At 69.2% G+C, this 115,343-nt stretch carries 103 protein-coding genes, 6 tRNA genes, 1 rRNA gene, 1 riboswitch and 3 other annotated features (1 of these 114 running past the window's edge); of the genes, 86 read left to right on the forward strand and 24 right to left on the reverse strand.

Annotation, left to right across the window (positions count from 1 at the left end):
* Window positions 1-60: 60 nt before the first annotated feature.
* The 4 genes from L8M95_RS00005 to L8M95_RS00020 are packed head-to-tail and all read right to left on the reverse strand — an operon-like array spanning window position 61 to window position 4,854.
* Window positions 61-792, reverse strand: a complete 732-nt coding sequence (locus L8M95_RS00005) for a hemolysin III family protein (protein WP_260487317.1) — start codon at window positions 790-792, stop codon at window positions 61-63.
* A gap of 21 nt (window positions 793-813) precedes the next feature.
* Window positions 814-2,490: an AMP-binding protein gene (locus L8M95_RS00010; protein ID WP_260487318.1), complete on the reverse strand. Its 1,677-nt coding sequence runs from the start codon at window positions 2,488-2,490 to the stop codon at window positions 814-816.
* Complete coding sequence (locus L8M95_RS00015; protein ID WP_260487319.1) at window positions 2,487-3,587, reverse strand: acyl-CoA dehydrogenase family protein; 1,101 nt, start codon at window positions 3,585-3,587, stop codon at window positions 2,487-2,489. The genes L8M95_RS00010 and L8M95_RS00015 overlap by 4 nt, the downstream gene beginning before the upstream one ends.
* A 1-nt stretch (window position 3,588) precedes the next feature.
* Window positions 3,589-4,854 carry an acyl-CoA dehydrogenase family protein gene (locus L8M95_RS00020; protein WP_260487320.1) on the reverse strand — a complete coding sequence of 422 codons (1,266 nt, stop codon included), beginning with the start codon at window positions 4,852-4,854 and terminating at the stop codon, window positions 3,589-3,591.
* A gap of 105 nt (window positions 4,855-4,959) precedes the next feature.
* On the opposite strand from L8M95_RS00020, the gene L8M95_RS00025 reads away from it, so the two are divergent.
* The 12 genes from L8M95_RS00025 to L8M95_RS17480 all read left to right on the forward strand — a co-directional run bounded on the left by L8M95_RS00025 (window position 4,960) and on the right by L8M95_RS17480 (window position 16,655).
* A complete protein-coding gene (locus L8M95_RS00025; RefSeq protein ID WP_260487321.1) occupies window positions 4,960-5,154 on the forward strand; it encodes a ferredoxin in 195 nt (64 codons plus the stop codon).
* A gap of 8 nt (window positions 5,155-5,162) precedes the next feature.
* Entirely contained in the window at window positions 5,163-6,080 is a 918-nt protein-coding gene (locus L8M95_RS00030) for a 3-oxoacyl-ACP reductase (protein WP_260489305.1), read from the forward strand.
* A gap of 259 nt (window positions 6,081-6,339) precedes the next feature.
* Window positions 6,340-7,104 carry an ABC transporter permease gene (locus L8M95_RS00035; RefSeq protein ID WP_260487322.1) on the forward strand — a complete coding sequence of 255 codons (765 nt, stop codon included), beginning with the start codon at window positions 6,340-6,342 and terminating at the stop codon, window positions 7,102-7,104.
* Between the two features lie 10 nt (window positions 7,105-7,114).
* Window positions 7,115-7,957: an MlaE family ABC transporter permease gene (locus tag L8M95_RS00040; protein WP_371607075.1), complete on the forward strand. Its 843-nt coding sequence runs from the start codon at window positions 7,115-7,117 to the stop codon at window positions 7,955-7,957.
* A gap of 9 nt (window positions 7,958-7,966) precedes the next feature.
* The gene (locus L8M95_RS00045; RefSeq protein WP_260487323.1) at window positions 7,967-9,205 is read left to right on the forward strand and encodes an MCE family protein; all 1,239 of its coding nucleotides are present in this window, start codon (window positions 7,967-7,969) and stop codon (window positions 9,203-9,205) included.
* Window positions 9,202-10,257 carry an MCE family protein gene (locus L8M95_RS00050; RefSeq protein WP_260487324.1) on the forward strand — a complete coding sequence of 352 codons (1,056 nt, stop codon included), beginning with the start codon at window positions 9,202-9,204 and terminating at the stop codon, window positions 10,255-10,257. The genes L8M95_RS00045 and L8M95_RS00050 overlap by 4 nt, the downstream gene beginning before the upstream one ends.
* Window positions 10,250-11,398, forward strand: coding sequence for an MCE family protein (locus L8M95_RS00055; protein WP_120284516.1), 1,149 nt, complete (start codon window positions 10,250-10,252; stop codon window positions 11,396-11,398). Before L8M95_RS00050 ends, L8M95_RS00055 begins: the two co-directional genes overlap by 8 nt.
* On the forward strand, window positions 11,395-12,660 hold the full coding sequence (locus L8M95_RS00060; RefSeq protein WP_260487325.1) for an MCE family protein: 1,266 nt from the start codon (window positions 11,395-11,397) through the stop codon (window positions 12,658-12,660). Before L8M95_RS00055 ends, L8M95_RS00060 begins: the two co-directional genes overlap by 4 nt.
* On the forward strand, window positions 12,660-13,928 hold the full coding sequence (locus L8M95_RS00065; protein WP_096906010.1) for an MCE family protein: 1,269 nt from the start codon (window positions 12,660-12,662) through the stop codon (window positions 13,926-13,928). Before L8M95_RS00060 ends, L8M95_RS00065 begins: the two co-directional genes overlap by 1 nt.
* Window positions 13,925-15,343 (forward strand): MCE family protein, encoded by a 1,419-nt coding sequence (locus L8M95_RS00070; RefSeq protein WP_260487326.1) that lies wholly within the window; start codon window positions 13,925-13,927, stop codon window positions 15,341-15,343. The genes L8M95_RS00065 and L8M95_RS00070 overlap by 4 nt, the downstream gene beginning before the upstream one ends.
* Window positions 15,343-15,885: a hypothetical protein gene (locus L8M95_RS00075; protein ID WP_119191918.1), complete on the forward strand. Its 543-nt coding sequence runs from the start codon at window positions 15,343-15,345 to the stop codon at window positions 15,883-15,885. Before L8M95_RS00070 ends, L8M95_RS00075 begins: the two co-directional genes overlap by 1 nt.
* Entirely contained in the window at window positions 15,882-16,655 is a 774-nt protein-coding gene (locus L8M95_RS17480) for a hypothetical protein (RefSeq protein WP_312027430.1), read from the forward strand. Before L8M95_RS00075 ends, L8M95_RS17480 begins: the two co-directional genes overlap by 4 nt.
* Before the next feature lie 65 nt (window positions 16,656-16,720).
* Here L8M95_RS17480 and L8M95_RS00085 read toward each other — a convergent pair whose 3' ends face one another.
* The 3 genes from L8M95_RS00085 to L8M95_RS00095 form a co-directional block, all read right to left on the reverse strand.
* On the reverse strand, window positions 16,721-18,169 hold the full coding sequence (locus tag L8M95_RS00085; protein ID WP_260487327.1) for a trehalose-6-phosphate synthase: 1,449 nt from the start codon (window positions 18,167-18,169) through the stop codon (window positions 16,721-16,723).
* Between the two features lie 34 nt (window positions 18,170-18,203).
* Window positions 18,204-18,389 (reverse strand): hypothetical protein, encoded by a 186-nt coding sequence (locus tag L8M95_RS00090; RefSeq protein WP_069390239.1) that lies wholly within the window; start codon window positions 18,387-18,389, stop codon window positions 18,204-18,206.
* 72 nt (window positions 18,390-18,461) lie between these two features.
* Entirely contained in the window at window positions 18,462-19,844 is a 1,383-nt protein-coding gene (locus tag L8M95_RS00095) for a threonine/serine exporter ThrE family protein (protein ID WP_260487328.1), read from the reverse strand.
* A 78-nt stretch (window positions 19,845-19,922) separates the two neighbouring features.
* Between L8M95_RS00095 and L8M95_RS00100 the strand changes: the two genes are divergently transcribed.
* The 3 genes from L8M95_RS00100 (at window position 19,923) to L8M95_RS00110 (ending at window position 20,942) form a co-directional block, all read left to right on the forward strand.
* Window positions 19,923-19,995: transfer RNA gene (locus tag L8M95_RS00100), tRNA-Thr, on the forward strand.
* Window positions 19,996-20,158: 163 nt separating this feature from the next.
* Complete coding sequence (locus L8M95_RS00105) at window positions 20,159-20,533, forward strand: nuclear transport factor 2 family protein (protein ID WP_260487329.1); 375 nt, start codon at window positions 20,159-20,161, stop codon at window positions 20,531-20,533.
* Entirely contained in the window at window positions 20,517-20,942 is a 426-nt protein-coding gene (locus L8M95_RS00110) for a nuclear transport factor 2 family protein (RefSeq protein WP_260487330.1), read from the forward strand. Before L8M95_RS00105 ends, L8M95_RS00110 begins: the two co-directional genes overlap by 17 nt.
* Window positions 20,943-20,975: 33 nt before the next feature.
* Here L8M95_RS00110 and L8M95_RS00115 read toward each other — a convergent pair whose 3' ends face one another.
* On the reverse strand, window positions 20,976-21,404 hold the full coding sequence (locus L8M95_RS00115; RefSeq protein WP_260487331.1) for an HIT family protein: 429 nt from the start codon (window positions 21,402-21,404) through the stop codon (window positions 20,976-20,978).
* A 124-nt stretch (window positions 21,405-21,528) separates the two neighbouring features.
* On the opposite strand from L8M95_RS00115, the gene L8M95_RS00120 reads away from it, so the two are divergent.
* Both L8M95_RS00120 and purD read left to right on the forward strand, forming a co-directional pair.
* Window positions 21,529-22,233 carry a TetR/AcrR family transcriptional regulator gene (locus tag L8M95_RS00120; RefSeq protein ID WP_260487332.1) on the forward strand — a complete coding sequence of 235 codons (705 nt, stop codon included), beginning with the start codon at window positions 21,529-21,531 and terminating at the stop codon, window positions 22,231-22,233.
* Window positions 22,234-22,291: 58 nt separating this feature from the next.
* On the forward strand, window positions 22,292-23,548 hold the full coding sequence (purD, locus tag L8M95_RS00125) for a phosphoribosylamine--glycine ligase (RefSeq protein ID WP_260487333.1): 1,257 nt from the start codon (window positions 22,292-22,294) through the stop codon (window positions 23,546-23,548).
* Window positions 23,549-23,820: 272 nt separating this feature from the next.
* On the opposite strand, the gene idi is transcribed toward purD, so the two are convergent.
* Together idi and L8M95_RS00135 are read right to left on the reverse strand one after the other, a co-directional pair.
* Window positions 23,821-24,420 carry an isopentenyl-diphosphate Delta-isomerase gene (gene idi / locus L8M95_RS00130; RefSeq protein ID WP_260487334.1) on the reverse strand — a complete coding sequence of 200 codons (600 nt, stop codon included), beginning with the start codon at window positions 24,418-24,420 and terminating at the stop codon, window positions 23,821-23,823.
* Between the two features lie 61 nt (window positions 24,421-24,481).
* A complete protein-coding gene (locus L8M95_RS00135) occupies window positions 24,482-25,621 on the reverse strand; it encodes an acyl-CoA dehydrogenase family protein (protein ID WP_260487335.1) in 1,140 nt (379 codons plus the stop codon).
* Window positions 25,622-25,785: 164 nt separating this feature from the next.
* Between L8M95_RS00135 and L8M95_RS00140 the strand changes: the two genes are divergently transcribed.
* The 10 genes from L8M95_RS00140 to L8M95_RS00185 all read left to right on the forward strand — a co-directional run bounded on the left by L8M95_RS00140 (window position 25,786) and on the right by L8M95_RS00185 (window position 38,058).
* A complete protein-coding gene (locus tag L8M95_RS00140; RefSeq protein WP_260487336.1) occupies window positions 25,786-27,417 on the forward strand; it encodes an AMP-binding protein in 1,632 nt (543 codons plus the stop codon).
* A 95-nt stretch (window positions 27,418-27,512) separates the two neighbouring features.
* On the forward strand, window positions 27,513-28,967 hold the full coding sequence (locus L8M95_RS00145; protein ID WP_260487337.1) for a family 43 glycosylhydrolase: 1,455 nt from the start codon (window positions 27,513-27,515) through the stop codon (window positions 28,965-28,967).
* Between the two features lie 89 nt (window positions 28,968-29,056).
* Window positions 29,057-30,724 carry an SLC13 family permease gene (locus L8M95_RS00150; protein ID WP_260487338.1) on the forward strand — a complete coding sequence of 556 codons (1,668 nt, stop codon included), beginning with the start codon at window positions 29,057-29,059 and terminating at the stop codon, window positions 30,722-30,724.
* A gap of 53 nt (window positions 30,725-30,777) precedes the next feature.
* On the forward strand, window positions 30,778-31,953 hold the full coding sequence (locus L8M95_RS00155) for an aminotransferase class I/II-fold pyridoxal phosphate-dependent enzyme (protein WP_260487339.1): 1,176 nt from the start codon (window positions 30,778-30,780) through the stop codon (window positions 31,951-31,953).
* A 63-nt stretch (window positions 31,954-32,016) separates the two neighbouring features.
* On the forward strand, window positions 32,017-32,160 hold the full coding sequence (locus L8M95_RS00160) for a hypothetical protein (RefSeq protein WP_181694274.1): 144 nt from the start codon (window positions 32,017-32,019) through the stop codon (window positions 32,158-32,160).
* A 22-nt stretch (window positions 32,161-32,182) separates the two neighbouring features.
* Complete coding sequence (purB, locus tag L8M95_RS00165; RefSeq protein ID WP_260487340.1) at window positions 32,183-33,622, forward strand: adenylosuccinate lyase; 1,440 nt, start codon at window positions 32,183-32,185, stop codon at window positions 33,620-33,622.
* A 100-nt stretch (window positions 33,623-33,722) separates the two neighbouring features.
* On the forward strand, window positions 33,723-33,920 hold the full coding sequence (locus L8M95_RS00170; RefSeq protein WP_069389286.1) for a hypothetical protein: 198 nt from the start codon (window positions 33,723-33,725) through the stop codon (window positions 33,918-33,920).
* A gap of 54 nt (window positions 33,921-33,974) precedes the next feature.
* Window positions 33,975-34,838: an alpha/beta hydrolase gene (locus L8M95_RS00175; protein WP_260487341.1), complete on the forward strand. Its 864-nt coding sequence runs from the start codon at window positions 33,975-33,977 to the stop codon at window positions 34,836-34,838.
* 71 nt (window positions 34,839-34,909) lie between these two features.
* Entirely contained in the window at window positions 34,910-35,803 is an 894-nt protein-coding gene (locus tag L8M95_RS00180) for a phosphoribosylaminoimidazolesuccinocarboxamide synthase (RefSeq protein ID WP_260487342.1), read from the forward strand.
* On the forward strand, window positions 35,800-38,058 hold the full coding sequence (locus L8M95_RS00185; RefSeq protein ID WP_260487343.1) for a S9 family peptidase: 2,259 nt from the start codon (window positions 35,800-35,802) through the stop codon (window positions 38,056-38,058). Before L8M95_RS00180 ends, L8M95_RS00185 begins: the two co-directional genes overlap by 4 nt.
* A 122-nt stretch (window positions 38,059-38,180) precedes the next feature.
* Here L8M95_RS00185 and L8M95_RS00190 read toward each other — a convergent pair whose 3' ends face one another.
* Both L8M95_RS00190 and L8M95_RS00195 read right to left on the reverse strand, forming a co-directional pair.
* Window positions 38,181-38,732, reverse strand: coding sequence for a hypothetical protein (locus L8M95_RS00190; protein WP_260487344.1), 552 nt, complete (start codon window positions 38,730-38,732; stop codon window positions 38,181-38,183).
* Window positions 38,729-39,007 (reverse strand): helix-turn-helix transcriptional regulator, encoded by a 279-nt coding sequence (locus L8M95_RS00195; RefSeq protein ID WP_260487345.1) that lies wholly within the window; start codon window positions 39,005-39,007, stop codon window positions 38,729-38,731. Before L8M95_RS00195 ends, L8M95_RS00190 begins: the two co-directional genes overlap by 4 nt.
* 63 nt (window positions 39,008-39,070) lie before the next feature.
* On the opposite strand from L8M95_RS00195, the gene L8M95_RS00200 reads away from it, so the two are divergent.
* The 4 genes from L8M95_RS00200 (at window position 39,071) to purQ (ending at window position 41,386) form a co-directional block, all read left to right on the forward strand.
* Window positions 39,071-39,568, forward strand: a complete 498-nt coding sequence (locus L8M95_RS00200) for a glutathione peroxidase (protein WP_260487346.1) — start codon at window positions 39,071-39,073, stop codon at window positions 39,566-39,568.
* A gap of 86 nt (window positions 39,569-39,654) precedes the next feature.
* Window positions 39,655-40,359: a DUF2334 domain-containing protein gene (locus L8M95_RS00205; protein ID WP_260487347.1), complete on the forward strand. Its 705-nt coding sequence runs from the start codon at window positions 39,655-39,657 to the stop codon at window positions 40,357-40,359.
* A 98-nt stretch (window positions 40,360-40,457) separates the two neighbouring features.
* The gene (gene purS / locus L8M95_RS00210) at window positions 40,458-40,712 is read left to right on the forward strand and encodes a phosphoribosylformylglycinamidine synthase subunit PurS (protein ID WP_260487348.1); all 255 of its coding nucleotides are present in this window, start codon (window positions 40,458-40,460) and stop codon (window positions 40,710-40,712) included.
* Window positions 40,709-41,386 carry a phosphoribosylformylglycinamidine synthase subunit PurQ gene (gene purQ / locus L8M95_RS00215; RefSeq protein WP_260487349.1) on the forward strand — a complete coding sequence of 226 codons (678 nt, stop codon included), beginning with the start codon at window positions 40,709-40,711 and terminating at the stop codon, window positions 41,384-41,386. The genes purS and purQ overlap by 4 nt, the downstream gene beginning before the upstream one ends.
* An 88-nt stretch (window positions 41,387-41,474) precedes the next feature.
* On the opposite strand, the gene L8M95_RS00220 is transcribed toward purQ, so the two are convergent.
* Complete coding sequence (locus L8M95_RS00220; RefSeq protein ID WP_260487350.1) at window positions 41,475-41,663, reverse strand: hypothetical protein; 189 nt, start codon at window positions 41,661-41,663, stop codon at window positions 41,475-41,477.
* Between the two features lie 208 nt (window positions 41,664-41,871).
* Between L8M95_RS00220 and L8M95_RS00225 the strand changes: the two genes are divergently transcribed.
* The 3 genes from L8M95_RS00225 (at window position 41,872) to L8M95_RS00235 (ending at window position 46,210) form a co-directional block, all read left to right on the forward strand.
* Window positions 41,872-43,083 carry a trans-acting enoyl reductase family protein gene (locus L8M95_RS00225; RefSeq protein ID WP_260487351.1) on the forward strand — a complete coding sequence of 404 codons (1,212 nt, stop codon included), beginning with the start codon at window positions 41,872-41,874 and terminating at the stop codon, window positions 43,081-43,083.
* Between the two features lie 117 nt (window positions 43,084-43,200).
* Complete coding sequence (purL, locus tag L8M95_RS00230; RefSeq protein WP_260487352.1) at window positions 43,201-45,501, forward strand: phosphoribosylformylglycinamidine synthase subunit PurL; 2,301 nt, start codon at window positions 43,201-43,203, stop codon at window positions 45,499-45,501.
* A gap of 40 nt (window positions 45,502-45,541) precedes the next feature.
* Window positions 45,542-46,210 (forward strand): YoaK family protein, encoded by a 669-nt coding sequence (locus L8M95_RS00235; RefSeq protein ID WP_260487353.1) that lies wholly within the window; start codon window positions 45,542-45,544, stop codon window positions 46,208-46,210.
* A gap of 22 nt (window positions 46,211-46,232) precedes the next feature.
* On the opposite strand, the gene L8M95_RS00240 is transcribed toward L8M95_RS00235, so the two are convergent.
* Window positions 46,233-47,372, reverse strand: coding sequence for a hypothetical protein (locus L8M95_RS00240; RefSeq protein WP_260487354.1), 1,140 nt, complete (start codon window positions 47,370-47,372; stop codon window positions 46,233-46,235).
* A 60-nt stretch (window positions 47,373-47,432) separates the two neighbouring features.
* Between L8M95_RS00240 and L8M95_RS00245 the strand changes: the two genes are divergently transcribed.
* The 4 genes from L8M95_RS00245 to purM all read left to right on the forward strand — a co-directional run bounded on the left by L8M95_RS00245 (window position 47,433) and on the right by purM (window position 52,296).
* On the forward strand, window positions 47,433-48,989 hold the full coding sequence (locus tag L8M95_RS00245) for an LssY C-terminal domain-containing protein (protein ID WP_260487355.1): 1,557 nt from the start codon (window positions 47,433-47,435) through the stop codon (window positions 48,987-48,989).
* Window positions 48,986-49,372 carry a sterol carrier family protein gene (locus L8M95_RS00250; RefSeq protein ID WP_260487356.1) on the forward strand — a complete coding sequence of 129 codons (387 nt, stop codon included), beginning with the start codon at window positions 48,986-48,988 and terminating at the stop codon, window positions 49,370-49,372. The genes L8M95_RS00245 and L8M95_RS00250 overlap by 4 nt, the downstream gene beginning before the upstream one ends.
* Window positions 49,373-49,542: 170 nt before the next feature.
* Window positions 49,543-51,174 (forward strand): amidophosphoribosyltransferase, encoded by a 1,632-nt coding sequence (gene purF, locus L8M95_RS00255; protein WP_260487357.1) that lies wholly within the window; start codon window positions 49,543-49,545, stop codon window positions 51,172-51,174.
* Window positions 51,175-51,213: 39 nt separating this feature from the next.
* Window positions 51,214-52,296 carry a phosphoribosylformylglycinamidine cyclo-ligase gene (purM, locus tag L8M95_RS00260; protein WP_260487358.1) on the forward strand — a complete coding sequence of 361 codons (1,083 nt, stop codon included), beginning with the start codon at window positions 51,214-51,216 and terminating at the stop codon, window positions 52,294-52,296.
* Window positions 52,297-52,450: 154 nt separating this feature from the next.
* Here purM and L8M95_RS00265 read toward each other — a convergent pair whose 3' ends face one another.
* Complete coding sequence (locus L8M95_RS00265) at window positions 52,451-52,636, reverse strand: DUF3073 domain-containing protein (protein WP_067712007.1); 186 nt, start codon at window positions 52,634-52,636, stop codon at window positions 52,451-52,453.
* A gap of 171 nt (window positions 52,637-52,807) precedes the next feature.
* Window positions 52,808-53,971, reverse strand: a complete 1,164-nt coding sequence (locus tag L8M95_RS00270; protein WP_260487359.1) for a folate-binding protein YgfZ — start codon at window positions 53,969-53,971, stop codon at window positions 52,808-52,810.
* A 39-nt stretch (window positions 53,972-54,010) separates the two neighbouring features.
* Between L8M95_RS00270 and L8M95_RS00275 the strand changes: the two genes are divergently transcribed.
* Complete coding sequence (locus L8M95_RS00275) at window positions 54,011-54,919, forward strand: aminodeoxychorismate lyase (RefSeq protein ID WP_260487360.1); 909 nt, start codon at window positions 54,011-54,013, stop codon at window positions 54,917-54,919.
* Window positions 54,920-55,050: 131 nt separating this feature from the next.
* On the opposite strand, the gene L8M95_RS00280 is transcribed toward L8M95_RS00275, so the two are convergent.
* The 4 genes from L8M95_RS00280 to L8M95_RS00295 form a co-directional block, all read right to left on the reverse strand.
* Window positions 55,051-55,740, reverse strand: coding sequence for an FABP family protein (locus L8M95_RS00280; RefSeq protein WP_260487361.1), 690 nt, complete (start codon window positions 55,738-55,740; stop codon window positions 55,051-55,053).
* A 119-nt stretch (window positions 55,741-55,859) separates the two neighbouring features.
* On the reverse strand, window positions 55,860-56,360 hold the full coding sequence (locus tag L8M95_RS00285) for a hypothetical protein (RefSeq protein ID WP_260487362.1): 501 nt from the start codon (window positions 56,358-56,360) through the stop codon (window positions 55,860-55,862).
* Between the two features lie 48 nt (window positions 56,361-56,408).
* The gene (locus L8M95_RS00290; protein ID WP_260487364.1) at window positions 56,409-57,239 is read right to left on the reverse strand and encodes a sulfurtransferase; all 831 of its coding nucleotides are present in this window, start codon (window positions 57,237-57,239) and stop codon (window positions 56,409-56,411) included.
* A 10-nt stretch (window positions 57,240-57,249) separates the two neighbouring features.
* Entirely contained in the window at window positions 57,250-57,990 is a 741-nt protein-coding gene (locus L8M95_RS00295) for a DUF2993 domain-containing protein (RefSeq protein ID WP_260487365.1), read from the reverse strand.
* 82 nt (window positions 57,991-58,072) lie between these two features.
* On the opposite strand from L8M95_RS00295, the gene L8M95_RS00300 reads away from it, so the two are divergent.
* From L8M95_RS00300 to pstB, 6 genes are all read left to right on the forward strand, one after another.
* Window positions 58,073-58,762 (forward strand): response regulator transcription factor, encoded by a 690-nt coding sequence (locus tag L8M95_RS00300; RefSeq protein WP_260487366.1) that lies wholly within the window; start codon window positions 58,073-58,075, stop codon window positions 58,760-58,762.
* On the forward strand, window positions 58,759-59,730 hold the full coding sequence (gene mshD / locus L8M95_RS00305; protein ID WP_260487367.1) for a mycothiol synthase: 972 nt from the start codon (window positions 58,759-58,761) through the stop codon (window positions 59,728-59,730). The genes L8M95_RS00300 and mshD overlap by 4 nt, the downstream gene beginning before the upstream one ends.
* Window positions 59,731-59,980: 250 nt before the next feature.
* A complete protein-coding gene (gene pstS / locus L8M95_RS00310) occupies window positions 59,981-61,090 on the forward strand; it encodes a phosphate ABC transporter substrate-binding protein PstS (protein ID WP_260487369.1) in 1,110 nt (369 codons plus the stop codon).
* A gap of 79 nt (window positions 61,091-61,169) precedes the next feature.
* Complete coding sequence (gene pstC / locus L8M95_RS00315) at window positions 61,170-62,216, forward strand: phosphate ABC transporter permease subunit PstC (protein WP_260487371.1); 1,047 nt, start codon at window positions 61,170-61,172, stop codon at window positions 62,214-62,216.
* Window positions 62,216-63,130 (forward strand): phosphate ABC transporter permease PstA, encoded by a 915-nt coding sequence (gene pstA, locus L8M95_RS00320; RefSeq protein WP_260487374.1) that lies wholly within the window; start codon window positions 62,216-62,218, stop codon window positions 63,128-63,130. The genes pstC and pstA overlap by 1 nt, the downstream gene beginning before the upstream one ends.
* A gap of 9 nt (window positions 63,131-63,139) precedes the next feature.
* On the forward strand, window positions 63,140-63,916 hold the full coding sequence (gene pstB, locus L8M95_RS00325; protein WP_260487376.1) for a phosphate ABC transporter ATP-binding protein PstB: 777 nt from the start codon (window positions 63,140-63,142) through the stop codon (window positions 63,914-63,916).
* 87 nt (window positions 63,917-64,003) lie between these two features.
* On the opposite strand, the gene phoU is transcribed toward pstB, so the two are convergent.
* From phoU to L8M95_RS00340, 3 genes are all read right to left on the reverse strand, one after another.
* Window positions 64,004-64,786 carry a phosphate signaling complex protein PhoU gene (gene phoU, locus L8M95_RS00330; protein WP_260487378.1) on the reverse strand — a complete coding sequence of 261 codons (783 nt, stop codon included), beginning with the start codon at window positions 64,784-64,786 and terminating at the stop codon, window positions 64,004-64,006.
* 95 nt (window positions 64,787-64,881) lie between these two features.
* Window positions 64,882-66,060, reverse strand: a complete 1,179-nt coding sequence (gene dusB / locus L8M95_RS00335) for a tRNA dihydrouridine synthase DusB (protein WP_260487380.1) — start codon at window positions 66,058-66,060, stop codon at window positions 64,882-64,884.
* Window positions 66,061-66,140: 80 nt separating this feature from the next.
* Window positions 66,141-66,213: transfer RNA gene (locus L8M95_RS00340), tRNA-Lys, on the reverse strand.
* 103 nt (window positions 66,214-66,316) lie between these two features.
* On the opposite strand from L8M95_RS00340, the gene L8M95_RS00345 reads away from it, so the two are divergent.
* From L8M95_RS00345 to L8M95_RS00375, 7 genes are all read left to right on the forward strand, one after another.
* Window positions 66,317-66,389: transfer RNA gene (locus tag L8M95_RS00345), tRNA-Glu, on the forward strand.
* 274 nt (window positions 66,390-66,663) lie between these two features.
* Window positions 66,664-66,737, forward strand: a tRNA-Asp gene (locus tag L8M95_RS00350).
* A gap of 51 nt (window positions 66,738-66,788) precedes the next feature.
* Window positions 66,789-66,862 (forward strand) — tRNA-Phe (locus L8M95_RS00355).
* Between the two features lie 86 nt (window positions 66,863-66,948).
* Window positions 66,949-70,188, forward strand: coding sequence for an arabinosyltransferase domain-containing protein (locus tag L8M95_RS00360; RefSeq protein ID WP_260487382.1), 3,240 nt, complete (start codon window positions 66,949-66,951; stop codon window positions 70,186-70,188).
* An 80-nt stretch (window positions 70,189-70,268) separates the two neighbouring features.
* Window positions 70,269-71,054, forward strand: coding sequence for an enoyl-CoA hydratase (locus L8M95_RS00365; protein WP_260487384.1), 786 nt, complete (start codon window positions 70,269-70,271; stop codon window positions 71,052-71,054).
* Window positions 71,042-72,241 carry a GTP-binding protein gene (locus tag L8M95_RS00370; protein ID WP_260487386.1) on the forward strand — a complete coding sequence of 400 codons (1,200 nt, stop codon included), beginning with the start codon at window positions 71,042-71,044 and terminating at the stop codon, window positions 72,239-72,241. Before L8M95_RS00365 ends, L8M95_RS00370 begins: the two co-directional genes overlap by 13 nt.
* Window positions 72,242-72,423: 182 nt before the next feature.
* The gene (locus L8M95_RS00375; RefSeq protein WP_256820132.1) at window positions 72,424-73,308 is read left to right on the forward strand and encodes a LuxR C-terminal-related transcriptional regulator; all 885 of its coding nucleotides are present in this window, start codon (window positions 72,424-72,426) and stop codon (window positions 73,306-73,308) included.
* A 34-nt stretch (window positions 73,309-73,342) separates the two neighbouring features.
* Here the strand turns inward: L8M95_RS00375 and L8M95_RS00380 are convergent, their stop codons facing one another.
* On the reverse strand, window positions 73,343-73,918 hold the full coding sequence (locus L8M95_RS00380) for a cob(I)yrinic acid a,c-diamide adenosyltransferase (RefSeq protein ID WP_260487390.1): 576 nt from the start codon (window positions 73,916-73,918) through the stop codon (window positions 73,343-73,345).
* Between the two features lie 72 nt (window positions 73,919-73,990).
* Between L8M95_RS00380 and murA the strand changes: the two genes are divergently transcribed.
* The 34 genes from murA to gcvP all read left to right on the forward strand — a co-directional run.
* Window positions 73,991-75,274 (forward strand): UDP-N-acetylglucosamine 1-carboxyvinyltransferase, encoded by a 1,284-nt coding sequence (gene murA, locus L8M95_RS00385; protein WP_260487391.1) that lies wholly within the window; start codon window positions 73,991-73,993, stop codon window positions 75,272-75,274.
* 455 nt (window positions 75,275-75,729) lie between these two features.
* Window positions 75,730-77,361, forward strand: a sequence feature (most likely nonfunctional fraction of RNA operon).
* Window positions 77,362-77,702: 341 nt separating this feature from the next.
* Window positions 77,703-80,799 (forward strand): 23S ribosomal RNA (locus tag L8M95_RS00390).
* A 90-nt stretch (window positions 80,800-80,889) separates the two neighbouring features.
* Window positions 80,890-82,518: a sequence feature (most likely nonfunctional fraction of RNA operon), on the forward strand.
* A gap of 341 nt (window positions 82,519-82,859) precedes the next feature.
* Window positions 82,860-85,955: a sequence feature (most likely nonfunctional fraction of RNA operon), on the forward strand.
* A 634-nt stretch (window positions 85,956-86,589) separates the two neighbouring features.
* The gene (locus L8M95_RS17485; RefSeq protein ID WP_312027431.1) at window positions 86,590-87,132 is read left to right on the forward strand and encodes a hypothetical protein; all 543 of its coding nucleotides are present in this window, start codon (window positions 86,590-86,592) and stop codon (window positions 87,130-87,132) included.
* A gap of 5 nt (window positions 87,133-87,137) precedes the next feature.
* Window positions 87,138-88,136, forward strand: coding sequence for an HAD-IIA family hydrolase (locus tag L8M95_RS00400; protein WP_260487392.1), 999 nt, complete (start codon window positions 87,138-87,140; stop codon window positions 88,134-88,136).
* Window positions 88,137-88,146: 10 nt separating this feature from the next.
* Entirely contained in the window at window positions 88,147-88,359 is a 213-nt protein-coding gene (locus tag L8M95_RS00405; protein WP_260487393.1) for a hypothetical protein, read from the forward strand.
* A complete protein-coding gene (locus L8M95_RS00410) occupies window positions 88,359-89,180 on the forward strand; it encodes a TlyA family RNA methyltransferase (RefSeq protein ID WP_260487394.1) in 822 nt (273 codons plus the stop codon). Before L8M95_RS00405 ends, L8M95_RS00410 begins: the two co-directional genes overlap by 1 nt.
* A complete protein-coding gene (locus L8M95_RS00415; RefSeq protein ID WP_260487395.1) occupies window positions 89,177-90,106 on the forward strand; it encodes an NAD kinase in 930 nt (309 codons plus the stop codon). The genes L8M95_RS00410 and L8M95_RS00415 overlap by 4 nt, the downstream gene beginning before the upstream one ends.
* 9 nt (window positions 90,107-90,115) lie before the next feature.
* Complete coding sequence (gene recN, locus L8M95_RS00420) at window positions 90,116-91,873, forward strand: DNA repair protein RecN (protein WP_260487396.1); 1,758 nt, start codon at window positions 90,116-90,118, stop codon at window positions 91,871-91,873.
* 58 nt (window positions 91,874-91,931) lie between these two features.
* On the forward strand, window positions 91,932-93,104 hold the full coding sequence (gene steA / locus L8M95_RS00425; protein WP_260487397.1) for a putative cytokinetic ring protein SteA: 1,173 nt from the start codon (window positions 91,932-91,934) through the stop codon (window positions 93,102-93,104).
* On the forward strand, window positions 93,101-94,033 hold the full coding sequence (locus L8M95_RS00430) for a copper transporter (RefSeq protein ID WP_260487398.1): 933 nt from the start codon (window positions 93,101-93,103) through the stop codon (window positions 94,031-94,033). Before steA ends, L8M95_RS00430 begins: the two co-directional genes overlap by 4 nt.
* A gap of 58 nt (window positions 94,034-94,091) precedes the next feature.
* Complete coding sequence (locus tag L8M95_RS00435) at window positions 94,092-95,921, forward strand: CTP synthase (RefSeq protein ID WP_260487399.1); 1,830 nt, start codon at window positions 94,092-94,094, stop codon at window positions 95,919-95,921.
* A 6-nt stretch (window positions 95,922-95,927) separates the two neighbouring features.
* Window positions 95,928-96,497, forward strand: a complete 570-nt coding sequence (locus tag L8M95_RS00440; RefSeq protein ID WP_260487400.1) for an NUDIX hydrolase — start codon at window positions 95,928-95,930, stop codon at window positions 96,495-96,497.
* A 16-nt stretch (window positions 96,498-96,513) separates the two neighbouring features.
* Window positions 96,514-97,464 carry a tyrosine recombinase gene (locus L8M95_RS00445; RefSeq protein ID WP_260487401.1) on the forward strand — a complete coding sequence of 317 codons (951 nt, stop codon included), beginning with the start codon at window positions 96,514-96,516 and terminating at the stop codon, window positions 97,462-97,464.
* Between the two features lie 103 nt (window positions 97,465-97,567).
* Window positions 97,568-98,443, forward strand: coding sequence for a ParA family protein (locus L8M95_RS00450; RefSeq protein ID WP_260489108.1), 876 nt, complete (start codon window positions 97,568-97,570; stop codon window positions 98,441-98,443).
* Window positions 98,444-98,450: 7 nt separating this feature from the next.
* Complete coding sequence (locus tag L8M95_RS00455) at window positions 98,451-99,296, forward strand: ScpA family protein (RefSeq protein ID WP_260487402.1); 846 nt, start codon at window positions 98,451-98,453, stop codon at window positions 99,294-99,296.
* Window positions 99,287-100,000 carry an SMC-Scp complex subunit ScpB gene (scpB, locus tag L8M95_RS00460; protein WP_396119180.1) on the forward strand — a complete coding sequence of 238 codons (714 nt, stop codon included), beginning with the start codon at window positions 99,287-99,289 and terminating at the stop codon, window positions 99,998-100,000. The genes L8M95_RS00455 and scpB overlap by 10 nt, the downstream gene beginning before the upstream one ends.
* A gap of 7 nt (window positions 100,001-100,007) precedes the next feature.
* Window positions 100,008-100,766, forward strand: coding sequence for a pseudouridine synthase (locus L8M95_RS00465; protein WP_260487403.1), 759 nt, complete (start codon window positions 100,008-100,010; stop codon window positions 100,764-100,766).
* Window positions 100,763-101,482 (forward strand): (d)CMP kinase, encoded by a 720-nt coding sequence (gene cmk / locus L8M95_RS00470; RefSeq protein WP_260487404.1) that lies wholly within the window; start codon window positions 100,763-100,765, stop codon window positions 101,480-101,482. Before L8M95_RS00465 ends, cmk begins: the two co-directional genes overlap by 4 nt.
* The gene (gene der / locus L8M95_RS00475; protein WP_260487405.1) at window positions 101,479-102,945 is read left to right on the forward strand and encodes a ribosome biogenesis GTPase Der; all 1,467 of its coding nucleotides are present in this window, start codon (window positions 101,479-101,481) and stop codon (window positions 102,943-102,945) included. The genes cmk and der overlap by 4 nt, the downstream gene beginning before the upstream one ends.
* A 71-nt stretch (window positions 102,946-103,016) precedes the next feature.
* A tRNA-Pro gene (locus tag L8M95_RS00480) sits at window positions 103,017-103,090 on the forward strand.
* A 174-nt stretch (window positions 103,091-103,264) separates the two neighbouring features.
* Window positions 103,265-103,891, forward strand: a complete 627-nt coding sequence (locus L8M95_RS00485; protein WP_260487406.1) for a DUF4178 domain-containing protein — start codon at window positions 103,265-103,267, stop codon at window positions 103,889-103,891.
* The gene (locus L8M95_RS00490; RefSeq protein ID WP_260487407.1) at window positions 103,888-104,493 is read left to right on the forward strand and encodes a DUF2617 family protein; all 606 of its coding nucleotides are present in this window, start codon (window positions 103,888-103,890) and stop codon (window positions 104,491-104,493) included. Before L8M95_RS00485 ends, L8M95_RS00490 begins: the two co-directional genes overlap by 4 nt.
* On the forward strand, window positions 104,490-104,909 hold the full coding sequence (locus L8M95_RS00495; RefSeq protein ID WP_260487408.1) for a DUF4247 domain-containing protein: 420 nt from the start codon (window positions 104,490-104,492) through the stop codon (window positions 104,907-104,909). The genes L8M95_RS00490 and L8M95_RS00495 overlap by 4 nt, the downstream gene beginning before the upstream one ends.
* Before the next feature lie 43 nt (window positions 104,910-104,952).
* On the forward strand, window positions 104,953-105,405 hold the full coding sequence (locus L8M95_RS00500; RefSeq protein WP_067715773.1) for a DUF350 domain-containing protein: 453 nt from the start codon (window positions 104,953-104,955) through the stop codon (window positions 105,403-105,405).
* Between the two features lie 22 nt (window positions 105,406-105,427).
* On the forward strand, window positions 105,428-107,029 hold the full coding sequence (locus tag L8M95_RS00505) for a polyamine aminopropyltransferase (protein ID WP_396119184.1): 1,602 nt from the start codon (window positions 105,428-105,430) through the stop codon (window positions 107,027-107,029).
* Window positions 107,030-107,144: 115 nt separating this feature from the next.
* Window positions 107,145-108,284, forward strand: a complete 1,140-nt coding sequence (locus L8M95_RS00510) for a hypothetical protein (protein ID WP_260487409.1) — start codon at window positions 107,145-107,147, stop codon at window positions 108,282-108,284.
* An 87-nt stretch (window positions 108,285-108,371) separates the two neighbouring features.
* Window positions 108,372-110,669 (forward strand): accessory Sec system translocase SecA2, encoded by a 2,298-nt coding sequence (gene secA2 / locus L8M95_RS00515; RefSeq protein ID WP_312027432.1) that lies wholly within the window; start codon window positions 108,372-108,374, stop codon window positions 110,667-110,669.
* Window positions 110,666-111,430, forward strand: a complete 765-nt coding sequence (locus tag L8M95_RS00520; RefSeq protein WP_260487410.1) for a CDP-alcohol phosphatidyltransferase family protein — start codon at window positions 110,666-110,668, stop codon at window positions 111,428-111,430. The genes secA2 and L8M95_RS00520 overlap by 4 nt, the downstream gene beginning before the upstream one ends.
* 48 nt (window positions 111,431-111,478) lie before the next feature.
* Entirely contained in the window at window positions 111,479-111,883 is a 405-nt protein-coding gene (gene gcvH / locus L8M95_RS00525) for a glycine cleavage system protein GcvH (protein WP_260487411.1), read from the forward strand.
* Window positions 111,884-112,005: 122 nt separating this feature from the next.
* Window positions 112,006-112,425 carry an FHA domain-containing protein gene (locus L8M95_RS00530; protein WP_259820362.1) on the forward strand — a complete coding sequence of 140 codons (420 nt, stop codon included), beginning with the start codon at window positions 112,006-112,008 and terminating at the stop codon, window positions 112,423-112,425.
* The gene (locus tag L8M95_RS00535; RefSeq protein WP_260487412.1) at window positions 112,422-113,156 is read left to right on the forward strand and encodes a MerR family transcriptional regulator; all 735 of its coding nucleotides are present in this window, start codon (window positions 112,422-112,424) and stop codon (window positions 113,154-113,156) included. Before L8M95_RS00530 ends, L8M95_RS00535 begins: the two co-directional genes overlap by 4 nt.
* Window positions 113,157-113,238: 82 nt before the next feature.
* Complete coding sequence (locus L8M95_RS00540) at window positions 113,239-113,739, forward strand: bifunctional nuclease family protein (RefSeq protein ID WP_259820363.1); 501 nt, start codon at window positions 113,239-113,241, stop codon at window positions 113,737-113,739.
* Window positions 113,740-114,089: 350 nt separating this feature from the next.
* Complete coding sequence (locus tag L8M95_RS00545; RefSeq protein ID WP_235027748.1) at window positions 114,090-114,629, forward strand: MerR family transcriptional regulator; 540 nt, start codon at window positions 114,090-114,092, stop codon at window positions 114,627-114,629.
* A gap of 34 nt (window positions 114,630-114,663) precedes the next feature.
* A riboswitch (glycine riboswitch) is annotated at window positions 114,664-114,762 on the forward strand.
* A 177-nt stretch (window positions 114,763-114,939) separates the two neighbouring features.
* A protein-coding gene (gene gcvP / locus L8M95_RS00550; RefSeq protein ID WP_260487414.1) for an aminomethyl-transferring glycine dehydrogenase crosses the window boundary here: on the forward strand, window positions 114,940-115,343 show its 5' end (the start). 2,470 nt of this gene lie beyond the right edge of the window; only the first 404 of its 2,874 coding nucleotides appear in the window; the start codon lies at window positions 114,940-114,942; its stop codon lies beyond the right edge, outside the window.

The following is a 115,343-nucleotide window of genomic DNA, read 5'->3' on the forward strand; positions in this document are numbered from 1 at the left end:
GCTAGCCCAATTCGGGTAGCCGATCCGGGATCGGAGTAGCGGATTTTCTCGGCTGCGCCGTCAGCTGGTCAGGACGAACAGCAGCATCGCGGCCCAGTGACACGCGAACGCGATCACGGTGCACGTGTGGAACACCTCGTGGAAGCCGAAGACGCCGGGGGCCGGATCGGGCCGCTTGAGGCCGTAGACCACCGCGCCGCCCGTGTAGGCGATACCGCCGACCAGGACGAGGATGACGGCGGCGAGGTTGGCGTTGATGAGGTCTCCGGCGAACCACACCGCGGTCCACCCCAGCCCGATGTACAACACCACGTACAACCAGCGCGGCGCGGACAGCCAGAACAGGCGGAACAGGATCCCCAGCAGGGCTCCCGACCACACGAGCGTCAACAGGATCCGGGTGGTCGGGGGTTCCATCGCCGCCACCGTCATGGGGGTATATGTCCCGGCGATGAGCAGGAAGATGTTGGAGTGGTCCAGCCGGCGCATCAGGGCGGCGGCGCGTGGCCCCCAGTTCACCCGGTGATACAGGGCCGAGATCCCGAACAGCAGTGACGAGGTCGCCAGGAACACCGCGCAGGCCCAGGTCAGGGCGGTCCCGTCGGCGAGCACCGTGAGCACCACGCCGAGCGCGATGGCCACGGGGAGGGTGCCGGCGTGGATCCAGCCCCGCAACAACGGCTTGGGCGGGACGGGGGCGGAGATACCGAAGTCGTCATCGGCGGCGACGGCGTCGTCGTTGATGCCGTCGCCGGCGGAATGCTGCAGGTCGGGGTTCACGGCGTGGTCCACACGCCAAACCTACCGACGACCTCACCCGGGGGTGAAGGCCCCTGCACCGTCGGCGCGGACCCAGACCCTGTCCCCGGCCGACTCGGCGCCCAGCGAGCTGAGGTCGCGGGCCCGGAACTTGAAGCTGGCCGTCCGTGGCAGCGCGGCGGTCATCCGGAGCAGCGACGGCCACTGTTTGGGCCCGAGGTCGGGTTGGGCGGCGAGGAAGTCGCCGAACCCGTCGGCCAGGGTCGAGGCGTCTGCTCCCTCGCGTGCCACCACCGCCGCGGCGACGGCGTCGCCGATGACGGCCGGACCGCGCACCGTCGCCGCCGGCACGGCGTACACGCCGACCTCGGCCACATCGGGGTGTCGCCGCAGTACGCGTTCGATCGGGGCCGCCGCCAGATTCTCCCCGTCCACGCGCATCCAGCCACCGGACCGGCCCGCGAAGTAGACCCACCCGTCGTCGTCGACGTACGCGAGGTCGCCGGAGTGGAACCGGCCGCCGCGCATCCTCTCGGCGTCGGCGGCGGGGTCGCCGTAGTACCCGGAGAACAGGCCCGGCCCGTCGGCGACCATCTCACCCACGGACTCGTCGGCGTTGAGCAGGACGCCGGCGTCGTCGAAGCGGGCGCGGGGGCACTCGTCCCCGGACTCCGGGTCGACGATCCGCACCCCGTCCGGCAGCGGGCCGAGCGCGGCGTCGGGGGTCCCGGGCGTGCGGGTGACGGAGATGCCGCCCTCGCTGGAACCGAACCCGTCCACCACGGTGACGCCGAAGCGCCGGGCGAACTCGCGGCGCACGTCGGCCGGGGCCTCGTTGCCGTAGACCACGCGCATCGGGTTGTCGGCGTCATCGGGGCGCTCGGGGGTGGCCAGGATGTAGGACAGTGGTGCGCCGACGTAGTTGGCGAAGGTGCACCCGTGTCGCCGGACGTCGTCGAGCCAGTTGGAGGCGGAGAAGCGACGCCGCAGGGCGATCGAGCATCCGGAGTACAGGGCGATCGGCCACGCCACCATCACGGCGTTGGAGTGGAACAGCGGCATCGCGCTGTACACGCAGTCGTCCGCGCCGATCCCGAACCTCTCGGCGAGCATGCGGCCGGGCACGGAGATCTTGCTCTGCGTGATCCGGACGGCCTTGGGGTCGCCGCTCGTGCCCGAGGTGAACACCAGCGCGACCAGGTCGTCGGGGCCGGCTGGCACGTCCGCCACCTCGGGGAGCGCCGCGCCGGCATGCCGGTCCAGCAGCGCGGTCCACTCGGGGGAGTCGACGGAGACCACGGGCACGCCGGGGTCGAGCCCGTCGAGCAGTGCGGCGTTGTCGGTGTCCGTGAGGATGAGCGCGCAGTCGGCGAGCGCGGCGTCCCGGATCAGGGCCTCGCCGCGCCGCGTGGGGTTGAGCCCGGCCACGACGAGCTCCGAGCATGCCGCCGCGCCGAGCAGGTGGAGGTACTCGGGCGTGCCGGCCAGGAGGAGGCCGACGTGGGGACGTGCCGGTGGTGACGACGACGACGATGACGACGACGAGGTCATCAGTTCCCGTAGCGCCGCGATCCGCACGGCCACCGCACCGACGGCCTCCGACCAGGGCGTGAGCCGGCCGTCGGACCAGATTCCGCGGTCGCCGACGGCGGACAGGGCGTGCACCGCGTCGGCGACGGAGGTGAACGGCTGGGCGGCGACGTCCGCGATCGTCTTCACCGCGCCGCTCACGCCGAGTACTCCCAGGGGTCGCCCGCGGTGGCCAGCACGTCGCCCAGGTCGAGCAGTTGCCGGGTGGCGCCGCCGAGGCGGAACTCGTCGGCCTTCGCGGCGAGGAAGTAGCGGTGGGCGGGCTCGGAGCGGTCCAGCCCGACGCCGCCGTGGACGTGCACGGCGGTGTGGGCGAGGCGGTGGCCGGCCTCGCAGGCCCAGAAGTGGGCGGAGGCGACGGCCGACCGCGCAGTGGCGGTGATCTCGAGGGCGACGGTCTCGCGGGCGGCGGCGTCCGCGCGGCAGGCATCGAGCTCGTAGGCGGCGCGCAGGGTGGACAGGCGTACGGCGTCGACGTCGATCGAACCGTCGGCCAGCCGTGCGGCGACGGCCTGGAACGTGCCGATCGGGCGACCGAACTGGTGGCGGGTGCTCGCGTAGGCGGCGGTGCGCTCGAGCGCGGCTTCGACCACGCCCCACTGGTAGGCGGCCAGGTGGACGCGGCGACGCAGGGCGTCGAGTTCGAGCGCCCCCGCGGTAAGCGCTGTGGCGTCACCGGGGTCGCCGGTGACGAGCCCGCTGCACGAGTAGTCGACGGGCACCGTGCGTTCCACGGTGACCGCCGCGCCGTCCGCCACGTGTACGCCGTCGGCCGAAGGCCGGACGATCACATCGGCGATCGGCGCCCAGTCCACCTCCGGCGCGGGGCCGGACCACCCGTCGCCGACGGCGGCGATCTCGCGCCCCTCCGCCACGGCGGTGGCGCGGTCGGTCTGTCCGGCCGCCTCGAGCAGGTGCGCCGCCCGGATCGCGGGGGAGAGCGGCACGGGAGCGAGCACGCGGCCCAGTTCTCGCAGCACCAGGGCCTCGCCCACCACGCCGAGGCCCGCGCCACCGAGGAGCTCGGGAGCCAGGGCGGCGGGCACTCCGGCCCGGACGAGCTCCTCCCAGAACCGGGCGTGGAACCGGGCGGTGTCGCGGTCGGTCCCGCCGGACTCGGTGCCGGGACCGAACCGGGCGTCGAGTTCGCGCAAGGAGTCGTCGGTGACCAGTTGCGCACCCATGTCCCGGACGAGGGCGGTCAGCTCCGCGGTGGTGTCGTCGACGGAGAAATCCATGTCAGCGCTCCTTCCGGGGCTGTGTACTCGGGGAGGCGGCCGGGGCGACCCGGGGCGCCGGAGGCAACCCGAGGCCGGCGGTGGCGATGATGTCGCGCTGCACCTCGTTGGTGCCGCCGCCGAAGGTGAGGATGAGGGCCGAGCGGTGGAGGCGCTCGATGCGCCCGTGCAGGGCGGCCGTCGGGGAGTGGGCGCGTTGGTACCCGCTCGAGCCGAGGACCTCCATCAGGAGGCGGTAGGCCTCGCAGGCGGTCTCGGTGCCGTACACCTTGGTCGCCGACGCCGCGATGCGGGTGGGCGCGGCGGTGTCGGCGGAGACGATCTCCCAGTTGCGCAGTGCCAGGTACTCGGCCATCGCGTGCACGCGTGCCAGGTGGGTGCGGACCCACTCGTTCTCCATGACGACCCCGTCGCCGGGCAGCCCGACGTCGGCCGAGCGGGTGGTACGCGCCCACTGCACGACCTGCCGCAGCGAGGCCTGCAGTGGTCCCGCCGAGGTCAGGGCGACGCGTTCGTGGTTGAGCTGGTTGGTCATCAGCGGCCAGCCGCCGTGCTCCGGGCCGACGAGGTTGCTCGCCGGCACCACCACGTCCTGGTAGTAGGTCGCGCTGGTGTCGGGGCCGGCCATGGTGTGCACGGGCGTCCAGGAGAAGCCCTCCGCGTCGGTGGGGACGACGATCATCGAGATGCCCTTGTGGCGCTTGGCGTCCGGATCGGTGCGGGCGGCCAGCCAGATCCAGTCGGCGTACGCCACCAGGGAGGTCCACATCTTCTGGCCGTTGATGCGGTACACCTCCTGCCCCTCGAACTCCCCGCTCCCGGGCTCGCGGACGGCCCGGGTGCGCAATGAGGCCAGGTCGGTGCCGGAGTCCGGCTCGGAGTACCCGATGCCGAAGTGCAGCTCGCCGCGACTGATCCGGGGCAGGAAGTAGTTCTTCTGCTCGTCCGATCCGAACGCCATGATGGTGGGTGCCACGGAGTTGATGGTGAGGAACGGGACCGGCACGCCGGCGATCGCGGCTTCATCAGTGAAGATGAGCTGGTCGATCATCGGCCGGTTCTTCCCGCCGAACTCCTCCGGCCAGCCCAGGGTGAGCCAGCCGTCGCGACCCATCTCGGCGACGATCTCGCGGTACGCGTCGCCGTGTCCGTACTCGCCGGTGGTGGAGGTGAACGCCTCCCGTCGTTCGGGGGTCATCAAGGCCGCGAAGTACTCGCGCAACTCCCCGCGCAGACGTTCCTGGTCGGTGGTGTAGGTGATGTCCATATGCCCTAAGCTCATCGTGAGTGGAACACGTTCTAGTGTCGTGTCTCACATAGTATCCAACCATCTCGCGGCCATGGTGGCCGTGGTGCGACCGAGGAGGACGGCATGAGGATTGAAGTCGATCCCGACCGCTGCGAGGGGCAGGCCGTGTGCGTCGGCCTGGCGCCGAAGGTCTTCGAACTCAACGACGACGACGAGGTGGTGCGCGTGATCGTCGACGAGGTCCCCGAGGACCTGCAGAAGCGCGCACTCAAGGCTGTGGAGAAGTGCCCGATGGCCGCTCTGAAGGTCGCGGGGTGAGCGGGGGAATGGTGCGGAACGATCTCGACGCGGACCTCTCGCTCGACGGCCGGGTCGCCGTGGTCACCGGCTCCGGCTCGGGGCTCGGCGCGGCCGAGGCGGTCGAGCTTGCACGCTCGGGCGCGGCCGCGGTGGTCATCAACGACATCCGACCCGGCGAGGCCGCGGACGCGGTGATCGCGGACATCGAGGCGGCCGGCGCCAAGGCCGCGCTCGTCGTGGGCGATGTCTCCGAGCGGGCGACCGCCGACGCGATGGTCGCCGAGGCACTCAAGCTCGGTGGTCTGCACGTGGTGGTCAACAATGCCGGTATCACCCGCGACAAGATGCTGTTCAACATGTCCGACGAGGACTTCGACGCGGTCGTCAAGGTGCACCTGCGGGGCCACTTCCTGCTCACGCGTAATGCGGCCGCCCACTGGCGTTCGGAGAGCAAGACGTCCGGGGGGCCTGTCTACGGTCGCCTCATCAACACCTCGTCCGAGGCGGGGTTGTTCGGCCCTCCCGGTCAGGCCAACTACGGGGCGGCCAAGGCTGCGATCACGGCCCTGACGCTGTCCGCGTCGCGGGTCCTCGAGCGCATCGGCTGCACGGCCAACGCCATCGCCCCGCGCGGGCGCACCGGCATGACCGAGGCCGTGTTCGAGCCGTGGGACGAGTCGAAGGGTCCCGACCCGCTGTCGCCGGACCGGGTCGCCGACCTCGTGTCCTACCTGGCCTCGCCCGCTGCCGCGGACGTCACCGGGCAGCTGTTTGTGGTATACGGCGGGATGGTCGCGCTCGTGGAGGCGCCTGTCGTGGAACAGCGGTTCGACGCCGCGGGCGGCGTGTGGGATCGTCGCGAGTTCGCGGACGCGATCTCGGCGCACTGGTCAGGCCGCCCGGAGGGCAAGTCCTTCTCGGCCGCGGAGATCATGGCGCTCTGAACTGCGAGTGGTCCCCGGCGCGATCATCGATCGATCGCGTCGGGGACCGCCTCGCGACCTCGGGGTCGTGTTAGATTCCCCCGACACGTGCAGACAGGGCCTCCGGATGGGGGCGAGGGAAGCCCTTGTCAGATAGAACGCGTTCTAGATACTGTGTAATCGGGATCACACGAAACGGTCACTTGTTCAGGCCGACCCAGTTCTGGCCACGGTGGCCGACCGCGTGAGACCCGGGGGATGAAAGACAGGAGGGGGCGCCATGGCGAGGGTTCTCGACGCGCCGCTCAAAGGGGTGGGCGACTTCGTCGCGATGACGCTCGACACGTTCGTGTCCTTCCCGTCGATCGTGCGGCAGGGCCGGGAGTTCGTCGAACAGTCCTGGTTCATCGCGCGCGTATCCATGCTGGCCACCGTCCTGGTGGCCATCCCCTTCACCGTCCTGGTGAGCTTCACGCTGAACATCCTGCTCCGCGAGATCGGAGCGGCCGATCTCTCGGGAGCGGGGGCGGCACTCGGGGCGGTGACCCAGGTGGGGCCCATGGTCACCGTTCTCATCGTCGCCGGCGCCGGCGCCACGGCCATCTGCGCAGACCTGGGCGCGCGGACCATCCGCGAGGAGATCGACGCGATGGAGGTGCTGGGGATCGACCCGGTCAAGCGACTGGTCGTGCCCCGGGTCGCCGCGTCGACCTTCGTCGCCCTCCTGCTCAACGGGCTGGTGTGCACCATCGGCATCCTCGGCGGGTTCCTCTTCTCAGTGTTGCTCCAGGGAGTCAACCCGGGGGCCTTCGTCAACGGCATCACGCTGCTCACCGGTCTCGGCGAGTTGATACTCGCGCAGGTCAAGGCCGGGTTGTTCGGGATGCTCGCCGGGCTGGTCGCCTGCTACAAGGGGCTCTATGTCCGCGGTGGTCCGAAGGAGGTCGGCAACGCGGTCAACGAGACCGTCGTCTTCGCGTTCATGGCGCTGTTCGTCGTCAACACCGTGGTGACCGCCGTGGGTGTCAAGGTCCTGGGGGCGTGAGGTGACCGTCATCGAGACCACCCGGTTCCCGCGCCTCGCGCGGGCCCGGCACCACACCGTCGGCAGGATCGACGATTTCGGCGGCATCGCCCTGTTCTTCTGGCGAGCGCTTCTGGCCACGCCGCGGGCGCTCACGCATTACCGCAAGGAGACGCTGCGGCTCATCGCCGAGATCGCCATGGGTACGGGCGCGCTGGCGATGATCGGCGGCACCGTGGTGATCGTCGGGTTCCTCACCCTGGCCACCGGCGGCGTGATCGCCGTCCAGGGGTTCTCGTCGCTCACGGATGTCGGGGTCGAGGCGCTCACCGGTTTCTTCGCGGCGTTCATCAACGTGCGAATCGCCGCCCCGGTGATCGCCGGCATCGGGTTGGCGGCCACCATCGGGGCCGGTGCGACCGCCCAGTTGGGCGCGATGCGCGTGTCGGAGGAGATCGACGCACTCGAGGTGATGGCGATCGACTCGGTCACCTACCTCGTCTCCACGCGGATCGTCGCCGGGATGATCGCCGTGGTGCCGTTGTACTCCCTCGCCGTCATCGCCTCGTTCCTGGCGAGCCGGTTCGCGACCGTGGAGATCTACGGACAGTCCGGGGGCGTCTACGACCACTACTTCTCGACGTTCCTCATCCCCACGGACATCCTGTGGTCCTTCGTGCAGGCCATCGCGATGGCCATCACGATCATGCTCATCCACACCTACTACGGCTACAACGCCGCCGGCGGTCCCGCCGGAGTCGGCACCGCCGTCGGAAACGCCGTCCGCACCTCGCTCATCGCCGTGGTGACCGTAACCCTTCTCGTCTCCCTCGCGATCTACGGCGGAGACGGCAACTTCAACCTGTCGGGATAGGAGACACAGATGGCGAGGACGGTGAGTCAGAGCGACGCGTTGCCCAAGCGCGTCGCGGCCGCGAGCCTGGCGCTGTTCATCGTCGTCGTGGTGGCGCTGTCGCTCCTGATGTTCGTGCGCGCCTTCGACGACCGGGTGCCGCTGACCGTGCGCAGCGATCGCGCGGGTCTGGTCATGGAGGCCGACGCGAAGGTGCGTTCGCGTGGCGTCGAGATCGGCAATGTCACCGACATCCGCCAGGAGTTCGACGGCGCGACCCTCGACATCGAGGTGGATCCCGCCGCTCTCGAGGCGATCCCGTCCAACTCGGTCGTCACGATCGGGTCCAATACGGTCTTCGGAGCCAAGTCGGTCGACTTCGAACCCCCGGCGCGCCCTGCCCCGACGGCCCTCGAGGCCGGGGCCGTCGTCGAGACGTCCAACGTCACCACCGAGGTGAACACCCTCTTCGAAGACCTCACCGTCCTGCTGGAGGCGATCGAGCCGGAGAAGCTCAACGCCACGCTGGGCGCCATCTCGGGCGCTGTCGACGGCCGGGGCGAGCAGGTGGGGAGCACGATCACCGATCTGAACGACTACCTGCAGGAGATCAACCCGCAGATCGAGACCCTCCAGCGCGACCTGGCCAAGGGGTCCCGCGTGGCCAACCTCTACGCCGACGTCACGCCCGACCTGATGCGGTTGCTCGACTCCGGCACGGACGTCGGCGCCAACGTGGTCAACAACCAGGCCCGGTTCGAGCAGCTGCTGGCCTCCAGCATCGGAACCGGGGAGACCGGCAAGCGGCTGCTGTCGGAGAACGGCAACGAGCTCGTCAAGACACTGTCGGACCTGCGGGCGTCCACCAGCCTGCTCGCCGAGTACTCGCCCATGCTGACCTGTCTGATCGTCGGGCTCAACCAGGGTGTCGAGGGCGCGATGTCCGCCTTCGGTGGCAAGGACCAGCCGGGCCTCGTGTTCAAGGCCGGTTTCCAGCAGGGCGCCCGAGCGTACGAGTACCCCAAGGACCTCCCGAAGGTCAACGCCAGCACCGGGCCCAACTGCTACGGACTGCCGTTCCCCGATCCGGACGTCCACGCCCCGTTCGTCGTCACCGACACCGGCTCCAACCCCGTGGAGGGTATGCCCGACGTGTTCACCTCTCGCCCCGCGCCGCTCTTCGGTCCGCTCCGTCCGACCGCCCCCGGGGTACCCGCCCCGCCGACCCTGTTGCAGGTCATGCTCGGCATGGACGGGGGCACCCCGTGAGCGCGGCCCGCGCGGCGACGCGCGACCTCCGGTCCACCCTGGTGAAGCTGACACTGTTCACCACGGTGATGGCCCTGGTCCTCATCGGTCTGGTCGTGGTCTTCAGCGAGTACCGGTCGGGTGACACCGAGGACTACAACGCCGCCTTCACCGACGTCTCCGGTCTCGAACCGGGGGACAAGGTGCGGATCGCCGGCGTCGAGGTGGGCACGGTCGGCAGCATCGAACTGGCGGAGGGGAACACCGCCGCCGTGGAGTTCTCGGTGGCCGGGGACCAGGTGGTCCACACCAGCACCGAGGCGATGGTGCGCTACGAGAACCTCACCGGGGACCGGTACCTGGAACTCAAACGCGGGGAGGGTGACCAGTCCCCGCTCGAGGTCGGCGGGACGCTACCGCTGTCCCAGACATCGCCGGCCCTGGATCTGGACGCGCTCCTCGGTGGGTTCCGACCGCTGTTCAAGGCGCTCGATCCCGGCCAGGTGAACCAGCTTTCCGAGTCCATCGTCAAGGTGTTCCAGGGGGAGGCGGGGACCGTCCAGGACCTGCTCGCCGCGACGTCATCCCTGACACAGACGCTGGCGGACCGCGATCAGCTCATCGGCGACGTGATCACCAACCTCAACGGAGTGCTCACCACGGTGGCGGACAACCAGGACAATGTGGATTCGATCGTCGACGACCTCCAGCAGCTCGTCTCCGGTCTGTCCGCGAACGCCGGACCGATCGGCGAGTCCGTCGACCGCCTCAACGACGCGAGCGCCAACATGACCACCCTGCTGGCCGACGTCCGCCCCGCCCTGCGTGAGGACGTCGCCCAGATCGACCGGGTGGCGACGCTCATCAACGAGGACGAGCCGTTCGTGGAGAACGTGATGAACCGGCTCCCGTCGGACTTCGAGAAGATGGGACGGCTCGGCGTCTACGGCAGCTTCTTCCAGTTCTACCTGTGCGGCAACATCGTGCAGATCACCGACCCCGCCACCGGGCAGGGGCTCTACATGCCGCAGTACGAGCAGACGACGGGACGGTGTGCCTTCCCCGATGAGTGACGATTCAAGCCAGGCGCCCCCCAAGGCGCCCCGCGGTCAACTCCGGTTCCGAGACCGCGATCCCAAGAAGCTCGGCGTGTGGGGAGCAGTGGGCGCCGTGGCGTTGATGGGGATCTCCCTCAACTACGACCGCATCCCCTACGTCAACGGCATGCGCGACGCGACCGTCTACGTCGCCGACGCCGCGGGTCTCGACACCGGGGACCACGTCCAGGTCGCCGGGATGAATGTCGGGACGGTCCGCAAGATCGAGCTGGACGGTGACCGGGTGAGGGTGCGCTTCGCCATCAACCGGGGTGTCGAACTCGGTGCCGACACCTCCGCGCAGATCAAGACGGACTCGATTCTCGGCCGCCGCGCGCTCGGCGTCTTCTCGGACGGCCGGGGAGATCTCGAGGACAACACGATCCCGATCGAGCGGACCTCCGTCCCGTACTCGCTCACGTCGGCGCTCGGCGACCTCAGCGACACCGTCGAGGCCATGGACACCGACAAGGTGGACGAGGCCCTGACCGTTCTCGCCGAGACCATGGAGGGGTCGTCTCCCGAGGTCCGGGGTGCGATCGACGGGATCACCCGTCTGTCCCGCTCCCTCAACGAACGCGACGAGGGGGTCCGACAACTGCTCGAGAAGGCGGCCGGTACCACCGATGTGCTGGGCAGGCGCAGCGACCAGATCAACCAGCTCATGGTCGACGGCAACACCCTGTTCACACAACTCGACCTGCGGCGTCGTGCTCTCAGCGAGCTCATCATGAACATCGACGAACTCGCGCGTCAGCTGTCGGGGCTGGTCCAGGACAACGAGGCCCAACTCGGGCCCGCCCTGGACAAGCTCGAGCAGGTTTCCGATCTACTGATCCGCAACAAGGACGACATCGACCTGGGCCTGCGTCGGATCGTCCCGTTCTCGACCGCGCTGAGTGAGGCCGTCGCCTCCGGACCGTGGTTCAACGCCTACATATCCAACCTGTCCCTCGGCCACTACCAGCAGACGATCGTGAGGGACCTGTTGCCACTGATCGACGACCGCGTCCAGCCTGAACCAGGTCTGGTCCGTGAACCCACCATGCCGGGTACTCCCGAGCTGACGTTCATGGACGAGCACCCCGGCTGGGGCGAGAAGAGGGTGCCGCGATGAGTCGAATCCTGTCTTCCCCGCTGGCCAAGATCGTGGCGCTGCTCGCCGTGATCGCCCTGGTCGTGGGCGCGGTGTGGTTCTTCACCGCCCGCACCAAGACGATCACCGCCTACTTCCCGTCCACCCGGGGTGTCTACGAGGACGACACCGTGCGGGTCCTGGGTGTGCGAGTCGGCAGCATCTCCGAGATCGCCACCGAGGACGGCAAGTCCAAGGTGACCATGGAGGTCGATCGCGACGTCGCCATCCCGGCGGACGCCAACGCGCTGCTCGTCGCGCAATCCCTGGTCGCCGAGCGCTTCATCCAGCTCACCCCCGCCTTCACCGGTGGGGAGGAGATGCCCGACGGCGGGACGATCCCCGTCGAGCGGACCGCCGTCCCGGTCGAGTGGGACGGGGTCAAGGAGCAGCTCATGAAGCTCTCCTCGGCCCTCGGGCCGACCGGTGGCGAGGAGACCGGTCCGCTCGGGGACTTCGTGGAGTCGGCGGATTCGATGCTCGAGGGCAACGGCGGCGAGATCCGCGATGCTCTCAGCGAGGTGTCGCAGACCATGTCGCTGCTGTCCGACGGCCGGGAGAACCTCTTCACCACCCTCAAGAACCTGCAGCTCTTCGTCACGGCCCTGTCCCAGAGCGAGGAGCAGATCGTCTCCTTCGGCGGCAGGCTCGCCAGCGTCTCCCAGGTGCTGGGCGACCAGACCGCGGACATCGATGCGGCCCTGCGCGATCTCGATCTGGCGGTGATGGACATCAACCGGTTCCTGGAGAACCACGGCGACCGTGTCACCACCGGTGTCGACAAGCTGGGCCGGGCGACCGAGGTCGTCCGCGACCGCCGGGCGGAACTGGAGGGCGTGCTGCACGTGGGGCCGACGGCGATGTCGAACTTCTACAACATCTACCGGCCGTACCAGGGTGTGCTCACCGGTGTCCTGGCCATGAACCAGATGGCAAACCCGACCAACTTCATCTGCGGCGCCATCGCCGGCCTGGCCAACAACACCGCCGAGTCCGATGCGCAATTGTGCGCCGAGTACATGGGTCCGCTGTTCAACTCGTTGACCTCCAACTACCCGTACGGCGCGGTCACCCCGCCGATCACCCCGACCGCCGAGCCCCACCAGATCTGGGACTCCCAGAAGCTCGGGACCCGGACCCCGCCCGGTGTGCAGCCGGTGTCGGACCGCCCGGACCCGCTGGTCAACGTCGTCAACCGTGGGGACAACCTCACCGACACCCTGCTCGTGACGGGAGGTGCCTGATGCTCGGCAACGGATCCGGATCCCGCCTGCGGGCAGTCGGCGCGCTCGGCACGGTGGTCCTGCTCTCGGGGGCCGGGTGTTCGTGGCAGGGTCTCAACTCCCTTCCGCTCCCCGGGGCCCAGGGCAAGGGTGAGGGTGCCTACGAGGTGACGATCGAGATGCCCAACGTCACGACCATCACCCGCAACTCCCCGGTGCGGGTCAACGATGTCAACGTCGGTTCCATCACCGCCATGCGGGTGGAGGACTACACCGCGATCGTCACGATCAGCCTCAACGAGGAGGTCAGGCTCCCGGCCAACGCCCACGCCAAGATCGGGCAGACCAGCCTCCTGGGCTCCCAGCACCTCGAGCTCTTCCCGCCGCCGGAGGGCGACCCGCAGGGCACACTGGCGGACGGTGACGTCATCCCGCTGGCCCGCGCCGGTGTCTACCCGACCACCGAGCAGACCCTGTCGGCGCTGTCGGTCGTCCTCACCGACGGCGGCCTGGCCCAGTTCGAGACCATCGCCACCGAGCTCAACACCGCCCTGGACGGCCGCGAGATCGACGCCAACGAGGTCCTCACGCAGCTGGACACCACCGTCAGCGGACTCGACGACCAGCGTGCGGACATCATCGCCGCGATGGAGGGGCTCGACCGTCTGTCGCGACAGATCAACGAGCAGAACGACACCCTCGCCCGGGCCCTGGCCCAGATGCCGGAGGCGCTGACGTTGATCAATGATCAGAAGCAGCAGCTGACCACGGCCCTGGTCTCGCTCGGCGACTTCGGCAACAAGGCCAACCAGGTCATCGATGCGGGCGGCGGACAGGATCTCGTGGACAACCTCCGCGATCTCACCCCGGTGCTCGAGGGGCTGGCGAACGCCGGGCGTGACATGACCCGGGTGCTCAGTTCGTTGATCACCTTCCCGTTCCCGCAGGCGGGTATCGACAACTTCCTGCGCGGGGACTACGCCAACCTCTACATTCACGCTGACGCGACGATGCCGCGCCTGGCGGAGACCATGCTCCTCGGTACCGAGTTCGGCAACCGGATGGCGGGTGTCGAGGGGTACGTCGGACTCGCCCCGAACCCGTTCGCCGGCGCCGACCCGTACTCCCTCGACGTGCCCCGACCGGAGCCCGCACCCGACGGCACGCCCGCACCCGACGGCGTGCCCGCGGCCGCGGGGGCCGCCACCGCGCCGGCGCAGGAGCAGACCGCCGGGGACCCCGCGCCCGCGGAGCCGTCCGCCACCCCGACCGAGGAGGCACCGCGATGACCCGTCTCGTCAGGATCCAGTTGACGATCTTCGCCGTGGTCACCGTTCTGGCCCTCACGGTCATGTCGGTGTCGTATCTCAAGCTGCCCACGGCCTTCGGATGGCAGCGCACGGACGTCGCCCTGGAGATGCCCGACACCGGCGGCCTCTACCAGAACGCCAACGTCTCGTACCTCGGCAACGTCATCGGTCGTGTCGACTCCGTCACCCTCACACCCGGGCACGTCGTGGCGAACCTGCACTTCGACGCGCGGGCCGATGTCCCGGAGAACGTCCGGGCGCAGATCCGCAGCGTCTCGGCGATCGGTGAGCAGTACGTGGAGTTCGTCCCGGAGGGCGAACCGAGCGGCGAACTGGCGGACGGGTCCGTTCTCGGGCCGGGGCGGGTCGACATGCCCCAGGGGATCGGACCGGTCCTGGACCAGGCCACCGTGCTCATGGCGTCGATCGACGACGCCAAGATGCGACGCGTGATCTCGGAGTCGTTCGACGCGTTCAACGGCTCGGAGCGCGACCTCCAGCGCTTCCTCGACTCCGCCCAACTGTTGCTCGAGGAGGCCCGCTCCAACACGGACGTCACCCGTCGGCTCATCGCCGACGCCGAGCCGGTCCTGGACTCCCAGCTCCGCTCGTCGGACTCGATCCGGGCCTGGACCCGGAACCTGGCGGACCTGACCGATCAGCTCCGGGTCAACGAGCCCCAGCTCACCTCGATCATCCAGCGCGGCCCGGACTCGCTGGCCCGTGCGACCAAAGTCCTCAACGATCTGCAGCCGACCATGCCGGTGCTGGTCGCCAACCTGGTGAGCGTCGGCGAGGTGGGCGTGGTCTACAACCGCTCCATCGAGCAGCTCCTCGTCATCTACCCCGCCCTGGTGTCCTCGCTCATCACCGCGATCAACGGCGCCAAGGACACCGGTGAGATCAAGGTGGACTTCAACCTCCAGATCAACGAGACCCCGCCGTGCACCACCGGCTTCCTCCCGGCCGATCAACGCCGCTCGCCGGCGGATCTCTCGGTGCCGCCGCTGATGAACGGCATCTACTGCAAGGTGCCCCAGGACTCGCAGCAGGTCGTGCGAGGCGCCCGCAACCTGCCGTGCATGGAGTACCCCGGCCGGCGGGCGGCGTCGCCCGCCGAGTGTGCGGCGAACGACTATCAGCCCGAGGGGATCAACCCCCCGGACACGAGCGAGGTCGGTCCGCCCGGGAACAACCCCAACGGGTGGAACGTTGTGCCGTCGTCGGACACCGGTGAACAGGAGATCCGCACGTCGGCCGCGATGTACGACCCGTCGACGGGCGAATACCTGGGCGCCGACGGCAAGACGTATCGTCAGCTCAATCTCGGTGATGCCGGACGACTCCCGGCGGACGCCGACCTGGCCGACATCCTCACGAACGGAGTGACCTAGTGCCACAGCCGGACGACAACCCCGCCGACCGTGGGCGCCCCTGGCTCACCGTGACCGCGGTGGTCGCGGCGGTCTGTCTCGTGGCCGCCGTCGTCGCGACGTCGCTGTGGCTGGGTGAGCGGAACGCGGCGGCCTCCGTGCGCGCCGACCGGGCCTCCGCCGCCGAACTCGACGCCTCGTACCGTGACTTCGCGACGACCGTGATGACCAAGCTCATGACCATCAGGCAGGAGACACTGTCGGAGGACGTCGACGAGATCGTCGGCCTGATCGACGGTGATTTCTCGGAGCAGTTCGCGCCTCGCCGCGATTCGTACGAGGACGTCGTCAAGACCACCAATGTCGTCGCCGACGGTGTGGTGTCCGCCGCCGCCGTCGAACACTCCTACCCCGACCGGGCCGAGGTGATCATGGCGATCGACCAGACCATCGGCAACCCGAAGTCCGATGAGGACCAGGACCGCCAGTACCGTGTGCGCGTGACCGTGAACCGACACGACGACGGCGAGATGAAGGTCACGGGGGTGAACTTCATCCCATGACCACTCCCGACTCCGACATCCGCGCCACCCGTCGCGCCCGGCGCGAGGCCGAACGCGCGGCCCGCGCCCAGCGCAAGGCCGACGCCGCCCGCGAGCGTGCCCTCGAAGCCGCCCGGGCCGGTGGGCTGTTCGAGGGCATGGAGGCCATGCCCCGGACCGAGACCGCCGACGCACGAGCGGACGAGGACACCGCCGGCGGCGCGACCGCCCGGCCGGCCACCTCGACCCCGTCGTCGTCGCCGGCGTCCCGCGAACCGATCGACCCGGCTCGTCGGCGCACCCTGATCACCGCCCTGGCGCTGGTGTCGGCGGTCCTCGTCGTCGTCACCGGCCTGGCCACGTGGCAGTACGTCGAGGCCCGCGAGGCGACGGCGATCGAGGAACAGATCGCGGCCGCGCCCCGGGCGGCCACCGACGCGGCGCGCGAGATCACCACCCAGATGTTCACCTACGACCACCGGACGGTGGACGCGGACCTCGGAGCGGTACGGGAACGGCTCGCCGACCCGGCGCTGTCGGAGTTCGTCGAGCAGTCCATGCCGACCGTCGCCTCCGCAGCCAAGGAGCAGGAGGCCACCGTCTACGCGACCGTCGCCGCCGCCGCGCCGCAGGAGGTGACGGACGCCGAGCACGTCACCGTGCTGGTCATGCTCAACCGGATGGTCTCCACCAAGGACGCGCCCGAGGCGGCCAGTTCGGCCTCACGGCTGAGCGTGGACATGGTCCGCCAGGATGGGACGTGGAAGCTCGCCGAGCTCAACTCCCTCTGACCTGGGAGCGCGCTGACCGCCGGCCGGCGCCCGGGTATGGGGCGCCGCCCGGGGCGGACGGGGTCCTAGTCGCCCGAGGTGGCGTCGAGGGTGTTGAAGAACCGGCGGGCCCACGCGTGGACGTCATTGCTCAACACCTGCCGACGCAGTGACCGCATGCGGCGACGACGGTCGTCGGGGTTGTCGTCGACGGCGGCCATGATGGCGTCCTTGACCCCGTCGAGATCGTGCGGGTTGCACAGGTACGCCTGGCGTAGCTCCGCGGCGGCGCCGGCGAACTCGCTGAGCACCAGGGCGCCCTCGCCGTCGGTGCACGAGGCCACGTACTCCTTGGCCACCAGGTTCATGCCGTCCCGCACGGGCGTCACCAGCATGACGTCGGCGGCCGCGTAGAACGCCGCCAGTTCCGTCTTGGGGACGGGCCGGTGGATGTAGGTCACCACGGGGTGCCCGATCTCGCCGAACGTGCCGTTGATGCGGCCCACCGACTCCTCGATCCGCGACCGCATGATCTGGTACTGCTCGACCCGCTCGCGGCTCGGCGTGGCCAGCTGGAGGAGGGTCACGTCGGCGGGCTCCAGGCGCCCCTCCTCGAACAGCTCCTCGAGCGCGCGCAGGCGGACGTCGATGCCCTTGGTGTAGTCCAGACGGTCCACGCCCAGCATCAGGACCCGCGGCGACCCCAACTCCTCGCGCAGGCGGGCGGCGCGGGCCTGGGTCTCGCGCTTGCGGGCGGTGGCGTCCACGGCCGCGGAGTCGATGGAGATGGGGAACGCGCCGACCCGCACCATGCGGTCGTCCACCCGGATCTCGGAGGCGCGGCCCCGCGTCGACCGCAGTCGGACGGACGGGTAGCCGCGCAGGCGGTTGGCGAGGATCCGGAAGTTGTCCGCTCCGCCGGGCAGGTGGAAACCCACCAGGTCCGCGCCGAGCATGCCCTCGACCAGCTCGGTGCGCCACGGCAGTTGCATGAACAGTTCGACGGGCGGGAACGGGATGTGGAGGAAGAACCCGATGGTCAGGTCGGGGCGCAGCTCGCGCAGCAGACAGGGCACCAGCAACAGCTGGTAGTCCTGCACCCAGACGGTGGCGCCCTCGGCGGCCGCTTCCGCGGTGGCCTCGGCGAAACGGGTGTTGATCTCGCGGTACGCGTTCCACCATTCGCGGTGGTACTCGGCCGGCACCACCACGTCGTGGAACAACGGCCAGAGGGTGGCGTTGGAGAAACCCTCGTAGTAGAGCTCGACGTCCTGGGCGGACAGGGTGACCGAGTGGAGGCGGATGCCGTCCGCGTCGAACGGTTCGGGGGCGGCGTCGGGGACGCCGGGCCACCCCACCCACGCGCCGTCGTTGGCCTTGAGGATGGACTCCAGCGCCGTGACGAGGCCGCCGGGACTGGCCTTCCAGTGCTCGCTGCCGTTCTTGTCGATGACGAGGTCCACGGGGAGACGATTGGCGACGACGACGAAGTCGGCACCTGCTCCGGTGGACGTGTGCCCGGTACCACTCGTCATCGGTTGTCCCCTCGCCTGCGTCGCTGTGGTCTGCCTACTCGGCGTCCGCCGTCACCTGCGGCTCCGGACCGATCCCCAGCATGTCGAGGAGCATCCGGCACTCGTCCGCGTCGGCCGAGTACGAGGCCACGACCTTGCGGGCCATGTCGGCGGTCTCGTCGGCGACCGGCTCGAGATCGTCGAGCTCGGGTTCCTTGCTGGCGGCGGCGGCGGATGCCATCGATGTCCTCCTGTGGTCGGTGAGAGACGTACCTGCCCTGTCCGGGCGATGTCGTCCGCTGCCGATCCTACGTCACCCGTCGGCGGCTGCCGATCGGCGCAGATTGCGGGTGACCCACTCGCCGAACACGATGCCGGCGGCCAGTGCCACCGCGATCGCCAACGCCTGGAACAACAGTCCCAGACCGATGCCCGTCTGGTCGCTCGTCAACGCCGACAGGCCCCGGTACACCGACAGGCCCGGGAGGAACGGCGTGATGCCGGCGATGGTGACCACCAGCGGCGGAACGGTCGCGATACGGGCGAGGATGCCGCCGATCAGGCCCATCGTGCACGCCGCGAGCGCCGAGCCGACGACCACGCCCAGGCCGGTGGCCATGACCGCCTGGAAGATGAACATCCCGATCGCCCCGACGGCTGCGGCGAGCCACGTCGCCCGCACCGTCGCGTAGCTGGCCACGGCGAACCCGGCGGCGCCCACACCGGCGGCCAACACCGCCACGTGGACGGCGGCGTTGCCGGCGATGGCCGGATCGATCGGGGGAGGGGACATGCCCAGGCGTTCGAACGCCGCGAGCGCGATCGTGATCCCGCCGAGGACCCCGCCGGTCATGACCATCGTCTCGACCCCTCGTCCGGCGGAGGTCACGGGGAACCCGGTGATGGCGTCCTCGATGGCGCCGACGAGGGTCAGGCCGGCGAGCAACACGATGATCCCCGCCGCGACCAACTGGGACGGTTGGACCTCGATGAAGTTGTTGCTCACGGCCACGTACGCCGACAGGGCCCAGGCGGCGGCGATGAACCCCCCCACCACCTGCTGGAAGAAGCTGGGCAGGCGGTGTCGATCCAGAGCGCGGTTGGCGTACATCAGGGCGAACGTCGAGACCATGGAGATGAGGCCGGCCAAGGGGCTGCCGCCGAGTTGGATGACGACCGCGCACCCGAGCATCGCCCATCCCAGGACCGCGACCCGGAAGGAATGCGGATGCGGGGAGGCCACGATCTTCTCGACCTCGGCCGTGGCCTGGTCGACGGTGAGCTGACGGCGCACGATGAGGTCGATGAGGCGGGACACGCGGGTCACCCGCGTCATGTCGACCGTGCGGTAGTTGACCACCCGGATGACCGAGATCGGCGGCCGTCCACGACGCCGGTTGACGCCGATGGTCAACGACGTGAAGGTGACCTCGACGGTCGCGCCGGGGAGACCGAACGCCGCCGCCACGGACTCCGCCTGGGCGACGGTGTCCGCGGCACCCTCGCCCGAGGACAGCAGGATCCCGCCGATCTCGAGGGCGAGGTTGAGCACGTCGGTGACGGCGCCGTCGTCGTCGAGGTCGACCGGGGCCATGGGGGACAGAGGTGGTTCGACCGCCAGGTCCATGGCCGACTTGCGCAGTCCCAACCACGCCAGGGGTCGGGTGAGCGGTGCCGGTGCGTCGCGGGTCTCCACGGTGCACACCGTAGTCAAGAGCCCCGACGGTGGCCGGGTTAGGATATGGGCCGGGCCCGCGACGGTGTGGTGACCCGTGCTGGAGTGGCGCAATTGGTAGCGCACCCGACTTGTAATCGGGCGGTTGCGAGTTCAAGTCTCGTCTCCAGCTCTCGAGGCGGCCTCGGCATCCGAGCCGGATACTGAGGACAGGCCAAGAGTGTGGCCGCGGAATGCCGACCCGGGCGAGAATTCGCAGATCAGTGAACGTTGTTAGCTTGTGTCTACCGGTGAGTAGAATATTCTCGACACCCGCCGCCAGGGAGACCGCCGAGATGACACAGTCCGCTACAGATATCGCCACCGCGTGGATGGCCGCCCTCGCCGCCGGTGACGCCGAGGGGGCCATCGCGCTGTCGTCCCCGTCGATCGTCTACACGACGGGCCAGGTCAGGCGCTACGTCGGTCACGACGGGGTCCGCGACATCGTGTCCGATCTCGCCAGACTGGCAGGCTTCCTCACCATCGCGGCGGAGGGGGAGATCCTGGAATCCGAGGGGGTCGTCGCGCTGCGCCGGATCGAGCGGTACACGCTGCCCAGCGGGGGGATCGAGATCCGGGGATGTTCGTTCGTGGAAGTGGAGGACGGGGTGGTCACGCGATGGGCGGATTACAAGAGCATGGAAACGATCGATGACGTCATCGGATGACGGGGCCGGGAGTGGCGCGGGTGGCCGTCGTCCGCGTGACGGGGACCCCGGCCGGGTGGCGAGGGCGTTGGTCGAGGCGGCGTTCTCCGGCGACTTCGAAGCGGCCAGGTCGTACTGCGCTCCGGATGTCACCCTGACGCTGGAGGGCGTCCAGACCGTCAGGGGTCACGAGGGGCTCCGGCAGTTGATGGAGTTCAACGCCGAGGTGGCCGCCGACGTCGTCCTCGAGATCCACCATGTCCTGGGTTCCGGGGACACCGCGGCGATCAACCGCACCACCCACCTCGCCATCGGGGGGACGCGACTACGCGTCGAGGTCGGGTCGTTCTTCACCCTCCGCGACGGGCTCGTCGCGGACTGGACCGACTATCAGGACATGCAGAACGTCTGGAGAGCGCTCGGCCACTGAGTCGAGGGTCAGGGGTGGGGCCGGGATCCCGGGTCAGTCCTCCGGGACGAACTGCCCGTAACCGAGATCCCGCAGTGCCCGCCGGAGGGTCGCGGCCGCCGCATCGGACTCCTCGGCCGGCGCGTCGGGGTTCGCGAGCGACAGGTCGAAGCCGGACATGTCGTCGGCGGGGAAGATGTGGATATGGGTGTGCGGCACCTCGAATCCGGCGATGAGGTAGCCCGCGCGGGCGGCACCGAATCCCTCGACGACGGCCTTGCCGACGGCCTGTGCGACCTCGTTGAGCCGGGTCAACAGCGCGGGTTCGAGATCGGTCCACCGATCGACCTCGGCGCGTGGGACGACCAGGGTGTGGCCGGGCGCGACCGGCGCGATGGTGAGGAACGCGACCACCTCGGGGTCCTCCCACACGAACCGACCCGGCAGTTCACCGGCGATGATCTTGCTGAAAACCGTCGACATGGTCCACAGCTTACGTATGGGGGCGATGGTCTCAGGTGGAAGACTGGCAAGAAGTGGTCTAATGAACGTATCTGTCACCCGGCGGGTGGCCCCGCCCTCTCTACATACGCGAAGGAGCATCGACATGGTCGAAGCAGTTATTGCGACAGCAGAGGGCACGGTGAAGAAGAAGGCTTACCACCACGGCGATCTCCGCAACGCGATCATCCAGGAGGCGACCGCGCGCGCGAGGGTCTCGGGTGAGAAGGCGATCGTCCTCCGTGAGATCGCCCCGCACATCGGCGTCTCCGCGACCGCGGCGTATCGACATTTCGCCAATCGTCAGCAGCTCGTCGAGGAGGTCGCGGCCCGCGGGTTCGTCGAATTGGTCGGTCGAGTGGCGGCCGCGGCAGTCGGCGGTGCGGTGTCCGATCCGGTCCTCGCCGCCTACCGCGAGCTGCGCGAGGCGGCTCTCGCGATCGTGGGTTTCGCCATCGACGAGCCTGCGTGGGCGCGGACGATGATGGAGAACCTGGGCCCGTCAGAGACCGTCGCCGCGCACGCCGATGCCATCAATGTGGAGTTGCAGGCGATCGTGGAGCGCGGGATCGAGGCGGGAGCGTTCCGGCCCGGGACGGTCATGAACGACGAGCTTCCGCTGTGGGCTGCTATCGACGGTCTGAGCGCGCAGGCGATGTTCGGGATCCGCCCGATGCGCACCCCGGAGGCCCTCGACTCGGCCGCCCGGACCATCGATCTGTGTCTGACGGACCTGCTCACGGATTCGGGCCTGCGGGTCCGCGACGCGGCGTTCCCGGCCGTCTCCGTCTCCGCCGACGCAGGGGTCTAGACCCCTTACCCTCCGGGCCAGGTCAACCCGAACCGGCGGCCGGACTACTGTGGTCACCGTGCGCATTCTCGTGATCGGTTCCGGTGCCCGTGAGCACGCCCTCCTCGTCGCCCTCGCCGCGGATCCCGCGGTGACGGAGCTGCACGCAGCGCCGGGAAACCCCGGCATGGTGCAGGCGCAGTGCCACGAGGTCGCGGTCACCGATCCGGCCGACGTGACGGCCCTGGCCCGCAGGGTCGACGCCGGATTGGTCATCATCGGCCCCGAGGTCCCGTTGGTTGCCGGAGTGGCCGACGCCCTGCGCGATGCGGGTATCCCGGTGTTCGGGCCGTCCGCCGAGGCCGCCCGCATCGAAGGGTCCAAGGCGTTCGCCAAGGACGTCATGGCCGCCGCGGGAGTCAGGACGGCGCGAGCCGAGATCGTGGACTCGCCCGCAGACCTCGATGACGCCCTCGACCGGTTCGGTCCGACCTGGGTGGTCAAGGATGACGGACTGGCCGCGGGCAAGGGCGTCGTGGTGACGCCCGATCGCACCGCCGCCCGCGCGCATGCCCTGGCCTGTCTCGACGACGGTCATCCGGTGTTGTTGGAGTCGTTCCTCGACGGCCCGGAGGTCTCCCTGTTCTGCCTCGTCGACGGCGAGACCGTCGTGCCGTTGCTGCCCGCCCAAGACCACAAGCGGGTCGGCGACGGAGATCGCGGCCCCAACACCGGCGGCATGGGTGCCTACACCCCGCTGCCGTGGCTGCCCGAGGGGATGGTCGACAGGATCGTCTCCGAGGTGTGTGAACCGGTGGCCCGCGAGATGGTCGCCCGCGGATGTGGCTTCTCCGGCCTGCTGTACGCCGGGTTGGCGATCACCTCCTCAGGTCCCGAGGTCGTGGAGTTCAACTGCCGCTTCGGTGATCCCGAGACGCAAGCCGTGCTGGCCCTGCTCGAGTCGCCCCTGGGGGAGACCCTGCACGCCGTGGCCACCGGCCGACTCGCCGAACTCCCGCCGCTGGTGTGGCGCGACGGGGCCGCAGTGACCGTGGTCCTCGCTGCCGAGCACTACCCGGCGACGCCGCGGCGAGGAGACCTCATCGAGGGCGCCGAGCAGCCGGGGGTGCTCCACGCAGGCACCGCCCGCGATACCGAGGGGCGGCTCGTCTCCGCCGGCGGCCGCGTCCTGTCGGTCGTCGGCACGGGAGAGGACCTGGCCGCGGCCCGAGCCGAGGCGTACCGGATCCTCGACGGCATCGAACTCGGTGGCGGGCACTTCCGCCGCGACATCGGTCAGGCCGCGGAGGAGGGGCGCATCAGCATCCCCGGCTGACATCCTCGGTCGACGCACCGGGGATCGTGTCGGATGCGCGGACCGGCCGGACCGGTGCCCCTCACGTCCCGCCCACGCGTACACACCCGCAGCGCGACCGGCGCCACCTACGCTGGCCCGTCGGCTTACGCTGCGGAGATGGACCACGCCGCGCGCACAAGTGGGCGGGAAGCGGGCAGAGAGGCAGCGTAGGTCAGCGAGGCAGCGCATCCGGGGCCGGTCAGGCTGCGCAGCTGCCCGCTGCCGCCGGGAGTCCCGGGCGGGCCGCGCGATCAGCGGGAGTAGAGCTCCATCCGGGGCACCTGCGCGACCAGCCACGGGCTGAAGGCGAACGGGGTGGCGTCGACCGAGGTCCGAACATCGGCCGGACGGGCCCAGTGATGGGCGCAGACCTCGTCGGCCCGCGGGTTCACATCCGCGCGGATGCGGGCGGTGAACACCGGGCAGATCTCGTTCTCCACGATCCCGGAGTCGTCGACGGCGCGGTAGCGGAAGTCCGGGACCGCGGGTTCGATCGAATCCACCCGGGTGCCGAGCTCCTGCTCGGCCCGCCTCACGATCGCCTCGATCGGATCCTCACCCGGTCCGGGGTGACCGCAGAAGGAGTTGGTCCAGATCCCGGGCCAGGTCCGCTTGTCCAGAGCCCGCCGGGTGAGGAGCACTCGGCCCTCGTCGTCGACCACATGGCACGAGAACGCCAGATGGAGCGGGGTGTCGGTGGTGTGGACGGTGGCCTTGTCCGCGGTGCCGATGGGGGTGCCGTCGTCGTCGAGGAGGACCACGAGCTCGGCCGACCCGGTGGTGGGTGACCCGGTGGTGGGTGACCCGGTGGTGGGGGACTCGGTGCTGGGGGAGCCGGAAAGGGAGGACATGGCGCCCAGCCTAGGCATTTCCGGCCGGCGGTGGCTGCCGCGCGGAACCCCCGGCGCGGGCTCAGCCGGCGAGGCTCCGAGCGATCACCAGTCGCTGGATCTGGTTGGTGCCCTCGAAGATCTGGGTGATCTTGGCCTCGCGCATGTACCGCTCGACCGGGAACTCGCGCGTGTAGCCCACGCCGCCGAGGACCTGCACCGCGTCGGTCGTCACCTTCATGGCGGCGTCGGTGGCGGTGAGCTTGGCGATCGAGGCCTCGCGCGAATACGGGCGGCCGGCGTCCTTTCGGCGCGCCGCGTCGAGGTAGGAGGCGCGGGCCGAGGCGACCGCGGCGGCCATGTCGGCGAGGAGAAAGCCGAGCCCTTGGTGCCCGATGATCGTCTTGCCGAACGCCTCGCGCTCGTTCGCGTAGGCGACCGCGTCGTCGAGCGCGCGCTGCGCGATGCCGGTGGCGACCGCGGCGATCCCGAGGCGGCCCGAGTCCAGGGCGGAGAACGCGATCCGCAGGCCGTCGCCCTCCGCGCCGAGCAGGCGGCCCGCGTCGACCCGGGCGCCCTCGTACGAGGCGGTGGTGGTGGGGACACCGTTGAGGCCCATCTTGTCCTCGGGCTTCCCGAAGTGCAGGCCCTCGGTCTCGCGCGGGATGAGCAGGCACGAGATCCCGCGGGAGCCCTCTCCGGTGCGGACGAAGGTGTTGTAGACATCGGCGATCCCGCCGTGGGTGATCCACGACTTGGTGCCGTTGACCACGAAAGCGTCGCCCTCTCGTTCCGCCCGGCACCGCAGGGCGGCGGCGTCCGACCCGGCCTGGGGCTCGGACAGCGAGTATGCGCCGATCTGCTCGCCGGCGAGCATCCCCGGCAGCCACTCGGCCTTCTGCTCGTCGGTCCCGGCGGTGGCGAGCGGGAAGCAGGACAGGCCGTGCACGCTGGTCGCCACGGCGACCGCCGCCCAACGGGCCCCGAGCTCCTCCAGGACCTGGAGGTACACCTCGTACGGCTGGTCGCCGCCGCCGAACTCCTCGGGGTAGGGCAGCCCAAGCAGTCCGACCTCGCCGAGCTGGGCGAACAGGCCCTCCGGGTAGGTGTGGTTGCGCTCGTGCTCGGCGGCGATCGGTTCGAGGAGCTTGTCCGCGACGGAGCGCGTCATCTCGAGGAGTTCGTATGCCTCGTCGCTGGGGAGCAGGCGGTCCACGGCCATGGGAATCCTCCGGGTGCGAAGAGGGGACCACGTGGTCCCCGGGTTCGGTCGTCTCCCATTAGAGTGCACCGTCACCACCCGGGCGGCCCAGCCCCGATACCGGGGGTGCCCGTTGGTGGGTGCCGCTGGTGCGACGTGGGTCACCTGCACCACAATCTGGCGGTATGACCGAGAACACCGCGTCCACTCCCCTGTCGCCGGAACAGCTGCTGGCGATCTACGACGTCCCCGGCGCGAGCGCCGCGGAGTTCCTCTGTGACCGTCACGATCCCGACGCGGTGGCGTTCACCGTCATCGACCCGGACCTGTCCGGGCGCGACATCACCTACGGCGAGCTGCGGACCGAGAGCGAGAAGGTCGCCGCGGCGCTGGCCGAGCTCGGCGTGGGCGAGGGGGACCGGGTCGCGACGCTGATGTCCAAGTCCGCCGACCTGGTCTTCACCCTCATGGGCATCTGGCGCCTGGGCGCCGTGCACATGCCGTTGTTCACCGCGTTCGCGTGGCCGGCCATCGAGATGCGCATCACCGGCGGCGACGCCAGGGTGATCGTCTCCGATGCCGATCAGCGCGGCAAGCTCGAGAGCGTGTCCGTACCGGTCGTGGTCGCCGGGTTGTCGGACTGCCCCGAGGCCCGTGACGGTGACCTCGACCTGGCCACGATCACCGCCGCCCAGCAGCCCGGCCTCGCCGCCGCGGTCACCGGCCCGGACGCCGGCCTGGTCATGCTGTTCACCTCCGGCACCACCGGCACCCCGAAGGGCGTCGTCGTGCCGGTGCGCGCCCTGGCCGCGTTCCACCAGTACATCGAGACCGGCCTGGACGTGCGGGCCGACGACGTGTTCTGGAACGGCGCCGACCCGGGCTGGGCCTACGGCCTGTACTACGGGATCCTCGGGCCGCTGGCGGTGGGGCGCCGGAGCCTGCTGCTGCACGCCCGCTACAGCCCGGAACTCGCCTTCGCTGTGCTGCAGTTCTTCCACGTCACCAACTTCGCGGCCGCGCCGACGGTCTACCGCACCATGCGGGCCAAGCGGGACATCGCGCCGGCCGACGTCAAGCTCCGCCGCGCATCGGCCGCCGGTGAGCCGCTCACCCCCGAGGTGATCGAGTGGTCGACCGAGCAGTTCGGCGTCGAGGTGCGCGACCAGTACGGCCAGACCGAGCACGGCATGTTCATCATCAACCCCTGGCACGATTCGCTGCGCGAGGACGTCCGTCCGGGTTCGATGGGCGTGCCGTTGCCGGGCTGGTCCTGCACCGTGCTCGCCGCCGACGCCGACGAGCCCGCCCCCGTGGGCGAGCTGGGCCGCGTGGCGATCGACGTGCCCGCCAGCCCCCTCATGTGGTTCACCGGTTACCACCAGGCCCCGGAGAAGACCGCCGAGCGGTTCAGCCCGGACGGACGCTGGTACTACACCGGCGACGCCGCCAAGCTCGACGCCGACGGCCACTTCTACTTCTCGAGCCGCGACGACGACGTCATCATCATGTCCGGGTACCGCATCGGCCCGTTCGACGTGGAGTCCGTCCTGGCCAAGCACCCCGACGTGCTCGAGTCGGCGGTCATCGGCGTGCCCGACGAGCTGGCCGGCGAGGTGCTGGAGGCGTACGTGGTGCTGCGCGACGGCGTGGAGGGCGGCCCGGAGGCCGAGGCCGGGCTGCAGAAGTGGGTCAAGACGGAGTTCGCGGCCCACGCCTTCCCGCGCCGGATCCACTTCGTCCGCGAGCTGCCCAAGACCCCCTCGGGCAAGATCCAGCGGTTCCTGCTGCGCAAGGAGCGCGCCGGACAGGCCTGAGGCGGCCCGCGCCGCACGCTGCCACCGGCGGCTCCGCCCCGACCGAACGCGGTGAACGCGGTTCACACACCCCGTGACGGGTCTACCCTCAGCACATGAAACCGGCGGCGGCTGCCCGTGCTCTCGTGTCCGCGGCGCTCGTCGTCGTCGTCCCTATCGCCTCGGCGACCCTCGCGGCGACGGCGGCGGCCAACCCGGTGATCTCCTCGGTCGCCCCCGACCCCTCCGTGCAGCGCGGGGCCGACGGGGCTTTCCACGTCCACGCGACCTCCGACGACTGGGGCGACGGTGCCGGGCGCCGGCTCATCCCGCACTTCCGGTCCTTCGACCTGGTGGAGTGGGAGTACGTGGGTGACGCGTTCGCCGCCCCGCCCGCGTGGGCCCCGTCCGGCTCGTTCCTGTGGGCGCCCGACGTGCACCTCACCGCCACGGGCGCCGTCATGTACTACACGACCGGGGGCCCAGCGCCCTGTATCGGCCGGGCCACCGCGCCCGACATCGGGGGCCCGTGGGCGCACGATCCGGCGCCGATTGTCTGCCACGGTGCCCCGGAGCCGTATCAGGACCTGGACCCGATGGACCCCGAGGTCGTGGTCACCGACGCCGGCCCGGTGATGCTCATGGGGAACTTCGAGGGCATCCACGCGGTGCCGATGAACGCCACCGGCACAGCGCTGGACGGCGACCCCGTGCTCGTCGCCGGCACAGGCGTGGAGGCCCCGGCCGTGGTCACCCGTCAGGGGCGCACGCACCTGTTCACCAGTGCCGGGCTGTGTTGCGACGGGGAGGCCTCGCAGTACCGCGTGCTGGGTGGCCGCGCCGACGGACTGTTCGGACCGTACGAGGACAGGGCCGGGCGCCCGTTGGTGCAGGCGCCGGGCGAGCCCCTTCCCGGTGACGTCATCCTGCGCGGTGACGCCGACTGGGTGGGCCCGGGGCACGTGGACGTGGCCACCGACGACGCCGGCCGGGACTGGATGCTCTACCACGCCGCGCCGCGCGGCAGCGCCGTGCTGCCCAGCGGCGTGCAGCGGCGCTACATGATGCTCGACCGGCTGGACTGGGTGGGCGGCTGGCCGGTCGTCGGGGACGGGACCCCGTCGGAGTCGAGGCCCACCGATCCGGTGGTGGCGCTCCCCGTCCGCCTCACCGCGGTGGGGGAGGCGTCGCTGCGACAGGGCGACGACGGCGAGGTGCTCGACCTCTCGGTGCGGGTCGCCTCCACCGGTTCCGCGTACTCCGGCGAGGTCCGTGTCACCATCACCGGTCCGGACAAGCGGCGGCTCGAACTGCCGATCGTCACCGACGCCGGGGACCTGCCGGCCGTCCCGGTGAGCGTGGGCGCCGGGGCGTCGGTGGACCGCCCGCTGACGCTCCGGCCGGCCGCGCCGCTCGCCCCGGGCCGCCACGAACTCGTGGTCTCGATCGGGGCCGTCGGCGGCGCGGCGCAGGAGCTGGCGGTGTTCGGCCTCGAGGTCGCTCCGGACGGCAGCCTGTCGCTCGGGTCCGGCGCACTCGGATCCGTTCCGATCGGATCGTCGGGCTCCTGATCGGATGTGAGGCCGCCTTCCCGGGGTTACCGTGATCGCCAGAGCACCCCGCCGGTGGGCGTCGGGGTGACCGGCGGAGGGAGTGGGCCATGACCGGCGGGGGCACGGACGCGGGCGGCACAGACGACCGCAGGATCGTGATGGCACCGCACCTGAGGGGTCTGGAGCCGGACCCCGACCGCGGGATGGAGATCGACCAGAAGTCACCCGGCGAACTCGACCCCGCGGTGCCGCGGGGCGAGTTCATCCGCAGCGTGATCGGCACCGTCGCCGGGCTGGCGGCGGCCGCGCTCGTGTACCTGGTCATGCCGGGCGATCTCGAACACAACGCGCGCCTCACCGCGGCGGTCGCCGTGCTCCTGGGCATCTGGTGGATGACCGAGTGCATCCCCATCCCCGCCACCGCGTTGGTGCCGCTCATCGTCTTCCCCGTCCTGGGTGAGGACGTCTCGGTCAACGACGTGGGCGCCGAGTACGGCAACAACATCATCTTCCTGTTCATGGGTGGCTTCCTCATCGCGATCGCCATGCAGCGCTGGAACCTGCACCGGCGGATAGCGCTGCTCACGGTGCGCGCGATGGGTACCCGGTCGACGCGCGTGGTGGCCGGGTTCATGATCGCCACCGGGTTCCTGAGCATGTGGGTGTCCAACACGGCCACGGCGGTGATGATGCTCCCGATCGGGGTGTCGGTGCTGATGCTCGCCTCCGAGCTCGGTGGTGGCGGGGGGAGGGGTGACGACGGCGAGGACGCGATGCCCCGGATGGACGCCTCGTCCGATCCGAATTCCGACGAGGTGAAGGAAGCGGTGATCCGGTCGAATTTCGGCACCGCGCTGATGCTGGGCATCGCCTACGCGGCGTCGGTCGGATCCCTGGCCACGATCATCGGCACCCCGCCCAACACCCTGCTCGCCGGGTACCTCGAGCGGGAGCACGACATCCTGCTGGGCTTCGGCCGGTGGATGCTGGTCGGTCTGCCGCTGGCCGTGGTCATGCTCGTGTTCACCTGGTTCCTGCTCACCAAGGTGCTGTTCCGGCCCGAGATGGACGAGATCCCCGGCGGCCGGAAGCTGTTCAACGACGAACTGGGCAAACTCGGCCCGACCTCGTCCGGCGAGCGCCGGGTCCTGGCGGTGTTCGTCGCGGCGGCGGTCGCCTGGGTGGCCGTGCCCCTGGTGTGGGAGGACCCTCCCATCTCGGATGCCGGCATCGCGCTCGCCGCCGGGCTCCTGCTGTTCCTGCTGCCGGCCGGGACGAAGCGTGGGGTGAGGCTGCTCACCTGGGATGCGGCCCTGGAACTGCCGTGGGGAGTGCTGCTGCTCTTCGGCGGTGGCCTGGCGCTGTCCGCGCAGTTCTCCGGCTCCGGGCTCACCGGGTGGATTGGCGAGCAGGCCGGGGCGCTGGGAGGCCTGCCGATCATCCTGCTGGTCATCGTGGCCGCGGGCGGGATCCTGCTCCTCACCGAGCTGACCAGCAACACCGCCACCGCGGCGACGTTCCTGCCCGTGGCCGGCGGCGTCGCCCTGGGTCTCGACCTGGACCCGATGCTGCTCGCCGTGCCGGTCGCGCTCGCCGCCACGTGCGCCTTCATGCTCCCGGTTGCGACGCCGCCCAACGCCATCGCCTACGGCTCGGGTTACGTGACGATCGGGCAGATGATCCGCGGCGGGATCTGGCTCAACCTGTTCGGGCTGATCGCCATCACCGCGGTGACCATGACGCTGCTGGTGTGGGTTTTCGGCTTGACCGTCTGACCGTCTGACGGTCTGACGGTCTGGCGGTCCGACCGGCGCGATAGCGTCGGGGCATGTCCGTCGCACGTGAACCCTCCCGCCGTTCGGCCGTCGAGCCGTTCCACGTCATGAGCGTCCTCGCCGCAGCAGCGCGGCGGCAGGAGACGCACGGGGACGTCATCTCGCTGTGCGCGGGGCAGCCCTCGACCCCGGCCCCCGGCCCCGTGCTGGCGGCCGCGCGCCACGCCCTGGACACCGAGATCCTCGGCTACACCGAGGCGCTGGGCATCCGGCCGCTGCGCGAGGCGATCGCGGGGTACCACCGGCGACGGGACGGGGTGGACGTGACGGCCGACGACGTCGTCGTCACCACCGGCTCCTCGGGCGGCTTCACCGTCCTGTTCCTCGCGGCATTCGACCCCGGCGACACCGTCGTCATGGCGCGCCCCGGGTACCCCGCCTACCGCAACACGCTCCAGGCGCTGGGGTGCCGGGTCCACGAGATCGCCTGCGGCCACGAGACCCGGTACCAACCCACCGTCGCGCAACTCGAGGCGGTGACGGCCGAGCTGGGGCACGCCCCGGCCGGCCTCATCGTGGCCAGCCCCGCCAACCCCACCGGCACCATCATCGACGCGGACGAACTCGAGGCCCTCGCGCGCTGGTGCGAGGCCCACGGCACGCTGCTCATCAGCGACGAGATCTACCACGGCGTCACCTACGGCCGCCGGTGCGCGAGCGCGTGGCAGACCAGCCGCGAGGCCGTGGTGATGGGCTCGGTGTCCAAGTACTTCTCCATGACCGGCTGGCGGATCGGCTGGATGCTGCTGCCGGAGTACCTGCGGGACCCCGTGGACCGGTTGATCGGCAATCTCACCATCTGTCCGCCCGCCGACGCCCAGTTCGCCGCCGTGGCAGCGTTTACCGAGGCCTCCGCCGCGGAGCTGGACGGCCACGTGGAGCGGTACGCCCGCAACCGCGATCTCGTGCTGCGTCGGCTGGGGGAGCTGGGCGTGGGGGAGATCGCCCCGCCCGATGGCGCGTTCTACGCGTACTTCGACGCCTCACGCTGGACCGACGACTCGGTGGCGTGGTGCGCCGAGGTGCTCGAACGGACCGGGGTCGCGTTGACGCCGGGCGTGGACTTCGACACCGTCGACGGCCGCCACACCGTCCGGCTGAGCTTCGCCGGCGGCACCGAGGAGATCGCCGAGGCCTTGGACCGGCTGGAGGCCGTGCTCGCCCCGTAGCCGCGGGTCCGGCCGCCGTGGGAACCTCCCCCGTGGGAGGCCGACGAGCGCTACCGTCGGCGCATGGGTTCCGTCGAGATCATCACCGGCATCGTCTACTTCACCCGGCCGTGGCTGCTGCTGCAGGCCCCGCTCACGGTGGAGCAGGTCTACCTCAACGCCCGTGAGATCCTCGCCGGGTCCACCGGTGGCTCGATGATCTCCTGACCGGGCTGCGATACTGGGGAGCGTGACCGCCCAGAACAGCAAGCCCCGCATTTCCAACGTCCTCGCCTCGCGCTACGCGAGCGCCGACCTGGCCACGCTGTGGTCCGCCGAGCACAAGATCGTGCTCGAGCGGCAGCTGTGGATCGCGGTGATGCGCGCCCAGCGCGACCTGGGGATCGACGTCCCCGACGGCGTGATCGAGGACTACGAGGCGGTGATCGACCGTGTGGACCTCGGCTCGATCGCCGAGCGTGAGCGCGTCACCCGGCACGACGTCAAGGCCCGCATCGAGGAGTTCAACGACCTCGCCGGACACGAGCACATCCACAAGGGCATGACGAGCCGCGACCTCACCGAGAACGTCGAGCAGCTCCAGGTGGTGCGGTCCCTCGAGCTCGTCCGCGACCGGGGCGTCGCCGCGGTCCGGCGTCTGGCCGAGCACGCCGTCGCCCACCGCGACACCGTGATGGCCGGGCGCAGCCACAACGTCGCCGCTCAGGCCACCACTCTGGGCAAGCGCTTCGCCTCCGCGGCGGACGAGCTGCTGGTCGCGCTCGAGCGGGTCGAGTCGCTGCTCGCCCGGTATCCCCTGCGCGGGATCAAGGGGCCCATGGGAACGGCGCAGGACATGCTCGACCTCCTCGGTGGCGACGCCGCCAAGATGTCCGAGCTCGAAGGTCGGATCGCGGAGCACCTCGGGTTCTCCCGCACGTTCGACTCGGTCGGCCAGGTCTACCCGCGGTCGTTGGACCACGAGGTGGTCTCGGCGTTGGTGCAGCTCGGCGCCGGCCCCTCGTCGTTGGCCCAGACCATCCGGCTCATGGCCGGGCACGAGCTGGTCACCGAGGGTTTCCAGCCGGGCCAGGTCGGCTCGTCCGCCATGCCGCACAAGATGAACACCCGCTCCTGCGAGCGCGTCAACGGTCTCCAGGTGGTGCTGCGCGGGTACGGCTCCATGGCGGCCGAGCTCGCGGGCGCGCAGTGGAACGAGGGCGACGTCTTCTGCTCCGTGGTGCGTCGCGTGGCGCTACCGGACGCGTTCTTCGCCCTGGGCGGCATGTTCGAGACGTTCCTGACCGTGCTGGACGAGTTCGGGGCGTACCCCGCGGTGATCGACAAGGAACTCCAGCGGTACCTGCCGTTCCTCGCCACCACCAAGGTCCTCATGGCCGCGGTGCGCGCCGGGGTCGGGCGTGAGGTCGCCCACGAGGCGATCAAGGAGAACGCGGTGGCCGTCGCTCTGGCCATGCGCGAGGAGGGGCGCGAACCCGATCTGCTGGACCGGCTCGCCGCCGACGACCGTCTTCCGCTGGATCGCGCCGCGCTGGAGGAGGCGCTGGCCGACCGGGCCGCGTTCGTCGGTGCCGCCGGTGGCCAGGTGGACGCGGTTGCGGCCCGCGTCGAGGCCCTCGTTGCCCGGCACCCGGAGGCCGCCGGTTACGCCCCGGGCTCGATCCTCTGACACCCTCTCCGTAACCCACCGGGCCTCGCGCCCGATAGGTCCTGTACACCGACTGCAGCGGGGTTCTCCCGCCGCGGAGTGACAGGAAAGGACCACGGATATGGTCACCAGGCCCAGCGGCTCCCTCGGGGGCGCACTGTACGACGTGTTCGGGATGATCCAGGCCGGGCTCGCCACCGCCAGTTCGGCTGTCGGGATCGACCCGGGGGCGTTCATGCAGCAGTTCTACGTTCCGATCGCGTTCTCGCTGATGCCGCTCGGCGCGGGCAGCCTCATCCTGGACCAGCTCGGGATCTGAGGCCCCGGCGCGATCGGCCTCTGCCCGGGGCGGGCCGGCACTAGTGTGGGTGCCATGCGTCAGACCACGATCCCCGTCCCCGGCACCTCCGGTCTGCAGGCGACCGTGCACCATGCCGAGCAGCCCCGGGCGCTGCTGGTGCTCGTGCACGGATTCGGCGAGCACTCCGGCCGCTACGGGCGGACCATCCGTTTCCTCACGGACCGTGGCATCAGCGTGGCCACCTACGATCTGCGCGGACACGGCACGGCGCCCGGGCCGCGCGCCAAGGTGTCCGTCGAGACGCACATCCACGACAATCTGGCGGTCCGCGACGCGGTGGTGGAGTGGAGTCGTTCGGCCGAGGGCGACGGGGCGCAGTCCCTGCCCCGACTGCTGATGGGGCATTCGATGGGCGGTCTGATCGCCGGGGAGTCCGCGCTCCGTCGGCCGTGGGACCTCAAGGGACTCATCCTCTCCTCGCCCGGTCTCGTCGTGGGGGAGGGGACCCCGGCACCGCTGCGCGCGGCGGCGCCCGTGATCGCTCGTCTCCTGCCGTTCCTGCCCGTCGAGAAGCTCGACCCGAACGACATCTCTCGGGTGCCCGAGTACGTGGCGAACTACACCTCCGACCCCCTGGTCCACCACAAGGGCGTGCCGGCACTGTCCGCGGGGACGATGCTCGCCGGCGGGCTCCGGCTCATCGAGCGCTCGAGAACGCTGAGGCTGCCGACGCTCGTCCTCAACGGTTCCGCCGACACCATCACCTATCCGTCCGGCGCACGCCGCTTCGCGCAGATCGCCGGCTCGGACCACGACCCGCGACCGGAGATCACCTACCGGGAGTTCGAGGGCGGCCGCCACGAGTTGTTCAACGACCTGTGCGCCGATGACGCGTACGCGGCGTTGGAGGAGTGGCTCGGGGCCCGCCTGGGCTGAGGTCGACCACGGACGGGTGGGGGTCCGACGGTCTCGACTCGGGACGTGGGCCTCCGGCTACTCTGGCCGTCATGCGACCCGATCTCTCTTCCTACCGCCACCTCGTCTCAGGGAAGGTCCGCGAGCTGTACGAGGTCGACGACGAGACGCTGCTCCTGGTGGCCACCGACCGGATCTCCGCCTACGACCACATCCTCGGCACGCCCATTCCCGACAAGGGTCGCGTGCTCACCGCGATGAGCGCGTATTTCTTCGACGTGCTGGACGTACCCAACCACCTCGCCGGGCCGCTCGACGACGAGCGCATCCCGGCCGAGGTACTGGGGCGTGCGATGGTCGTGCGCCGACTCGACATGGTGCAGGCCGAGTGTGTGGCCCGTGGGTACCTCACCGGGTCGGGCATCGTCGAGTACCGGCAGTCGGGGACGGTCTGTGGCATCGAGCTGCCCGGCGGGCTGGTCGAGGCCAGCCGGCTGCCCGAGCCGATCTTCACCCCGGCCACCAAGGCGGCGGTGGGGGACCACGACGAGAACATCTCGTTCGATCAGCTCACCGGGATCGTCGGGGCCGAGCTCGCCGAGCGTCTGCGGTCGGCCACGCTCGACATCTACTCACGGGCCGCGGAGATCGCCGCCGACCGCGGTGTGCTGCTCGCGGACACCAAGTTCGAGTTCGGGCTCGCGGACGGGGAGCTGATCCTCGCCGACGAGGTGCTCACCCCCGACTCGTCGCGGTACTGGCCCGCTGACGGGTACGCCCCGGGGCGCGTGCAGCCCAGCTTCGACAAGCAGTACGTCAGGGACTGGCTCACCGGCCCCGAGGCGGGGTGGAACAAGGATGCCGACACGCCGCCGCCGGCGCTGCCGCAGGAGGTCGTGGACGCGACCCGGGCCCGCTACATCGAGGCGTACGAGCGCATCTCCGGTCTGTCGTTCTCCGACTGGATCGGCGGTGACGACGCGTGAGCACTCCGGACACGACCGACGTCGTCGCCCCCGCCAGCACCGGCACCGCGGCCACCGCGGCCAACACGGGACAGCCGCCCACGCCGCCGCAGGCCGAGCGTCGACCGCACCGGCGTGAGCACCACGGCCGCGTCTTCGTCGACGACTACGAGTGGCTGCGCGACAAGGACGCCCCCGCGACGCGCGCATACCTCGAGGCGGAGAACGCGTACACCGACGCGATGACCGCCGACCTCAAGCCGTTGGAGGACGAGGTCTACGAGGAGATCCGATCCCGCGTCAAGGAGACCGACATGTCGGTGCCCGTGCGCGCGGGCGGCTGGTGGTACTTCTCGCGCACCGAGGAGGGCCGGTCGTACGCGCGCCACTGCCGGGTCCCGGTCCCGCAGCGGTACATCGACGACCCGTCGGATCCCGAGGGCTGGGCCCCGCCGGAGGTCTCCCCGGGCGTGGAACTCCCGGGAGAGCAGCTGCTCCTCGACGGCAACGCCGAGGCGGAGGGGCACGACTACTTCGCTCTGGGCGCGTTCTCGGTGAGCCATGACGGGCGGGCCCTGGCCTGGGCCACCGACACCGAGGGCGACGAGCGGTACACGCTGCGCTTCCGTTCGCTCGACCCGGACTACACGGCCCCCGACGAGGAGATCTCCGGCATCGCGGCCGGGGTGACGTGGTCCCGCGACGGCCGGTATGTCTTCTACGTGACGGTCGACGACGCCTGGCGGCCGGACACGGTCTGGCGTCACCGGCTGGGCACGACGAGGGACGACGACGACAAGGTGTTCCACGAGCCCGACGAGTCCTACTGGATCGGGGTCGGCGAGACACGCAGCGAGAAGTTCCTGCAGATAGCGGCGGGGTCCAAGATCACCACGGAGGTGTGGTGCCTCGACGCCGACGATCCCGCCGGCGAGTTCTGGTGCGTCCGGCCCCGGCAGGAGGGCGTCGAGTACGACGTCGAGCACGCCGTGGTGGGCGGCGAGGACCGGTTCATCATCACCCACAACGACGGTGCGCCGAACTCCGAGATCGTCGAGGCGCCGGTCGGGCCGGTCGAGGGCGACTTCGGCGACCTGCGCACGCTGGTGGCCCACCGGGACGACGTCCGACTGGAGGGCGTGGACGCCTTCGCGCGGGTCCTGGTGCTGGGCTACCGGGAGGGGGCGCTGCCGCGCTTCGGGCTGATGCCTCTCGACCGGGAGTCCACGGCCGGGGTGGAGGCGTATTCCCGGTTCGAACCAGTCGAGTTCGACGAGGAGCTGTTCACCTCCGGGCCCGGGTCCAACCCGGAGTGGGACGCACCGGTCCTGCGGTTCGGCTTCGGTTCGTTCGTCACTCCGGGTCGCGTCTACTCGCTCGACCTGGCTTCCGGCGAGCGAACGCTGCTGCGCGAGCAGGAGGTGCTCGGCGGGTACGACCCGAGCGGGTTCGTGCAGCGCCGGGACTGGGCCACGGCCATCGACGGCACCCGGGTACCGATCTCGCTGGTGATGTCCACCGACACCGCCGCCCGCGTCGACGCCGGTGAGCAGGTGCCGACTCTGCTGTACGGCTACGGCTCGTATGAGACCAGCATCGACCCCGCGTTCTCGGTGGCCAGGCTCTCGCTGCTCGACCGGGGTATGGCGTACGCCGTCGCCCACGTCCGCGGGGGCGGCGAGATGGGGCGTCTCTGGTACGAGAACGGCAAGACGCTCACCAAGCGCAACACCTTCACCGACTTCGTCGACTGCGCCCGCCACCTGATCGACTCGGGGCTCACCGCGCCGGACCGTCTGGTGGCCGAGGGCGGCAGCGCCGGGGGACTGCTCATGGGCGCAGTGGCCAACCTCGCCCCCGAGCTGTTCGCGGGGATCCAGGCCGTGGTCCCGTTCGTCGACCCGCTCACCTCGATCCTCATGCCGGAGCTGCCGCTGACGGTGATCGAGTGGGACGAGTGGGGCGATCCGCTGCACTCGGAGGAGGTCTACGAATACATGGCCTCCTACGCTCCGTACGAGAACATCGAGGCCAGGGACTACCCGGCGATCCTCGCGGTGACCTCTCTCAACGACACCCGGGTGCTGTACGTGGAGCCCGCCAAGTGGGTGGCCAAGCTGCGCGCCGTGGCCCCGTCGGCGAACTCGACGGACCGGCCGGTGCTTCTGCGCTGCGAGATGAGCGCGGGGCACGGGGGAGTGTCCGGACGCTACGAGCGGTGGCGTCAGACCGCCTTCGAGTACGCGTGGACGGTCCGCACGGCCGGCGCAGGCTAGGCCGGACGCGCCGCCCCACTTATCCCGGCATCCGCGCGCAATCACTGCAGCCGCACACAAGAATTCGTGTGCGGCTGCAGTGATTGCGCGCGGCCGTGCTCGGCGACGCCGGTCAGTGCCCGTCAGTGCCCGTCGGGAGTGGGCTCCGCGACGTCGTCCGGGCTCTCGGGGGCCATGGTGCCCGCCATCGCGGCGGCGGGGATGACGGCACCGGCGAGGAACGTGAGGATGCCCAGACCGCCCATCATGTAGGCGAGCCGGTGCCCGTCTCCGATCTCCAAGCTCGAGCCGAAGATCAGCACCATCGAGATCACGAACAGTCCGCCGGTGACCAGCGAGAGCGCCCGCGAGCGTGCCTCCAGGAGCGTCGCCAGTTCGAACTCGTCCAGGTATCGGGCGGGGGCGGTGTCCTTGGAGTCGATGGTGATGCGCAACATCGTCCAGACGACGCAGATCACCACGGTCATGGGGAGCCAGGCCAGGATGATCGGGAACCAGAAGTAGCCCGCCACCGCGATCGTGGCCATGAACGCAAGGCTCGCCCAGTTCAGGCGGACGAGCAGTCGGCGACGTGCCGGGGTCCTCCACGACGGGAGTCTGCCCTCCGTCCGGGTCTGCATCCTCTCGAAGCGCTGCTCGGATCGGGTGAGGGTGTCGACGCGGTAGCTGGTCATGATCGGTCCTCTCGGGTGCGGCGGTAGATCTCGGCGGACATCGGCTGGAACTCCTCGCGGGAGAAGACGGCTTCGACGGGCAGGTCGAAGACCGCGCAGATCCGGAAGGCCAGATCCAGGCTCGGGTAGTGATCGCCTCTCTCGAGGGCCCCCACGGTCTGGGGGTTGACCTCGATCTGCTCGGCGAGCGCCGCCCGGCTCAGGCGGTGTTCGGCCCGCAGCACGGCGATCCGGTTGTGGATGGGGAGCTTTTCTCCCCTTCGGACTGGGCTCATGTATCTAAGTGTTGGGAAAACCCAACGATTTGTCAATGGCCGGGACCGAGTAGGCTGGGTCACATGAGCAGCGGAAGCGTCCACGACATCTCCTTCACCACCATCGACGGCGAGCAGGCGAGCCTCTCCGACTACGCGGGTCACGCGGTCCTCGTGGTCAACGTCGCCAGCGAGTGCGGCCTCACACCGCAGTACGAGGGCTTGCAGGAGCTGGCGGATGACTACCGCGACCGCGGGCTCTTCGTCCTCGGGTTCCCGTGCAACCAGTTCATGGGCCAGGAGCCCGGGGACGAGGACACCATCAAGGAGTTCACCTCCGGCAAGTACGGGATCACCTTCCCGCTCGCGGCCAAGGTCGACGTGAACGGCCCCGACCGCCACCCGCTCTACGCCGAGCTGACTAAGACCGCCGATTCCGACGGTGAGGCGGGGGACGTTCAGTGGAACTTCGAGAAGTTCCTGCTCTCGCCCGAGGGGGAGGTCGTGGCGCGGTTCCGTCCCAAGGTCGAGCCCGGTGCCCCCGAACTGGTGGAAGCGCTCGAGGAGACACTTCCGATCTGAGGGCGTGTGCAGCGATATCGGGCCCGGCAACGTGGCGTACACCTCGCCGTCGTCGCCTGGTCACCCCTCCCTGACACGATGGCCGCATGACACCGCGCCTCATCGTCTCGGTCTCCGGGCTCCGCGACACCACCCTCGACGACGCCGTCGACCTGGTCGGTGAGCTCGAGCGACGTTCCGTGCCCGTCTCCCTTCTCGTGGCGCCACGGCGAGGGCACGAGTACCGGCTCGCCGAGGACGCGGGCACCCAGGACTGGCTGCGGCACCGCCGCGCGCAGGGCGACGCGATCGTGCTGGGCGGCTACGACGACGCCGCGACCAAGCCGCGCAGGCCCGAGTTCGCCTCCATCGGACCCGCCGAGGCGGCCGTGCGCCTCGCCGCCGCCGACCGGCTCATGGCCGAGATGGGCCTGCGGACCCGGGTGTTCGCGCCGCCCCGCTGGAACGCCTCACCCGGATGCCTCAAGGCCCTGCCCGGGGCTGGCTTCCGGGTGTGCGCCGCACTGGCCGGTGTCCACGACGTGGTCCGCGGCACCACCCAGCGGGGTCGGGCGCTCTCGATCGGGGAGGGCTTCGTCGCCGACGGCTGGTGGTGCCGGGCACTCGTCGCCGCGGCCGGACGCACCGCCGGGGCCGGTGGGCTCGTCCGGCTCAACATCTCGGCCACGCAACTCTCGCGGCGGGCGCCCCGGGCGGCGCTGCTCGACGCGGTCGATCTGGTGGCCGGCGAGCGCGGCGCGCAGGTCGCCCGGTACGAGTGGTCCCCGGTCGCGCTCGTGGGCGCCGCGTGAGCTTTCGGTCCCGCGATCAGCGGCGGGTAGGATCGGGCGGTGAGTCCCGGCCGGTCCGGGACCGTCCCGCGTAGCCGTCCGATCGAGGAGATCCCACCGTGGCCCGAGTCGTCGTCGAAGTCATGCCCAAGGCCGAAATCCTCGATCCGCAGGGTCAGGCCATCCACCGAGCGCTCGGCCGCCTGGGCCACGGCGGCGTCACCGACGTCCGGCAGGGCAAGCGGTTCGAGCTCGAGGTCGCCGACGGTGTGTCGGACGCCGAGCTCGAGGAGATCGCCTCGTCGCTGCTGGCCAACACGGTGATCGAGGACTGGAAGGTCGTCCGCGTGGACACCGCGGAGGCGGCCTCGTGACCGCACGGATCGGCGTCATCACCTTCCCCGGCACTCTCGACGACATCGACGCCTCTCGCGCCATCACCCGGGCCGGCGGCGAGGCCGTCTCGCTGTGGCACGACGACGCGGACCTCAAGGGCGTCGACGCGGTGGTGGTCCCCGGCGGTTTCTCCTACGGCGACTACCTTCGCTGCGGCGCGATCGCCTCGATGGCCCCCGTCATGGGTGAGGTCATCTCGGCAGCCAAGGGTGGCATGCCCGTCCTGGGCATCTGCAACGGCTTCCAGATCCTGTGCGAGGCCGGACTGCTCCCCGGCGCCATGGGACGCAACCGCGACATGCACTTCATCTGCCGTGACGAGTGGCTGCGGGTGGAGAACAACGGCACCGCCTGGACCTCCCGGTTCGAGCAGGGTGCCGAGATCCTCATTCCTCTCAAGTCCGGCGAGGGGCGCTACATGGCCACGCCCGAGACCATCGAGCAGCTCGAGGGCGAGGGGCGCGTGGTCTTCCGCTTCGCGAGCGACGCCCCCAACGGATCCACCAACAACATCGCGGGCATCAGCTCCGCCAACGGGCGCGTGGTGGGCCTCATGCCGCACCCCGAGCATGCGATCGACCCGCTGACCGGCCCCTCCGACGACGGGCTGGGACTGTTCCTGTCCGCGCTGGACACGGTCGTGAAGGTCTAGGTCCGAATTCGGGCGCCGCACGGCGCCGACGCCATAGCGAAGGGCCCGCTGGGATTGCTCCCGGCGGGCCCTTCGGTGTTGCGCCTGATCAGGCGAGGCCGCCCGTGCTGCCCAGGTCGGCGCCGAAGCTGCCGATGAGGCCCAGGAGCAGGTTCGGGAGGAGGAACGCGGCACCGACGAGCGTGTCGATGGCCGACGAGCCGGTCTCCGGCAGGCTGCCGGAGAACTCCGCGCTGAGGGGGGTGGTGAATTCGGCGATCGAACCGGTGAGGTCCATGGGGTCTCCTTTAAGAAATTCGCTCCGACATGATCGGGGCGAGGTGCGGCGACCCGGGTGGTCGCGCGCGCGAGATGATTTTGCACCCCCGTGGTGGTCGTTTGTTCAACTTTCTTCACATCAGTGACAGACGTCACTTCCGACACTCGAATCCTCTCGCGACCCCTGCGTCGCTCGCCGGGCGCCGTCGATGCGGTAGAACCGTGGAATGAGCGAAGCACACAGCCAGCCCGCCTCGGCCTCCGACAAGGCCGACCGTCCGTTCGACATCGTGCTCTACGGTGCGACCGGCTTCACCGGGGGCCTCGTCGCCGAGTACCTCATGCAGAACATGCCGGTGGGCGGCTCCTGGGCGGTCGCCGGCCGTAACCGGACGAAGCTCGACGCGATCGTCGCGCGACTGGCGAGCGAGATGCCCGACGTCCCCGCGCCCGGGGTCGTCGTCGCCGACACCGACGACGCGCGGTCGCTGGACGAGATGGCACGGTCGGCCCGGGTCGTCATCACCACCGTCGGCCCGTATCTCGAATACGGCGAGCCGCTGGTCGCCGCCTGCGCCGACGCCGGCACCGACTACGTGGACCTGACCGGTGAGCCCGAGTTCGTCGACCGCATGTACCTCGAGTACCACGACGCGGCCGTGGCCTCCGGCGCACGGATCGTCCACGCCTGTGGATTCGACTCGATCCCCCACGACCTGGGCGTTTTCTACACCATGAAGCAGGTGCCCGAGGGCGTGCCCGCGGTGGTCTACGGGGCCGTGTACGCGGACGCCCAGTTCTCCGGCGGGACCTTCCACTCGGCCATCGGGCAGTTCGCGCGCCTGCGGGACGCGGCGAAGACCGCCCGGCTCCGGCGGCAGAAGGAGGGCAAGGTCGCCGGCCGTCGGATCAAGTCGGTCCAGGGCAAGCCGCACCGCGACAGCGTGCTGGGTCGGTGGCTCGTGCCGCTGCCGACCATCGACCCCCAGGTCGTCCTGCGCTCCGCCGCAGCCCTCGACAGCTACGGCCCGGACTTCACCTACTCGCACTACGCCTCGGTCGGCTCGCCCGTCACCGCCACGGCCGGGATGGTCGGTGTCGGCGCGGTCGCGCTCGGTTCCCAGATCGGCCCCCTGCGTTCACAGATCCTCAAGCGGATCGACCGGGGTGCGGGGCCGAGCGAGTCCCGGCGGGCCCGGTCCTCGTTCGACGTCACCTTCGTCGCGCTGGCCGGTGGCCGTCGGGTCGTCACGCGTGTCTCGGGAGGCGACCCGGGGTACACGGAGACCTCGATGATGCTCGCCGAGTCCGCGCTGTGCCTGGCGTTCGACGAGCTGCCCGCGCTCTCGGGTCAGCTCACCACGGCACAGGCCATGGGCGACGCCCTCCTCGACCGCGTCCAGCGCGGCGGTCTGACGTTCGAGGTCCTGTCGACCTGACCCGGGAGTGCTCGGGGGACGTCACGGGAGCGCCGGAGGGGCGCCGCACGACCCCGCTCGAGGTGGCGGCGCGGGCGTGGATTCGCCACCGGGTGGGGGCCGACTAGACTCGGCCCCGTGACCTCTCACGTGGACTCCATCTCGCACGCCTCCGACACCCCCGACCTCGCCCAGCCGTGGGCGGAACTCGGACTCAAGGAGGACGAGTACGCCCGCATCCGCGAGATCCTGGGGCGCCGCCCCACGGACGCCGAACTGGCGATGTACTCCGTCATGTGGTCGGAGCACTGCTCCTACAAGTCGTCCAAGGTGCACCTGAAGTACTTCGGGGAGACCACCACCGACGAGATGCGCTCGTCCATGCTCGCCGGCATCGGTGAGAACGCCGGCGTCGTGGACATCGGCGGCGGCTGGGCAGTGACGTTCAAGGTCGAGTCCCACAACCACCCCTCGTACATCGAGCCCTACCAGGGCGCCGCGACCGGTGTCGGCGGGATCATCCGCGACATCATGGCGATGGGTGCGCGGCCGGTGGCCGTGATGGACCAGCTTCGCTTCGGCCCCGCCGACGCCGACGACACGCACCGCGTGCTCCCCGGTGTCGTGGCGGGCGTCGGCGGGTACGGCAACTGCCTGGGCCTGCCCAACATCGGTGGTGAGACGGTGTTCGACGAGTCCTACGCCGCCAACCCGCTGGTCAACGCCCTCGGTGCGGGCGTCATGCGCGTGGAGGACCTGCACCTGGCGTTCGCCTCCGGCACGGGCAACAGGATCATCCTGTTCGGTGCCCGCACCGGCCTCGACGGGATCGGTGGCGTGTCCGTGCTGGCGTCCGAGACCTTCGATGTGGACGAGAACGGCGCGCCGGTCAAGCCGCGCAAGCTCCCCAGCGTCCAGGTGGGCGACCCGTTCATGGAGAAGGTCCTCATCGAGTGCTGCCTCGAGCTGTACCGCGACGAGCTGGTCGTGGGCATCCAGGACCTCGGCGGTGCCGGCCTGGCGTGCGCCACCTCCGAGCTGGCCGCGGCCGGCGACGGCGGCATGCACATCGTGCTCGACAACGTCCCGCTGCGCGCGGAGGGCATGTCCGCCGCCGAGATCCTCTCCAGTGAGTCGCAGGAGCGCATGTGCGCCGTGGTGACGCCGGAGAACGTCGAGGCCTTCATGGAGGTGTGCCGCCGCTGGGACGTGTTGGCCGCCGACATCGGCGAGGTCACCGACGGCGACCGGCTCACCATCGAGTTCCGCGGGGAGACCGTGGTGGACGCCCCGCCGGAGTCGCTGGCCGACGAGGGGCCGGTCTACGAGCGCCCCCTCGAGCGGCCCGCCGACCAGGACGCCCTGCAGGCCGACACCACCGCGGACCTGGCCCGCCCGGCCACCGGCGACGAGTTGCGCCAGACCCTGCTGGACATGATCTCCAGCCCGGCCCTGTGCTCGCGCAAGTTCATCACCGAGCAGTACGACCGGTACGTCCGCGGCAACACGATCCTCGCGGAGAACGCCGACGGCGGAGTCCTGCGCATCGACGAGGAGTCCGGCCGCGGCATCGCGCTGTCGACCGACGCGTCGGGGCGCTACACCAAGCTCGACCCGTACACCGGTGCCCGGCTGGCCCTGGCGGAGGCGTACCGCAATGTCGCCGTCACCGGTGCCACCCCGGTCGCGGTGACCAACTGCCTGAACTTCGGCTCCCCCGAGGACCCGGGCGTGATGTGGCAGTTCCGCGAGGCCGTCCACGGTCTCGCGGACGGCTGTGCCGAGCTCGGTATCCCCGTCACCGGCGGCAACGTCTCGTTCTACAACCAGACCGGTTCCACCCCGATCCTGCCGACGCCCGTCGTGGGCGTGCTGGGCGTGATCGACGACGTGGCCCGCCGCACGCCGACGGCCTTCGGTGACACCCCCGGCGAGAGCATCTACCTGCTCGGCGAGACCCGCGACGAGCTCGACGGTTCCATCTGGGCCCAGGTCGCCCACGACCATCTCGGTGGGCTGCCCCCGACCGTGGACCTGAAGTGGGAGGCCACGCTGGCCCGCATCATGGCGACCAGCTCCAAGGACGGCCTCATCACCGGTGCCCACGACCTGTCCGAGGGCGGGCTCGCCCAGGCGCTCGTCGAGTCGGCGCTGGCGGGGGAGTGCGGCATCCGCGTCGTGCTGCCGTCCGACGCCGACCCGTTCGTCTGGTTGTTCTCCGAGTCCGCCGGGCGCGTGATCGTCTCCGTGCCCCGCGGCGAGGAGATCCGCTTCCAGCAGATGCTCACCGCGCAGAACATCCCGCACACCCGCGTCGGTGTCACCGACCCCGAGTCGGGCACGTTCGAGGTGCAGGGCCAGTTCACCTTGACGATCGACGAACTCCGCGACGCCCACGAGGGGACGCTCCCGGCGCTGTTCGGGGTCGACCCGGTCTGAGTCGGTGCGGTAGGCGGCCGGATCGGGGGTAGGCGGGCGGATGCGCGACCTGCGCAAGCGTGAACGGGTCCTCGCGGTGGTGCTCGCCGCCACCGCCGGGTTCGTCGACGCCGTGGGGTTCCTCGTGGTGGGCGGCTACTTCGTGTCCTTCATGAGCGGGAACTCCACCCGCATGGTCGTCGACCTCTCGGGCGGTGACCTGGGCGGCGCCGGCATCGCCGCGGTCGTGCTGGTCTCCTTCTTCCTCGGTGCGGTCGGCGGAGCCGTGGTCACCCGTCGCCGCAACCTCGACGACCGCCCCGCGGTCCTGTCCCTGGTCGCGGTCCTGCTGCTGGTTTCCCTCGCTCTGCACCGGGTGACCACGGCCGCGGTGCTGGGGGCCCCGGTGTCGGTCGCCGCGGCGGCCGCGTCGATGGGTGCCATGAACTCCGTCTTCCACTCACGCGGCGAGGTCTCGCTCGGCGTGACGTACATGACGGGCGCGGTGGTGAAGTCGGCCCACCGCCTGGTCGATGCGCTGGCCGGGGGGTCCTGGGCCCCGTACCGCCAGCAGGTGGCCCTGTGGTCCGCACTCGTCCTGGGTGGTGTCGCCGGAGCGTCGCTGCACGCCGTCATGGGGGCCGACGCACTGTCGCTGGCCGCTGTGGTCGTGATCGGCGCGGCGGTCGTGACCGTCCTGTTGCGGGCCCGGGACTACCGCACCCCCTGACGGCCCGCCAGGGCCCCGGGCCTCATGGATGTGCTCGTCGTCGTGCCCCCAGATAGGCCTCCCGCGCGGCGAGGCCACGGACCACCTCGTCGAGCATCGGTCGCACGAACCGTTCCTTGTGCGCGGCATCGGACGCCGCCGCGGCGGCCAGGTTGAGCGCGGAGAACGTCGCCAGCATCAACGACACGCGCACGAGGGTGACGCTGACGGGCAACCCGGACAGGAGCCCGCCCGGCTCGTCCGGGGGACGCAGCGTCCACCGCGTCTCGGTGATCTCGGGGATGGCGATCCACCCGAGGGTCACGAAGAACAGGAACACGAGGGAGGCGAAGAGCGCCGCCTGGATGAGGGTGGCCAGCACCGGCACCAGCACGAGGTTGACCCGCTCGGCGCGGCGCAGGAGCTGCTCCGGTTCCCGGCCGCGCAGGTCGTGGAGGATGTCGTCCCGGGTGGAGATGCCCACCAGGAGCACGGTGAGCCCCACCATCACACCGAGCACGGCGAACGTCCGCGGCCAGGACAGCTCCACCATGATCTGCCAGATCTCCACGCTGAAGAACAGGAACAGCACGGCCAACATGAGGATCGGCAGCACCCGCGCCACCATCGGTCCCATGGTGGTCAACTCGCGTCGCACGCGGCGCGCCGACCACCGGACCAACGAGCCGAGCCCCGTGTAGGTCCCCGCCAGGACGCCCGCCGCCAGCAGGGCGGTGGTGCGGTGCGTGGGGCCGTCGTGGGGGTCGAAGGCGAGGTGGGGGACGACGACGAGGGCGGCCAGTGCGACGAGACCGAGCACCGAGCCGACCGCCGGGTGCGCGCGACGGGCGGTCTTCGAGACCAGCCATCCCACGAGCGGGGCGGCGACCCACAGCGCGATCGCGAGCACGAGCAACCCGACGATCGGCGCGGGGACGTCGATCAGCTCGGGGTCCGCGTCCGGGCCGAGCCGCTCGAGCAGGGCGATCATGTGGTCGTTCGAGCGGTCCACGGCCGAGATCCCGGTGCAGGCCACCGCGAGACCGGCGCTGACGCCGGCGGACCGGGCGAGCAGTTCCCGCCGCCGCGTGGCGGGGGCGATCATGAGCGGCAGGCCCAGGGCGCGCAGGTGGTCCTCGTGGGCGGGCAGGCTGCTCGCGGGGGTGGGATCGGGCGTGGGCACGCGCACATTCTCGCAGTGATCGCGGTCCGCGAGGGTCGGACCGGAGGCTATCGTCGAACCATGTCCACCAGCGAGCGCGCGGCGCCCGTCTACGTCAGCCCGCCGTCCAAGGTCCGCGACGACACGGTGCGCCCCGTCCTGCCCGGCCTCGCGGTGGACACCGTGTTCTTCGCGCTCGCGACACTGTCGGCGTGCTGGCTGGGGTGGCGACTGCTGGCCGACGTCTGGCACCACACCTGGTGGCACCTGCTCCTGCTCATCCCGTTCTGGGCGCTGGTCGCCTACCTGGTCCTGCCGCGCCTGCAGACGCTCATCACGGCGGTGTACGTCCCCGGGTACTTCATCGCGCGCACCCGCACCTCCGACGGGCTGTTGGGGGACCCGGTCAACCTGGCCGTCGACGGCACCGCCCGTCAGATCCACGAGGCCATGACCGCCTGCGGCTGGGTGCTGGCCGACGACATCACGGTGCGCTCATCCTGGGGCATCATCGTCTCCTCGGTGCTGCGCCGGTCCTACCCGTCGGCCCCGGTCAGCCCGCTGAAGCTCTTCGGTCGGCGGCAGTGCCTCGCCTACCAGCAGGAGGTGGAGGGCAACGCGGCCCAGCGCCACCACGTGCGCTTCTGGCGCTGTCCGGACGGCTGGCTCCTGCCCGGCGGGCACCGTGTCCAGTGGCTCGGCGCCGGCACCTACGACCGCGCGGTGGGCCTGTCGCTGTTCACCCTCCAGGTGACCCACAAGATCGACGCGGACATCGACGTCGAGCGCGACTACATCGTGGACTCCATCCAGTACCACATGCCGGCTGTGGGGGTCCGGGTGCTGGAGAACTTCTCGACCGGTTACCACTCCCGCAACGGCGGCGGCGACGCGATCCGTACCGATGGAGACCTGCCCGTGGTGGACCTGCGGTGCGTGCCGGTCCCCGAGGCGTCGGCGGCCGACCTACCGCCCGGCGTGGTGCGCGCGGCTCGCGGCTTCGACGACCCGGACGCCGAGGGGGGCGTGGCCTCGGGGGATCCGGACCGGCCGGCCGACGACGTCGCACCCGACCCCGGGCACCTGCCGCGACCGGCGGCGCTCACCGCGGGGTGCGCCCTCGTCGGGCTCAGCGTCCTCGTTCTGACCGTGCTGGCACTGCGCGATCTGGTGGGCGGGGCGGACCTGGAGGAGTTCGCCGGGCTGCAGCAGTCCGAGCTGGTGCCCGCCATCATCGCCCTCGCGCTGTTCATCGGCGCGACCTACGGCGCGATGGGCGTGCTGGCACTGCTCACCTACCGCGGATACGCCAGACCGCGCGTGTGGCTCCTGGCGCTGACGTGGGTGAGCACGCTCTCCACCGAGTACGGGCGGTTGACCACCGATGCCGAGCAGGACACGTTCCTCGGCGGGTATCCCGTCCTGGCCGTCAACGTCCTCATCATGCTGCTGCTCACGAGCATGGCCTCGCGGACGTGGAGTCGGCGCACCGCCCAGGACCGGCGTGACCGTCGGCGTGGTGCGCGCACCGGGGTGCGGGAACTGCCGGCCGGCGGGGCCCCGGACGCCGTGGCGCCGGCGCGTGCGGCCACACACGCTGCGGCGTCGATCCCCGCCGGCTCGGGGGACCCGACGTGAGCCGCGTCCCCGACGCCGCGGCGGTGCGCGCGGCCGTCGAGGCGGTGACGCCGTGGCTCGACGACGACGAGACGGCTGCCGAACCCGGTCGGTCGGCGCTGGCGGCGGCGGTCCGCGGCACCGTGGAGGTCCTCGCGGCCGAGCTGCCGGGGCGTTCCGTCGAGGTCCGTGTTCCGCCGTTCGCCGCGGCGCAGTGTGTGGAGGGGCCGCGGCACACCCGGGGCAGCCCACCCAACGTCGTCGAGACGGACCCCCGCACCTGGCTGGAGCTGGCGACGGGCCGGATCGGCTGGGACGCCGCGGTGAGAGAGGGCCGGGTGCGGGCCTCGGGCACCCGCGCGGCGGCGGTCGCCGCAGGGTTGCCGGTCATCCGACCCGCGTGAACGGCGCGGGGGTGTCTCCCGGCGGGAGGAACGGTGTGGGGTCCCGCCCGATGGAGGGGTCCGCGCACCGGCCTTTGGGGTCACGGGGGTCGGTGACCGTAGACTTGCAGGCGCACCGCCGGGGTCCGTCCGGGCGGACCGCCCCGAAAGCCGCGAGGGAGCACCAGCAGGTGGAGAGCACGTCGTCACGACCGGCACCGTCCGGATCACTCCGCCGTACCGGTGGCGGGTCCGCCGTGGGGCTGGGGCTGCCGGACCCGTCCGTTCCCGGGCCCGCGGGCCTGCCCGTCGACGCCGAGCGCATCGGCCCGGTCGAGGAGTGCGGAGTCTTCGGCGTGTGGGCCCCCGGCGAGGACGTCGCCAAGCTCACCTACTACGGCCTGTACGCGCTGCAGCACCGCGGTCAGGAGGCCGCCGGTATCGCCGTCGCGGACGGCGAGCAGGTCCTGGTCTACAAGGACCTCGGCCTGGTCAGCCAGGTCTTCGACGAGCAGACGCTCGAATCGATGCACGGTCACGTGGCGATCGGGCACTGCCGCTACTCGACCACGGGCGCGGCGAGCTGGGACAACGCCCAGCCGATGTTCAGGCCCACGACCGACGGCGGTTCCCTGGTGCTCGGGCACAACGGCAACCTGGTCAACACGCAGGAGCTCAAGCGGCACGCGACGGACCTGGGGATCGGTGGGTATTCGGAGGAGAGCACCCACTCGGACTCCGACATCGTCTCGACCCTCCTCGCCCACGAGGCGCGTGACGGGGGACTGGAGGAGGCCGCGGCCCGTCTGCTGCCCCGACTGCGCGGGGCCTACTGCCTCACCTTCTCCGACGAGAACACGCTCTACGCGGCCCGCGACCCGCACGGCGTGCGCCCGCTGGCGCTCGGACGTCTCGAGCGTGGCTGGGTCGTGTCGTCCGAGACGTCCGCCCTGGACATCGTCGGGGCCTCGTTTGTCCGCGACATCGAGCCCGGCGAACTCATCGCGATCGACGCCGACGGCGTGCGGTCCCGCAAGCTCTCGCCCCCGACTCCCAAGACGTGCGTGTTCGAGTACGTTTACCTCGCCCGTCCCGATTCGGTGATCAACCAGCGCCTGGTCAATTCGGCGCGGGTCGAGATCGGGCGCCGCCTGGCCCGCGAACACCCCGCCGAGGGCGACCTGGTGATCCCGGTCCCCGAGTCCGGCACCCCGGCCGCGGTCGGCTACGCCCAGGAGTCCGGGATCCCGTTCGCCCAGGGGCTGACGAAGAACGCCTACGTGGGCCGCACGTTCATCCAGCCCAGCCAGACCATCCGTCAACTGGGCATCCGCCTCAAACTCAATCCGTTGCGCGAGGTTATCCGCGGGCAGCGGCTCGTGGTGGTGGACGACTCGATCGTGCGCGGGAACACCCAGCGGGCCCTGGTCCGCATGTTGTACGAGGCCGGAGCCCGCGAGGTGCACGTCCGGATCGCCTCTCCGCCGGTGCGCTGGCCCTGCTTCTACGGGATCGACTTCGCCAGTCCCGCCGAACTCATCGCCAACGGCGTCGACGCCTCCGACGGGATGCTCGAGGGGGTCCGCCGTGCCATCGGCGCAGACAGCCTCGGTTACGTCTCCGTCGAGGGGATGATCGAGGCCAGTGGCCAACGGCCCGACGAACTGTGCGCGGCCTGCTTCGACGGTCACTATCCCATCGAGCTGCCCGACGACTCACCCATGAGCGCGGCCGTCCGCGCGCTGGCTGCCGAGGTCGACGGCCTCGAGGCCGATCGCTTCCCGGTCCGCAGTGACAGCGGGGACCCTGTCCGCCGACCCTGAACAGGCGCCCGACCAGGGGCACCGACGAGGAGACACCACATGACCGACAACTCACACCACCCGACCGGCGCCTCGTACGCCGCCGCCGGCGTCGACATCGACGCCGGCGAGCGCGCGGTGGAGCTGTTCGCCCCCCACGCCAAGCGGGCGACCCGGCCGGAGGTGATGGGGGGCCTCGGTGGTTTCGCCGGCCTGTTCTCGCTGAAGAACACCTACCGGCAGCCGCTGCTCGCCTCGTCCACGGACGGCGTCGGCACCAAGATCGCCGTCGCGCAGGCGATGGACGTCCACAACACGGTCGGTATCGACCTCGTCGCGATGGTCGTCGACGACCTCGTGGTGTGCGGTGCCGAGCCGCTGTTCCTCCAGGACTACATCGCCATCGGCAAGGTCGTCCCCGAGCATGTCGCGGACATCGTCGAGGGGATCGCCGAAGGCTGCGTCCAGGCCGGATGTGCGCTGCTGGGCGGGGAGACCGCTGAGCACCCGGGGCTCATGGCTCCGGGGGAGTACGACATCTCCGCCACCGGCGTGGGGATCGTCGAGGCCGACGAGATCCTCCAGGCCGAGAACGTCCGTCCCGGCGACGTGATCATCGGTATGGCCTCGTCGGGGCTGCACTCCAACGGCTACTCCCTGGCCCGCCACGTGCTCCTCGAGCTCGCCCGACTCCCGCTCGAAGGACACGTCGAGGAGTTCGGACGGACCCTGGGTGAGGAGTTGCTCGAGCCGACGCGCATCTACGCGCTCGACTGCCTCAGCCTCATCGCGGAGACCGACGTCCGGGTCTTCAGTCACGTCACCGGTGGCGGGCTCGCCGAGAACCTCGCCCGGGTGATGCCCCGGGGCCTGGTCGCCCGGCTCGACCGGGGCCGGTGGTCCGTCCCCGCGGTCTTCAACACCATCGCCCACCACGGCCGCGTCGAGCAGGCCGAGATGGAGCGCACGTTCAACATGGGTGTCGGGATGGTCGCCGTCCTGCCCGAGGAGGACGTGGACCGCGCCCAGGCGGTCCTCACCGCCCGCCACGTCGAGAACTGGGTGATCGGTCGCGTGGAGAAGGCCAGCGAGGACGTCGACGCCCCGCGGGTGACGCTCGAGGGGTCACACGCCCGGTTCTAGACGCGCGCAGCGCGCAGACGACAGCGACCCGGCCGGGGCAGTTCCGGCCGGGTCGCTGTCTCTTACTGTGTCCCACGCTCGTATGACGTACGAGGGCCGGGCACCCTCTCGGGGATGCCCGGCCCTCGTGGCTCCTACCGGAGCGGGGGGTGTGTCAGTACCTGGTGTCGCCGTCGGACCACGACCCGTAGGGGTCGTCGTCCTCGTCGGTGCTGAGTCGCGTGGGCGACCCTCCACCCGACAACTCCTGCTGGAGACGTTCTAGGTCCGTCTGCGGAGTGTTGTACTTCAGTTCGCGAGCGACCTTGGTCTGCTTCGCCTTCGCGCGGCCTCGGCCCATTGACCTGACCCCCTCGGAAACGGTGCTGGGCCACCTCGGGGGTGCCCATTGCAAGTGTGAGTATCTGCCTGTCCACAGGATAGCGTGCCCGGCGCGGAATGTCCGCCCGGGTGTCGGGGAGTCGCCTCCGGTAGTGACCCGCGGGGGTGATCCCGCCCCTGCGGGGGTGCGTCAGACCTGACCGCGGAGCCGGCGGACGGCCTCTCGCCCGGCCTGCGTCCCGGTCTCCTGCGGGACGCTGTCCGGATCGACGGCGGCGAGGACCCCGTCGATCTCGAGAGCGGCGTCGAGGGGGACCGACCGCTTGAGCAGGGCGAGCGCCACCGGGCCGTCCTCGTGGTGCTGGACCACCGTTCCGACGCGTCCGACGGTCCGTCCACCGGAGCTGACCTCGGTTCCGGGCACGGGTAGTTCGTCGCTGCCGGAGCCGTCCAGCTGGAGTCGCACGAGTACCCGGGGCGACCGTCCGAGGTTGTGGACGCGGGACACCGTCTCCTGGCCCCGGTAGCAGCCCTTGTCCAGGTGCACGGCGCCGAGCTGGGCGACCGCGCCGATCCAGGTGGGCACCTCGTGGGGGATGGTCTTCTCGTCCGTGTCCACCCCGAGGCGACCACGCAGCGGGGTCGTCCCGGCCGCACGCATCGCCTCGAACGCCCACGACCCCGCCGGGCGTGCACCCGCCGCGACCGCCGCGTCGAACCACGCGGTCAGTCCGGAACGGGGGACCACCAGATCGATCGACCCGGCCAGGGGCCAGGGCATCCGCCGGGCCACGCCGCCCCCCGGCAGCGCGGCGCTGGCGTAGTCCCCGGCGGGCAGGGCCACCTCGGTGCCGTCCGGGGCCGCGAGGGAGGCGGGCAGGGTGGCGCCGGTGAGGGTGATGACCGCGAGTTCGGCCGTCTCCGGGGTGGCGTCGGCCCAGAACACCATCTTGGTGAGGAACTGCAGCAGGGCCGCACCGCGGCCGGGTTCGGTGTCCACGACGAGCGTGCCCGCCACATCGGCCAGGACCGCGTGGTGTTCCACCCGCCCGTTCGCGTCCAGGATCAGTGTCTCCGCGCCGCCGCCGTCCGGAATCTCGGACACGTGCTGGGAGACGAAGCCCTCGAGCCAGGTCAGCCGCTCCCCGCCACCGATGGTCAGGACATCCCGGTGCGAGCGGTCGACGACCACGAAGCCGGAGTCGGCAGCGCGCTGCTCGCCGAAGGGGTCGCCGTAGTGGAACGGCACCCCGACGTCGGGGGAGGTGTCGGCCTCGTCTACTGCTCCGGGGCGGTTCAGGATCGGGCTGCGGTAGCCGCTGTCGGTCCGCTCGGGCACAACTGGGTCGGTCACGGACGCGAGTCTACGTATCCCGCCGTAGTGTTGGGCGGCATGGGCACAGGACTGGGAACGGGAGCCGATCGACCCGATGACGCACGGGTGGTCGTGCTCGTCGCGGGCGGGCCCGAGGGGCCGCGACCCCGGGTCCACCCGTCCGATCAACCGCTGTTGTTGGCCGACGACCTGGCCGCCGTCCGCGGCGACGGTTGCTTCGAGACGCTCCTGCTGGTGGGCGGCCGCCCCGCCAAACCGGAGCGACACCTCGCGCGACTCGCGAGGTCGGCGGGCGCGTTGGGGCTGACCGGCCCGTCCCCGGAGCAGTGGCTGGCGGCGATCGACCTGGCGGCGAGCCGGTGGGGGCCGGACTCCGAGGCGATGCTCCGGCTGGTGTTGTCACGTGGGCCCGAGCGCGGCGGGCAGGAGACCGCCTACATCACGGTGGCACCCGTCAGCGGCGTAGCGCTCCGGTCGCGGGCCGAGGGCATCGCGGTGACGGCCCTCGGTCGGGGGTACGCGGCGGACGTCGCCGGGTCCGCCCCGTGGTTGTTGCTCGGATCCAAGACCCTGTCGTACGCGAGCAATATGGCGGCACTGCGGCACGCCGCGGCTGCGGGGTTCGACGACGTCGTCTACCTGTCCTCCGACGGCGAGGTGTTGGAGGGGCCCCGGTCCACCGTGGTGATCGCCCGGGGTGGCGAGCTGCTGAGCCCCCCGGCGGAGGTCGGGATCCTCGAGGGCACCACCCTGGCTGCCATGACCGAGATCGCCGAGCGTGAGGGGGTGCCGGTGCGCCGCGAGCGACTACTGCTCACCGATCTGCTGGCAGCGGACGCCGTGTGGCTGCTGTCCTCGGTGACCCTGTGCGCGAGGGTCCGCAGGATCGATGACGTCACACTGCCGACCGCAGCCCCGGGGATCGACGTCGCGGGCATGGTCGACCGCGCAGTCGGCCGAACCTGACGGATCCGACCCCCCGGAACGAGCTCGACCCCCCGGAACGAGAAAATCCGCCACACCGACCAGGGAACCACCGCCCTGTCGGTAAGGCGGTGGTTCCCGGGTCGGCGCAGCGGACCGGGCAGGGGGCCGCGTCAGCCGGCGACCCGGCGCAGGCGCGCGGACATGTGGGGCACGAGTCCCTTCTCCGGGTGGACGCGCTCCTCGACCCAGCCGAGGTCGCCGTCCTCGACGATCCCGTAGATGCGCTTGGCGCCGCCCCGTCTGGGTCCGGTGGGGGAGGACAGGACCACGTCGGTGGCCATCTCCCAGGCGGACTGGGTGATCGGCGCTCCGTAGTACATCTCGATGACGCCGGAGGCGTGCGCGACGAGGAACTCGAGTTGATCGTCCTCGGAGATCCGCCAGAACCCCGCCTCTCGGTAGGCCGCGTCGTCCACGGTGCCGCCGGAGTCGAAGGTCCAGGCGCGCGATGTCCAGCTCAGGTAGTTCTCGCCGTCGTGGGCCACGACGACCTGTTGGCCGAACCGGTGCTGGCCGCGGTCCTCGGTGTCCGCCTCGCCCTCGCCCTCCCACACGCCCACGAGGGGAAGCAGGGCGAGCAGGCCGGGATGCAGGTCGGGGCCGAAGCGCAGGTTGGCCGTGTCCTCGGGAACCGGGAGTTCGGAGAACGCGGGGATATTGCGTCGGGCGGTCTCCGCCGACCGCTCCGCCGCGGCGTCGACGGCCGCGTTCCCGGATCCGCGCACTACCGCCTCGCCGCGGTCCCCCTCGGGGGTGGGCGGCGTGGGGTCACCGGCGTTCGGCTGGCCGCTTTCCGTCACGACTCGTCGGTGACCGTGCGGTACACGATGTAGCAGGTGGCCCACAGGATGGCCAGCGTGCAGAGGACGAGGAGAATCTCGAAGAAGAGCACCATGGCTCAATCCTAACCCCGAGCCACTCAGCCCAGTGAGATGCGGGCCTCGATCGAGTGGATGAGGCAGTCCTCGGGAGGTACGACGAAGTCCTCGCTGACCCTCGCGCGGGCACCCAGCACGGTGGCGAGCGTGAAGTCCGCGTGGACGACACCCTCACGTTCCGGGGGGTCGACCGTGATGACGATGTCGCGCACCTCGCGGATCACCGAGTACTGGAGGTGCAGGTGCAGATCCCACCGGAGCTGGTCCGCCCCGAACCCGGTCTTCAGTCCGTTCTCGCGCCGGACACAGTCCTTCGCGAACGGCACGCGGAATGCGGCGGCCGGGACCGTGAGAGCCGTGAGGTACATCCGGACGGCGGCCTCACGCTCCTCCGGGGAGTAGGGGCCGGGATGATCGGGCACGGCCGGGGTCGCCCCACGGCGTTGATCGATTCCCACGATGACGGCGGAGGCGACCGAGGCGCCGACGGCGACCACGGAGGCCCGCCCGGCCATGCCGAGCGCACGCGACAGCAGAGACATGGGTTCGAGATTAGTCAGTTCCGACGGCCGACGGGGTGAACACGCGGCTCACCTCTCGACCGGGACCCCGATGAGCGAGCCGTACTCCACCCAGCTGCCGTCGTAGTTGACGACATTCGGTTGATCGAGGAGTTCGTGGAGGACGAACCAGGTGTGGCTGGACCTCTCGCCGATCCGGCAGTAGGCGACGACACGGCGGTCGGGGGAGCCGAGGAGGTCGGCGTAGATCTCCCGCAACTCGGCGTCCGAGCGGAACGTTCCGTCGCGGGTGACCGCCCGGTTCCACGGGATGCTCACGGCGCCCGGGATGTGCCCGCGCTGGCGTCCACCCTCCTGGGGCAGGCCGGCCGGGGCGGCGAGACGGCCGGTGAACTCGTCGACCGATCGGACGTCCACGAGCGCGTCTCTGCCGAGGCCCGCGAGGACGTCGTCGCGGAACGCCCGGATCGACAGGTCCTGGGGCTCGGCGTCGTACTCGGTCACCGGGCGCTGCGGCAGCTCCGTCTCCAGGGGCAGGCCGTCCCGTTCCCAGCGCATACGGCCACCGTCCAGCAGTCGCACGTCGGGGTGCCCGTACAGCCGGAGGTACCAGTACGCGTACGCGGCGAACCAGTTGTGGTTGCCGCCGTAGACGACCACGGTGTGCTCGCGGGTGATGCCCCGTCCCGACATGAGCTCACCGAACCGCTCGCGGTCGACGAGGTCGCGGGTGTACTCCTGCTGCAGCTCGGTGCGCCAGTTCAGCGCGACGGCCCCGGGGATGTGCCCGTCGGTGTGGTAAGCCGTCACGTCCTCGTCGACCTCGAGGAAGACCACCGAGTCGTCGGCCAGGCGCGAGGCGGCCCAGCGGGTGCTGACCAGTACGTCGTCGCGACTCATGAACCCGAGTCTAGAGGTCGGGCCGGGCGAGGCCGCCCAGCGGCGCGGTGCCGGGTCCGCCCCGGCCGGTGGCGGTGATGGTGCCACCCCTGACGTCGAGGGACTCGACGGCCACGCCCAGCGGGAGGACGTCCGGTTCCAACGTCAGTGCGGTGCGGCGCATGGCCAGTGCGCCATCGCCGTCGGGGAAACCAGCCGGTCCGGTCGCGGGTGCGACGGGGACGAGGTGGGCCCCGAGGTCGTCGACGACGAGGTCGACGAACGCCGAGACACGGACGTCGGTCCCCTCGAGTGTCCCGGTGACGCGGGCCCGGTTCTCGGTGCCCCCGGCGAGACTCGGATCATCGGCCGCACCGACCAGCACGTCCCGCATACCCAGGGCCGGGCCCAGCGAGTCGCCGGTCATCTGTACCGAGACCGTCACCGCTCCGGACGTCAGGGGTCCGCTCCGGTCCGGTGGCACCGAGACGTCGGTGGCCATGGCCTCGACCGCGACGGGACCGAGTCCGGGACGGTCGACCCCCTCGACCCGGATCGCCACCGAGGTGAGGGTGTCCGGCCCCGACCACCGGGATCCGGGGACCCCGCCGATCTTCACCGAGGGCGGCCCGCTGAGGGGGATCCCCCGGGCGATCCGGTCGGACAGAGCGGCTTCGATCCGCGAGGCCGACACGGCCTCCGCGGTGAAGGCGCCGCCGGCCACGAGGGCCAGGGCAGCGGCCGCGATGACGACGGGGCGGGGGGCTCTCATGGGTTTCAGGTGTACTCCAATCCCCGTTTCGGGGGTGCGGGTCGCTAGTATCGTCTCGGCCCCCGGACGGAGAGGAAGCGACATGGACGTAGTGCTCCTCGCTGCTGAAGCAGACCCTGAGGCGGTCATCCCCGCACTGCCTCTCCTACCGCACTCGGTGCGGGTGCTCCCCCCGCTGGCGTCCTCGCTCGGGGATCTCTCCGGGGCGGCGCTCGCCCTGGTCGACGCGCGGAGTGATCTCGCGGCGTCGCGTGCACTGTGCAGACTGTTGTCCGGCGGGGGAGACCTCGCAGTCATCGCCGTGGTCTCCGAGGGTGGTCTGATCGCCGTCAGTGGGGACTGGGGTCTCGACGACATCCTCCTCCCGACCACCGGTCCGGCGGAGGTGGACGCCAGGTTCCGGCTCGCCGCCGCGCGGCATTCGTCCCAGGGTGAGGCCGAGGGCGGCCTCCTCACGGTCGGTGAGCTGGTGATCGACGAGGAGACCTACGTCGCCCGGGTCAAGGGGCGTCCCCTGGACCTGACCTACAAGGAGTTCGAACTCCTCAAACACCTCTGCCAGCATCCCGGCCGGGTGTTCTCCCGTGCACAGTTGCTCCAGGAGGTCTGGGGCTACGACTTCTTCGGTGGCACCAGGACCGTCGACGTCCATGTCCGGCGACTTCGCGCGAAACTCGGTCCCGATCACGAGTCCCTCATCGGCACCGTCCGTAACGTCGGGTACAAAGCGGTCCGACCCTCGGACCGCCGGGAGGACGGGGGGGACGCATGACGGTCACCGAACGCGTGATGGACTCCGGTGCGGTCGACATGATCGAGGCGATGGCACGGCAGGCCGGGGCTGTCGACGGGGTCGCACCGCTCGGCGAGCAGCCGATGCGGGCCCTACGGGGGACCACGGGCGAGGTGCGTCACTTCCTGGCGAGCGAACCCGAGGCGGACGATGATGCCGCTGTTCACGGAGCCGCGGCTCCCTCGATCGTCGGCTACGCCCAGCTCACCGGCACGGGGGACGAGGCGACCGCGGAACTCGTCGTGGACCCCTCGCGCCGTCGCAGGGGCCACGGGACCGCCCTCGTCCGCGCGGTTCTCGAGGCCGAGCCCGGCGCCGCGGTGTGGGCGCACGGGGACCTGCCCTCCGCCCGCGCGGTGGCCGAGGGTCTCGGGCTGGCGCGGACCCGCGAACTGCTCAAGATGCGGAGGCGGGCGTCGAACGGGCCGGCACTCGCGGACCCGCGCCCGTCCGAGGGCATCGAGACCGGCACCCTCGCCGATGCCGAGTCGGAGGGTGGGGTCCGGTGGCCGGGGATGGACGCCCGGGAAGAGTTCCTCCGCGTGAACAACGCCGCGTTCTCGTGGCACCCGGAACAGGGGGGCTGGACGCGCGAACAGCTCGACGACCGCCTCGCCGTGGACTGGGTCGACCCCGGGGCGGTCTTCCTCGCGGTGGACACCTCGGGCGACCGCCCGCGGCTGGCGGGGTTCCACTGGACCAAGACCGTCGCGGAACCCGGGGAGCCGGTCGAGGGGGAGGTCTACGTGGTCGCGGTCGACCCGGCCGACCAGGGCCGCGGATTGGGCGGCCTGCTCACGGCCATCGGGGTCGACCACCTCGAGAGCCGGGCACGGGCGGGGTCGGTCGTCCTCTACGTGGAGGGTGACAACCGACCGGCGATCCGCACCTACGAGAGGCTCGGATTCGCTGTCGAACACCGAGATGTGACCTACTCCTCGCGCTGAGACGCGGGCGGTCCCGACCTGCGATCCCAGGATAACCCCAGGTGGGGGGCGCGCAGGGGGTGTCGGGCAGCCGAGGTTAACGCTCCGAGCAGGGAGTTCACCTCGGGTTCACCTGCCTTCGCGGGGTTGTTCACGTCGGAGACCTAGGTTTTCTCGTCGTCGGGTCGATGTGTGTCGATCCGGCCTCGCGACGTGAGTCACCAACTATGTGACACGGTGGAGTCCTCCACCGATGAACCAAGGAGAATCTGTGGACCTCAAGCGCACCGGTGCCCTGCTCGGCCTGGCCACCCTGACGACGTTCGGTCTGGCCGCCTGCTCGGATGACAACGCCGGCGGGGGCGACACGGCAGCCCAGGCCGTCTCCGGCGCGGAGTGTGGTGGCAAGGCCAGCCTGAACTCCTCGGGGTCGTCCGCGCAGAACAACGCCATGACGATCTTCGCCAACTCGTACAGCATGAGCTGCGAGGGGCAGACGCTGGACTACAACTCGAACGGTTCCGGTTCGGGAGTCAAGGAGTTCATCGGCGGCCAGACCGACTTCGGCGGCTCCGACTCCCCGCTCAAGGACGACGAGTACACCCAGGCCGAGGAGCGGTGCGAGGGTCCGGCATGGAACCTGCCCGCCGTCTTCGGACCCATCGCTGTCGCCTACAACCTCGACGGTGTCGAGGTTGCGCTCTCGGCCGACACCATCGCCAAGATCTTCTCCGGTGAGATCACCAACTGGAACGACCCGGCCATCGCAGCGGAGAACGAGGGCACCGAGCTGCCCGATCAGGACATCACCGTGATCTTCCGGTCGGACGAGTCCGGCACCACCGACAACTTCCAGAAGTACCTCGAGGCGGCCGCCCCGGAGTCGTGGACCGGGGGAGCCGGCAAGACCTTCAACGGGGGCACGGGCGAGGGCTCCCGCGGCAACGAGGGCGTCTCCGCGGCCATCGCGCAGACCCCCGGGACGATCACCTACACCGAGTGGTCGTACGCCAAGAACCAGGACCTCGGCATGGTGAAGATCATCACCCCGGCCGACGCGGAGGGCGTGGAGCTCAACGCCGAGACCGCCGGCACCACGATCGACTCGGCCACCCTGAAGAACGAGGGTTCCAACGATCTGGTGATCGACACCTCGTCGTTCTACGTCCCCGAGGTCGCGGGCGCCTACCCGATCATCATGCCCACCTACGAGCTCGTCTGCTCGACGTACGCCGACCCGGAGACGGCCGAGGCCGTCAAGTCCTTCCTGGGTGTCGCGGTGGCGGAGGACGTCCAGGCCCAGCTCGAGGACGAGGGCTACATCCCCGTGCCGGACGCCTTCCGCGAGAAGCTCCTCACGGCCATCTCCGAGATCTCCTGATATTCGCGGTCACCGCGTCCGTCCCTGTACGGTCGGGCGCGGTGACCGACCCTTTCCCACCTGAGCGACTGAAGGTCTCATGACAGTTCACGAATCCGTCGACCGTGACGCCGGCGAGAACGCCACGTCCGGTGATCCCAGAGACGGCACCGGAAGGGTGTCGGGCGCGGACGGCGGTGGGGGCGGTCTGCACGACGCCCGGTCGTCCCAGAGGATCGACTCCCTGTTCCGCGGACTCACCGTCGCGGCGGGCGGGGTCATCGTCGCGCTCATCGCGCTGATCGGGATCGTCCTCGTCATGCAGGCGACACCGTCGCTCCTGCAGAACAACGTCAACTTCTTCACGTCCTCGGAGTGGAACACCACCGACCCGCAGAACATGCGCTTCGGCATCCTGGATCTACTCAAGGTCACGGTGCTGAGCTCGATCTTCGCACTGGTGCTGGCGGTGCCCGTCTCGATCGGCATCGCGACGTTCCTCGTGCAGTACGCGCCGCCGCGGCTCTCCCGGTCCCTGTCGGCACTCATCGACCTGCTCGCCGCCGTCCCGTCGATCATCTACGGCATGTGGGGGTTGCTCGTCCTCGGACCGTGGATGGTCCCGTTCGCCGGCTGGCTGAACGAGAACCTCAGTTGGATCTTCCTGTTCGGTGACGGCAACGTCACCATCGCGGGCGGCGGCACCATCTTCACCGCCGGCGTCGTCCTGGCCATCATGATCCTGCCGATCATCACGTCCATGTCGCGCGAGACCATCCGCCAGACCCCGTCCCTCCACCAGGAGGCGGCCCTCGCGCTGGGCGCCACCAAGTGGGAGAAGATCCGACTGACCTGCTTCCCGTACGCCAAGTCCGGGATGATCGCTGGTTCGATGCTCGCCCTCGGCCGGGCCCTCGGCGAGACGGTGGCCGTGCTGATCATCCTCCGCGCGGCGAGCTCGGCGAGCACCCTGTCCCTCTTCGACGGAGGTTTCACGTTCGCGTCGAAGATCGCCTCCGGCAGCGCCGAGTTCAACCATCCGCTCCCGACCGGCGCGTACATCGCGGCCGGTCTCGTGCTCTTCATCCTCACCTTCATCGTCAACCTCATCGCGCGGTCGGTGTCCGGTGGAAAGGTCAACGGCTGATGTCACAGGTAACCCCCGACCTCGCCAAACCCGCCAAGCCGGCCGAGACGTTCCTCCCGATCTCCACCAGCCGCAAGATCAAGGACAAGGCGGCGACCGTGGTCTTCACGGTGTGTTTCGTTCTGGCCGTCATCCCGCTGGTCGCCCTGCTGTACAAGGTGATCGCCTCGGGCCTGCCCGCGGTCCTCGACGTGACGTGGTGGACCAACTCCTTCAACCTCGTCGCCCCGTCCTCGATGGCCGGCGGTGTGGGCCATGCGATCTACGGCAGCCTCGTCCAGGCCGCCATCGCGGCGGTCATCTCGATCCCCCTCGGGGTCGCGGCCGGCATCATGCTGATCGAGTACCCCGGGTCGCGGGTCGCCAAGCCCACCACCTTCATGGTCGACGTGCTCGCCGGCGTCCCCTCGGTGGTGGCGGCCATCTTCATCTTCGGCGTCTGGGTCTCGGTGCTGAAGTTCAATCTCAGCGCGTTCGCGGTGTCCCTCGCGCTGGTGCTGCTCATGCTGCCGCTGATCGTGCGGTCGACCGAGGAGATGCTCAAGCTCGTGCCGGACGAGCTCCGCGAGGCCTCCTACGCCCTCGGCGTGCCCAAGTGGAAGACCATCGTCAGCGTCGTCATCCCCACGGCGCTGTCGGGGATGATCTCCGGCATCTTCCTCGCCCTCGCCCGGGTGATGGGTGAGACCGCGCCGGTGCTGATCCTGGTGGGGTACACCGCGCGGTACAACTACGACGTCTTCGAGGGCAACATGGCCTCGCTCCCGTTGCTGATCTACAACCAGCTGTCGAACCCCAACGAGGCCGGCCAGTTCCGGATCTGGGGTGCCGCGCTCACCCTCATCATCATCATCGCGCTGGCGAACGTGCTCGCCACCTTCGCCGCCAAGGCGCTCGCGCCCAAGACCAAGTAAGGACCAGCCATGGCCAAGCGTCTCGACCTCGAGAACGTCGACATCTTCTACGGGGACTTCCACGCCGTGAAGGACGTCGACCTCCACGTGCCACCGCGGTCGGTGACCGCGTTCATCGGCCCGTCCGGGTGTGGCAAGTCCACCGTCCTGCGTTCCCTCAACCGTATGCACGAGGAGATCGCGGGCGCCTACGTCAAGGGCTCCATCAAGCTCGACGGAGTGGACATCTACGACAAGAAGATCGACCCGGTCGCGGTGCGGCGGACCATCGGGATGGTCTTCCAGCGCCCCAACCCGTTCCCCACGATGTCCATCAAGGAGAACGTCGTGGCGGGCCTCAGGCTCCAGGGCGTCAAGAACAAGAAGACCCTCGACGAGGTTGCCGAGAAGTCGCTGCGGGGCGCCAATCTGTGGAACGAGGTCAAGGATCGTCTCGACAAGCCCGGTGGCGGGCTCTCGGGCGGGCAGCAGCAGCGCCTGTGCATCGCCCGCGCGATCGCCATCGAGCCGCAGGTGTTGCTGATGGACGAGCCCTGTTCCGCACTCGACCCGATCTCGACTCTGGCGGTGGAGGATCTCATCTCCGAGCTGAAGAACGAGTTCACGATCGTGATCGTCACGCACAACATGCAGCAGGCTGCCCGCGTCTCCGACCAGACCGCGTTCTTCTCCCTCGAGGCCACCGGCATGCCGGGCCAGCTGGTGGAGGTCAACTCCACCGAGAAGATCTTCTCCAACCCGGACAACAAGCAGACCGAGGACTACGTCTCCGGACGTTTCGGCTGACCCGCGTTCGAGCACGCGGACCAGTGCCCCGGTGTCGGCCTCGCGGCCGGCACCGGGGCACTCGTCCACCCGCGTCCGGTCGAGGGGTCAGGCGTCGCCGGCAGGCCCGTCCCCGTCGGCGGCCTCATGGCGGGCGATGCGCTCCTTGAAGGTGCGGTCCGTCTCGTTGAACTGACGCACCAGCTCTTCGCTCGAGGGGGACGGCCGCTCGGGGTCGTCCTCGGGCGCGGTGGCGTACTCGCCGGTGGCCAGGAAGATCACGCGTTGGGCGACCTCCACGGCGTGGTCGGCGAACCGCTCGTAGTACCGGCCGAGGAGCGTGACGTCGACCGCGCACGCGACGCCCCACTTCCACTCCCGCACCGTCAGCAGGGTGAACAGGTGCCGCCGGAGGTCGTCGACGGCGTCGTCCTGCTGCGCCAGCGTGGCAGCTTGCTCGGCATCGCGGTTGAGGAGGACCTCGGTCGCCGAGCGACCCAGCGAGACGGCGACCCGGCCCATCTCGGCGAGGTATCCGTTGACCGGCTCGGGGAGGACCGGCTCGGGGTGACGTCGGCGGACGATCTTGGCGACATGGCCGGCCAGGGTGCCCATGCGGACGAGGTCCTGCACCAGCTGGATCGAGGTGACCACCTGCCGGAGGTCGCGGGCGACGGGCGCCTGGAGGGCGAGGAGCGCGAAGCCGCGTTCCTCGTTCTCGGTCGCCAGCCTGGACATCTCCGCCGCGGACTCGAGGACCTTCTCCGCGGCGACGAGGTCGACCTGGAGCAGGGCATGGGTGGCCAGCTCCATGTCATCGGTCGCCAGGGAGCACATCCGGGCCATGGACGTGGCCAGGCCCGCGAGTTCTTCGGAGTAAACGAGACGCATGTTGCCAGGATACGCGCATGTCAGCGCCGTGATCGGCGGCGCGGTGAACGACCGGTGAACTCACGGGATCGGCAGGCCCGCTCGGCCGCGCGGGCTCAGCCGCCCGAGTTCTCGGCGTCCGCGCCCTCGAGCGCGGTCGCGTCGTCCTCGGGGTCGTCGAGCCAGCCCTCGGGGAGCAGCACCCTGGAGGGGGAGCCCTGACGACCCCGCGGGCCGTAGCCGTCGGAGGGGAACGGCTCGTCGCCGGGGAGATCGGCGAGCAACTCCGCGAGGTCGTCCAGGGTGCGGACGGCGGACAGCCCGACACGCTTCTCGGACCCGGCGGGGAATCCCCGGAGGTACCACGCGACGTGCTTGCGGATGTCGCGCATCCCCTTGTCCTCGCCGTGGTGCTGCGCCAGGAGCTCGCCGTGGCGGTACATGATGCGCGCGACCTCACCAAGGGTGGGCGGGACCGGCGCCTCACGTCCGTCGAGCCGGGCGGCGAGTTCCGAGAACAGCCAGGGACGTCCCAGACAACCGCGACCGATCACGACGCCCGCGCAGCCGGTCTCCTCGCGCATCCGCACGGCGTCCTCGGCGGAGAAGATGTCACCGTTGCCCAGGACGGGGACGTCCGAGATGGCGCCGATGTGCTCGACCAGCCGGGAGATCTGCGACCAGTCGGCCTCGCCCGAGTAGCGCTGCGCCGCGGTCCGGGCGTGCAGCGCGACGGCCCGGGCGCCCTCCTCGACGGCGATGCGGCCGGCGTCGAGATGGGTGTGGTGGGCGTCATCGATCCCCACCCGCATCTTCACCGTCACCGGGATGTCCGTGCCCTCGGTCGCGCGGACCGCCGCCGCGACGATCGACCGGAACAGTCGGCGCTTGTAGGGGATCGCGGACCCGCCACCGCGCCGCGTGACCTTGGGGACGGGACACCCGAAGTTGATGTCGATGTGGTCGGCGAGGTCCTCGTCGACGATCATCTTGGCCGCCGCATAGGTGTACTCCGCGTCGACCGTGTACAGCTGCAGGCTGCGCGGTGACTCGTCCGGTGCGAACGTGGCCATGTGCAACGTCGCAGGCTGGCGCTCGACCAGTGCGCGCGCCGTGACCATCTCGCAGACGTACAGACCGGAGACCGACCCCTGCTGCTCCCGCTCGATCTCGCGGCACAGAGTGCGGAACGCGACATTGGTGACCCCGGCCATCGGGGCCAGGACGACAGGCGAGGCGAGTTCCAGCGGGCCGATGCGCAGAGCGGGGGCCGCGGTGGCGGTGGGTGCGGACATGGTCGTGATTCTCCCAGCGGGGCGCGGACAGGTCCAATGGACCGGCACACGGGGGCCCGGGGTGTCGTCTGACGACGTTGTGCCCCCAGTCGGGCTCGAACCGACGACCTGCGGATTAAAAGTCCGTAGCTCTACCAACTGAGCTATAGGGGCGACGGCCACGATACCGTCCGCGTGTGTGGTTGGTTTATCCGCCCGGTGGGTGGTGCCCTACACTGGATCCCGCTGCGGACCGGGGCACCCGGACGTGGCGTAGGCCCCCTTCGTTTAGCGGCCTAGGACACCGGCCTTTCACGCCGGCAGCGCGGGTTCGAATCCCGTAGGGGGTACATACAGCCGGGGTCCCGGTCACCATGAGGTGGCCGGGACCTCGTGCATCCGCGGCCCTCCGCCGCGACGATTCACGCCCCCCTGCTGGGGCGTGTGCGACCAGGGATGGCCCGAGGTGTGTGTGCGTCCGCGTCGTCGGACGGAACGCCGGTCCGTCATGTCGAGGGCAGCCACCGCCGAAGCGCCCCTGAACTGCTCTGATACGCGGCGCGGGGGGCCGATTTGCGCAACGGCCCAGCGGTCCACTAATGTTCTTTCTCGTGCGAAGAGCACGGCCCTGTGGCGCAGTTGGTTAGCGCGCCGCCCTGTCACGGCGGAGGTCGCGGGTTCGAGTCCCGTCAGGGTCGCACGAGGCAACCGGCGCATTCGGTGTTCACCGGATGCGCCGGTCGTCTTAGGGCCAGGTAGCTCAGTTGGTACGAGCGTCCGCCTGAAAAGCGGAAGGTCGTCGGTTCGATCCCGACTCTGGCCACAACGATCCGAACGCGCCGAGGGGACCCCCCTCCGGCGCGTTCGTCGTTTCGGGGAACCTCCACCCCTCGTTATAGCGTGGTCGTCATGCCATCGACTGCCACCGAGGTTCCTGACGTGCCGGAGAAGTCCCGACGAGGACCTCGGTGGGGGATCGTGGCCACGGTCAGCGGGATCATCGGCATACTCCTGGCGGTCATCGTGCCGCTGCTGCCGGTCACGCAGACGACCACCACCGTCAGCTGGCCCGACGCGGGCACGCTCGAGCCGGTCACCGCCCCGCTCGTCGCCTACTACCCTCTCGACCTCACCGTCGAGGTGCCGTGCACGGCCGTCGGTCAGTTGCTCGACGGCCGCGAGGACGGCGTGCTGGTATCGACCGCGCCCCGCGAGGCGGGGGAGAACGCGGGGTCCCGCGCGCTCATGGTCTCCGTCGCCGGCCCCAACGTGGAGGTCCGCAGCCGCAACGCGCTCGTCGCCTCCGCGCCCACCGCTGCGGTCACGGCGGCCGGCGCGTGCTCCACGATCCGCGTCACCGCCGACTCCGGGTCGATCGGTGCCGAATTCGTCGGTCTGGAGATCGACGGGCAGGGGGTCGGCGGCCGGATCGACGCGGACCTCCGCCCACAGGTCGTCGGAGTGTTCACCGACCTGGAAGGCGCCGCACCGGAGGGCATGGCGGTCGACATCACGGTCGACTCCCGCTATACCACCCAGGCGACCGCCCTCAAGCAGATCGCGATCGTCCTGGGGGTCCTCGCGATCGTCGTCGCGCTCATCGCGCTGCACCGACTCGACCTGCGGGACGGACGGATCGCTCGTCGCATCCTCCCCCCGGGCTGGTGGAAGCCGCGACCGTTGGACCTGCTGGTCGTCGCGACCCTCCTGGTGTGGCACGTCATCGGGGCCAACACCGCAGACGACGGGTACATCCTCACCGAGGCCCGCGCGGCCGTGTCCAGCGGCTACATGCCGGAGGTGTTCCGTTATTACGGTGCCCCGTACGCGCCGTTCGGCATGCCGTATTACCTGTACACCGCCATGAGTGCGATCTCACTGGGCAGTGTCTGGCTCCGCCTGCCCGCGCTGCTGCTGGGCATCGCCTCGTGGATCCTGCTGTCCCGGGAGGTCATCCCGAGGCTCGGCATCGCCGCCCGTCGGGCCTCGGCCGTGCGATGGAGTACGGCTGCGGTCTTCCTCGCGTTCTGGCTCACCTACAACAACGGTCTCCGGCCCGAACCGATCATCGCCTTCGGTGTGCTGGCCACCTGGGTCTCGCTCGAGCGGGCGCTCGCGACCGGACGACTGCTGCCGGCGGCCACCGGTTTCATCATCGGTGGACTCACCCTGTCCGCGGCGCCCACCGGCACGTTCTGCATCGCCGTCATCATCGCCGCGTCGCGGCCGCTCCTGCTGCTCGTGATCCGGCGGGCGAAGCGGGACGGATGGATGCCGACCCTCGCTCCGCTGCTGGCCGCCGGGCTGGGCGTGCTGCACCTGATCTTCCTCGACCAGCCCCTGGTCACCACGCTGCAGTCCTCGGCGCTGCTCGGAGACGTCGGCCCGTCCGGCAGCTGGTACGAGGAGGTCTGGCGCTACGAGTGGTTGATGAACCCGACCCCCGACGGCTCGCTGGCCCGCCGGTTCGGGGTCCTCGCGATGCTGCTCTCGCTCATCACCTGCGCGGCGATCCTGTTCCGCAAGGGCCGGATCCCCGGGGTGTCCGTGGGACCCGCCCGCCGCATCGTGGGCCTCGCCGCCATCTCCATCGCGTTCATGGCGCTCAACCCCACCAAGTGGACCCACCACTTCGGGGCCTTCGCCACCATCGGCGCAGCGCTGGCGGCGCTGGTGACCATGGCCGTCCTCCCGGCCGCGACCAGGTCTCTCCGCAACCGCATGCTCTTCCTGTCCGCCGTCCTGTTCGTGCTGGCGCTGAGCTTCACCTCGACCAACGGGTGGTGGTACATCTCCATCTACGGGATCCCGTGGGGAGGAGCCCAGCCCACGATCGCCGGGATCCACCTGTACTCGGTGTTCCTCGGACTGATGCTCCTGGCGCTCCTCGCCGCACTCGTCCTGCACTACCGGGAACCGTTCGTGACGCGGACGGGGCCGGAGCGTGACGGTGGCGACCGCGGACCCGTGCTCCGGCTAGTACGCGAGGTCTCCCACGCCCCACTCGGGGTGGGGGCGGCGCTCGTCGTCGTCGTCATCGTCGCCTCCATGGCCGCGGCGGTCCGCAACCAGTACCCCGCGTACTCGGTGGGCCTGCAGAACCTCCGCGCGCTCTCAGGCGAGCCGTGCGGTATCGCCGACGTGGTGCTCGCCGAGCCCGACGCCAACGCCGGCCTGCTCACCCCGGCCGGCGAGCCCCGCGACCAACTCGAGGCCGGCGGTGAGGCGGTCAGGTTCGACCCCGACGGGATCCCCACCGACCTCACCGCCACCCAGGCCGCGGACACCGACACCCCCGGCACCGGAGAGGGCTCCGACACCACGTCGACCACCGCCGGCACCGAGGGTGGGGTGCGCGCAGGCGAAGGCATCAACGGCAGCCACGCCGTCCTGCCGTTCGGACTCGACCCCGCCCGCGTGCCGGTCCTCGGCAGTTACCAGTCGGGGGCGCAGGTCAACGCCGAGACCACCTCGGACTGGTACTCGCTGCCCGGACGGTCCGAGCAGAACCCGCTCGTCACGATCGGCGTGGCCGGGTCCTTCGCACCCGACGCGGTGCTCGTCGAGTACTCCACCGGTGGCGGGGAGTTCGAGGTGGCGGGCTCGGTCGCGCCGATCGACATCGGTCCGGCCCCGTCCTGGCGCAACCTGCGCGTGCCGATGGACACCCTGCCCGACGACGCCACGGCCATCCGGTTGGTCGTGCGCGATCTCGACCCGGACCCGTCGCGGTGGATCGCCGTCACCCCGCCGCGCATGCCCGAGCTGGTGACCATGCAGGACCTCGTCGGGGATTCGCGCCCGGTGCTCCCGGACTGGGCAGTGGCGTTCCACGTCCCGTGCCTGCGGCCGTTCGACGAGTACGCCGGCATCCACGAGCTCCCCGAGTACCGCGTCCTGCCCGATCGCGCGCTGGCCGTGAGCTCCACCAACACGTGGCAGGCGTGGGATGGCGGCGGGCCGCTCGGGTTCATCGAGCTGTTGCTCGAGGGCGAGACGGTGCCGACCTATCTCGAGCACGACTGGGACCGCGACTGGGGATCGCTCGTGCGGTACACCCCGCTGGTGCCCGGGGCGCGCGAGGCGACCGTCACCCACGGTGAGGCCGTACGGTCGGGACTGTGGAACGGCGGGCCCCTCGCCCGGTGACCGGCTAGCATCGGTTCCGCCGACTTTTACAAGGACTTCCAAGTAATGGCGGAACGAACCCCAGACGACAGGAGACGCACATGTCCGTGACGGAGAAGCAGTTCGAGAACATCCTGGTCAGCCAGACCGACCGGGTCGCGACCATCACGCTCAACCGCCCCAAGGCGCTCAACGCCCTGTCCAGCGGCATGGAGAAGGAGGTCGTCGAGGCGGTCGAGGCGCTGGACGGCGACGCGGGCGTCGGCTGCATCATCATCACCGGGTCGGAGAAGGCCTTCGCGGCCGGTGCCGACATCAAGGAGATGAAGGACAAGAGCTACCCGGGCATCTACCTCGAGCGGTTCTTCCACGACTGGAAGCGCCTCACCGCTGCGCGCACGCCGATCATCGCCGCGGTGTCCGGCTTCGCCCTGGGCGGCGGCTGTGAGCTGGCCATGATGTGCGACATGATCATCGCCGGCGACAACGCCAAGTTCGGTCAGCCCGAGATCACCCTCGGCGTGATCCCGGGCATGGGCGGCTCGCAGCGCCTCACCCGCGCGGTGGGCAAGGCCAAGGCCATGGACCTGTGCCTGACCGGCCGCCAGATGGACGCCGACGAGGCCGAGCGCTCCGGCCTGGTCGCCCGCGTCGTCCCGGCCGCGGAGCTGCTCGACGAGACCATGAAGGTCGCCACCAAGATCGCCTCCATGAGCAAGACCACGGCCATCGTCGCGAAGCAGGCGGTCAACCGCTCCTTCGAGACCACCCTCGAGGAGGGCCTGCTCGCCGAGCAGAACGCCTTCTACGCGCTGTTCGCCACCGAGGACCAGACCGAGGGCATGTCGGCGTTCGCGGAGAAGCGCAGGCCCGAGTGGCGTCGCTGAACGACGGCCTCAGGCACGGGCACCTCGCCGGGGGCGGTGACGGGACGGGCGACGCCCACCGCGCCCCCGGCGAGCCCCTGCCCGTGCTCGTGTTGACCGGTTACCTGGGCGCGGGCAAGACCACACTGCTCAATCACCTGCTGTCCGGCACCCCGGGGCTGCGCATCGCCGCGATCGTCAACGACTTCGGTGAGATCGACGTGGACGCCACCGCCGTCGCCGGCCGCGTGGACTCCATGGTCTCGCTCGCCAACGGCTGCGTCTGCTGCGAGGTCGACGCCAGCGAGCTCGGCGAGACCCTGACCAGACTCGCCGACCCGGAGCTCGGCCTCGACCTCGCGGTCATCGAGGCCAGCGGGCTGGCCGAGCCGACGGTCCTGTCGCGGATGGTCCACGACGTTCCCCGGCACGTGGCGCGCCACGCCGGAATGGTCCAGGTGGTCGACGCCGAGGGCCTCGACGAGGCCATGACGCGCCATCCGAGACTGGCGGCGCACCTGGCGGAGGCCGACCTCGTCGTCGTCAACAAATGCGACCTCGTCACCCGGGAGCGCTTCGACGAGCTCCGCGCGTCGATCCGCGACCACGCCCCGCGCGTGGCCGTGCTGCCCGCGGTCCGCGCCGCGGTGCCGGCCGGGTTGCTCCTGGAGATGACGCCCGGGAACCCACCCGGATCCGCGACCGCCGGTGGCGGCGACCACCGCCATGGTGAGCACGCGCACCTGCACGACGGCTACACGGCCGTCACGGTGACCCCGGCGGGCCACCTGCACCCGCGACGCTTCCTCGCCGCGGTCTCCGCGCCGCCGACCGGCGCCTACCGCGCCAAGGGCACCCTGACCCTGGCCACCGCGGACGGCCCCCGCCGCTACGAGGTGGCCCTGGTGGGCCGCCGGTTGGAGCTGCGCGCCGGGGGAGCGGGGCCGGAGGGTCTCGTGGTGATCGGCGTGGAGATGGACGACGACGAGGTGGGCCGTTTCCTGGACGGGGCCGTCCTCGCCGCCGGGGAGACGCTCGACCAGACCGCGGAACTGGGCCTGCACCCGTATCTGGTCGGTGACCCGGACTCCAGTGACGTGGAGGAATGGATCTACGACGAACAGCGCACGGCGCCCGTCACCGGGGCCGCGGCGATGCTGGCGGATCCCGAGGATCCGGAGGCATTCGATCCAGCTTTCACGCCCTGAGGACGGCGCGGGAGGGAAGCGGCGACCGGTACCCCCGACGACCTGACGGCAATCTCATGTTCTGGTTCGGCGTCACCCCGACCACGTGCGTATAGTGGCGCTGACGACGCCGAAGTGTCGCACCGGCAGGGGGGGTCATCCGCCCGCAGCGGGGGTGCCGCACGGACGAGGGAGGAGACCTCGTGGACGAGGACAACACCGGCCACGGCCCGAGCGGCGCCGGGGATGCCCAGCGACGCAAGCGCGACCTCGCGTCCGTGCGCAGCGCGATCGCCGCTCTCCGCGAGGCGACGGGCATCCCGGTCACGATCGGCGGTGTGGTCGGGGAGGGTCACACCCTGGTCCTGTCCGAGTCCCTCGGCATGCGGACCTCGGCGATGAAGGACCTCAAGGTCCACTACGGCGCAGGCGTGGGCGGCCGGGTCATGGCCACCGGCAAGCCGGTCGGCGTGGCCGACTATCCGCGGGCCGGGGTCATCACGCACGAGTACGACCTCCCCGTCCTCTCCGAGGGGCTCCGGTCGATGGCCGCGATCCCCGTGGTGGTGGGGAAGGACGTCCGCGCGGTGATCTACGCCGGCGTCCACTCCTCGGTCAGGTTCGGCGAGAAGGTCCTCAACCAGATGGCGGCCACGGCCCGCGCGCTGGAGCAGGAGATCGCCGTCAACGACGCGTTGGCGGCCCGCGGCGCCGCCCCGGTCGGCCCGGGTTCCGGCGAGGGGCGGTGGGACGACGTGCTCTCCAACGAGCGCATGCGCGAGACACACGCGCGTCTGCGGATGCTCGCCTCCCGAACCGAGGACCCGGACGTGCGCGCCGAACTCGAGCGCATCTGTGCCGAGATGGTCTCCCCGCCGCCCGAGATGCCCACCGCACGGCTGTCCCGCCGCGAATTGGACGTGCTGGCCTGCGTCGCCCAGGGCAAGACGAACATCGAGACCGCCGCCGACATGGGGATCGGCGCCGAGACCGTGAAGAGCTACCTGCGCTCGGTGATGCGCAAACTCGACGCACACACCCGGTTCGAGGCGGTCAACGCAGCGCGCCGGATGGGCGCGCTGCCCTGACCCCCTGACCCTGCACCGGTAGGTCGCGCTCCGGTCAGTCGCGCTCGCCGCCGGGCACCCACAGGACGTCGCCCTCCGGGTTCGCGACGCGGCCCAGGACGAACAACAGGTCCGACAGCCGGTTCAGATACTTCGCCGGCAGGGCCGACGTCGTCTGCGGGTGCGCCTCGACGGCCGCCCACGCCGAACGCTCCGCGCGTCGGGTGATGGTGCGCGCCACGTGGAGGTATGCGCCCCCCGGGGTCCCGCCGGGCAGGATGAACGACGTCAGGTCGGGCACCTCCGCGTTGAACTCGTCGATCCAGCCCTCGAGGCGGTCGATGTACGCCTGCTCGATACGCAGCGGCGGGTACTTCGGGTTCTCCACCTCCGGGGTCGACAGATCCGCGCCGGCGTCGAAGAGGTCGTTCTGCACCGTCCGCAGTACCGCGGCGACGCGATCGTCGAGCCCGCCGAGCGTCACGGCCACGCCGATCGCCGCGTTGGCCTCGTCGCAGTCCGCGTACGCCACCAGTCGTGGATCGTTCTTGCTCACACGCGAGAAGTCGGACAACCCCGTGGACCCGTCGTCGCCGGTCCGGGTATAGATCTTGGTCAGATGAACAGCCATGTCGGCCAACCTACGCTGCGACGGGACCGCGGCCGGCGCTGATCCCTCCCCCGACTCGCCTAGGGTGGAACCGTGAGCGCTAATCCCACGTCCCGCGAGGAGAGCTTCCTCGTCCGCGGCGGCACCCGACTGTCCGGCGAGATCTCCGTTTCCGGCGCCAAGAACAGCGTGCTCAAGTTGATGGCCGTGGCGCTCATGGCCGAGGGCCGGACGACGCTGACCAACTGCCCGACCATCTCCGACGTCCCGGCGATGGCCGACGTCCTGCGCCACCTCGGGTGCACGGTCGAGATCTCCGGCGACACGGTCGTGATCGACACCCCGGCCGAGTTGGGGCACGTCGCGGACGACAAGGCGGCCCAGCGACTCCGGGCATCGGTGTGCATCCTGGGCCCGCTGGTCGGCCGCCACCACCGCGCCGTGATCGCCATGCCCGGTGGCGACGCCATCGGCAGCCGCCCCCTCAACTGGCACCAGAACGGGCTCAACAGGCTCGGCGCCCAGACCCGTATGGACCACGGCCGACTCGTCGCCGAGGCCACCGAACTCAGGGGAGCGAACTACGAACTGAGCTTCCCGTCGGTCGGTGCGACCGAGACCTTCGTGACCGCGGCGGTCCTGGCGGAGGGCACCTCGGTACTGAAGAACGCGGCCCGCGAACCGGAGATCGTCGACATCTGCGACCTCCTCAACGAGATGGGCGCCCGGATCAGCGGTGCGGGGACCAGCGTCATCACCATCGAGGGAGTGGACGAGCTGACCCCGGTCAGCCACCGGGTGGTCGGGGACCGGATCGTCGCCGCCACCTGGGCGATGGGCGCGGTGATGACCCGGGGCGACGTCACCGTCAACGGAATCGACCCCATGTTCATCCACGTGGTGTTGGAGAACCTCCGTGCGGTGGGTGCCGACGTCGAGACCGGGCCCGACTGGATCCGGGTCTCCCAGGACGGTCGACCGCGGGCCCGCGACATCCGGACCCTGCCCTTCCCGGGGTTCCCCACGGACCTGCAGCCCATGGCGATCGCGCTCGCCTCGGTCTCCGAGGGCGTGTCGGTGGTGACCGAGAACCTCTTCGAGGCCAGGTTCCGGTTCGTCGAGGAGATGGTCCGCATGGGCGTCGACGCGGAAACGGACGGGCACCACGCCAAGATCGTCGGGCGGGAACGCCTGGACTCGGCGACCGTCTGGGCGAGCGACATCCGCGCCGGCGCGGGGCTCGTCCTCGCCGGGATGTGCGCGGACGACATCACCGAGGTCTGCGAAATCTTCCACATCGACCGGGGATACTCGGACTTCGTGGGAAACATCCGCACCCTCGGCGGCGAGATCGAGCGAGTGCCCACCGATCGATGACCCGGATGGGGTCTCCGTTCGCGACTGTCGGGGGAAAAAACCTCTGACCAGGCGATTAGTACTTTCGCCGCGGCCCGTGTAACTTTATCGGAGCCGCGAGGGAGCGGGCCGGAGCCGAGAGGCGAGGGTCTGGTTCGGGTGGTGGGAAGGTGTGGGTGGCGGTTCTCCTGGTTTGACTGGGGCGGGCGGGTCACCTACGCTGGAGAAGTTGCCCCGAGAGGGGCGACGGATGGCAGTAACTACCCCGCGAGCTGGTTGTCTTCGGATGGCTGGTCAGTGGTGTGTGGGTGTTGTTTGAGAACTCAACAGTGTGTTTTGTTTGTGATAGTGCCAAATTTTTTGTTTGGTTGCGACCCTTTCACATCCCTGTCGTGGGGGTCGCGTTTTTGGTTTGAACAGCCAGTTTTTGGTTTGTTTTTGCTTGGATTGTGCTTTTCGTAGTGCTGAGAAGCTTTTATGGAGAGTTTGATCCTGGCTCGGAAACGCCCGGTCCCATTCCGAACCCGGAAGCTAAGCCTGCCAGCGCCGATGGTACTGCACTCGTGAGGGTGTGGGAGAGTAGGTCACCGCCGAACACAACTTCATGACCAGCGGAGGACGAACGCTGGCGGCGTGCTTAACACATGCAAGTCGAACGGTAAGGCCCCTTCGGGGGTACACGAGTGGCGAACGGGTGAGTAACACGTGGGTAATCTGCCCTGCACTTCGGGATAAGCCTGGGAAACTGGGTCTAATACCGGATATGAACTCCTTCCGCATGGTGGGGGTTGGAAAGTTTTTCGGTGCAGGATGAGCCCGCGGCCTATCAGCTTGTTGGTGGGGTAATGGCCTACCAAGGCGACGACGGGTAGCCGGCCTGAGAGGGTGATCGGCCACACTGGGACTGAGACACGGCCCAGACTCCTACGGGAGGCAGCAGTGGGGAATATTGCACAATGGGCGAAAGCCTGATGCAGCGACGCCGCGTGGGGGATGACGGTCTTCGGATTGTAAACCCCTTTCAGTAGGGACGAAGCGCAAGTGACGGTACCTGCAGAAGAAGCACCGGCTAACTACGTGCCAGCAGCCGCGGTAATACGTAGGGTGCGAGCGTTGTCCGGAATTACTGGGCGTAAAGAGCTCGTAGGCGGTTTGTCACGTCGTCTGTGAAATCCCTCGGCTTAACCGGGGGCGTGCAGGCGATACGGGCAGACTTGAGTACTACAGGGGAGACTGGAATTCCTGGTGTAGCGGTGAAATGCGCAGATATCAGGAGGAACACCGGTGGCGAAGGCGGGTCTCTGGGTAGTAACTGACGCTGAGGAGCGAAAGCATGGGTAGCGAACAGGATTAGATACCCTGGTAGTCCATGCCGTAAACGGTGGGCGCTAGGTGTGGGGTCCTTCCACGGATTCCGTGCCGTAGCTAACGCATTAAGCGCCCCGCCTGGGGAGTACGGCCGCAAGGCTAAAACTCAAAGGAATTGACGGGGGCCCGCACAAGCGGCGGAGCATGTGGATTAATTCGATGCAACGCGAAGAACCTTACCTAGGCTTGACATATACAGGACGACGGCAGAGATGTCGTTTCCCTTGTGGCTTGTATACAGGTGGTGCATGGTTGTCGTCAGCTCGTGTCGTGAGATGTTGGGTTAAGTCCCGCAACGAGCGCAACCCCTGTCTCATGTTGCCAGCACGTAATGGTGGGGACTCGTGAGAGACTGCCGGGGTCAACTCGGAGGAAGGTGGGGATGACGTCAAATCATCATGCCCCTTATGTCTAGGGCTTCACACATGCTACAATGGCTAGTACAGAGGGCTGCGATACCGCGAGGTGGAGCGAATCCCTTAAAGCTGGTCTCAGTTCGGATTGGGGTCTGCAACTCGACCCCATGAAGTCGGAGTCGCTAGTAATCGCAGATCAGCAACGCTGCGGTGAATACGTTCCCGGGCCTTGTACACACCGCCCGTCACGTCATGAAAGTCGGTAACACCCGAAGCCGGTGGCCTAACCCTTACGGGAGGGAGCCGTCGAAGGTGGGATCGGCGATTGGGACGAAGTCGTAACAAGGTAGCCGTACCGGAAGGTGCGGCTGGATCACCTCCTTTCTAAGGAGCACTCACCACGCTTTTGTGTGGTCAGAGTTTGCGCAGGGTTCGCGTCCGAATGTGGCGCGCTCTGTGGCTCATTGGGTGGAACACTATCGCGTAGGACTCGCCTTGATCTTTGGGCGTCGGCTCAGGGCCGGCGGTTCGGGGGGAGCGTGGTCCGGACGAAACACACTGTTGGGTGTCTGAAACAACACCATCGAACCTTCGGGTTTGGTTGTTTCTGATGGCACTGATTCCCGAGACATCTGATGCGGCCTTGTGGGCGCGGGTGTGGGTGGGGTTGGTGTGTGTTGTTTGAGAACTGCACAGTGGACGCGAGCATCTTTAATTGTTTGTGAATGTAAGTGTGTAAGAGCACACGGTGGATGCCTTGGCACCAAGAGCCGATGAAGGACGTAGTAGGCTGCGATAAGCCTCGGGGAGCTGCCAAACGAGCTGTGATCCGAGGGTGTCCGAATGGGGAAACCCAGCACGCGTGATGGCGTGTTACCCGCATCTGAATACATAGGGTGTGTGGAGGGAACGCGGGGAAGTGAAACATCTCAGTACCCGCAGGAAGAGAAAACAACAGTGATTCCGTCAGTAGCGGCGAGCGAACGCGGATCAGGCTAAACCGCATGCGTGTGATACCCGGCAGGGGTTGCGTGTGTGGTGTTGTGGGGCATGATGTCCCGGTTCTGCCGGACCGGGCGCTGATTGATCGCGGGTTAGGGGAACGACTTGGAAGGGTCGGCCGGAGAGGGTGAGAGTCCCGTACCTGAAAACCTTGCGGCGGGGCGATTTGTGTTCCCAAGTAGCAGCGGGCCCGTGAAATCTGCTGTGAATCTGCCGGGACCACCCGGTAAGCCTAAATACTTCTTGGTGACCGATAGCGGATTAGTACCGTGAGGGAATGGTGAAAAGTACCCCGGGAGGGGAGTGAAATAGTACCTGAAACCGTGTGCTTACAATCCGTCAGAGGCTTTAGGGCTGATGGCGTGCCTTTTGAAGAATGAGCCTGCGAGTTAGTGGTATGTCGCGAGGTTAACCCGTGTGGGGAAGCCGTAGCGAAAGCGAGTCCGAATAGGGCGATCTTAGTGGCATGCTCTAGACCCGAAGCGGAGTGATCTACCCATGGCCAGTGTGAAGCGACGGTAAGACGTCGTGGAGGCGCGAACCCACTTAGGTTGAAAACTGAGGGGATGAGTTGTGGGTAGGGGTGAAAGGCCAATCAAACTCCGTGATAGCTGGTTCTCCCCGAAATGCATTTAGGTGCAGCGTCGCATGTTTCACCTCGGAGGTAGAGCTACTGGATGGCCGATGGGCCCTACAAGGTTACTGACGTCAGCCAAACTCCGAATGCCGAGGTGTGAGAGTGCGGCAGTGAGACTGTGGGGGATAAGCTTCATAGTCGAGAGGGAAACAGCCCAGATCGCCGGCTAAGGCCCCTAAGCGTGTACTAAGTGGAAAAGGATGTGGGATCGCTGAGACAGCCAGGAGGTTGGCTTAGAAGCAGCCACCCTTGAAAGAGTGCGTAATAGCTCACTGGTCAAGTGGTCCTGCGCCGACAATTTAGCGGGGCTCAAGTACACCGCCGAAGCCGCGGCATTCATACAATAACCTCCTCCGGGCAGGTGTATGGATGGGTAGGGGAGCGTCGTGTGGCCATAGAAGCGCCGGAGTGATCCAGGCGTGGAGGCCACACGAGTGAGAATGCAGGCATGAGTAGCGAATGACGAGTGAGAAACTCGTCCGCCGAATGATCAAGGGTTCCTGGGTCAAGCTAATCTGCCCAGGGTGAGTCGGGACCTAAGGCGAGGCCGACAGGCGTAGTCGATGGACAACGGGTTGATATTCCCGTACCCGTGTATGCGCGCCCATGGTGAATCAGTGATACTAACCGCCCTGAATGTTCTAGAGCATCCTTCGGGATGACGTGGACTGGATGCGCGGGACCTGATCTGGTAGTAGCCAAGCGATGGGGTGACGCAGGAAGGTAGCTGGGCCAGTCAGTGGTTGTACTGGTGTAAGAGTGTAGGCCGTGACATAGGCAAATCCGTGTCACATCAAGGCTGAGACTTGATGCATACCCGTTGTGGGGAATTCAGTGATCCTATGCTGCCGAGAAAAGCCTCTAGTGAGTTCATACACGGCCCGTACCCCAAACCGACACAGGTGATCAGGTAGAGAATACCAAGGCGATCGAGAGAACTGTGGTTAAGGAACTCGGCAAAATGCCCCCGTAACTTCGGGAGAAGGGGGACCACGCCCGGTGACGATCCTTGCGATCTGAGCTGGGGGTGGTCGCAGAGACCAGAGAGAAGCGACTGTTTACTAAAAACACAGGTCCGTGCGAAGACGTAAGTCGATGTATACGGACTGACGCCTGCCCGGTGCTGGAAGGTTAAGAGGACCGGTTAGCCGCAAGGCGAAGCTGAGAATTTAAGCCCCAGTAAACGGCGGTGGTAACTATAACCATCCTAAGGTAGCGAAATTCCTTGTCGGGTAAGTTCCGACCTGCACGAATGGCGTAACGACTTCTCTGCTGTCTCGACCACAGACTCGGCGAAATTGCACTACGAGTAAAGATGCTCGTTACGCGCGGCAGGACGAAAAGACCCCGGGACCTTTACTATAGCTTGGTATTGGCGTTCGATTCGGTTTGTGTAGGATAGGTGGGAGACTGTGAAGCATGCACGCCAGTGTGTGTGGAGTCGTTGTTGAAATACCACTCTGATCGTATTGGACGTCTAACCTCGGCCCATGATCTGGGTTAGGGACAGTGCCTGGTGGGTAGTTTAACTGGGGCGGTTGCCTCCTAAAGAGTAACGGAGGCGCCCAAAGGTTCCCTCAGCCTGGATGGCAATCAGGTGTTGAGTGCAAGTGCACAAGGGAGCTTGACTGTGAGACTGACACGTCGAGCAGGGACGAAAGTCGGGACTAGTGATCCGGCACCGGCAAGTGGAAGCGGTGTCGCTCAACGGATAAAAGGTACCCCGGGGATAACAGGCTGATCTTCCCCAAGAGTCCATATCGACGGGATGGTTTGGCACCTCGATGTCGGCTCGTCGCATCCTGGGGCTGGAGTAGGTCCCAAGGGTTGGGCTGTTCGCCCATTAAAGCGGCACGCGAGCTGGGTTTAGAACGTCGTGAGACAGTTCGGTCTCTATCCGCCGCGCGCGTAAGAAACTTGAGGAAGGCTGTCCCTAGTACGAGAGGACCGGGACGGACGAACCTCTGGTGTGCCAGTTGTTCCACCAGGAGCATCGCTGGTTAGCTACGTTCGGAAGGGATAACCGCTGAAAGCATCTAAGCGGGAAGCCTGTTCCAAGATGAGGTTTCTCACCACCTTCGCGTGGTTAAGGCCCCCCACAGACCATGGGGTTGATAGGCCGGAACTGGAAGCGCAGCAATGCGTGCAGGTGACCGGTACTAATCGGCCGAGGGCTTACACACAAACAGCCCAAAAAGTTTGAACGCGTCCACTGTGCAGTATCTGAAACAACACACCCACGCACGAAAAGCGTGGGCCTTGTTTCACAGAGTTACGGCGGCCATAGCGGCAGGGAAACGCCCGGTCCCATTCCGAACCCGGAAGCTAAGCCTGCCAGCGCCGATGGTACTGCACTCGTGAGGGTGTGGGAGAGTAGGTCACCGCCGAACACAACTTCATGACCAGCGGAGGACGAACGCTGGCGGCGTGCTTAACACATGCAAGTCGAACGGTAAGGCCCCTTCGGGGGTACACGAGTGGCGAACGGGTGAGTAACACGTGGGTAATCTGCCCTGCACTTCGGGATAAGCCTGGGAAACTGGGTCTAATACCGGATATGAACTCCTTCCGCATGGTGGGGGTTGGAAAGTTTTTCGGTGCAGGATGAGCCCGCGGCCTATCAGCTTGTTGGTGGGGTAATGGCCTACCAAGGCGACGACGGGTAGCCGGCCTGAGAGGGTGATCGGCCACACTGGGACTGAGACACGGCCCAGACTCCTACGGGAGGCAGCAGTGGGGAATATTGCACAATGGGCGAAAGCCTGATGCAGCGACGCCGCGTGGGGGATGACGGTCTTCGGATTGTAAACCCCTTTCAGTAGGGACGAAGCGCAAGTGACGGTACCTGCAGAAGAAGCACCGGCTAACTACGTGCCAGCAGCCGCGGTAATACGTAGGGTGCGAGCGTTGTCCGGAATTACTGGGCGTAAAGAGCTCGTAGGCGGTTTGTCACGTCGTCTGTGAAATCCCTCGGCTTAACCGGGGGCGTGCAGGCGATACGGGCAGACTTGAGTACTACAGGGGAGACTGGAATTCCTGGTGTAGCGGTGAAATGCGCAGATATCAGGAGGAACACCGGTGGCGAAGGCGGGTCTCTGGGTAGTAACTGACGCTGAGGAGCGAAAGCATGGGTAGCGAACAGGATTAGATACCCTGGTAGTCCATGCCGTAAACGGTGGGCGCTAGGTGTGGGGTCCTTCCACGGATTCCGTGCCGTAGCTAACGCATTAAGCGCCCCGCCTGGGGAGTACGGCCGCAAGGCTAAAACTCAAAGGAATTGACGGGGGCCCGCACAAGCGGCGGAGCATGTGGATTAATTCGATGCAACGCGAAGAACCTTACCTAGGCTTGACATATACAGGACGACGGCAGAGATGTCGTTTCCCTTGTGGCTTGTATACAGGTGGTGCATGGTTGTCGTCAGCTCGTGTCGTGAGATGTTGGGTTAAGTCCCGCAACGAGCGCAACCCCTGTCTCATGTTGCCAGCACGTAATGGTGGGGACTCGTGAGAGACTGCCGGGGTCAACTCGGAGGAAGGTGGGGATGACGTCAAATCATCATGCCCCTTATGTCTAGGGCTTCACACATGCTACAATGGCTAGTACAGAGGGCTGCGATACCGCGAGGTGGAGCGAATCCCTTAAAGCTGGTCTCAGTTCGGATTGGGGTCTGCAACTCGACCCCATGAAGTCGGAGTCGCTAGTAATCGCAGATCAGCAACGCTGCGGTGAATACGTTCCCGGGCCTTGTACACACCGCCCGTCACGTCATGAAAGTCGGTAACACCCGAAGCCGGTGGCCTAACCCTTACGGGAGGGAGCCGTCGAAGGTGGGATCGGCGATTGGGACGAAGTCGTAACAAGGTAGCCGTACCGGAAGGTGCGGCTGGATCACCTCCTTTCTAAGGAGCACTCACCACGCTTTTGTGTGGTCAGAGTTTGCGCAGGGTTCGCGTCCGAATGTGGCGCGCTCTGTGGCTCATTGGGTGGAACACTATCGCGTAGGACTCGCCTTGATCTTTGGGCGTCGGCTCAGGGCCGGCGGTTCGGGGGGAGCGTGGTCCGGACGAAACACACTGTTGGGTGTCTGAAACAACACCATCGAACCTTCGGGTTTGGTTGTTTCTGATGGCACTGATTCCCGAGACATCTGATGCGGCCTTGTGGGCGCGGGTGTGGGTGGGGTTGGTGTGTGTTGTTTGAGAACTGCACAGTGGACGCGAGCATCTTTAATTGTTTGTGAATGTAAGTGTGTAAGAGCACACGGTGGATGCCTTGGCACCAAGAGCCGATGAAGGACGTAGTAGGCTGCGATAAGCCTCGGGGAGCTGCCAAACGAGCTGTGATCCGAGGGTGTCCGAATGGGGAAACCCAGCACGCGTGATGGCGTGTTACCCGCATCTGAATACATAGGGTGTGTGGAGGGAACGCGGGGAAGTGAAACATCTCAGTACCCGCAGGAAGAGAAAACAACAGTGATTCCGTCAGTAGCGGCGAGCGAACGCGGATCAGGCTAAACCGCATGCGTGTGATACCCGGCAGGGGTTGCGTGTGTGGTGTTGTGGGGCATGATGTCCCGGTTCTGCCGGACCGGGCGCTGATTGATCGCGGGTTAGGGGAACGACTTGGAAGGGTCGGCCGGAGAGGGTGAGAGTCCCGTACCTGAAAACCTTGCGGCGGGGCGATTTGTGTTCCCAAGTAGCAGCGGGCCCGTGAAATCTGCTGTGAATCTGCCGGGACCACCCGGTAAGCCTAAATACTTCTTGGTGACCGATAGCGGATTAGTACCGTGAGGGAATGGTGAAAAGTACCCCGGGAGGGGAGTGAAATAGTACCTGAAACCGTGTGCTTACAATCCGTCAGAGGCTTTAGGGCTGATGGCGTGCCTTTTGAAGAATGAGCCTGCGAGTTAGTGGTATGTCGCGAGGTTAACCCGTGTGGGGAAGCCGTAGCGAAAGCGAGTCCGAATAGGGCGATCTTAGTGGCATGCTCTAGACCCGAAGCGGAGTGATCTACCCATGGCCAGTGTGAAGCGACGGTAAGACGTCGTGGAGGCGCGAACCCACTTAGGTTGAAAACTGAGGGGATGAGTTGTGGGTAGGGGTGAAAGGCCAATCAAACTCCGTGATAGCTGGTTCTCCCCGAAATGCATTTAGGTGCAGCGTCGCATGTTTCACCTCGGAGGTAGAGCTACTGGATGGCCGATGGGCCCTACAAGGTTACTGACGTCAGCCAAACTCCGAATGCCGAGGTGTGAGAGTGCGGCAGTGAGACTGTGGGGGATAAGCTTCATAGTCGAGAGGGAAACAGCCCAGATCGCCGGCTAAGGCCCCTAAGCGTGTACTAAGTGGAAAAGGATGTGGGATCGCTGAGACAGCCAGGAGGTTGGCTTAGAAGCAGCCACCCTTGAAAGAGTGCGTAATAGCTCACTGGTCAAGTGGTCCTGCGCCGACAATTTAGCGGGGCTCAAGTACACCGCCGAAGCCGCGGCATTCATACAATAACCTCCTCCGGGCAGGTGTATGGATGGGTAGGGGAGCGTCGTGTGGCCATAGAAGCGCCGGAGTGATCCAGGCGTGGAGGCCACACGAGTGAGAATGCAGGCATGAGTAGCGAATGACGAGTGAGAAACTCGTCCGCCGAATGATCAAGGGTTCCTGGGTCAAGCTAATCTGCCCAGGGTGAGTCGGGACCTAAGGCGAGGCCGACAGGCGTAGTCGATGGACAACGGGTTGATATTCCCGTACCCGTGTATGCGCGCCCATGGTGAATCAGTGATACTAACCGCCCTGAATGTTCTAGAGCATCCTTCGGGATGACGTGGACTGGATGCGCGGGACCTGATCTGGTAGTAGCCAAGCGATGGGGTGACGCAGGAAGGTAGCTGGGCCAGTCAGTGGTTGTACTGGTGTAAGAGTGTAGGCCGTGACATAGGCAAATCCGTGTCACATCAAGGCTGAGACTTGATGCATACCCGTTGTGGGGAATTCAGTGATCCTATGCTGCCGAGAAAAGCCTCTAGTGAGTTCATACACGGCCCGTACCCCAAACCGACACAGGTGATCAGGTAGAGAATACCAAGGCGATCGAGAGAACTGTGGTTAAGGAACTCGGCAAAATGCCCCCGTAACTTCGGGAGAAGGGGGACCACGCCCGGTGACGATCCTTGCGATCTGAGCTGGGGGTGGTCGCAGAGACCAGAGAGAAGCGACTGTTTACTAAAAACACAGGTCCGTGCGAAGACGTAAGTCGATGTATACGGACTGACGCCTGCCCGGTGCTGGAAGGTTAAGAGGACCGGTTAGCCGCAAGGCGAAGCTGAGAATTTAAGCCCCAGTAAACGGCGGTGGTAACTATAACCATCCTAAGGTAGCGAAATTCCTTGTCGGGTAAGTTCCGACCTGCACGAATGGCGTAACGACTTCTCTGCTGTCTCGACCACAGACTCGGCGAAATTGCACTACGAGTAAAGATGCTCGTTACGCGCGGCAGGACGAAAAGACCCCGGGACCTTTACTATAGCTTGGTATTGGCGTTCGATTCGGTTTGTGTAGGATAGGTGGGAGACTGTGAAGCATGCACGCCAGTGTGTGTGGAGTCGTTGTTGAAATACCACTCTGATCGTATTGGACGTCTAACCTCGGCCCATGATCTGGGTTAGGGACAGTGCCTGGTGGGTAGTTTAACTGGGGCGGTTGCCTCCTAAAGAGTAACGGAGGCGCCCAAAGGTTCCCTCAGCCTGGATGGCAATCAGGTGTTGAGTGCAAGTGCACAAGGGAGCTTGACTGTGAGACTGACACGTCGAGCAGGGACGAAAGTCGGGACTAGTGATCCGGCACCGGCAAGTGGAAGCGGTGTCGCTCAACGGATAAAAGGTACCCCGGGGATAACAGGCTGATCTTCCCCAAGAGTCCATATCGACGGGATGGTTTGGCACCTCGATGTCGGCTCGTCGCATCCTGGGGCTGGAGTAGGTCCCAAGGGTTGGGCTGTTCGCCCATTAAAGCGGCACGCGAGCTGGGTTTAGAACGTCGTGAGACAGTTCGGTCTCTATCCGCCGCGCGCGTAAGAAACTTGAGGAAGGCTGTCCCTAGTACGAGAGGACCGGGACGGACGAACCTCTGGTGTGCCAGTTGTTCCACCAGGAGCATCGCTGGTTAGCTACGTTCGGAAGGGATAACCGCTGAAAGCATCTAAGCGGGAAGCCTGTTCCAAGATGAGGTTTCTCACCACCTTCGCGTGGGAAACGCCCGGTCCCATTCCGAACCCGGAAGCTAAGCCTGCCAGCGCCGATGGTACTGCACTCGTGAGGGTGTGGGAGAGTAGGTCACCGCCGAACACAACTTCATGACCAGCGGGAGGGACTTCATGTTCCTCCCGCTGGTCGCATTTGTGCCCCTTCTATCCACTCCCGCGCCGGCTTGCCCGGCGCACGTAAGGTGATCGACGTGAACGAACCCCGGTCAGATAACGCAGACCGCTCGCCCCGCCGCGGCGACCGCGACGTACCCCGCCGGGGAGACCGGGCGCCCCAGGAGCAGCGGAGAGACAACAGTTCCTTCGGCGAGCGCCGCGGAAGGCGCTATGACGGCTCGGACCCGGCACGCCCGGATCGGGACAAGAACGACGATCGACAGAGCCCCGGTCCCCGTGGTGCCGGCGATCGCGATGGCCGGCGTGGTGGTGGTACCGGCACAGGGGGCGGGCCTCGCCGGGCTCCGGCCGGGGGACGCGCAGGAGGCGACCGGCGGGGTGCAGGCGCTCAGGGCGGCGCCCGTCGTGGCGGCCGGCCGGGGGACGACCGTAGGTCGGAAGGCCGCCCGGGCCAGGAGGCGCGCCAGGCGGCCCGGGCCGATGAACCCCAGCTCCCCGATGACATCGAGGCCGCCGATCTCGACCCCGAGATCCGTCGGGACCTCCGCAGTCTCGACAAGTCGAACGCGGAATCCGTCGCCAAGCACATGGTCGCTGCGATGTACCTTGTCGACGAGGATCCGCAGTTGGCACTCGCCCATGGCCGTGCGGCCAAGAACAGGGCCGGACGCATCGGAGTGGTCCGCGAGACCCTCGGCGTTCTCGCCTATCGCGCCGGTGAATGGTCGGAAGCGCTGAGCGAGCTTCGCGCGGCCCGCCGTATCTCCGGTGGTCCCGGCCTGCTAGCGATGATGGCCGACTGCGAACGCGGACTCGAGAGGCCGCAACGCGCCATCGAACTCGCCCGTGGCGAGGAATCCGGCATGCTCGACGGGGAGGACCTCGTGGAGCTCCGCATCGTCGAGGCAGGTGCTCGCGTGGACATGGGACAGCTCGACGCAGCCCTGGTGACACTCCAGGACGCCGGTCTCGACAAGGACGCCCGCGGTGAGTCCGCAGCACGGCTGGACTATGCCTACGCGGAGGTGCTCCTCGTGTGCGATCGGAAGAGCGAGGCCGCTGACTGGTTCGGCTACGCCGTCGCCGCGGATCCCGACCAGACGACGGACGCCCACGCACGTCTGGCGGAGCTCGAGGCGTAGACCACGTGAGCTCACTTTCGCTCGCCGCGCACCACGACGCTCTACTGGTCGACCTCGACGGCACTCTCATCCGGGGCAGTGAACCGATCCCGGGCGCCGCTGAGGCGCTGGAGGACTCCGGATTGCCGGTCGTCTACGTGACGAACAATGCCAGCCGTTCTCCGGGGGACACGGCGGCGCACCTGCGCTCACTAGGCTTTGCCGCCGGCCCGGCGGACGTCATGACCAGCGCGCAGGCCGCGGTGGTGATGCTGTCCGATCACGTTGAGCCGGGTGCGAGAGTCCTGGTGGTGGGGCACGACAGTTTCCGTGACCTCGCGCGGCAGGCCGGTTTCGAGGTGGTGCTCTCCGCCGATGACGCTCCCGAGGCCGTCCTGCAGGGGTTGTCCCGCGAATTGACGTGGTCGGAGCTGGCCGAAGGCTGTCTGGCCATCCGTACGGGCGTGCCCTGGGTCGCATCGAACGTCGACACCACGCTGCCGACGGAGCGTGGGCTGCTCCCCGGCAACGGGTCGCTCGTCGCCGCCCTGCGCGCGGCGACCGATCGCGAACCCCTCGTCGCCGGGAAGCCCGCGGCAGGTGTGCTCCGCGCTGCCGCGGAGCTGGTGGGGTCGACCAGGCCCCTGGTGATCGGGGATCGACTCGACACGGACATCGAGGGAGCCGTCGCCGCCGGTATGCCGGCACTGATGGTTCTCACCGGCGTCCACGGCGTCGACCACCTCCTGGCTGCACCACCGTCGAGTCGGGCATCCCACCTGGCGGTCGACCTCTCGGCACTCTCGGCGCCCGCCGACGCCAGTCGCATCGAGTCCGCGGTGGAGCTCGAGTGCGCGATCGTGGACGGCGCCCTCCATCTGGAGACCCTCGCGGACGGACTGGGTGGTCTCGAACTCGCGCGTGCGGTCATCAGACTCGCCTGGCGCCACGGGGCGGAGACGGTCTCGGTCAGCGATGAGGGCCTGCGGTCGCGGCTGGCGGATGTGGGACTCCGCGTCGGCTAGCGTGTAGGCCGTGACGACCCCCGGACCACAGCCGCGCCCCGGGCCCACGGGGCCCGACACCGACGAACTCCGCTCGGCATTCGATGATCTGCTGACCGAGTCGATCGGTGGACCGGACGCGGGCGTGGACGGCGTGTCGGTTCGCGACGACCAGGTGGCCGCTCTCGACGCGGCCCACGAGCTGCTCGCGCAGGCGCTGACGGCGCTGGACGGCCGGCGCTGATGGCCGCGAAGCGGATGCGGTTGGACGCCGAACTGGTGCGCCGCAAGATCTGTGACAGTCGTGAGCGGGCACGCGACCTCATCGGAGCCGGTCGAGTGATCGTCAACGGCGTCGCCGCCACCAAGCCGGCGACCCAGGTGGAGCCGACCACGTCCATAGCGCTCTCCGCGTCCGACGAACCCGACTGGGCGTCCCGGGGTGCCCACAAGCTGGTCGGGGCCCTCGAGGCGTTCGGGGACGTGACGGTCAACGGTGCTCGGTGCCTCGACGCCGGCGCGTCGACAGGCGGGTTCACCGACGTCCTGCTCTCCCGCGGTGCCCGCCGCGTCGAGGCGGTGGATGTGGGGTACGGCCAGCTGGTGTGGCGCCTCCGGAGCGATGCCCGCGTAGGGGTCCACGACAAGACCAACGTCCGGTCGCTGACCCCGGACGACATCGGGGGGCCGGTGGACCTGGTGGTCTCCGACCTGTCGTTCATCTCACTCGCGCTCGTCCTGCCCGCGCTCGCCGCGTGTGTCCGCACGGGAGGCGAGCTGCTGCCGATGGTCAAGCCCCAGTTCGAGGTGGGCAGGGATCGAGTCGGCCAGGGCGGCGTGGTGCGCGACCCGGCCCTACGGATCGAGGCGGTGACCGAGGTCGCGCGGGCGGCCGCGCGCCTCGGACTGGAGCCCCTGGGATGTGTCGCGAGTCCGCTTCCCGGCCCGTCCGGCAACGTCGAGTACTTCCTCCACCTGCGCAAGGTCGCGACGGAGGGTTCGGTGGAGATGACCGACGAGGCGCATCACGCGATCCGGACGGCAGTGGAGGTGGGCCCGCAGTGAACGACACGTCTGTACCTGAGCACGCACGCAGGATCCTGCTCGCACCCAACATCGCGAGACCTGACATCGTCGCGACCGTCGCCCAGGTGGTGGACGCGTGCGCGGCTCGGGGGATCGCCGTCCGGATGGTGGAGGGCATCAGCGAACACGTCGCCACCGGGACCGGTGTGGAGACCGTCCCCGACACCCCCCGGGCGGCCGAGGGGTGCGAGCTGGTCCTGGTGTTGGGTGGTGACGGCACGTTCCTCCGCGCCTGTCAGTACGCGAAATCCGCTGATGTGCCGGTCCTCGGGGTCAACCTCGGACACATCGGCTTCCTCGCCGAGTCCGAGATCTCCTCGCTCAGCGGTGTGGTGGAGCAGATCGCGGCACGTGACTACCGGGTGGTGGAACGGATGACGGTGGAGGCCACCGTGATCAACGGGGACACCGTCCTGGCCCGGGACTGGGCCCTCAACGAGGTCAGCATCGAGAAGGTCTCGAGGCAGGGGGTCCTCGAGGCGTCCGTGGAGATCGACGGCCGTCCGGTCAGCGACTACGGCTGCGACGGCATGCTGGTCTCCACGCCGACGGGCTCGACCGCGTACGCGTTCTCCGCGGGTGGGCCGATCGTCTGGCCCGAGCTCGACGCGATCCTCGTGGTGCCCAACAACGCGCACGCACTGTTCGCCCGCCCGATGGTCGTGGCCCCCACCTCCCGGGTCGCGGTCGAGACCGGGGTGCACTCCGGCCCCGCCGTGGTGGTGGTGGACGGGCGTCGTCTCGTCGACGCCCCGGCGGGGAGTCGGGTCGAGGTGGTGAGGGGAAGTCGCCCGGTCAAATGGGTCCGGTTGGACGACTCCCCGTTCACCGACAGGCTGGTCACCAAGTTCGAGCTGCCCGTCACCGGGTGGCGCGGGCGGTCCGGTGTCCGGCCACTCACCTAGGGTGGGTGCGTGCTCACGGAACTTCGGATCAGCGGACTCGGCGTCATCGACGAGGCCGTCGCCGACTTCTCGCCCGGGCTCTCGGTCCTCACAGGGGAGACCGGCGCGGGTAAGACGATGGTGGTCACGGGGCTGAGGCTGTTGGCCGGAGGCCGCGCGGACCCCGGACGAGTCCGACGGGGGGCGGAGAAGGCGCTCGTCGAGGGGCGGTTCGACCTCGCCGCGACGGCCACGATGGACACCGCCGAGCGACGCGATCTGGACGAGCTGCTCGAGGACGCCGACGTGGAACTCGATGAGGACGGCAGCGTCATCGCCGCACGCCGGGTGGGTGCGGATGGCCGCTCGCGTGCCCGGCTCGGGGGGAGGTCGGTCCCAGCCGGGACCCTGGCCCGCTTCTGCGCACCGATACTGGCCGTACACGGGCAGAACGACCAGTTGCGACTGCTACGTCCCGACAGGCAGCGGGACGCCGTCGACTCCCACGGCGGGGACGAGGCCCGGGCGGCGCTCGAGGCCTATCGGGACACCTACGGGCGGTGGCGGGAGGCCGAACGTTCCCTCGCGGAACGCACCGGTCGGGCGCGCGAGCTGGCCCGGGAAGCAGACCTGCTGCGAATGGGCCTCGAGGAGATCGATGCCCTGGAACCCGAGCCGGGGGAGGAGGCGGAACTCGACGCCCGTATCCGTCGACTGACCGACTCCGAGGAACTGCGGGAGGTCGCCGGGCAGGCCCACGAGGCGCTCGCCGGGGACGGCGAGACCAGTGAACCGATGGTGGGCGTCCTCGACCAGCTGCGTCAGCGTCTGTCCGCCGCCGGTGACCCCGCGCTCGAACCGATCGCCACCAGTATCGAGCAGGCAGTCGCAGCGCTGGGGGATGCGTCGACCGAACTCGGTCTGTACCTGGCCGAACTCCCGATCGACGCCGCGGATCTCGACTCGGCGCTCGAGCGGCGCCACGATCTCAGGGCCCTGACCCGCAAGTACGGCACCGATGTCGACGACGTCCTCGCGTGGGCGGACAGGGCACGCACCCGCCTCGGAGAAGTCGACACCTCGGACTCCGCCGTCGCCGAACTGCGGTCCACCGTGGGGCGTCTCGCGGCGGAACTCGCCGAGCGGGGAGCCGCGCTCACGGCGATCCGACGGGCCGCCGGGGACGATCTCGCGGCGAGGGTGTCGGCGGAGCTGGCCGAACTGTCGATGGGTGGGGCCCGTCTCGTCGTCCGGGTCACGCCATCAGGCGAGGGACTCGACGGCGCCACGGAGTCGGGTCTCGACGACGTCGAGTTGGCGCTCGACGGCCCGTCCGGTGTGGTCCCACTCGGCAAAGGGGCGTCCGGAGGTGAGCTGTCGAGGGTGATGCTCGCGCTCGAGGTGGTGCTGGCCGAACGGTCAGGGGGCGGGACCCTGGTGTTCGACGAGGTCGACGCCGGCGTGGGCGGCCGGGCGGCGCTGAGCATCGGCAAACGGCTGGCTGGGCTCGCCAGGACGCATCAGGTCATCGCGGTGACCCACCTCGCGCAGGTCGCGGCCTACGCGGACACCCACCTCGTCGTGCACAAGGCCCCCGCGACGGGCGAGGCAGACGGGGCGGTGTCCGGGGTCGTCTCCGGGGTCGCGGCCGTTGCGGACGCCGACCGGGTGACCGAGCTCGCCCGCATGCTCGCCGGCATGGAGGACACCGACACGGGCCTGGCGCACGCGCGGGAGTTGCTGGAGAAGGCACAACGGGAGAAGTCTCAAGCTCTAGTCGACCGTTAACCCGACACGCCGTATAGACCTCCCCGGCCTCGTGAATAACACGCGTGATACTCGGCGCATGAAGATGTCGGGTCTGCTCAGCCGTCGCTCCAACGAACTCGCCGGTGTCGTGGGCACCGTCCGCCAGGTCAAGGCGGGTTCGCCGGTTCCCAGGAGGCTCGGCGGCAAGGACGTCGCCGTGCTCGATCTCAACCGTGCGCCCGCCGACACCGCCCGCGCCCTGGTCGAGGCAGGGGTGGCGGCCGTGGTCCACGTGCCCCGGCAGGGGGAGGGGATGCTCCCCCGGGCGGCGTTCAGGATCCTCGCCGCGTCGACGGTCCCCGTCATCGAGGACGCCGACCTCTCCGAGGTCGCCGACGGCACCCGGGTGCGGATCGCAGACGGCGTCGTCTACTCGGTCAGGAACGAGGAGGAGATCACCGGAGGCCGCGAGGTCGACCCGGCGACGTTGCTCGCCGAGGTGGACACCGCCGAGAGCGGGTACGTCGAGTCGGCGCTGGCGCACCTGGCCAACGCCACCGAGTTCCTCAGCCTCGAGCACCCCCTGCTGCTGGACGGCGAGGGCCTGCCGTCGATCGATGTGGACTTCACCGACCGTCACGTCGTGGTGGTGACCGGTGACGAGGCCTCGCGCGAACAGCTGGCCGAGCTCAAGCCGTTCATCCGGGAGTACCGCCCGATCCTGGTGGGCGTGGACGGGGGCGCGGAGTTCCTGCGCACCGCCCGGTTGACGGCCGACGTCGTCGTCGCGACCCCCACCGACCTGTCCGACGAGGTCCTCACCGACGGGGCCGTCCTCGTGGTGCCCGCCGACCGTGACGGTCGCGCGGAGGGGCTGCAGAAGATCACGGAGCTCGGCCTCGGCGCCACCACCTTCCCCGCAGCGGCAACGGCGCGGGACATGGCGTTGCTGCTGGCCTTCCACGGGGGCGCCGAGATGATCGTGGTGACCGGCGACGACAGGGGACTGGAGAACGTCTTCCGCGACTCGTCCGCCCCGTCGTCGACGATGGTCGACACGACGGTCTCCTCCCGCCTGGTCCACGCCGACGCCTGCGCCACCCTGTACCGGTCGCGTGGCGCGGGGATCGGACTCGCTCTGGTCGTGCTCGCGGCCCTCATCGCGGTCGCCGCGGTCGTGGTGGCGCGGGATGCCGCCCAGGATCTGCTCATCTGGGCCGTCGAGACCTGGAACTCCTTCGCGCTCTGGGTCCAGGGGCTCTTCCGTTGATCTCGCTGCGTCGCCACGTCATCACGCTGGTCGCCGTCTTCCTCGCCCTCGGTGTGGGGGTCGTCCTGGGATCGACGTCCGTCGCGACGTCGATCCGGGACGCGGTGGTCGAGCGCGAGGAGACGACGGCGACGCGGCTCGAGGCGGCGCAGGATGACTTGGCCACCCGGCGGCTCGCGGCCGACAGGCTCGATTCGCTCGCGGGAGATCTGACCCCGGCCGTCGTGGACGGACTGCTCGACGGCCGGCCGGTCCTCACGATCGTGGCGCCCGGGGCCTCCGACGAGGACGTCACCGCGGCGCGTGCGGTCATCGGTGCCGCCGGTGGGATCGACGCCGGGCGCGTCACCCTGACGGACAAGGCGGTCGACCCGGAATCCGACGCCGAACTCCAGGCACTCGTCGCGAACCTCCCCATCGGAACGGCGCCGGCCGCCGACGCGGACCTGGGTACCCAGTTGGGCACGGCTCTCGGCCGGGCCGCGCTGCTGCGGGCGGAGGACGCGAAGCCGCATCTCGAAGACGGCGAGCGGGACACCGTGCTCACGACCCTCGCCGACGCGGAGGTCATCCGCTTCGAGCCGGGGACCCTCCGCCCGGGACAACTCGCACTGATCGTGACCGGGCCGCAGGAGCAGGAGTCGACCGCGGTCCGCGTCGCTGCGCTCGCGCGCACGCTCGACACCGAGGGCGCCGGCGCGGTGGTCTCGGTCGGACCCGGCGACTCCGACGGGCGCGACGCAGTGGGCGTCCTGCGCTCGTCGGGCGAGGAGGACGTCTCGACCGTCGACGGCGCCGGGACGGACGCCGGGCGTCTCGCGATCGTGTTGGCGCTGGCGGAGCAGCTCGCCCGGGGGCAGGGTCACTACGGGGTCGGAGCGGACGCGACCGCCGCGGCGCCGTCGCTCCCCCCGGCGGCGGAGCGGTGATAGCCTGAAGCCCCGTGGGGTGCACCGGAGCCGCACCAGCATTCATCCATTCCGGCGTATGGACACGGGAGTCCCCTTGGCACTGAACCGAACCGCATCGCGGTCCGAGACCAAGCACATCTTCGTCACCGGCGGCGTGGCGTCGTCGCTGGGCAAGGGGCTCACGGCCTCGAGCCTCGGTCAATTGCTGACCGCCCGCGGTCTTCGCGTGACCATGCAGAAGCTGGACCCGTACATCAACGTGGACCCCGGCACGATGAACCCCTTCCAGCACGGCGAGGTGTTCGTCACGGAGGACGGCGCCGAGGCCGATCTGGATCTCGGCCACTACGAGCGGTTCCTCGACCGCGACCTGGACGCCAAGGCCAACGTGACCACCGGGCAGGTGTACTCGGCGGTGATCGCCAAGGAGCGCCGCGGCGAGTACCTCGGCGACACCGTGCAGGTGATCCCGCACATCACCGACGCCATCAAGGACCGCATCATCGCGATGGGCGACCCCGATGACCAGGGGCGCCGCCCCGACGTGGTCATCACCGAGGTCGGTGGGACCGTCGGTGACATCGAGTCCCAGCCCTTCCTCGAGGCGTGCCGGCAGGTCCGTCACGAGGTGGGCCGCGAGAACATCTTCTTCCTGCACGTGTCGCTGGTCCCGTACCTCGCGCCGTCGGGGGAGCTCAAGACCAAGCCCACGCAGCACTCGGTGGCCGCGCTGCGCTCGATCGGCATCGTTCCCGACGGGTTGATCCTGCGCTCGGACCGGGACGTCACCGACGGGCTCAAGGCCAAGATCGCGCTGATGTGCGACGTGGACCTCGAGGGCGTCGTGTCCACCCCGGATGCCCCGAGCATCTACGACATCCCCAAGGTGCTGTTCAACGAGCACCTCGACACGCACGTCATCCGGCGGCTCAACCTGCCGTTCCGGGACGTCGACTGGACCGTGTGGGGCGACCTGCTCCAGCGCGTCCACGAGCCGCGCGAGGAGGTCGAGATCGCCCTCGTGGGCAAGTACATCGACCTGCCCGACGCGTACCTCTCGGTCACCGAGGCGCTGCGCGCCGGCGGCTTCGCGCACCACGCCCGCGTCAACATCCGGTGGGTGGAGTCCGACGCCTGCACCACCGAGGCCGGCGCGCGTGAGGCGCTCCGTGGTGTGGACGGCATGCTCATCCCCGGCGGGTTCGGTATCCGGGGGATCGAGGGCAAGCTCGGCGCCATCTCGTGGTCCCGCAAGAACCGCATCCCGCTGCTCGGACTGTGCCTCGGTCTCCAGTGCTCGGTGATCGAGGCGGCCCGCTCGGTCGGCCTCGAGGGCGCCTCCTCCACCGAGTTCGACCCCGATGCCGAGCATCCGGTCATCTCGACCATGGCCGATCAGGTGGACGCGGTCGCCGGCAACGCGGACCTCGGCGGGACCATGCGCCTGGGCTCCTACCCGGCAACGCTCACCAAGGGCTCGGTCGTGGCGGAGGCGTACGGGTCCACCGAGATCACCGAACGTCATCGCCACCGCTACGAGGTCAACAACGCCTACCGCGACAAGATTGCCGAGTCCGGCCTGCAGTTCTCCGGTACCTCTCCGGACGGCCACCTGGTCGAGTTCGTCGAGTACCCGCGCGAGCAGCACCCGTTCTTCGTGGCCACCCAGGCGCATCCCGAGTACAAGTCGCGTCCGACCCGGCCCCACCCGTTGTTCGTGGCGTTCATCAAGGCCGCGCTGGACTACGAGAACGAGATGCGGCTGCCCGTCGAGCCGTGGCGTTCCGGTCAGGGCGCGGACACCGGCGCCGAGACGGTGGACGCACCGGACGCCAAGACGTCCACCGTCCGTGTCGACGAGGTCGATCCCGGGACGGCCTCCGACGCCCGCACGGACGGGAACTGACCGGCGGTGGCCACCCGCGGTGCCCCCGGGTCGCACGATTACCGCACCGTCGCGAGCCGCGAGATCTTCGACGGCCGCGTCGTGCGGTTGCGTGTGGACACCCTGACCATGCCGGGCGGGGGCACCGCCGACCGCGAGATCTGCGGTCATGACGACGCCGTGGCCGTGATCGCCCTGGACGACGACGACCACATCACCCTCGTCCGGCAGTACCGTCATGCCGTGGGGGAGCGGCTCTGGGAGCTGCCCGCGGGGCTGTGTGATGTCGAGGGCGAGGAGCCCCTGGGCACCGCGCGTCGTGAGCTCGTCGAGGAGACCGGCCTCGAGGCCGAGCACTGGCGCCCGGTGATCGAGATGGTCCCGTCCCCGGGGTTCTGCACGGAGCGCGTCCACGTGTACCTGGCCACCGGACTCCGGGAGGTCGAGCGCCCGGAGGCGGAGCACGAGGAGGCGGACATGGAGGTCGCGCGGATGCCCTTCGCCGACGCCGTCGACGCTGTGCTGGACGGCCGGATCGTCAACGGTATCGCCGTGGCCGGCATCCTCGCGGCCCGCACGGTGATCGACCGGTCCTGACGGGATCGGACCCCCGGTGACCTCGGAGGGCGGCGCCACCGTGCAGATCCGCGGGTATCTGGACCACCTCGCCGTCGAGAAGGGGGCCTCCCCGCACACCCTCGCCGCCTACCGTCGGGACCTGGACAAGTACCACCGCCACCTCGCGGCCGCGGGTGTCGACGACCTGACGTCCGTGACCGAGGCGCACGTGGAGGAGTTCCGCACCCGGTTGGCCACCGCCGACCCGGACGAGGGCAGGAAGGCCCTGGCCCCCAGCTCGATCGCGCGGACCATGGCGGCGGTCCGCGGTCTCCACCGGTTCGCCACCCGTGACGGGGTGACGGCCCTCGACGCGGCCGCCGCCGTCACCCCACCGCGACCGCCGCGGCGACTGCCCAAGGCGCTCCCGGTCGACCGGATGATCGCCCTCATCGAGGCCGCCGGCGACACGGGGGTGGACACCGACCCCGCCCGCCTGCGCGACAGGGCGATGCTCGAGCTGCTCTACGCCTCCGGGGCCCGGGCGGCCGAACTGGTGGGACTGGACGTCGACGACCTCGACGGGCTCGACGACCCGGACGGTGGGGCGGTGATCCTCCGGGGCAAGGGCGGCAAGGAGCGGGTCGTCCCGGTCGGCAGGCCGGCATGCGAGGCCGTGGGGGCGTATCTGGTGCGCGCCCGGCCGGCGCTCGCGACCGGCGGGAGCCCCGCCCTGTTCCTCAACGCCCGCGGAGGGCGCATCACCCGGCAGACCCTGTGGAACGTGGTGGCGGTCGCCGCGCGGCGCGCCGGGGTGCAGCAGGACGTCTCACCGCACTCGTTCCGCCACTCATTCGCGACCCATCTCCTGGACGGCGGGGCGGACATCCGGGTGGTCCAGGAGCTGCTGGGGCACGCCTCGGTCACCACCACGCAGGTGTACACCCTCGTCACCGTCGACACTCTCCGCGAGGTCTGGGCCGAGTGTCACCCCCGGGCACGGTAACGTGACCGTGGGTACGGCCCGGCGCGCTCGATTCGGCACGCTCGAGACGGCACGGGTGAGACGGCGATGAGAGGAGACGCGGGTGGCGCTGGACACTGGGGCGATGGATCCCGCGCTGTTCTCCCGCGCCGAGCTGCTGGGCGCCGACGACCCGGCGGCGGGTGAGGGCTTCTCGGCGATTCCCGAACCGCAGCCGCTGACCTCGCACGGCCCCGCCGCCGTGCTGTCGATGTGCAACCAGAAGGGTGGGGTCGGCAAGACCACCAGCACGATCAACCTCGCCGCGGCGCTCGCCGAGTACGGACGCAGGGTGCTCGTGGTGGATCTCGACCCCCAGGGCGCGCTGTCGGCGGGCCTGGGAATCCCGCACCACCAGCTGGATCTCACCGTCTACAACCTCCTCGTGGACAACTCCGTGTCGACGGAGGAGGTCCTCGTCCGGACCCGGGTGGAGGGCGTGGACCTCATCCCCGCCAACATCGACCTGTCCGCCGCGGAGATCCAGCTCGTCAACGAGGTCGGGCGTGAACAGGCGCTGGGCCGCGCGTTGTATCCGGTGTTGGACCGCTACGATTTCGTCCTCATCGACTGCCAGCCGTCGCTGGGCCTGCTCACCGTCAACGCGCTCGCGTGCTCGGACGGCGTGCTCATCCCCATGGAGTGCGAGTATTTCTCGCTCCGCGGGCTGGCTCTGCTGACCGATACGATCGACAAGGTCCGCGACCGCATCAACCCGCGCCTGCACCTCACGGGCATCCTCATCACGATGTTCGACCGGCGGACGGTCCACGCACGGGACGTGCTCAGCAGGGTCGTCGAGGTGTTCGGCGACAAGGTGTTCGACACCCTCGTCACCCGCACCGTCCGGTTCCCGGAGACCACTGTCGCCGGCGAGCCGATCACCACGTGGGCCCCGAAGTCCGCGGGCGCGCAGGCCTACCGTGCCCTCGCGCGCGAGGTCATCCAGCGCGGCAGGTGACCGGGCGGTGACCGGCGTCGGGCCCCCGTCGGGGGAGGACCCGGCCGGGGCGGCGACGGAGGTCGCGGATCCGCGGGCGTTCACCGTCCACCTCACCAACTTCACCGGCCCATTCGACCTGCTGTTGGGTCTCATCGACTCCAAACGCCTCGACGTCACCGAGGTCGCGCTCCACGCCGTCACCGACGAGTTCATCGCCCACACCCGCCGGCTGGGGGCCGAGGCCGGACTGGAGGAGGTCACCGAGTTCCTCGTCGTCGCCGCGACGCTGCTGGACCTGAAGACGGCCCGGCTCGTGCCCTCCGGAGAGGTCCAGGACCCCGAGGACCTGGCCCTGCTGCAGGCCCGGGACATGCTCTTCGCGCGCCTGCTGCAGTTCCGGGCGTTCCGTCAGGTCGCCGAGCTGTTCGCCGAGCTAGAACGCTCCGCCCGGCACGCGTACCCGAGGACCGCCGGACCGGACGACGAGTTCCTGGGCCTGCTCCCGGAGGTGGAGCTCGGAGTGGACCCCGACCAGTTCGCCACCATCGCAGCGGTCGCGTTCCGGCCCCGGCCGGTGGACGAGGTGGGGGTGGGGCACATCCACGCCCCGGTCGTCTCGGTCCCCGAGCAGGCCGACCGGGTCCTCGAGCTGTTGAGGTTCCACGGCGAGGGTCGGTGGGTGGACTTCCGTGAACTGGTCGCGGGGTGCGACGACTCCCTCGTCGTCGTCGCCAGGTTCCTCGCCCTGTTGGAGTTGTACCGGGCGCGCGCGGTCGCGCTCGCCCAGGACGAGGCGCTGGGGGACCTGTTGGTGAGCTGGACGGGCGGAGACGCCGACGAGGTGACGAAGGGACGGGACGAATGGACGTGAGCGACGTGACGGAGCCCCGGGACCCCGAGCCGGAGGGACCGATGGGGGACGACGACGAGCGCGGTGGGCCGGAGTCGGACGGGCCGCCTCTGCGGGCCAGACTCGAGGCCCTGGTGCTGGTGGTGGACCAGCCGACACCGGAGGGCCTGCTGGCAGCGGCCGCCGGGGCGACGGTCGCCGAGGTCGACGCGGAGTTGCGGGCGTGGCGGGACGAGCTCACCGCAGCGGGGAGCGGGATGGACCTGCGGCGCACCGGGGACGGGTGGCGTCTCTACACCCGTCGTGAGCTCGCGCCGTACGTCGAGCGACTCCTCACGGACGGCACGAGGTCCACCCTGACCCGGGCCGCACTGGAGACGCTGGCGGTGATCGCCTACCGGCAGCCGGTCACCCGGTCGCGCATCGCGGCGGTTCGCGGGGTCAACGTCGACGGAGTGATGAGGACGCTCGTGGCACGCGGTCTGGCCGTGGAATGCGGCACAGATGCGGACACCGGGGGCATCCTGTATAGGACCACGGAGTTATTTCTGGAAAGATTGGGACTCACGTCGCTCGACGAGCTGCCGGACATCGCCCCGCTGCTACCGGATGTCGACCTGGTCGACGAGATGAGCGACGACCCCGCGGACGATCCGCGGATCCCACTGGGGCGGCGTCGAACCGCGGCGCCCGACCCCACACCCCGAGACGACGAAGAGATGTGACGTTTTCATGACTGAATCCGCTGGCCGAGACGGCGCACCGGTCCGCCTACAGAAGATCCTGGCCCAGGCCGGGGTCGCCTCCCGCCGCGCCTCCGAGGAGCTCATCGCCCGCGGACGGGTCGAGGTCGACGGCAAGAAGGTGCGCGAGATGGGCATCAAGGTCGACCCCGCGACCGCCGTCATCCGCGTGGACGGCACCCGCATCGTCCTGGACGACACCCTGGTCTACCTCGCGCTGAACAAGCCCCGGGGTTACCACACCACCATGTCCGACGAGAAGGGCCGGCCGTGCGTCGGCGACCTCGTCGCGGACCGCGTGGACGCCGGGCAGCGACTGTTCCACGTCGGGCGTCTCGACGCCGAGACCGAGGGTTTGCTCCTGGTGACCAACGACGGCGAGCTGGCGCACCGTCTCATGCACCCGTCCTACGAGGTGTCCAAGACCTACATGGCGACCGTCACCGGCGTCGTGGGCAAGGGCGTCAACAAGCAGCTGCGCGCCGGGGTGACCCTGGAGGACGGACCAGCCAAGGTCGACCAGTTCTCGATCCTCGACGTCCACGACGGGCGCTCGCTGGTCAAGGTCGTGCTCCACGAGGGGCGCAAGCACATCGTGCGGCGACTGCTCGCCGAGGTGGGGCACCCGGTCGAGGCGCTCGTCCGGACCCGCTTCGGGGCCGTCGCGCTCGGCGACCAGCGTGCCGGTACCTTCCGCAAGCTGGGCCGCAAAGAGGTCTCCGATCTGTACGAGGCGGTCGGCCTGTGAGCGCCCCGACCGCGCGTCGACGCATCGCGATCGACGGCCCGGCCGGCACCGGGAAGTCCACCCTGGCCCGCACGTTGGCCCGACGGATCGGCGGCGCCTATCTCGACACCGGCGCGATGTACCGGGTGGCAACCCTGCAGGTTCTGCGCGCCGGGATCGACCCGGAGGACGCCACCGCGGTGATCGCCGCGACCGCCGACCTCCCGCTGGAGATCGGCACCGACGCCGGCACCGAGCGCGTCCTGCTGGCCGGTGAGGACGTCAGCGACGAGATCCGCACCGCCCGCGTCACGGCCGAGGTCTCGGCGGTCTCCGCCGTACCCGAGGTCCGCGAGAACCTGGTCCTCCTGCAGCGGCGGCTGGCCTCCAGCGGGGGCACCGTCGTCCTCGAGGGTCGCGACATCGGCACCGTGGTGCTGCCGGACGCCGAGGTGAAGGTCTATCTCACCGCCAGCCCGGAGGTACGCGCCCGGCGCCGCACCGACCAGGACCTCGCCGCCGGCCGCGAGGCCGACTACGACGAGGTGCTGGCCGCCGTCATCGAACGCGACCGCAAGGACTCCACTCGCGCCGCGAGCCCGCTGCGGCCCGCCGACGACGCCGTCGTCATCGACACCTCAGACCTCACCCTCGACGAGGTGCTCGACCGCCTGGTCGCGCTCGCCGAGGGAATCCACGCGTCGCACGGCGCCACCGCAGAAGGGAACGCACTGTGACCACCAACGAGGAGACCCCCGACTTCGACCTGCCCGCCGGTCCCGGTGAGGAGACCATCGAGGACGGCTGGAACGACGACACCGACTGGGAGGCGGTCGCCGCGGAGTTCGCCGACGAGATCGGGGCGGTCACCGAGGGCGTGGAGATCCTGCCCACCGTCGCGATCGTCGGGCGCCCCAACGTCGGGAAGTCCACCCTGGTGAACCGCATCATCGGTCGCCGCGAGGCCGTGGTCGAGGACGTCCCCGGCGTCACCCGTGACCGGGTCTCCTACGAGGCGTTGTGGAACGGCCGCACCTTCATGGTGCAGGACACCGGTGGCTGGGAGCAGGACGCCAAGGGCATGCACCGCTCCATCGCCCAGCAGGCCGAGATCGCCATGGGCACCGCCGACCTCATCGTGCTGGTGTGCGACGGCACGGTGGGTATCACCGCCGCCGATGCGACGGTCGCCAAGAGCCTGCGGCGGTCCTCGACGCCGGTCATCCTCGCCGTCAACAAGGTCGACAGCGAGAAGGCCGAACTCGAGGCGGCCGAGTTCTGGTCACTCGGCCTCGACGAGCCCCACGCCATCTCCGCCGCCCACGGGCGGGGCACGGCGGACCTGCTCGACGAGATCCTCAGGCAACTGCCGTCCAAGGCGAGGATGCGTGAGGCCACCAACGTGCCGCGCCGTGTCGCGCTGGTCGGCAAGCCCAACGTCGGTAAGTCGAGTCTGCTCAACAAGCTCACCGGCGAGGAGCGCTCGGTGGTCGACAACGTCGCCGGCACCACCGTCGACCCCGTCGACTCACTCGTGGAGCTCGGCGGACGCACCTGGCGGTTCGTCGACACCGCCGGCCTGCGCCGCAAGGTCAACCAGGCCTACGGTCACGAGTACTACGCCTCACTTCGCACCCGCGGAGCGATCGAGGCGGCCGAGGTGGTCGTCCTCCTGCTCGACGCCTCCGAGCCCATCACGGAGCAGGACCTCCGGGTGATCTCGATGGTCGCCGACGCCGGCCGTGCGCTGGTGATCGCGTTCAACAAGTGGGACCTGGTCGACGAGGACCGACGGTACGACCTCGACAAGGAGATCGACCGCGAACTGTCCCGCGTGCTGAGCTGGGCCCACCGGGTCAACATCTCGGCCAGGACCGGGCGCGCCCTGGCCAAGCTCGTGCCCGCGATGGAGACCGCACTCGACTCGTGGGACAAGCGGATCCCCACCGGGCCCCTCAACACGTGGATGAGCGAGGTCGTCGCCGCGACTCCGCCGCCCATGCGAGGCGGGCGCCTGCCGCGGATCAGGTTCTGCACCCAGGCCACCACCCGGCCGCCGACGTTCGTGTTCTTCTCCACGGGGTTCCTCGAGGCCGGTTACCGCCGGTTCCTCGAGCGTCGTCTCCGCGAGACCTTCGGCTTCGACGGCTCCCCGGTCAGGGTGAACGTCCGGGTCAAGGAGCGCCGCCAACGCCAGTGACCTGCCGATTGGAGTCAGACGGAACCGGTGCGCTAGTCTGATCCAGTCGCCGCGCGAGCCGCGGTGGCGGACGGGCTGTGGCGCAGCTTGGTAGCGCACTTGACTGGGGGTCAAGGGGTCGCAGGTTCAAATCCTGTCAGCCCGACACAGATCAGGGCCGGTTTCCCGAGAGGGGGACCGGCCCTGAGTCCATTTCCGCGGTTCACTTCGGTTCAAGCGGCGGGTCACGTCCGCAGAATCCGGGGTGCGTTAGCCTGGCCTGGTCACGAAACGGCGACCCGGGTCGACCGTCAGTCTTCGATCCAGGAGTGAGCGCGCGGTGGGAGAGCTACTCGTCATAGCGGGGCTGTTGGTCGCGGTGATCGCGGTCGTCGGGATCATCGTCAAGGCACGGGGCGGCACGAAGCCCGAGGCGGCCGGACCCCGCCTCGACCCGCTCGCCGCCGACCGGCCGGTCCACGGCTTCGGCCCGCGAGAGCTCGGCCCCGGTGCGATCGTCTCCTACGGCGGCATCGACTATGTGGTCCGCGGCTCGATCACCCTTCGCCAGGGCCCGTATGTCTGGTGGGAGCATCTCCTGGAGGGCGGCGACGGAGCGCAGTGGTTGGGCGTCGAGGAGGACGAGGGAACCCTCGAGCTCACCTGGTGGAACACCCGCAAGGGACTCGGCGTCAGCCCCGGATCCGAGGTGATCGTCGACGATCGGGTCCATCGGCTCGAGGAGTCGGGTGAGGCGGAGTACTCGTGCGAGGGAACCACCGGTCTGCCCGAGCGCGGCCGGATGCGGTACCAGGACATGCGTACCGGGGACGGCAGCTCGCTGCTGTCCTTCGAGGACTGGGACGGGGCCGGCTGGGAGGTCTCCTCCGGACGCCCGATGTCCCGGGGTGAGCTGACCGTCTACCCGGCGCCCCCCGTCGCCGGCGACCCGGACTACAGACGGTGACCGTCCACGACCTCGCCACGGAACCGAGTGATGTGGCGTCCGCGGCACTGGGTTACCGGGTCGGCGTGACGCCCGAGCGGAACGCCCTCGTCTCCACCGTTCTCGAGCACCCCGCACTCGACATCGCTCTACGCCTGTCCATCCTCGGGGCATCACACGCGGTGACGCTGATTATCGACGGACGCGACGCGATGACCGAGGAGGTGTCCTGCCGCGCCACGGCCGACGGCGGGGCGCCTCTGCCGGCCGAGGAGTCCTTTCCCGGTTCGTGGGGTGTCCACCATCTGCGCGGGACCACCGAGACCCTCGCCGCCGCCGACTTCGGGGCGGTCGTGGAGCGACTGACCGCGCTCGCGGCAGCCGATCCGACCGTGCTCGCGGGACGGTTCCCGGGCTCTGAGGGGGCGCTCACGGTGGTGGCTCCGACGCCGGACGACACGGGCTGGTCGTGGGACACCTGGCATCTCTACCCGGCTGGAGACGACTCCGGGGAGAGCGGTGGCGACGTCGTCGCCACCACGTCCCGGTTGCACGTCGCCGGGGTGCACGTCGCCGGGCTGGCCGGCGCCGGGGTGGACGTTGCAGAGGGGGTGGCCTCGTGAAGCCCTACCGCGGGTTGATCATCGCGCTCGTCGCCGGACTGTGCGCGGTCCTGCTGGGCCTCGTCCTGGTGGGGTCCGGCACGAACGCCGTGCGCTACGTCCGCGAGAACTACACCCCGGTGGCAGGCGCGTCCCAGACCTACGAGTGCCGGGGCGACCGGGACTCCACGGCGAGGGACATCAGCAACCACGAGCGGCCGGACGCCGACCAGCTGAACGAGGACACCCGGTACCTGAGGTACGGGGACGACATGATCGTCGTCGGCCGCTCCGGCGATCTCGCCTGTCGCGTCCAGCTCGACGAGAACTCGCGCACGCTCCGTTCCGGAGGCTTCATCTTCCTCGGCGGGGCCTTCGGCCCGGGCAGCCCGGCGCGGTCCGCCGGGGGCAGCTCCGGCGGGGTCGGCGTGAAGTGACCCACGAGACGCCCACAGACCACCCGAACCCCGAGGAGACACGGTGACAATCGCCGCCGGAACCGCCGACCACGTACCCGAACTCCTGGACGGGATCGGGGTGTCGCTGGCGTACTTCGGCGTCGGCGCCCTGGTCCTCGCGCTGGGTTTCGTCATGCTCGACCTGCTGACGCCGGGCAGCCTGCGCCACCACGTGTTCGTCGACCACCGTCCCAACGCCGCGGCGCTGTTCGTGTCCTCGGCGTTCTCCCTCGCGATCATCGTCGTCACCGTGATGACCAACGCCTCGGACTCCCTCGTGTTGGGCCTGATCGACGTCGCCGTCTACGGCCTGCTCGGCGTGATCTTCCAGGCCGTCACGCTGGTGATCCTCGAACTGCTGGTCCCCGGCAGGTTCCGTGACCTCGTCGGCGCGCCGCGGTTCAGCACCGCCGCACTCGCCGTGGCGGCCACACTCCTCGCCGTCTCCGCCGTGAACGCGGCCGCCATTGCCTGACGAGGTCGGCACGGCGGTTCCCGTGCCGACGGAGGTGGACCCCGCCGGAGAATCCCCGCCGCGCGCCGGCCGCTGGTGGCGTCCGGTCGTGCTGGCCTCCGTCGCCGCGTGCGCCGCCTGCGGGCTCATCTACGAGCTCGCCCTCCTCACGCTCGCGACAACGGTCCAGGGCGGAGGGATCGTCGCCACGAGTCTCGTGGTGGCCGGGTACGTCGCGGCCCTCGGCCTCGGCGCATTGCTGGCCAAGCCGTTCGTCGACCGCCCGGCGTCGAGCTTCATCGCCGTCGAGGCGACGCTGGGGCTCGTCGGTGGGGCGTCGGCCACGGCGCTCTATGTGACCTTCACGACCCTGGGGTCGGACTCGGCGTCGTTGGTGACGCTGGTGGTGGCCACCGCCGCGATCGGCGTGCTGGTGGGCGCAGAGGTGCCACTGCTCATGTCCCTGCTGCAGACCGGCCGCCGGACCGGGTCGGCCGAGGCCGGCCGGGTACTGGCCGATCTCAACGCCGCCGACTACCTGGGGGCGCTCGTCGGGGGACTGCTGTGGCCGTTCCTGCTCCTGCCGTCGTTCGGGATGCAGCAGGCCGCCGCCATCACGGGGGTGGTCAACGTGGCCGCCGCGGCCGTGCTGCTCGCGCTCGCGTTGCGGGGTCTGCTGACCCGGACACAGACCGCCGTAGCGGCGTTGTCGCTCGCGCTGGTCGCGGCTCTGCTGGGCACGCTGCTCGTCACGCTCGACGACGTCACCGAGTGGTCGCGGTCCAAGCTGTACCCGGACCCGGTGCTCTCCCACACCCAGTCCGCCTACCAGGAGATCGTCGTCACCAGAGCGAGGTACAACGGCCGCACCGACCGCCGTCTGTACCTCGACGGGACGCTCCAGTACTCGAGTCTCGACGAGTACCGGTACACCGAGGCGCTGGTCCAGCCCGCGATGGCCGAGCGGCCCGCCGACGTGTTGGTACTCGGCGGCGGCGACGGTCTGGCGGCCCGAGACCTCCTGGCCGTGCCGGGCGTTCGGCGAGTGGTCCAGGTGGAGCTCGACCCGGCGGTGCTGGAGATCGCCCGCACCGAGCTGCGCGCGGACAACCGGGGTTCCCTCGACGACCCGCGCGTCGAGGTGGTGGTCGACGACGCCTTCGCGTGGCTGCGCCGGGGCGGCGACGGCGCGGTGCCGCCGGGCGGCTTCGGGGCGGTGCTCGTGGATCTGCCGGACCCGCGCAACGCCGCGCTGTCCCGCCTGTATTCCGAGGAGTTCTACGGCCTCGTGCGCGGGGTCACCGGCGATGACGGTCTCATGGTCGTCCAATCGGGGAGCCCGTTCTCCACACCGCGGCAGTTCTGGCGGACGGTGTCGACAGTGGATTCCGCGGGATGGGGCACGACCCCGTATCACGTTCACGTCCCGACGTTCGGGGACTGGGGTTTCGTCCTGGCCTCGGCAGACGGTGACGTCCCGGATCTCCGACTGCGGCCCGACGTCACCGGCCTGCGATACCTCGACCAGGGGACCCTCGAGGCAGCCGGCCGGTTCGGTCGCGACGTGACCCCGATGCGACTCGAGCCCTCCACGCTCGACCGGCCCCGGATCCTCGATGACGCCCGACGTGGCTATGAACGCTGACCGGTGCGGAGCCGGCCTGCCACCCGCGGGGGAACACGGGGCCGGGGCCTACCGTTGTAACCGATAGGTATCCCGTGAGAAGAGCCGCGCGCCGGACGCGCGGGCGAGGAGGGGCATGGCCGACGAGCGCACGCCACAGACGGCACGGGACCGGATCGTGTCCGATATCGACCGCATGTGCCGGGGGGAGGGGCAGGCCCCGGTGGCGGAGTTGTCCGACCGGGCGGCTCTGCTCGTCGCCTGCGGGCTGATCGAACCCCGCATCGGCGACGTCGTCCTGTCCCGGATGCACCGCAATCTGCCGTTCCCGACGGTGAACGGATTCCACCAGGTCCGGATCATCGAGGAGCAGCGCCACGACCTGAGGCGGATCCTCGGCACCCCGGTGCCCTCCATGTTGCGCATGGCGCTGCGGACCCGACTCGCAGATCTCGACCGGAAGTACCTCGTCCTGCGGACCGGGTTCACCCGGGGTTCCGGCGTCTGGGCTTTCCGGGTCAAGGACATCCGCGCCGACCGGCGGCGCGGTGTGCACCTTGACACCGATGACCGTGGCCGGTTGTTCGACGCCCTGGCATCGACGCCGACCATGGCCCCCGTCCCGCTCGTGCCCCGGACCCTCGCGGAGCTCGGGACGGTCGCAGCGGCCAGAGGGCAGCGGGAGATGGGCCGGGTGGTGTTGCCACCACGGGTGCAGTCGGTGGTGCAGTCCCTTCCCTCGCTCCCGCACATCCGCGCGGACCGGCGTCGGATTCCCGAGATGTACACGGCCACCCTCATGGAGGTCGGTGGTCTGTACGACCGTCTGTACCGCGCGTACTCGCGGGGCGGACGGTCGGTGGAGGAGATCCGGCTGCAGTTCGACGCCGAATCCGAGGTGGTCGGCCTCGCCGGGGATCTGTGCCGACTGCGCGAGGCCGCGGCCACGGCCGGGGTGCCGCCGGCGAGCGACGGTTTCACCACTCTGACCGGTATGGGCGTCTCCATCGACGAGGTGTGGGCGGAGGTCGTCGACAGGGCGGTCGCGTTCCGGGAGCTCGTCGAGTCGGTGGAGTCGCGGGCCGAGGCCGCGGTGGCGGAGGCGGACCGTCTCGCCGGCATCGCCCGTGACAACGGTGTGGCGTCGCCCTCGACCCCCTACCGTCCCTCCCCGGCGGATGTGGCGGCCGAGCATCTGGCGGCGCGCGCGGGTGACCGGATGCTCTCGACGGAGGCCATGCGGAGGTTGCGCGGCCAGATCGACCCCGACCGCTAGACGCCGCGACCGGAGGGGCGCGTCCCCGACGGCGTCCCGCCTGCGTACGGTGGGAGCATCTGTTCGTCACCGGGAAGGACTCCACGCGTGGGACTGGCCAACCGCTTCTGGAAGCTCATGGGCTCCACCCAGGGACGCGACACCTCGCGCGCGCAGAGCGCGGTCGAGATGTCGCACGGGTTCGACGAGTGGGCGGCAGGACTGGACGACGACGAGTTCGCGGACGCCGCGCACGGGCTGCAGCTCTTCGGTGATCCGCCCGAGGATCTCGCCCGGTTCCTCGCGTTGGCGAGGGAGGCCGCCACCCGGACCGTCGGTCTGAGGCCGTTCGACGTCCAGCTCCAGGGAGCGTTGCGGATGTTCGCCGGCGATGTCGTCGAGATGGCGACCGGCGAGGGCAAGACACTCTCGGGGGCGGTGGCCGCCGCCGGCTACGCCCTCCAGGGCCACACGGTGCACGTCATCTCGGTCAACGACTATCTCGCCGCCCGGGACGCGCGCTGGATGGGGCCGATCTTCGAAATGCTCGGGCTCTCGGTCGGCCACGTGACGGAGTCCTCGACGCGCGACGAGCGACGTATCGCCTATTCCTGCGATGTCACGTACGGCTCGGTCTCCGAGATCGGGTTCGACGTCCTCCGCGAACAGCTGGTGACCGACCCCGCGGATCTCATCGCCCCGACCACCGACGTGGCCCTGGTGGACGAGGCCGATTCGGTGTTGGTGGACGAGGCGCTCGTGCCGCTGGTCCTGGCCGGCTCGACCTCCGGGGAGGCGCCGACAGGTGAGGTCCTGGCCGCGGTGCGCAAGCTGCGACCGGGTCGGCACTACGAGACCGACGCCGACCGCCGCAACATCTTCCTCACCGACGACGGCGCCGAGGCCATCGAGACCGAGCTCGGCATCCCCGACCTCTACGATGCCGACCACGTCGGTACGACCCTGGTCCAGGTCAACGTCGCGCTCCACGCGTGCTTCCTGCTGCGTAGGGACGTGGACTACATCGTCCGCGACGGACGGGTGCAGCTCGTCAACGCATCCCGCGGACGGGTGGCCGAGCTCCAGCGGTGGCCGGACGGGCTCCAGGCCGCCGTGGAGGCCAAGGAGGGCGTCACGGTGTCCGAGGCGGGGCAGATCCTGGACAGCATCACGGTCCAGGCGTTCATCGGCCGGTACGACAAGGTGTGCGGGATGACCGGCACCGCGCTGGCGGCGGGTGCCCAGTTGCGCGAGTTCTACTCCCTGGGCGTGTCCCGGATCGACCCCAACGCCCCGAACATCCGGTTCGACGAGGCCGACCGCACCTACATCGACACCGACAGCAAGACCCGCGCGCTGGTCGAACACATCGCTGCTGTCCACGCCACCGGTCAGCCGGTCCTGGTGGGCACCCACGACGTGGCCGAGTCCGAGGAACTGGCCGCACGGCTCGCCGAGAAGGGGGTCGAGTGCTCGGTCCTCAACGCCAAGAACGACGAGGAGGAGGCGGCCATCATCGCCGAGGCCGGTGACGTCGGCAACGTCACCGTCTCCACCCAGATGGCCGGGCGCGGGACGGACATCCGCCTCGGCGGTTCCGACGAGGCCCGACGCGACGAGGTCGTGGAACTCGGCGGTCTCCACGTGGTGGGTACCGGACGGCACCGGACCGAGCGGCTCGACAACCAGCTCAGGGGACGGGCGGGGCGTCAGGGCGACCCGGGCAGCTCGGTGTTCTTCGCCGCCATGGACGACCCCGTGGTGACGTCGGCGCTCGAACCCGAGAAGATCCCGACCAGCCACGACAGGATGTCCGGGTTGCTCAAGGGCAATCGCGGGCGCGACGCCGTCGATCACGCCCAGCGGGTGACCGAGGGGCAGATGCTGGAGATCCACGCCAACACCTGGCGCTACAGTCGGCTGCTCGCCGAGCAACGCGACATCCTCGCGGAGCGGCGCTCTGCGCTCCTGCGTACGGACAGGGCCTTCGAGGAACTCACCGCACACGATCCCGCGCGGGGTGACGCGCTGGTGGACGAGCACGGCCGTGAGGCGGTGGTGCAGGGCTGCCGAGAGATCATGCTATGGCATCTCGACCGGGGCTGGGCCCGGCATCTGGAGACGATGAACGACGTCCGGGAGTCGATCCACCTCCGCGCACTGGGACGTGAGAACCCCCTCGACGAGTTCCATCGGATCGCGATCGACCACTTCCGGGACCTCGCCGCCGACGCCGTCCGTGAATCCGAGGCGACCTTCTCCGAGATCGAGTTCACCGACTCCGGGGTGGACCTCGAGGCCAACTCCATGGCGCGTCCCACCTCGACCTGGACCTACATGGTCCACGACAATCCGATGGCCGCCGGTGGGAACGTCTTCTCCGGGATGATGTCGACGTTCCGATGAATGCGGCGCGCGACGGCAGGCGGGAAACCGACCTCCGGGAGTGGCGGACCGGAGAGGGCAAGGTCCTGGGCGCCAGGATCCCGCCTCCCCGCGACGGGCACCTGTCCGCGGCGGTCCCGCCGGGCCTGGGCCCCGAATCGCCGGCCCGCGTACCCGAGGTCAGCGATCGGTTCTGGACGCTGCCCAACGCGATCTCGCTCGCGCGGATCGCGCTGATCCCGGTTCTCATCCTGAGCATCCTGGCGTGGGACGACCCACCCCTGGCCTTGTGGCTGCTCGGGGTGTTGGTCGTCTCGGACTGGCTCGACGGCAAGATCGCGCGTCTGTGGAACATGCGCTCGACCTGGGGCGAGCGACTGGACCCGATCGCGGACCGGATCCTCGTCGCCGCCGTGCCGGTGGCCTTCGCGGTCGCGGGATACATCCCCGTGTGGATCGTGGTGGTCCTGATCGCCAGGGACGTGCTGCTGACGAGCACTCTTCCGGTCTACCGCCGGCGCGGTCTGGTACCCGAGGTCACCTACCTGGGCAAGGCGGCGACCTTCGCCCTGTTCTGGTCACTCCCGCTGTTGCTGGCCGGCCACGCCGGTGTGCCGGGTGGACAGGCCTTCCAGCTCGTGGGGGAGGCGTGCCTGTACTGGGGCGTCGGACTGTACGCGTGGAGTGGGGGCATCTACGTGTGGCAGGCGTGGCGGATCGCGCGGGCGGTTCCCCCACGCGGGGCCCGATCGGCTGATGTGGGGGTGCCCGACGGTGTGTAATGTCGCCAGATGGAATTCTAAAGTGAGCCACTCGAGAAGGGCGCGTCAGTGAGCGATCAGAACATCCCCGACCAGCTCCGGTACACCGATGAGCACGAGTGGGTGGAGCGGGTGTCGGACACCCGGGTGCGCATCGGGATCACCGAGTACGCGCAGTCCAAGCTCGGAGACATCGTGTTCGTTCAGCTCCCCGAGGTCGGAGGGGACACGGAGTCGGGAGAATCCTTCGGCGAGGTCGAGTCGCCCAAGAGCGTGTCCGACCTGTACGCGCCGCTCAGCGGCAAGGTGGTCGAGGTGAACACCGCCCTCGAGACCTCGCCCGAACTGGTCAACTCGGATCCCTACGGTGAGGGGTGGATCGTCGTCCTGGAGATCGCCGACGTGGACGACCTGGAGAGCCAGCTCGAGCAGACACTCGACTCTGACGGGTACGCCAAGATCACGGAGGGCTGAGCGGGTAGTCGCCGCCCCCCGGCCCCGCGGCCGGGGTCCCCGACATAGAATCAACTGCACCGCACGGTGAGCCCCTCGCTGGGCTCGGACGAGGAGATACGAACGTGACCGAGAACAAGAACATGCCCGAGGCGACCGCCGAGACCACCTCCGTGTTCCGTGCAGAGCTCCTCAACGAATCCGACCAGCAGGCGGCGCAGTCCGACTCCGCCGTCACCGGTGTCGAGGGCCTCCCCGAGGGGCAGGCCCTGCTGGTCGTCAAGCGCGGCCCCAATGCCGGGTCGCGATTCCTGCTCGACCAGGCCACCACCTCCGCGGGACGCCACCCGGACAGCGACATCTTCCTCGACGACGTCACGGTGAGCCGGCGGCACGCCGAGTTCCGTAGCGAGGGCGAGACGTTCACGGTCGTCGACGTGGGGTCGCTGAACGGCACCTACGTCAATCGTGAGCCCGTGGATTCGGCGTCGCTGTCCAACGGCGACGAGGTCCAGATCGGCAAGTTCCGCCTCGTCTTCCTGACGGGTACGCCCGGGCAGTGACCGCCGCCGGACAGGGCGCCCCGAAGGAGGAGTACCTCTCCATCGGGGGCGTCATCGCACTTCTGGGTCCGGAGTTCCCGGACCTGACTGTGTCGAAGGTCCGGTTCCTCGAGAACGAGGGGCTGGTCACCCCTGAGCGCACGGCGAGCGGATACCGACGGTTCAGCGTCGAGGACCGCGAGCGCCTGCGATACGTACTGACCGCCCAGCGCGATCGGTACCTGCCGCTCAAGGTGATCCGGCAGGAACTCGACGCACTGGACGCCGGCATCGCCGACGGGTCGACCACCGCGCTGCGACCCCGGTCGGGTGAGGACGGCGTCCCCGGCTCCGCCCCGGACGATTTCCGGAGCGACACCCTGAAGAGGCTCACCCGCGAGAACGTGGTCGAGCAGTCCGGGGTGGACGCCGCACTGGTCGACGCCTTGATCGACGCCGGCCTGATCGCGGCGGGGCCCGGCGGCTTCTTCGACCCGGAAGCGGTCCTGGTGGCGCGGACCGCGCACGATCTGGCCGGGCACGGGGTGGACGTGCGCCACCTCAGGGGTTTCCGCACGGCGGCCGACCGTCAGACCGGGTTGATCACGCAGATCGCCGGCCCGGTGGCCCGTCAGGGTGATGCCGATGCCCGGGATCGGGCTGCGGAACTGGCGCGGGAGATCGCGGCACTGTCGGTGGCGCTCCATTCGACCCTGGTCACCGTCGCCGTGCGGCACGCACTCGAGTCCTGACGGGCGTCGGCGCCCGCCCGCCGTGGAGCGGATCGGGGCTACGCTGAGAGACGTGGGAGAGGCGGAGGACATGGGAAAGAACATGCGGGAGGTCGACATCGTCGGCGTCCGTTTCGAGGAGCCGGAGTACGCACCCGTACTGATCCTGCACGAGAAGGACGGTGGTCGGTACGTGCCGATCTGGATCGGAGCGGCCGAAGCCGCAGCGATCAGCCTCCAACAGCAGGGGGTGCAGCCGAGCAGGCCGCTGACGCACGACCTGGTGGCCACGCTGCTGGACACCTTCTCGCATCCGCTGGAGCAGGTCGAGATCGTGGGAGTGTCCGACGGGACGTTCTTCGCGGAACTGGTGTTCGGCGAGACCCGGGTGTCCGCGCGCCCGTCCGACGCGGTGGCGGTCGCACTGCGGACCTCCTCGCCGGTACTCGTCAGTCGGGAGGTCCTCGACGAGGTGGGGATCTCACTCGTGGAGCAGGGCGAGGAAGAGGTCGAGGCTTTCCGTGAGTTCCTCGACCAGGTGAACCCGGACGATTTCCTCGGCGGGCCGGAAGCGCCGAAGGAGCCGGGCGGGTCACCCTCCTGAAGCCTGTGACCTGCAAGTTTGGTGGTCCCAATGGTCACTTCACTACCAGAGCGCAGGTCAGGGCAGACTCTAAACTTCAACTTGAGGTTGAGGTTTACCGCGTGTCCTATTGATCGAGGCCCCCGGCGGGCATAGCGTTGCCCTCAGTGAACTACACCGATGGTGTTCACGCGTCCAGGATCCGGGCTTCGCAGCCCGGTACCGTGCCGCCACGTTCGTGGCGACACCCGCAGCTTGAGGGAGCAATCGTGGCCGACCACACCCGGGTCTCGGAGCCGTCCGTCGCCGATACGAACACGGAGAGTCTCTTCAGGGCCCCAGTCGACGGCACCCAGGCGTCGTTCGACGAGGTGCAGCCCGGACTGTTCCCCGATGACGGGATCCCGGACGGCACGAGCGGGTACCGCGTTCCGATCGCGTGCCAGATCGCCGGGATCACCTATCGCCAACTCGACTACTGGGCGCGCACCGATCTGGTCGTCCCCTCGATCCGCAATGCGGCCGGGTCGGGTAGTCAGCGCCTCTACTCGTTCAAGGACATCCTCGTCCTGAAGATCGTCAAGCAGTTGCTCGACACCGGCATCTCACTGCAGAACATCCGCAAGGCCGTGGACCAGATCCGTTCACGTGGTGTGGAGGATCTGGCGACCATCACCCTGTTCTCCGACGGCCGCACCGTGTTCGAGTGCACCTCCAAGGAGGAGGTGTTCGACCTGCTGCAGGGCGGGCAGGGTGTCTTCGGGATCGGGATCGGGGGAGCGATGCGTGAGCTCGCCGGCTCGATCGCCGAGTTCCCCGCCGAGACGGTGTCGGAGGAGGACATCCTGACGCCGGTGGAGGACGAACTGGCGGCCCGTCGGCGCGCACGCGCCTCACGCCGCACGGGCTGATCGGCTCGGGTGGTCTAGACTCGGCCGTGCGTTCACGCGACTCACGGGAGAGCTCCGCGGCCTACGGGCCGTGGGCGCCGAAGGAGCAACTCCTCTCCGAGAATCTCTCAGGCACCCGGACCGTGTAGTCGCCTAACGCCTCTGGAGAGCGGTGGAACAGACCACCCGCCCACGGGGAAAGCCGGGCTCGCCTCGCGAGTCCGGTGAATCTCTCAGGCGCCGGCACCCGTCCGGCAGGGGACAGAGCGGAGAGGGTAGCACCGGCCCGCAGGCCGCCTGTCCGGGCGGCCCCGCCACCTGAGGAGCACCTGTGACGACGACCCCCGACATCTCCCGGACCGGAGGCGAGTTCGTCGCCCGCCACCTGGGTCCCGACGCCCACGGCCTGGAACGCATCCTGGACACCATCGGGGTGAGCTCACTGGACGAGCTCGCCGAGCGGGCCGTCCCGTCGGTCATCCTCGACGAGGTGGGCGCGGACGGGCGTGCTGAGGGGATCGACGCGCTACCGGAGCCGCTGTCGGAGGCGGACACCATCGCCGCGCTCCGTGAACTCGCGAACCGCAACACCGTCGCCGTGTCGATGATCGGCCAGGGGTACTACGACACGCTCACCCCGCCGGTGCTCATCCGCAACATCATCGAGAGTCCGGCGTGGTACACGGGCTACACCCCCTACCAGCCGGAGATCAGCCAGGGCCGTCTCGAGGCGCT

The organism is Dietzia sp. B32, assembly GCF_024732245.1.
Lineage (GTDB): Bacteria > Actinomycetota > Actinomycetes > Mycobacteriales > Mycobacteriaceae > Dietzia.

Coding starts and splice junctions, on each gene's coding strand:
- L8M95_RS00295 (WP_260487365.1), bottom strand. CDS start 57,990: ATGAGAGCCCCCCGCCCCGTCGTCATCGCGGCCGCTGCCCTGGCCCTC.
- L8M95_RS00045 (WP_260487323.1), top strand. CDS start 7,967: ATGGCGAGGACGGTGAGTCAGAGCGACGCGTTGCCCAAGCGCGTCGCG.
- L8M95_RS00175 (WP_260487341.1), top strand. CDS start 33,975: ATGCGTCAGACCACGATCCCCGTCCCCGGCACCTCCGGTCTGCAGGCG.
- L8M95_RS00110 (WP_260487330.1), top strand. CDS start 20,517: ATGACGTCATCGGATGACGGGGCCGGGAGTGGCGCGGGTGGCCGTCGT.
- L8M95_RS00120 (WP_260487332.1), top strand. CDS start 21,529: ATGGTCGAAGCAGTTATTGCGACAGCAGAGGGCACGGTGAAGAAGAAG.
- L8M95_RS00180 (WP_260487342.1), top strand. CDS start 34,910: ATGCGACCCGATCTCTCTTCCTACCGCCACCTCGTCTCAGGGAAGGTC.
- L8M95_RS00105 (WP_260487329.1), top strand. CDS start 20,159: ATGACACAGTCCGCTACAGATATCGCCACCGCGTGGATGGCCGCCCTC.
- L8M95_RS00190 (WP_260487344.1), bottom strand. CDS start 38,732: ATGACCAGCTACCGCGTCGACACCCTCACCCGATCCGAGCAGCGCTTC.
- L8M95_RS00160 (WP_181694274.1), top strand. CDS start 32,017: ATGGGTTCCGTCGAGATCATCACCGGCATCGTCTACTTCACCCGGCCG.
- idi (WP_260487334.1), bottom strand. CDS start 24,420: ATGTCCTCCCTTTCCGGCTCCCCCAGCACCGAGTCCCCCACCACCGGG.
- L8M95_RS00380 (WP_260487390.1), bottom strand. CDS start 73,918: ATGGCTGTTCATCTGACCAAGATCTATACCCGGACCGGCGACGACGGG.
- L8M95_RS00285 (WP_260487362.1), bottom strand. CDS start 56,360: ATGTCTCTGCTGTCGCGTGCGCTCGGCATGGCCGGGCGGGCCTCCGTG.
- L8M95_RS00070 (WP_260487326.1), top strand. CDS start 13,925: ATGACCCGTCTCGTCAGGATCCAGTTGACGATCTTCGCCGTGGTCACC.
- pstA (WP_260487374.1), top strand. CDS start 62,216: ATGTCACAGGTAACCCCCGACCTCGCCAAACCCGCCAAGCCGGCCGAG.
- L8M95_RS00195 (WP_260487345.1), bottom strand. CDS start 39,007: ATGAGCCCAGTCCGAAGGGGAGAAAAGCTCCCCATCCACAACCGGATC.
- L8M95_RS00200 (WP_260487346.1), top strand. CDS start 39,071: ATGAGCAGCGGAAGCGTCCACGACATCTCCTTCACCACCATCGACGGC.
- L8M95_RS00245 (WP_260487355.1), top strand. CDS start 47,433: ATGTCCACCAGCGAGCGCGCGGCGCCCGTCTACGTCAGCCCGCCGTCC.
- L8M95_RS00450 (WP_260489108.1), top strand. CDS start 97,568: ATGGATCCCGCGCTGTTCTCCCGCGCCGAGCTGCTGGGCGCCGACGAC.
- pstC (WP_260487371.1), top strand. CDS start 61,170: ATGACAGTTCACGAATCCGTCGACCGTGACGCCGGCGAGAACGCCACG.
- scpB (WP_396119180.1), top strand. CDS start 99,287: ATGGACGTGAGCGACGTGACGGAGCCCCGGGACCCCGAGCCGGAGGGA.
- L8M95_RS00235 (WP_260487353.1), top strand. CDS start 45,542: ATGCGCGACCTGCGCAAGCGTGAACGGGTCCTCGCGGTGGTGCTCGCC.
- L8M95_RS00090 (WP_069390239.1), bottom strand. CDS start 18,389: ATGGCATCCGCCGCCGCCGCCAGCAAGGAACCCGAGCTCGACGATCTC.
- purM (WP_260487358.1), top strand. CDS start 51,214: ATGACCGACAACTCACACCACCCGACCGGCGCCTCGTACGCCGCCGCC.
- L8M95_RS00265 (WP_067712007.1), bottom strand. CDS start 52,636: ATGGGCCGAGGCCGCGCGAAGGCGAAGCAGACCAAGGTCGCTCGCGAA.
- L8M95_RS00530 (WP_259820362.1), top strand. CDS start 112,006: ATGCCCGAGGCGACCGCCGAGACCACCTCCGTGTTCCGTGCAGAGCTC.
- L8M95_RS00035 (WP_260487322.1), top strand. CDS start 6,340: ATGGCGAGGGTTCTCGACGCGCCGCTCAAAGGGGTGGGCGACTTCGTC.
- L8M95_RS00290 (WP_260487364.1), bottom strand. CDS start 57,239: ATGAGTCGCGACGACGTACTGGTCAGCACCCGCTGGGCCGCCTCGCGC.
- L8M95_RS00205 (WP_260487347.1), top strand. CDS start 39,655: ATGACACCGCGCCTCATCGTCTCGGTCTCCGGGCTCCGCGACACCACC.
- L8M95_RS00060 (WP_260487325.1), top strand. CDS start 11,395: ATGAGTCGAATCCTGTCTTCCCCGCTGGCCAAGATCGTGGCGCTGCTC.
- L8M95_RS00020 (WP_260487320.1), bottom strand. CDS start 4,854: ATGGACATCACCTACACCACCGACCAGGAACGTCTGCGCGGGGAGTTG.
- pstB (WP_260487376.1), top strand. CDS start 63,140: ATGGCCAAGCGTCTCGACCTCGAGAACGTCGACATCTTCTACGGGGAC.
- L8M95_RS00520 (WP_260487410.1), top strand. CDS start 110,666: ATGAATGCGGCGCGCGACGGCAGGCGGGAAACCGACCTCCGGGAGTGG.
- L8M95_RS00025 (WP_260487321.1), top strand. CDS start 4,960: ATGAGGATTGAAGTCGATCCCGACCGCTGCGAGGGGCAGGCCGTGTGC.
- L8M95_RS00155 (WP_260487339.1), top strand. CDS start 30,778: ATGTCCGTCGCACGTGAACCCTCCCGCCGTTCGGCCGTCGAGCCGTTC.
- L8M95_RS00065 (WP_096906010.1), top strand. CDS start 12,660: ATGCTCGGCAACGGATCCGGATCCCGCCTGCGGGCAGTCGGCGCGCTC.
- L8M95_RS00015 (WP_260487319.1), bottom strand. CDS start 3,587: ATGGATTTCTCCGTCGACGACACCACCGCGGAGCTGACCGCCCTCGTC.
- L8M95_RS00300 (WP_260487366.1), top strand. CDS start 58,073: ATGGACGTAGTGCTCCTCGCTGCTGAAGCAGACCCTGAGGCGGTCATC.
- L8M95_RS00435 (WP_260487399.1), top strand. CDS start 94,092: ATGGACACGGGAGTCCCCTTGGCACTGAACCGAACCGCATCGCGGTCC.
- L8M95_RS17485 (WP_312027431.1), top strand. CDS start 86,590: ATGTACCTTGTCGACGAGGATCCGCAGTTGGCACTCGCCCATGGCCGT.
- L8M95_RS00135 (WP_260487335.1), bottom strand. CDS start 25,621: ATGGCCGTGGACCGCCTGCTCCCCAGCGACGAGGCATACGAACTCCTC.
- L8M95_RS00510 (WP_260487409.1), top strand. CDS start 107,145: ATGGCCGACGAGCGCACGCCACAGACGGCACGGGACCGGATCGTGTCC.
- L8M95_RS00055 (WP_120284516.1), top strand. CDS start 10,250: ATGAGTGACGATTCAAGCCAGGCGCCCCCCAAGGCGCCCCGCGGTCAA.
- L8M95_RS00085 (WP_260487327.1), bottom strand. CDS start 18,169: ATGACGAGTGGTACCGGGCACACGTCCACCGGAGCAGGTGCCGACTTC.
- L8M95_RS00030 (WP_260489305.1), top strand. CDS start 5,163: ATGGTGCGGAACGATCTCGACGCGGACCTCTCGCTCGACGGCCGGGTC.
- L8M95_RS00170 (WP_069389286.1), top strand. CDS start 33,723: ATGGTCACCAGGCCCAGCGGCTCCCTCGGGGGCGCACTGTACGACGTG.
- L8M95_RS00220 (WP_260487350.1), bottom strand. CDS start 41,663: ATGGACCTCACCGGTTCGATCGCCGAATTCACCACCCCCCTCAGCGCG.
- dusB (WP_260487380.1), bottom strand. CDS start 66,060: ATGTCCGCACCCACCGCCACCGCGGCCCCCGCTCTGCGCATCGGCCCG.
- L8M95_RS00225 (WP_260487351.1), top strand. CDS start 41,872: ATGAGCGAAGCACACAGCCAGCCCGCCTCGGCCTCCGACAAGGCCGAC.
- L8M95_RS00140 (WP_260487336.1), top strand. CDS start 25,786: ATGACCGAGAACACCGCGTCCACTCCCCTGTCGCCGGAACAGCTGCTG.
- steA (WP_260487397.1), top strand. CDS start 91,932: ATGAAGATGTCGGGTCTGCTCAGCCGTCGCTCCAACGAACTCGCCGGT.
- L8M95_RS00540 (WP_259820363.1), top strand. CDS start 113,239: ATGCGGGAGGTCGACATCGTCGGCGTCCGTTTCGAGGAGCCGGAGTAC.
- L8M95_RS00465 (WP_260487403.1), top strand. CDS start 100,008: ATGACTGAATCCGCTGGCCGAGACGGCGCACCGGTCCGCCTACAGAAG.
- L8M95_RS17480 (WP_312027430.1), top strand. CDS start 15,882: ATGACCACTCCCGACTCCGACATCCGCGCCACCCGTCGCGCCCGGCGC.
- L8M95_RS00275 (WP_260487360.1), top strand. CDS start 54,011: ATGGGCACAGGACTGGGAACGGGAGCCGATCGACCCGATGACGCACGG.
- L8M95_RS00115 (WP_260487331.1), bottom strand. CDS start 21,404: ATGTCGACGGTTTTCAGCAAGATCATCGCCGGTGAACTGCCGGGTCGG.
- L8M95_RS00410 (WP_260487394.1), top strand. CDS start 88,359: ATGGCCGCGAAGCGGATGCGGTTGGACGCCGAACTGGTGCGCCGCAAG.
- L8M95_RS00365 (WP_260487384.1), top strand. CDS start 70,269: ATGTCCGTGACGGAGAAGCAGTTCGAGAACATCCTGGTCAGCCAGACC.
- L8M95_RS00145 (WP_260487337.1), top strand. CDS start 27,513: ATGAAACCGGCGGCGGCTGCCCGTGCTCTCGTGTCCGCGGCGCTCGTC.
- L8M95_RS00150 (WP_260487338.1), top strand. CDS start 29,057: ATGACCGGCGGGGGCACGGACGCGGGCGGCACAGACGACCGCAGGATC.
- mshD (WP_260487367.1), top strand. CDS start 58,759: ATGACGGTCACCGAACGCGTGATGGACTCCGGTGCGGTCGACATGATC.
- L8M95_RS00360 (WP_260487382.1), top strand. CDS start 66,949: ATGCCATCGACTGCCACCGAGGTTCCTGACGTGCCGGAGAAGTCCCGA.
- phoU (WP_260487378.1), bottom strand. CDS start 64,786: ATGCGTCTCGTTTACTCCGAAGAACTCGCGGGCCTGGCCACGTCCATG.